The organism is Streptomyces chrestomyceticus JCM 4735 (genome assembly GCF_003865135.1).
In the GTDB taxonomy this organism is placed as follows: domain Bacteria; phylum Actinomycetota; class Actinomycetes; order Streptomycetales; family Streptomycetaceae; genus Streptomyces; species Streptomyces chrestomyceticus.
Genome location: NZ_BHZC01000001.1, coordinates 5896798 through 6008093, shown reverse-complemented (window position 1 = coordinate 6008093; position 111296 = coordinate 5896798). Strand labels below are relative to the sequence as shown.

The 111296-nt window shown below is 72.6% G+C and carries 104 protein-coding genes, 4 tRNA genes, 1 pseudogene and 2 riboswitches (2 of these 111 only partly in view); of the genes and pseudogenes, 41 read left to right on the top strand and 68 right to left on the bottom strand.

The genetic code is table 11. The annotated features are described in order from the left end of the window. Together EJG53_RS26090 and EJG53_RS26085 are read right to left on the bottom strand one after the other, a co-directional pair. Window positions 1-623, bottom strand: partial view of a sensor histidine kinase gene (locus EJG53_RS26090; protein WP_125046839.1) — the start only. It extends 826 nt beyond the left edge of the window; the window shows 623 of its 1449 coding nt (coding positions 1-623); its start codon is at window positions 621-623; its stop codon lies off the left edge, out of view. Between the two features lie 94 nt (window positions 624-717). Then, complete coding sequence (locus EJG53_RS26085) at window positions 718-1410, bottom strand: response regulator transcription factor (protein WP_031011274.1); 693 nt, start codon at window positions 1408-1410, stop codon at window positions 718-720. 200 nt (window positions 1411-1610) lie between these two features. Here EJG53_RS26085 and EJG53_RS26080 point away from each other — a divergent pair, with 200 nt between their 5' ends. Beyond that, the gene (locus EJG53_RS26080) at window positions 1611-2198 is read left to right on the top strand and encodes a hypothetical protein (RefSeq protein ID WP_125046837.1); all 588 of its coding nucleotides are present in this window, start codon (window positions 1611-1613) and stop codon (window positions 2196-2198) included. Between the two features lie 54 nt (window positions 2199-2252). Here EJG53_RS26080 and EJG53_RS26075 read toward each other — a convergent pair whose 3' ends face one another. Both EJG53_RS26075 and EJG53_RS26070 read right to left on the bottom strand, forming a co-directional pair. Continuing rightward, on the bottom strand, window positions 2253-3119 hold the full coding sequence (locus EJG53_RS26075; RefSeq protein WP_125046835.1) for a spermidine synthase: 867 nt from the start codon (window positions 3117-3119) through the stop codon (window positions 2253-2255). Between the two features lie 61 nt (window positions 3120-3180). Continuing rightward, the gene (locus EJG53_RS26070; RefSeq protein ID WP_244955345.1) at window positions 3181-3726 is read right to left on the bottom strand and encodes a hypothetical protein; all 546 of its coding nucleotides are present in this window, start codon (window positions 3724-3726) and stop codon (window positions 3181-3183) included. 246 nt (window positions 3727-3972) lie between these two features. Here EJG53_RS26070 and EJG53_RS26065 point away from each other — a divergent pair, with 246 nt between their 5' ends. After that, window positions 3973-5598 (top strand): ATP-binding protein, encoded by a 1626-nt coding sequence (locus tag EJG53_RS26065; RefSeq protein ID WP_244955344.1) that lies wholly within the window; start codon window positions 3973-3975, stop codon window positions 5596-5598. Window positions 5599-5739: 141 nt separating this feature from the next. Here EJG53_RS26065 and EJG53_RS26060 read toward each other — a convergent pair whose 3' ends face one another. Continuing rightward, window positions 5740-6333, bottom strand: coding sequence for a histidine phosphatase family protein (locus tag EJG53_RS26060; protein WP_125046833.1), 594 nt, complete (start codon window positions 6331-6333; stop codon window positions 5740-5742). A gap of 307 nt (window positions 6334-6640) precedes the next feature. On the opposite strand from EJG53_RS26060, the gene EJG53_RS26055 reads away from it, so the two are divergent. The 7 genes from EJG53_RS26055 (at window position 6641) to EJG53_RS26025 (ending at window position 13856) form a co-directional block, all read left to right on the top strand. Further along, window positions 6641-7687, top strand: coding sequence for a phosphatase PAP2 family protein (locus EJG53_RS26055; RefSeq protein WP_125046831.1), 1047 nt, complete (start codon window positions 6641-6643; stop codon window positions 7685-7687). Next, window positions 7587-8924: a hypothetical protein gene (locus EJG53_RS26050; RefSeq protein ID WP_371858729.1), complete on the top strand. Its 1338-nt coding sequence runs from the start codon at window positions 7587-7589 to the stop codon at window positions 8922-8924. Before EJG53_RS26055 ends, EJG53_RS26050 begins: the two co-directional genes overlap by 101 nt. Continuing rightward, window positions 8915-10468, top strand: coding sequence for a hypothetical protein (locus tag EJG53_RS26045; protein ID WP_125046829.1), 1554 nt, complete (start codon window positions 8915-8917; stop codon window positions 10466-10468). The genes EJG53_RS26050 and EJG53_RS26045 overlap by 10 nt, the downstream gene beginning before the upstream one ends. A gap of 152 nt (window positions 10469-10620) precedes the next feature. Beyond that, on the top strand, window positions 10621-11904 hold the full coding sequence (locus EJG53_RS26040; protein ID WP_125049603.1) for an AAA domain-containing protein: 1284 nt from the start codon (window positions 10621-10623) through the stop codon (window positions 11902-11904). Window positions 11905-12306: 402 nt separating this feature from the next. Beyond that, the gene (locus EJG53_RS26035) at window positions 12307-12696 is read left to right on the top strand and encodes a hypothetical protein (protein ID WP_031011254.1); all 390 of its coding nucleotides are present in this window, start codon (window positions 12307-12309) and stop codon (window positions 12694-12696) included. A gap of 255 nt (window positions 12697-12951) precedes the next feature. Further along, the gene (locus EJG53_RS26030; RefSeq protein ID WP_244955343.1) at window positions 12952-13641 is read left to right on the top strand and encodes a bifunctional DNA primase/polymerase; all 690 of its coding nucleotides are present in this window, start codon (window positions 12952-12954) and stop codon (window positions 13639-13641) included. A gap of 141 nt (window positions 13642-13782) precedes the next feature. Next, window positions 13783-13856: transfer RNA gene (locus EJG53_RS26025), tRNA-Lys, on the top strand. Between the two features lie 149 nt (window positions 13857-14005). On the opposite strand, the gene EJG53_RS26020 is transcribed toward EJG53_RS26025, so the two are convergent. Further along, window positions 14006-15232 (bottom strand): M6 family metalloprotease domain-containing protein, encoded by a 1227-nt coding sequence (locus EJG53_RS26020; protein ID WP_244955342.1) that lies wholly within the window; start codon window positions 15230-15232, stop codon window positions 14006-14008. A gap of 319 nt (window positions 15233-15551) precedes the next feature. On the opposite strand from EJG53_RS26020, the gene EJG53_RS26015 reads away from it, so the two are divergent. Further along, window positions 15552-17591 carry a putative bifunctional diguanylate cyclase/phosphodiesterase gene (locus EJG53_RS26015; RefSeq protein ID WP_371858728.1) on the top strand — a complete coding sequence of 680 codons (2040 nt, stop codon included), beginning with the start codon at window positions 15552-15554 and terminating at the stop codon, window positions 17589-17591. A 163-nt stretch (window positions 17592-17754) separates the two neighbouring features. Here EJG53_RS26015 and EJG53_RS26010 read toward each other — a convergent pair whose 3' ends face one another. The 3 genes from EJG53_RS26010 to EJG53_RS26000 all read right to left on the bottom strand — a co-directional run bounded on the left by EJG53_RS26010 (window position 17755) and on the right by EJG53_RS26000 (window position 20828). After that, window positions 17755-18900, bottom strand: coding sequence for an LLM class flavin-dependent oxidoreductase (locus tag EJG53_RS26010; RefSeq protein WP_371858727.1), 1146 nt, complete (start codon window positions 18898-18900; stop codon window positions 17755-17757). 119 nt (window positions 18901-19019) lie between these two features. Beyond that, window positions 19020-19760 (bottom strand): maleate cis-trans isomerase family protein, encoded by a 741-nt coding sequence (locus EJG53_RS26005; protein ID WP_125046825.1) that lies wholly within the window; start codon window positions 19758-19760, stop codon window positions 19020-19022. A 138-nt stretch (window positions 19761-19898) separates the two neighbouring features. Then, entirely contained in the window at window positions 19899-20828 is a 930-nt protein-coding gene (locus tag EJG53_RS26000; protein WP_125046823.1) for a maleate cis-trans isomerase family protein, read from the bottom strand. A gap of 207 nt (window positions 20829-21035) precedes the next feature. Here EJG53_RS26000 and EJG53_RS25995 point away from each other — a divergent pair, with 207 nt between their 5' ends. Next, window positions 21036-22001 (top strand): D-2-hydroxyacid dehydrogenase, encoded by a 966-nt coding sequence (locus tag EJG53_RS25995; RefSeq protein WP_125046821.1) that lies wholly within the window; start codon window positions 21036-21038, stop codon window positions 21999-22001. Window positions 22002-22057: 56 nt separating this feature from the next. Then, window positions 22058-23482, top strand: coding sequence for an amidase (locus tag EJG53_RS25990; RefSeq protein ID WP_125046819.1), 1425 nt, complete (start codon window positions 22058-22060; stop codon window positions 23480-23482). Here the strand turns inward: EJG53_RS25990 and EJG53_RS25985 are convergent. Continuing rightward, window positions 23463-23963: a DUF3830 family protein gene (locus EJG53_RS25985; RefSeq protein ID WP_125046817.1), complete on the bottom strand. Its 501-nt coding sequence runs from the start codon at window positions 23961-23963 to the stop codon at window positions 23463-23465. The two genes, EJG53_RS25990 and EJG53_RS25985, sit on opposite strands and share 20 nt — an antisense overlap. 268 nt (window positions 23964-24231) lie before the next feature. Here EJG53_RS25985 and ehuB point away from each other — a divergent pair, with 268 nt between their 5' ends. From ehuB to EJG53_RS25955, 6 genes are all read left to right on the top strand, one after another. Further along, entirely contained in the window at window positions 24232-25164 is a 933-nt protein-coding gene (gene ehuB / locus EJG53_RS25980; RefSeq protein WP_167515165.1) for an ectoine/hydroxyectoine ABC transporter substrate-binding protein EhuB, read from the top strand. After that, window positions 25161-25892 (top strand): ectoine/hydroxyectoine ABC transporter permease subunit EhuC, encoded by a 732-nt coding sequence (gene ehuC / locus EJG53_RS25975; protein WP_125046815.1) that lies wholly within the window; start codon window positions 25161-25163, stop codon window positions 25890-25892. Before ehuB ends, ehuC begins: the two co-directional genes overlap by 4 nt. Further along, window positions 25889-26542, top strand: coding sequence for an ectoine/hydroxyectoine ABC transporter permease subunit EhuD (gene ehuD, locus EJG53_RS25970; RefSeq protein WP_125046813.1), 654 nt, complete (start codon window positions 25889-25891; stop codon window positions 26540-26542). Before ehuC ends, ehuD begins: the two co-directional genes overlap by 4 nt. Further along, window positions 26532-27365 (top strand): ectoine/hydroxyectoine ABC transporter ATP-binding protein EhuA, encoded by an 834-nt coding sequence (ehuA, locus tag EJG53_RS25965; RefSeq protein ID WP_125046811.1) that lies wholly within the window; start codon window positions 26532-26534, stop codon window positions 27363-27365. The genes ehuD and ehuA overlap by 11 nt, the downstream gene beginning before the upstream one ends. Window positions 27366-27666: 301 nt before the next feature. After that, window positions 27667-28425, top strand: a complete 759-nt coding sequence (locus EJG53_RS25960) for an IclR family transcriptional regulator (protein WP_031011220.1) — start codon at window positions 27667-27669, stop codon at window positions 28423-28425. Between the two features lie 111 nt (window positions 28426-28536). Continuing rightward, a tRNA-Lys gene (locus EJG53_RS25955) sits at window positions 28537-28610 on the top strand. An 84-nt stretch (window positions 28611-28694) separates the two neighbouring features. Here the strand turns inward: EJG53_RS25955 and EJG53_RS25950 are convergent. The 6 genes from EJG53_RS25950 to EJG53_RS25925 all read right to left on the bottom strand — a co-directional run bounded on the left by EJG53_RS25950 (window position 28695) and on the right by EJG53_RS25925 (window position 35373). Continuing rightward, window positions 28695-29282, bottom strand: coding sequence for a lytic polysaccharide monooxygenase auxiliary activity family 9 protein (locus EJG53_RS25950; RefSeq protein ID WP_125046809.1), 588 nt, complete (start codon window positions 29280-29282; stop codon window positions 28695-28697). Window positions 29283-29486: 204 nt separating this feature from the next. After that, entirely contained in the window at window positions 29487-30080 is a 594-nt protein-coding gene (locus tag EJG53_RS25945; RefSeq protein ID WP_125046807.1) for a lytic polysaccharide monooxygenase auxiliary activity family 9 protein, read from the bottom strand. Window positions 30081-30248: 168 nt separating this feature from the next. Continuing rightward, window positions 30249-31244 carry a hypothetical protein gene (locus EJG53_RS25940; RefSeq protein WP_244955340.1) on the bottom strand — a complete coding sequence of 332 codons (996 nt, stop codon included), beginning with the start codon at window positions 31242-31244 and terminating at the stop codon, window positions 30249-30251. Window positions 31245-31483: 239 nt separating this feature from the next. After that, on the bottom strand, window positions 31484-32431 hold the full coding sequence (locus EJG53_RS25935; protein WP_125046803.1) for a C40 family peptidase: 948 nt from the start codon (window positions 32429-32431) through the stop codon (window positions 31484-31486). A 24-nt stretch (window positions 32432-32455) separates the two neighbouring features. Then, the gene (locus EJG53_RS25930; RefSeq protein WP_125046801.1) at window positions 32456-33712 is read right to left on the bottom strand and encodes an SPFH domain-containing protein; all 1257 of its coding nucleotides are present in this window, start codon (window positions 33710-33712) and stop codon (window positions 32456-32458) included. 278 nt (window positions 33713-33990) lie between these two features. Further along, window positions 33991-35373, bottom strand: coding sequence for a peptidoglycan-binding protein (locus tag EJG53_RS25925; protein ID WP_125046799.1), 1383 nt, complete (start codon window positions 35371-35373; stop codon window positions 33991-33993). Window positions 35374-35703: 330 nt separating this feature from the next. Between EJG53_RS25925 and EJG53_RS25920 the strand changes: the two genes are divergently transcribed. The 4 genes and pseudogenes from EJG53_RS25920 to glxA all read left to right on the top strand — a co-directional run bounded on the left by EJG53_RS25920 (window position 35704) and on the right by glxA (window position 40888). Further along, window positions 35704-35777: transfer RNA gene (locus tag EJG53_RS25920), tRNA-Lys, on the top strand. Between the two features lie 146 nt (window positions 35778-35923). Next, a complete protein-coding gene (locus tag EJG53_RS25915) occupies window positions 35924-36604 on the top strand; it encodes a FadR/GntR family transcriptional regulator (protein WP_125046797.1) in 681 nt (226 codons plus the stop codon). Window positions 36605-36954: 350 nt separating this feature from the next. After that, window positions 36955-38918, top strand: a pseudogene (locus tag EJG53_RS25910) (glycosyltransferase family 2 protein). Next, window positions 38915-40888: a radical copper oxidase GlxA gene (gene glxA, locus EJG53_RS25905; RefSeq protein WP_125046795.1), complete on the top strand. Its 1974-nt coding sequence runs from the start codon at window positions 38915-38917 to the stop codon at window positions 40886-40888. Before EJG53_RS25910 ends, glxA begins: the two are co-directional and overlap by 4 nt. A gap of 59 nt (window positions 40889-40947) precedes the next feature. On the opposite strand, the gene EJG53_RS25900 is transcribed toward glxA, so the two are convergent. The 10 genes from EJG53_RS25900 to EJG53_RS25855 all read right to left on the bottom strand — a co-directional run bounded on the left by EJG53_RS25900 (window position 40948) and on the right by EJG53_RS25855 (window position 50889). After that, window positions 40948-42021 carry a glycoside hydrolase family 6 protein gene (locus EJG53_RS25900; protein ID WP_125046793.1) on the bottom strand — a complete coding sequence of 358 codons (1074 nt, stop codon included), beginning with the start codon at window positions 42019-42021 and terminating at the stop codon, window positions 40948-40950. Between the two features lie 392 nt (window positions 42022-42413). Next, window positions 42414-43127 carry a class F sortase gene (locus EJG53_RS25895; protein WP_125046791.1) on the bottom strand — a complete coding sequence of 238 codons (714 nt, stop codon included), beginning with the start codon at window positions 43125-43127 and terminating at the stop codon, window positions 42414-42416. Next, on the bottom strand, window positions 43117-43875 hold the full coding sequence (locus tag EJG53_RS25890) for a hypothetical protein (protein WP_125046789.1): 759 nt from the start codon (window positions 43873-43875) through the stop codon (window positions 43117-43119). The genes EJG53_RS25895 and EJG53_RS25890 overlap by 11 nt, the downstream gene beginning before the upstream one ends. Before the next feature lie 152 nt (window positions 43876-44027). Beyond that, window positions 44028-44807: an HAD-IIA family hydrolase gene (locus EJG53_RS25885; protein WP_031012488.1), complete on the bottom strand. Its 780-nt coding sequence runs from the start codon at window positions 44805-44807 to the stop codon at window positions 44028-44030. Between the two features lie 192 nt (window positions 44808-44999). Next, the gene (locus EJG53_RS25880) at window positions 45000-46061 is read right to left on the bottom strand and encodes a 2-aminoethylphosphonate ABC transporter substrate-binding protein (protein WP_125046787.1); all 1062 of its coding nucleotides are present in this window, start codon (window positions 46059-46061) and stop codon (window positions 45000-45002) included. Window positions 46062-46107: 46 nt separating this feature from the next. Next, window positions 46108-46905 carry an ABC transporter permease gene (locus EJG53_RS25875; protein WP_125046785.1) on the bottom strand — a complete coding sequence of 266 codons (798 nt, stop codon included), beginning with the start codon at window positions 46903-46905 and terminating at the stop codon, window positions 46108-46110. Then, window positions 46892-47881, bottom strand: coding sequence for a 2-aminoethylphosphonate ABC transporter permease subunit (locus EJG53_RS25870; protein WP_244955339.1), 990 nt, complete (start codon window positions 47879-47881; stop codon window positions 46892-46894). Before EJG53_RS25870 ends, EJG53_RS25875 begins: the two co-directional genes overlap by 14 nt. Next, on the bottom strand, window positions 47874-49013 hold the full coding sequence (locus tag EJG53_RS25865; RefSeq protein ID WP_174856456.1) for an ABC transporter ATP-binding protein: 1140 nt from the start codon (window positions 49011-49013) through the stop codon (window positions 47874-47876). Before EJG53_RS25865 ends, EJG53_RS25870 begins: the two co-directional genes overlap by 8 nt. Beyond that, window positions 49010-49762: a phosphonatase-like hydrolase gene (locus tag EJG53_RS25860; protein ID WP_125046783.1), complete on the bottom strand. Its 753-nt coding sequence runs from the start codon at window positions 49760-49762 to the stop codon at window positions 49010-49012. The genes EJG53_RS25865 and EJG53_RS25860 overlap by 4 nt, the downstream gene beginning before the upstream one ends. 5 nt (window positions 49763-49767) lie before the next feature. Then, window positions 49768-50889: a TIGR03364 family FAD-dependent oxidoreductase gene (locus EJG53_RS25855; RefSeq protein WP_125046781.1), complete on the bottom strand. Its 1122-nt coding sequence runs from the start codon at window positions 50887-50889 to the stop codon at window positions 49768-49770. 156 nt (window positions 50890-51045) lie between these two features. On the opposite strand from EJG53_RS25855, the gene EJG53_RS25850 reads away from it, so the two are divergent. Next, window positions 51046-52851, top strand: a complete 1806-nt coding sequence (locus EJG53_RS25850; protein ID WP_244955338.1) for a DUF2079 domain-containing protein — start codon at window positions 51046-51048, stop codon at window positions 52849-52851. Between the two features lie 36 nt (window positions 52852-52887). On the opposite strand, the gene EJG53_RS25845 is transcribed toward EJG53_RS25850, so the two are convergent. The 3 genes from EJG53_RS25845 to EJG53_RS25835 form a co-directional block, all read right to left on the bottom strand. After that, window positions 52888-53646: a GntR family transcriptional regulator gene (locus tag EJG53_RS25845; protein ID WP_125046778.1), complete on the bottom strand. Its 759-nt coding sequence runs from the start codon at window positions 53644-53646 to the stop codon at window positions 52888-52890. A gap of 63 nt (window positions 53647-53709) precedes the next feature. Then, window positions 53710-54060, bottom strand: a complete 351-nt coding sequence (locus tag EJG53_RS25840; RefSeq protein WP_125046776.1) for a hypothetical protein — start codon at window positions 54058-54060, stop codon at window positions 53710-53712. A 147-nt stretch (window positions 54061-54207) separates the two neighbouring features. Then, window positions 54208-55374 carry an ROK family transcriptional regulator gene (locus EJG53_RS25835; protein WP_125049597.1) on the bottom strand — a complete coding sequence of 389 codons (1167 nt, stop codon included), beginning with the start codon at window positions 55372-55374 and terminating at the stop codon, window positions 54208-54210. A gap of 152 nt (window positions 55375-55526) precedes the next feature. On the opposite strand from EJG53_RS25835, the gene EJG53_RS25830 reads away from it, so the two are divergent. Together EJG53_RS25830 and EJG53_RS25825 are read left to right on the top strand one after the other, a co-directional pair. Then, window positions 55527-56624 (top strand): Gfo/Idh/MocA family oxidoreductase, encoded by a 1098-nt coding sequence (locus tag EJG53_RS25830; protein ID WP_125046774.1) that lies wholly within the window; start codon window positions 55527-55529, stop codon window positions 56622-56624. Continuing rightward, window positions 56621-57166, top strand: coding sequence for a heme-degrading domain-containing protein (locus EJG53_RS25825; RefSeq protein WP_244955337.1), 546 nt, complete (start codon window positions 56621-56623; stop codon window positions 57164-57166). Before EJG53_RS25830 ends, EJG53_RS25825 begins: the two co-directional genes overlap by 4 nt. An 8-nt stretch (window positions 57167-57174) precedes the next feature. Here the strand turns inward: EJG53_RS25825 and EJG53_RS25820 are convergent, their stop codons facing one another. The 5 genes from EJG53_RS25820 to EJG53_RS25800 all read right to left on the bottom strand — a co-directional run bounded on the left by EJG53_RS25820 (window position 57175) and on the right by EJG53_RS25800 (window position 62709). Beyond that, on the bottom strand, window positions 57175-59157 hold the full coding sequence (locus EJG53_RS25820) for a choice-of-anchor A family protein (protein WP_125046772.1): 1983 nt from the start codon (window positions 59155-59157) through the stop codon (window positions 57175-57177). Between the two features lie 129 nt (window positions 59158-59286). After that, on the bottom strand, window positions 59287-60144 hold the full coding sequence (locus tag EJG53_RS25815; RefSeq protein ID WP_125046770.1) for a fumarylacetoacetate hydrolase family protein: 858 nt from the start codon (window positions 60142-60144) through the stop codon (window positions 59287-59289). Window positions 60145-60281: 137 nt separating this feature from the next. Continuing rightward, window positions 60282-61100 (bottom strand): YidC/Oxa1 family membrane protein insertase, encoded by an 819-nt coding sequence (locus EJG53_RS25810; protein WP_125046768.1) that lies wholly within the window; start codon window positions 61098-61100, stop codon window positions 60282-60284. Between the two features lie 99 nt (window positions 61101-61199). Then, entirely contained in the window at window positions 61200-61505 is a 306-nt protein-coding gene (locus tag EJG53_RS25805; protein WP_125046766.1) for a DUF6412 domain-containing protein, read from the bottom strand. 145 nt (window positions 61506-61650) lie between these two features. Beyond that, window positions 61651-62709 (bottom strand): PucR family transcriptional regulator, encoded by a 1059-nt coding sequence (locus tag EJG53_RS25800; protein WP_125046764.1) that lies wholly within the window; start codon window positions 62707-62709, stop codon window positions 61651-61653. Window positions 62710-63214: 505 nt separating this feature from the next. Here EJG53_RS25800 and EJG53_RS25795 point away from each other — a divergent pair. The 3 genes from EJG53_RS25795 (at window position 63215) to EJG53_RS25785 (ending at window position 67028) form a co-directional block, all read left to right on the top strand. Further along, entirely contained in the window at window positions 63215-63928 is a 714-nt protein-coding gene (locus EJG53_RS25795; protein ID WP_244955336.1) for a hypothetical protein, read from the top strand. A 138-nt stretch (window positions 63929-64066) separates the two neighbouring features. After that, window positions 64067-65737 (top strand): NADH-quinone oxidoreductase subunit NuoF family protein, encoded by a 1671-nt coding sequence (locus EJG53_RS25790; protein ID WP_307721698.1) that lies wholly within the window; start codon window positions 64067-64069, stop codon window positions 65735-65737. A 241-nt stretch (window positions 65738-65978) separates the two neighbouring features. Next, window positions 65979-67028 (top strand): SCO0930 family lipoprotein, encoded by a 1050-nt coding sequence (locus EJG53_RS25785; RefSeq protein WP_125046762.1) that lies wholly within the window; start codon window positions 65979-65981, stop codon window positions 67026-67028. On the opposite strand, the gene EJG53_RS25780 is transcribed toward EJG53_RS25785, so the two are convergent. The 4 genes from EJG53_RS25780 to EJG53_RS25765 form a co-directional block, all read right to left on the bottom strand. Continuing rightward, a complete protein-coding gene (locus EJG53_RS25780; RefSeq protein ID WP_125046760.1) occupies window positions 67006-68556 on the bottom strand; it encodes a sodium:solute symporter family protein in 1551 nt (516 codons plus the stop codon). The two genes, EJG53_RS25785 and EJG53_RS25780, sit on opposite strands and share 23 nt — an antisense overlap. Continuing rightward, a complete protein-coding gene (locus EJG53_RS25775) occupies window positions 68553-68789 on the bottom strand; it encodes a DUF3311 domain-containing protein (protein ID WP_174856455.1) in 237 nt (78 codons plus the stop codon). Before EJG53_RS25775 ends, EJG53_RS25780 begins: the two co-directional genes overlap by 4 nt. Window positions 68790-68800: 11 nt before the next feature. After that, the gene (locus EJG53_RS25770) at window positions 68801-69622 is read right to left on the bottom strand and encodes a class E sortase (RefSeq protein ID WP_244955335.1); all 822 of its coding nucleotides are present in this window, start codon (window positions 69620-69622) and stop codon (window positions 68801-68803) included. Between the two features lie 164 nt (window positions 69623-69786). Beyond that, window positions 69787-71175 (bottom strand): DUF445 domain-containing protein, encoded by a 1389-nt coding sequence (locus EJG53_RS25765; RefSeq protein ID WP_371858726.1) that lies wholly within the window; start codon window positions 71173-71175, stop codon window positions 69787-69789. A gap of 254 nt (window positions 71176-71429) precedes the next feature. On the opposite strand from EJG53_RS25765, the gene EJG53_RS25760 reads away from it, so the two are divergent. Next, window positions 71430-72770, top strand: coding sequence for an SGNH/GDSL hydrolase family protein (locus EJG53_RS25760; protein ID WP_125046756.1), 1341 nt, complete (start codon window positions 71430-71432; stop codon window positions 72768-72770). A gap of 45 nt (window positions 72771-72815) precedes the next feature. Here EJG53_RS25760 and EJG53_RS25755 read toward each other — a convergent pair whose 3' ends face one another. From EJG53_RS25755 to EJG53_RS25740, 4 genes are all read right to left on the bottom strand, one after another. Continuing rightward, complete coding sequence (locus tag EJG53_RS25755; protein ID WP_125046754.1) at window positions 72816-73529, bottom strand: DUF1707 domain-containing protein; 714 nt, start codon at window positions 73527-73529, stop codon at window positions 72816-72818. A 17-nt stretch (window positions 73530-73546) separates the two neighbouring features. Next, on the bottom strand, window positions 73547-74608 hold the full coding sequence (locus tag EJG53_RS25750; RefSeq protein WP_244955334.1) for an ABC transporter ATP-binding protein: 1062 nt from the start codon (window positions 74606-74608) through the stop codon (window positions 73547-73549). Between the two features lie 8 nt (window positions 74609-74616). After that, window positions 74617-75381: an ABC transporter permease gene (locus tag EJG53_RS25745; RefSeq protein WP_244955672.1), complete on the bottom strand. Its 765-nt coding sequence runs from the start codon at window positions 75379-75381 to the stop codon at window positions 74617-74619. A gap of 67 nt (window positions 75382-75448) precedes the next feature. Then, window positions 75449-76246 (bottom strand): ABC transporter permease, encoded by a 798-nt coding sequence (locus EJG53_RS25740; RefSeq protein ID WP_125046750.1) that lies wholly within the window; start codon window positions 76244-76246, stop codon window positions 75449-75451. Window positions 76247-76542: 296 nt separating this feature from the next. Here EJG53_RS25740 and EJG53_RS25735 point away from each other — a divergent pair, with 296 nt between their 5' ends. After that, window positions 76543-78975 carry a transglycosylase domain-containing protein gene (locus tag EJG53_RS25735; protein ID WP_125046748.1) on the top strand — a complete coding sequence of 811 codons (2433 nt, stop codon included), beginning with the start codon at window positions 76543-76545 and terminating at the stop codon, window positions 78973-78975. Window positions 78976-79062: 87 nt separating this feature from the next. On the opposite strand, the gene EJG53_RS25730 is transcribed toward EJG53_RS25735, so the two are convergent. The 3 genes from EJG53_RS25730 to EJG53_RS25720 form a co-directional block, all read right to left on the bottom strand. After that, a complete protein-coding gene (locus EJG53_RS25730; protein ID WP_030023730.1) occupies window positions 79063-79383 on the bottom strand; it encodes a DMT family transporter in 321 nt (106 codons plus the stop codon). 34 nt (window positions 79384-79417) lie between these two features. Further along, window positions 79418-79490, bottom strand: a riboswitch (guanidine-III (ykkC-III) riboswitch). 73 nt (window positions 79491-79563) lie between these two features. Next, window positions 79564-79866 (bottom strand): GroES family chaperonin, encoded by a 303-nt coding sequence (locus tag EJG53_RS25725; RefSeq protein WP_174856576.1) that lies wholly within the window; start codon window positions 79864-79866, stop codon window positions 79564-79566. An 89-nt stretch (window positions 79867-79955) separates the two neighbouring features. Beyond that, window positions 79956-80276: a DUF3618 domain-containing protein gene (locus EJG53_RS25720; RefSeq protein ID WP_125046746.1), complete on the bottom strand. Its 321-nt coding sequence runs from the start codon at window positions 80274-80276 to the stop codon at window positions 79956-79958. A gap of 192 nt (window positions 80277-80468) precedes the next feature. Between EJG53_RS25720 and bcp the strand changes: the two genes are divergently transcribed. Then, complete coding sequence (gene bcp, locus EJG53_RS25715; RefSeq protein ID WP_125046744.1) at window positions 80469-80936, top strand: thioredoxin-dependent thiol peroxidase; 468 nt, start codon at window positions 80469-80471, stop codon at window positions 80934-80936. A gap of 85 nt (window positions 80937-81021) precedes the next feature. Here bcp and EJG53_RS25710 read toward each other — a convergent pair whose 3' ends face one another. Beyond that, on the bottom strand, window positions 81022-82353 hold the full coding sequence (locus EJG53_RS25710) for a sensor histidine kinase (RefSeq protein ID WP_125046742.1): 1332 nt from the start codon (window positions 82351-82353) through the stop codon (window positions 81022-81024). Beyond that, window positions 82353-82859, bottom strand: a complete 507-nt coding sequence (locus EJG53_RS25705; RefSeq protein ID WP_125046740.1) for a hypothetical protein — start codon at window positions 82857-82859, stop codon at window positions 82353-82355. The genes EJG53_RS25710 and EJG53_RS25705 overlap by 1 nt, the downstream gene beginning before the upstream one ends. A 510-nt stretch (window positions 82860-83369) precedes the next feature. Here EJG53_RS25705 and EJG53_RS25700 point away from each other — a divergent pair. The 4 genes from EJG53_RS25700 to EJG53_RS25685 all read left to right on the top strand — a co-directional run bounded on the left by EJG53_RS25700 (window position 83370) and on the right by EJG53_RS25685 (window position 86675). Beyond that, window positions 83370-84908, top strand: a complete 1539-nt coding sequence (locus tag EJG53_RS25700; RefSeq protein ID WP_125046738.1) for an MFS transporter — start codon at window positions 83370-83372, stop codon at window positions 84906-84908. Window positions 84909-85081: 173 nt separating this feature from the next. After that, on the top strand, window positions 85082-85723 hold the full coding sequence (locus EJG53_RS25695) for an HNH endonuclease (protein ID WP_125046736.1): 642 nt from the start codon (window positions 85082-85084) through the stop codon (window positions 85721-85723). Continuing rightward, complete coding sequence (locus EJG53_RS25690; RefSeq protein WP_125046734.1) at window positions 85720-86592, top strand: HNH endonuclease signature motif containing protein; 873 nt, start codon at window positions 85720-85722, stop codon at window positions 86590-86592. Before EJG53_RS25695 ends, EJG53_RS25690 begins: the two co-directional genes overlap by 4 nt. A 7-nt stretch (window positions 86593-86599) precedes the next feature. Continuing rightward, a tRNA-Leu gene (locus EJG53_RS25685) sits at window positions 86600-86675 on the top strand. 70 nt (window positions 86676-86745) lie between these two features. On the opposite strand, the gene rdgB is transcribed toward EJG53_RS25685, so the two are convergent. From rdgB to EJG53_RS25660, 5 genes are all read right to left on the bottom strand, one after another. Then, window positions 86746-87348, bottom strand: a complete 603-nt coding sequence (gene rdgB, locus EJG53_RS25680) for an RdgB/HAM1 family non-canonical purine NTP pyrophosphatase (RefSeq protein ID WP_125046732.1) — start codon at window positions 87346-87348, stop codon at window positions 86746-86748. Between the two features lie 35 nt (window positions 87349-87383). After that, a complete protein-coding gene (locus tag EJG53_RS25675) occupies window positions 87384-87824 on the bottom strand; it encodes a hypothetical protein (protein WP_125046730.1) in 441 nt (146 codons plus the stop codon). A gap of 210 nt (window positions 87825-88034) precedes the next feature. Then, on the bottom strand, window positions 88035-88199 hold the full coding sequence (locus EJG53_RS25670) for an SCO1431 family membrane protein (protein ID WP_125046728.1): 165 nt from the start codon (window positions 88197-88199) through the stop codon (window positions 88035-88037). Window positions 88200-88354: 155 nt separating this feature from the next. After that, a complete protein-coding gene (gene rph / locus EJG53_RS25665) occupies window positions 88355-89086 on the bottom strand; it encodes a ribonuclease PH (RefSeq protein ID WP_031007338.1) in 732 nt (243 codons plus the stop codon). Between the two features lie 265 nt (window positions 89087-89351). Next, window positions 89352-89585 (bottom strand): glucose PTS transporter subunit EIIB, encoded by a 234-nt coding sequence (locus EJG53_RS25660; RefSeq protein ID WP_003986022.1) that lies wholly within the window; start codon window positions 89583-89585, stop codon window positions 89352-89354. A 228-nt stretch (window positions 89586-89813) separates the two neighbouring features. Between EJG53_RS25660 and EJG53_RS25655 the strand changes: the two genes are divergently transcribed. After that, the gene (locus EJG53_RS25655; RefSeq protein WP_125046726.1) at window positions 89814-91124 is read left to right on the top strand and encodes a PTS transporter subunit EIIC; all 1311 of its coding nucleotides are present in this window, start codon (window positions 89814-89816) and stop codon (window positions 91122-91124) included. A 283-nt stretch (window positions 91125-91407) separates the two neighbouring features. Next, the gene (locus EJG53_RS25650; RefSeq protein WP_125046724.1) at window positions 91408-92673 is read left to right on the top strand and encodes a PTS transporter subunit EIIC; all 1266 of its coding nucleotides are present in this window, start codon (window positions 91408-91410) and stop codon (window positions 92671-92673) included. 114 nt (window positions 92674-92787) lie between these two features. On the opposite strand, the gene EJG53_RS25645 is transcribed toward EJG53_RS25650, so the two are convergent. After that, window positions 92788-93540, bottom strand: coding sequence for an MBL fold metallo-hydrolase (locus EJG53_RS25645; RefSeq protein WP_031007345.1), 753 nt, complete (start codon window positions 93538-93540; stop codon window positions 92788-92790). A gap of 363 nt (window positions 93541-93903) precedes the next feature. On the opposite strand from EJG53_RS25645, the gene EJG53_RS25640 reads away from it, so the two are divergent. Continuing rightward, complete coding sequence (locus EJG53_RS25640) at window positions 93904-94413, top strand: type II toxin-antitoxin system PemK/MazF family toxin (RefSeq protein ID WP_125046722.1); 510 nt, start codon at window positions 93904-93906, stop codon at window positions 94411-94413. An 87-nt stretch (window positions 94414-94500) separates the two neighbouring features. On the opposite strand, the gene EJG53_RS25635 is transcribed toward EJG53_RS25640, so the two are convergent. From EJG53_RS25635 to clpS, 11 genes are all read right to left on the bottom strand, one after another. Further along, a complete protein-coding gene (locus EJG53_RS25635; protein ID WP_125046720.1) occupies window positions 94501-95451 on the bottom strand; it encodes a PLP-dependent cysteine synthase family protein in 951 nt (316 codons plus the stop codon). Continuing rightward, window positions 95451-95756, bottom strand: a complete 306-nt coding sequence (locus EJG53_RS25630; protein WP_030023752.1) for a MoaD/ThiS family protein — start codon at window positions 95754-95756, stop codon at window positions 95451-95453. The genes EJG53_RS25635 and EJG53_RS25630 overlap by 1 nt, the downstream gene beginning before the upstream one ends. 157 nt (window positions 95757-95913) lie before the next feature. Beyond that, window positions 95914-96027: a putative leader peptide gene (locus EJG53_RS43970; protein WP_359131720.1), complete on the bottom strand. Its 114-nt coding sequence runs from the start codon at window positions 96025-96027 to the stop codon at window positions 95914-95916. Window positions 96028-96127: 100 nt separating this feature from the next. Beyond that, on the bottom strand, window positions 96128-97006 hold the full coding sequence (locus EJG53_RS25625) for a hypothetical protein (protein ID WP_218041931.1): 879 nt from the start codon (window positions 97004-97006) through the stop codon (window positions 96128-96130). Next, window positions 97003-97851 (bottom strand): ABC transporter ATP-binding protein, encoded by an 849-nt coding sequence (locus tag EJG53_RS25620; RefSeq protein ID WP_125046718.1) that lies wholly within the window; start codon window positions 97849-97851, stop codon window positions 97003-97005. The genes EJG53_RS25625 and EJG53_RS25620 overlap by 4 nt, the downstream gene beginning before the upstream one ends. Continuing rightward, complete coding sequence (locus tag EJG53_RS25615; RefSeq protein WP_125046716.1) at window positions 97848-98897, bottom strand: FecCD family ABC transporter permease; 1050 nt, start codon at window positions 98895-98897, stop codon at window positions 97848-97850. Before EJG53_RS25615 ends, EJG53_RS25620 begins: the two co-directional genes overlap by 4 nt. Window positions 98898-98902: 5 nt before the next feature. Continuing rightward, entirely contained in the window at window positions 98903-99913 is a 1011-nt protein-coding gene (locus tag EJG53_RS25610; protein WP_125046715.1) for an ABC transporter substrate-binding protein, read from the bottom strand. A gap of 35 nt (window positions 99914-99948) precedes the next feature. After that, a riboswitch (cobalamin riboswitch) is annotated at window positions 99949-100063 on the bottom strand. A gap of 98 nt (window positions 100064-100161) precedes the next feature. Further along, window positions 100162-100584, bottom strand: coding sequence for a M67 family metallopeptidase (locus EJG53_RS25605; RefSeq protein ID WP_031007361.1), 423 nt, complete (start codon window positions 100582-100584; stop codon window positions 100162-100164). A 92-nt stretch (window positions 100585-100676) separates the two neighbouring features. After that, complete coding sequence (locus tag EJG53_RS25600; RefSeq protein ID WP_244955333.1) at window positions 100677-102149, bottom strand: amino acid permease; 1473 nt, start codon at window positions 102147-102149, stop codon at window positions 100677-100679. Between the two features lie 386 nt (window positions 102150-102535). After that, window positions 102536-103174: a DUF2017 domain-containing protein gene (locus EJG53_RS25595; protein WP_125046714.1), complete on the bottom strand. Its 639-nt coding sequence runs from the start codon at window positions 103172-103174 to the stop codon at window positions 102536-102538. After that, complete coding sequence (gene clpS / locus EJG53_RS25590; protein ID WP_241267760.1) at window positions 103174-103533, bottom strand: ATP-dependent Clp protease adapter ClpS; 360 nt, start codon at window positions 103531-103533, stop codon at window positions 103174-103176. The genes EJG53_RS25595 and clpS overlap by 1 nt, the downstream gene beginning before the upstream one ends. Before the next feature lie 81 nt (window positions 103534-103614). Between clpS and EJG53_RS25585 the strand changes: the two genes are divergently transcribed. Beyond that, window positions 103615-104943, top strand: coding sequence for a nicotinate phosphoribosyltransferase (locus EJG53_RS25585; protein ID WP_125046713.1), 1329 nt, complete (start codon window positions 103615-103617; stop codon window positions 104941-104943). A gap of 125 nt (window positions 104944-105068) precedes the next feature. Beyond that, on the top strand, window positions 105069-105665 hold the full coding sequence (locus EJG53_RS25580) for an isochorismatase family protein (protein ID WP_125046712.1): 597 nt from the start codon (window positions 105069-105071) through the stop codon (window positions 105663-105665). Between the two features lie 886 nt (window positions 105666-106551). On the opposite strand, the gene EJG53_RS42760 is transcribed toward EJG53_RS25580, so the two are convergent. Beyond that, window positions 106552-106863 carry a hypothetical protein gene (locus EJG53_RS42760; RefSeq protein ID WP_125046711.1) on the bottom strand — a complete coding sequence of 104 codons (312 nt, stop codon included), beginning with the start codon at window positions 106861-106863 and terminating at the stop codon, window positions 106552-106554. Window positions 106864-106979: 116 nt separating this feature from the next. Then, window positions 106980-109379: an immune inhibitor A domain-containing protein gene (locus EJG53_RS25570; RefSeq protein ID WP_154806399.1), complete on the bottom strand. Its 2400-nt coding sequence runs from the start codon at window positions 109377-109379 to the stop codon at window positions 106980-106982. A 399-nt stretch (window positions 109380-109778) separates the two neighbouring features. On the opposite strand from EJG53_RS25570, the gene EJG53_RS25565 reads away from it, so the two are divergent. After that, window positions 109779-110120 carry a hypothetical protein gene (locus EJG53_RS25565; protein ID WP_125046709.1) on the top strand — a complete coding sequence of 114 codons (342 nt, stop codon included), beginning with the start codon at window positions 109779-109781 and terminating at the stop codon, window positions 110118-110120. A 115-nt stretch (window positions 110121-110235) separates the two neighbouring features. Here EJG53_RS25565 and EJG53_RS25560 read toward each other — a convergent pair whose 3' ends face one another. Together EJG53_RS25560 and EJG53_RS25555 are read right to left on the bottom strand one after the other, a co-directional pair. Beyond that, window positions 110236-111030, bottom strand: a complete 795-nt coding sequence (locus EJG53_RS25560; RefSeq protein ID WP_125046708.1) for an RDD family protein — start codon at window positions 111028-111030, stop codon at window positions 110236-110238. A gap of 87 nt (window positions 111031-111117) precedes the next feature. Further along, window positions 111118-111296, bottom strand: partial view of an RDD family protein gene (locus tag EJG53_RS25555; protein ID WP_125046707.1) — the end only. It continues 1420 nt past the right edge of the window; only the last 179 of its 1599 coding nucleotides appear in the window; its start codon lies off the right edge, out of view; it ends in the stop codon at window positions 111118-111120.

Sequence of the window (111296 nt, the reverse complement as noted above, 5' to 3'; positions counted from 1 at the left end):
CGCAGTTCCCTGGGGCCGTCCTCCCGTACCCGTACGCCCAGCTTGCCCCTGCCCAGGTCGTGGGCGGCGCCGGCCAGCCGTTCGGCGGGCCGCACCATCCGGGTGCCGAGGCGGTCGGCGACGGCGACCGAGCCGACGACCAGCGCGAGGCCGACCACCGCCAGCACCGCCCACGAGGTGGTGACGCCGTTGGTGAGCGCGGCGTCCGGCACGTACACCTCGACCACCGCGATGCCGGAGGCCACGGCGGTGGGCTGGAGCAGCACCGAGCCGCCGGGCACCGGGGCGATGGAGGCGCGGCCGAGGTCGACCGCGGCATCGACGTCCGCGGGTCTGGCCCGCCGGGAACCGATCTCGGCCGGCTCGCCGCCCTTCGCGCCCGCCGGGACGTGGACGCCGATGCGCCCCAGGGGGCCGCTCTCGGTGCTGGCGACGGCGCGTTCCAGTTGCGCGTGGTCGGTGGTGATGGCCAGGACGGGCCCGATGGTGGCGGCCTGCCGCTCGGCGTTGGAGAACGCGCGGTCCTTGGCCATCTCCTTGACGACGAGCCCGAGCGGTACGGCGAAGGCCACCACGACCATCGCGGTGACGGCCAGGCACACCTTGACCAGGGCCCATCTCACGGCGCCGGCTCCGGGGGAAGGGCCAGGAAGGGTCCGGTGGCGCGCGCCGGCGGCTCCGGCGCGTACGCTCCCCGGCGCCCCGTGCGCGCGGGCGTCACAGCGGTGGCTCCAGTTTCACTCCGACCCCGCGCAGGGTGTGCAGGTACCGGGGCCGTGCGGCCGTCTCGCCCAGTTTGCGGCGCAGCCAGGAGAGGTGGACGTCGATGGTCTGGTCGTCGCCGTACGACTGCTGCCAGACCTCGGCGAGGAGTTCCTTACGGGGCACGACGACGCCCGGCCGGCCGGCGAGGAAGGCGAGGAGGTCGAACTCGCGGCGGGTCAGGTCGAGCGCCGTGCCGTCCAGTTCGGCCTGGCGGCGCAGCGGGTCGATGCTCAGGCCGCCCACCTGGAGCACCCGGGACGGCGGCTCGCCGCCCGTCGCGGCGCCACGGGAACGGCGCAGCACGGCGGCCATCCGGGCGGAGAGGTGCTCCACCGAGAACGGCTTGGTCAGGTAGTCGTCGGCCCCGTCGTTCAGGAGGCGGACGATCTCGGCCTCGTCGTCCCGCGCGGTGGCGATGATCACGGGTACGTCGGTGATCCCGCGCAGCATCTTCAGGGCCTCCGCCCCGTCCAGGTCGGGCAGGCCGAGATCCAGGATGACCACGTCGAAGCCGACGTGGGCCACCTCGCGCAGCGCCTCCAGGGCCGTACCGACGCTGCGTACCGTGTGGGACGCCTCGGTCAGATGCCGGATGAGGGCCGAGCGCACGAACTGGTCGTCCTCGACCACGAGCACACTTGCCATGGGCGGCACCGTACGCCATTCGAGGGCACTTCTTTACCTGAGGTTGACGCCCCAGTCCGTACCATCGGCCCGCATTTTCATGGGTGTTGGACGCTGCACCCCTACTGCCCCGGAACCTCCCGCGGTATCACCTTCGTTCCGCCCTCTCCGGGCCCTCCGGCCCGCTGCCCCGGTGAGGCGCGTGGTGCACTATGAGCCAGATGCACAGAGCACTGGTTCACACGGCGGCCTGGACGCTGGCGACAGGCGCGGCCGTCACGCTGTCGTGGTTCGGCGTGCACACGGTGCTGGCCGGGACGGCGTACGACCCGCCGCGCGCGCTCCCGCTCTCCGAGAACGCGCCGTCCGCGTCCGCCGGACCCGACGGCGGGGCCGCACCCCGCGCCTCCTCCACGCACCGGCCCAAACCGTCCGCTCCGGCCTCCCCCCGTCCCGGGCAGACCGCCAAATCGGGCGATCACCCCAAGGGGGACGGCGGCGGCACGTCCGGCGGTGGCGGAAAAGGTACGGGCAGCGGCCCGCACCCGCCGCCCGGCGCCGCCGTCCCGCCCGCGACGGGCAGCGCGGTGAAAAGTTTCTCCACCGCGGGCGGCCGCGTGGTCATCGACCTGGGCGCCCACTCCGCCCAGTTGGTCTCGGCCACCCCGGAAACGGGCTGGCAGATGCAGGTGTGGCAGCAGGATCAGTGGCTCCGGGTCGACTTCCGGGGCGGCGCGGGACACGCCTCGGTCATCTGCGCCTGGAACGGGCACCCGCCGACGGTCGAGACGGACAACCACGCGACGTGAGGGCCGCGTTGGCCGGGAGCCTCCCAGGGCCCCCACACGGCCTCCCCGGCGCGCTCAGGTGAAGACGGCGGGCGGCGGGGACGGCGAGTCCACCGCGGTCGCGTCCGTCACCGGCTGCGCTCCCCCGGTGAAGTCCAGGAGCGCGCGCCCGTGTTCGACCCGGCCCTGCTGCGGGTCGGTCGCGGCCCGCCGAGTCAGTTCGGCGACCGGGAGCGGCCCGGCGGCGGCCAGGAGTACGGCGTTTCCGAAGCGCTTGCCCCGGAGGACGGCCGGGTCGGCGGTCAGGCACAGCTCGGGGAAGACCGTACGGACCGTGGCGACCTGCGCCCGTACGAAGGCCAGCGGCGGGCCGTCCGCGAGGTTCGCCGCGTACCAGCCGCCGGGCCGCAGCGCCCGCGCGACCTCGCCCGCGAACTCGGCGCTGGTCAGGTGCGCCGGAGTCCGCGCGCCGCGGAAGACGTCCGCGATCACCAGGTCCGCCCAGCCGTCCGGGATCTTGGCGAGCCCCGCGCGCGCGTCCCCGTTGCGCACCCTGATCCGCCAGCCGCTGTCCAGGGGCAGCTCCCGGCGGACCAACTGGACCAGCGGCGCGTCGATCTCCACGACCTGCTGGGTGGAGCGCGGGCGGGTGGCCGCGACATAGCGCGCCATCGTCAACGCCCCGCCGCCCAGATGCACCACTTGGAGGGGTTTGCCGGGCGGCGCGGCCAGGTCGGCGATGTGGCCGAGGCGGCGTTGGTACGCGAAATCCAGGTACGCCGGGTCGTCGAGGTCCACATGGGACTGCGGGGCGCCGTCGAGGAGCAGGGTCCAGCCGCGCGGCCGGTCCCGGTCGGGACGGAGTTCCGCGGTGCCGCCGTCCACGGTTTCCACCACGGCCTCGGGCCCCGTACGGGACCGGCCGCGCCTGCTCTTCGCCATGCCCCCAGTATGCCGCGTAGCCGCAGGTCAGAGTGTGCGTTGTGAGCGGCCGGGGCCGGCCTCAGCGGCAGCGGTCGACGGCCTCGATCGTGCGGGCCGCCTCGCCGAGGGCCTCGCGCAGGACGACGGGGTCGGTGGCCGCGCCGCACGCCCCGTCCGGGGACACCAGCCAGTCGGTGCCCGTGACGGGCGGATCGGCGGGGGCGCCACCGGTGTTCCGCGCGCCCCCGCCGGGCGCCTCGCGCTCGTACGTCTGGGTGCACGCGCTGCCCGGCAGGTCCCAGCCGTCGGCCGTGCCCGGCGGCACCAGGAAGCCGAGGGTGTCGCAGGAGTCGTCGTGCAGGACCGGGCCCACACCGGCGCGCAGCCGCAGGATGTCGACCGCCTCCAGGCCCTGGCGGGCCGGCACCGTCACCAGGTCGCAGGTCCGCGGCGCCTCGGGGAGCAGACCGCAGTCCGCGGAGGGCCAGCGCCGGTCCGCGGCCGGTGAACCGTGCGCACCCGGACGGCTGTTGGGGTGCGCCGGGCGACCGGCACGTCCGGCTCCGCCGTGCGCCGTCCCCCCGGCACCCGCCTCACCGTTGACGGCGGTCCTGACGTCGGCCACACCGGACTCCCGCACGGAAACCCCTCCTCTGCACACGCCGGTCCCTTTACTTCCTGTTCAACGTCCGGACACGTCAACGGCTACGGCGGCGGACCGCCGCAAAGGATGGCACTTCATGGCGGATCAGGTGTGAGATATCCGTTTTGTAGCCAAACCCTGTGTCTCGACCCGGTCACAGCTAGTACCGTCGTCCCGCCGCACCGCCAGGCCGCGGCACCGCCACGGAGAGGGCACGGAGGCTCCGCCATGGCATCGCCAGCCGCGAGATCGACACCGTCCCAGCACGTTCCCGCCCAGCCCAACCGCGCCTTCCGGCAGTTGCGCGGCCGGCTGTCACCGGGCGAGTTCGCGGCGGCGGTACGCCGTGCCGCGCGCGAGATCGGGGAGCAGGTCGCGTGCGACGCCCGTTACGTGGGCCGCGTCGAGGCCGGGGAGATCCGGTGCCCGAATTACGCCTACGAACGGGTGTTCCGGCACATGTTCCCCGGACTCACCCTCGTGGACATGGGGTTCGCGCCCCGCGAGACGGTGCGCGGACGGCGGGCCCGGACGGCACGGGCGGACGACGGAAGGGAGGCGGGCGGCGGCACCGGGGCGCCGCCCGGTGCACGGACAGGCGCCGGACCGGCCGCCGGGCGCCCGGAAGGGCCCGGGGCCGGCCCCGGTCGTCACGACACGGACATCCAGACCGGCAAGGAGAGCGACGTGCTGCGTCGCGCGTTCATCACGGGCGGCCCGGCCGCCGCGCTGGGGCTCACCGCCCTGCCACCGTTCGTCCCGGAGGCCGCGGCCGGGCCCGGACTGCCGGACGCGGTGCCCCGCGTACCGCGCCCCTCCCCGGCGGACGGCCCCGGACGGGCCGGCGCGTCCGAGGCGGACGCCGTGGAGGAGGCCGTGCGCCGCATCCGGCTGCTGGACGACCGGCACGGCGGCGAGGGCCTCTACCGGCGCGCCGCGCAGCCGCTGCGGACCGCGTACGAGCTGCTGGACGCCGGGGTGCAGCGGAGCTCCGTCAGCGACCGCCTGCACGCGGGCGCGGGCGAACTCGCCATCTCCGTCGGCTGGCTCGCGCACGACTCGGGCCGCTTCGGCGACGCCCGGTCGCACTACGCCGAAGCGCTGGCCACCGCCCGGGTGGCCGGTGACGCGGCCCTGGAGGCGCACGCCTTTTGCAACACCGCCTTCCTGGCGCGCGACGCGGACCGACCCCGGGAGGCCGTACGCGCCGCGCAGGCCGCCCAGCAGGCCGCGAAGAACCTGGGGTCGGCGCGCCTGCTGTCCCTCCTGGCGCTGCGCGAGGCGGGCGGCTGGGCGGGCCTGGGCGACCGCAGGAGCTGCGAGCAGGCGCTCCTGCGGGCCCAGCGGCTGCTCGCCCGGGGGCCGTCCGACAACGACCCGGAGTGGATGTCCTTCTACGGGGAGGCCGAGCTGGCGGGCCTGGAGGCGCAGTGCTGGTCCGCACTGGGCGAGCCGGGGCGCGCGGCGACGCACGCGCGCCGGGCGGTGGCGCTCCAGGACCCGCACTTCACCCGGAACATCGCCCTGTTCACCGCGGAACTCGCGGGCGATCTCGCGCTCAGCCGGGCCCCGGAGGAGGCCGCGACGGCCGGTACCCGGGCGCTGGCGCTCCTGGAGGACGTCAGATCGGCCCGTATCCGCACGATGCTGGACGCGACGGCGCGGGCGCTGCGGGCGTACCGGAACGGCGCGGGAAGGGCGGGCGACGAGGTCGGCGCGTTCCTGGACCGGCACGCCGCCACCCGGCCGCCCGTGCGGACGACGGTCGGCAAGGGCGGACGGCGGACGGCGTACGGGGCGCGGCCGGAGTCGGGGCCCGGCCCGGGGCCGCAGAGCGATGCGCATACGGCCTGACCGGGCTCCGGGGGAACGGGCCGGGGGTAGGGGATGGCCCCCGAGGGGTCGGCCCCGAAGGGTGGGGTACGGCCCCGAGGGGACGAGGTACGGACCCGAATGGCGGCGAGCCGCTGGCCTCCGGGGCCGTCCCGCCGGGGTTCAGCCCAGGTGGCCGGTGTCGTTCCAGCGCTCGATGGCGGGCTCCCCGTACGCCCAGCCCAGTACGGACAGCGACGTCGGCTCCAGGCGGATGCGGGCGGCGAAGGAGACGTCCAGGCCGAGCCAGCGGGCCCCCAGGGAGCGCAGGATGTGGCCGTGCGCGAAGACCAGGACGTCCCGGTCGGCGGAGCGCGCCCATTCCACGACCTCGTCGGCCCGCGCCGCGACCTGGGCCAGCGTCTCGCCCTCGGGGACGCCGTCGCGCCAGATGAGCCAGTCCGGGCGCCCGGCCTTGATGTCGGCCGGGGTCAGGCCCTCGTACGCGCCGTAGTCGACCTCCATCAGCGCGTCCCAGTCCTGGGCCCGGTCGCCGAAGCCGGCCAGCTCGCAGGTCTCCTTCGCGCGCACCAGGGGGCTGGTGCGGACCTCGACGTCCGGCAGGCCGTCCCAGGGCGCGCGGTGCAGCCGCTCCCCCAGGAGCTTGGCGCCGCGGCGGCCCTCCTCCAGGAGCGGAATGTCCGTACGGCCGGTGTGCTTGCCGGACAGGGACCACTCCGTCTGCCCGTGCCGGGCCAGCAGAATGCGCGGTGCCATGGGAAATACCTCTGGCCGATTGCTCGGCTCTTCCGTCTTCGGAGCCCGCTCCGGGGCTGTGCTGCTCGACTGGTGCTCGTCCGGCGCCCGGCTCGCGTCGCCTCGTTGCGGTGGCCGTCCGTTCCATCATCGCGCATCGCCCGGCACCACCGGGGTGGGCCCCTCCCCGCCGGGAGCTTCGCGCCATACGGCGTACGGTGGAGGGTCGGCGTCTTCCGCGCCGACGGGTGCCGCCCCGCGCCGCACCCCCTCGCACCAGGCCCGCGACCGATCCGCCACGGGCCACGCATGTTGGAGAACGACCAGGATGGACGCCGTAGCGCGCCGCCCAGCGGCAGCCGGCAGCCGGCTCCGGTGGTGGACGGAACTGCCACTGCTCGCCCTCGTGTACGCGGCCTACTCCGCGGGCCGTCTCGTGGCCCGCGGCGACGCGCACACCGCCGCCGGGCACGGGCAGACGATCCTGCGGTGGGAAGAGCTGCTGCGGCTCGATCCGGAACGCGCGCTGAATCGTCTCTTCACCGCCACGCCCGCTCTCGGCATACCCGCCGACTTCGCGTACGCCTCGCTGCACTACCTGGTCACGCCCCTGGTCCTGGTGTGGCTGTGGAACCGGCGCCCCGGGCATTACCGCGCGCTCCGTACGTGGCTCATGCTCGCCACCCTCATCGGGCTGATCGGCTTCACGCTGCTGCCGACCGCGCCGCCCCGCCTGCTGGAGGCGGGCAGCGGGTTCGCGGACACCATGGCGCAGTTCTCGTCCTACGGGTGGTGGGGCGAGGACGCGAGCGCGCCGCGCGGGCTCGGCGGCATGACGAACCAGTTCGCGGCGATGCCCAGCCTCCACGTGGGGTGGGCGCTGTGGTGCGGCGTGGTGCTGTGGCGGCACGGCCGGTCCCGGCTGACGCGGGCGCTGGGGGTGGCGTACCCGCTGCTGATCGTCCTGGTGGTGATGGGCACCGCCAACCACTACCTGCTCGACGCGCTGGCCGGTACGGCCGTGATGGGCCTGGGCCTGCTGCTGACGCGCCCGGCGCTGCGGCTGGCGGACGGGGTGCGCGGGCGGTTCCGGGCGGCCGGTGGGAGCGCGGGAACCAGCCCCGGCAGCCGCGTGGCGGGCGCGGAAACCGGCACGGACACACCCGCGGCCGGCACGGAAAACGGCTTGCTCGCGGGTGTGCCGCGCGATCTTCCGGCCGCCGGGGTGCCGGGGGCCCACGCGAATGTCAGTGGCGGATGCCAGACTTCCGCGGGTGAACGTTTTCCGCGACAGCCGACCCGCCGCGGCCGACCGGCCGTCGGAGCCGCCGCCGCTGCCGCAGCCGACGACGGGGCTGCGACAGCGGCTCGGTGAGCTGCGCGGCCCCGGCGTACGGCCACGGCCGCTGGACGCCCGTGCGCTCGCCGCGCTGGCCGCCAACCCCGGCTGCCGCCGCCGCGCGCTGCTGGACGGCGCCGGGGTCGACAAGACGGCGCTCGCGGGCGCGCTCGGCTCGCCCGCGGCCTTCGGGCAGTCGCAGTTCGCGCTGGCCCGGGGCAACTCCTTCGAGGCCCGCGTCAAGGCGGACGGCGGCGCGGACCTGATGCTGCTGCTGTACGAGCGGATGGGCGGCGGCGCGGAGGCCCCCGAGCCCGGCCGGACCGCCGTCCCCGACCTGTCCGCCGCCGGTCCCGAGGGGCGTGCGGCCCGTACGGCGCTGGCCCTGCGCGAGGCAACCGCCACCGGCGGCTGGACGCTGCTGGACCATCCGCTGCTCACCCTGGACGTGGCCGGGTCGCCCGCCTATCTGGAGCCGGACGCGGTCGTGGTGCATCCGGACGGCGGCTGGACGGTCGTGGAGATCAAGTCCTTCCCGATGATCGACGGTTCCGCCGACCCGGCGAAGGTGGGCGCGGCGGCCCGGCAGGCCGCGGTGTACGTACTGGCGCTGCAGCGGGTGGCCGCCCAGGTCCTCGCCAGTACGGGCCGTCCGGTCACGGTGCGGGACCAGGTGCTGCTGGTCTGCCCGAAGGACTTCGCGAACCTCCCCACCGCCGAGGCCGTCGACATCCGTAAACAACTGGCGACGACCAGACGGCAGTTGCAGCGGCTCACCAAGGTCGAGGAGATCGCCGCGCAGCTACCGCCCGGCACCACCTTCGACCTCCGGCTCGCGGACGACGGAAAGACGGTGACGCGGTCCGCCGCCGAGCTGGCCGAGGCGGTCGAGTCCGTGGACGCGGCGTACGCGCCGGAGTGCCTGTCCGCCTGCGAGCTGGCGTTCCACTGCCGGGAGCAGGCGCGCGCCGCGGGCGCCGTGGAGTCGCTGGGCCGCGGGGTGCGCGGTGAGCTGGGCGGGCTGCGTACGGTCGAGGAGGTCCTGGCGGCAGCGCGTACGGAGGGCGGGGCGGACGGGTCCGAGGGCGCGGGTGCCACCGCTGCCCGCGCTCCGGACGGGGACACGGACGCGCCCGCCGCCGAGGCGCTGCGCCGGGCGGCGGCCCTGCGCGCCGAGGCGCTGGCGGAGGCCGCACCGGGCGGCGCGAGGGGCACAGCGGGCCGGCCCACGGGGCGGGCCGACGGAGCCGAGGGGGCGACGGCATGTCGTTGATCGAGGTGCTCGCCAGGATGGAGGCGGTGGCGGCGGGCCGTGCGCAGCCGCTGACGACGGTCCGGCACCGGCATCTGTCCGCCCGTCCGCTGGTGTTCGTCCCGCTGACGACCGCGGGTGAGGCGGGCGCCCCGCTGGGCGCGCTGGTCGGCACGGACCGCGAGAAGCCGCTGCTGCTCGCCGTACCCCAGCCGCGCGACCGTGACCTGCGGTTCGCGTTCCTCGCCGAGCTGGCCGAGGCCGTCCTGCCGTACGTGGACGGGTACGCGGACACCGTCGAGACCGAGCAGCGCAAGGAGACCGACCCCGAGACCGGCAAGAAGGTCCCGGTCGAGGTCGAGCTGTGTGCCGACGCGCCGCAGATCGTCGTGCCGAGCGCGGCCGGTGTGGAGTACGTACGCCTGCTGGGCCGGTCCATGCGGTTCCGGCGGACCGCCGACCAGGACCCGGACACCCCGCATCCGGCGCCGCCCCATGTGCCGCTGCTGGGCCGCTGGTTCACCCACTTCGGCGAGCGGGCCCGGGTGCCGGGCGCGAGCCTGCTGCTGCCGATGACCGGGCTGCTCGCCCGGCACTGGGCGACCGGTCAGAGCAACCTGGAGGACCAGCACCTGGGCGCGCTGCTCGCCTGGATCGACCCGCCCGAGGGCGAGTCCGGCGCGGCAGCCGCGCGGCGCGCGGAGACGGCACGGGACGCGGACGGCCAGTTGCTGTGCCCGCCGGCCGGCCCGGCCACGGACCCGGCGTTCGACAACAAGCGCCTCGCCCCGGCGATGGCCCGGTACGACGCAGGGCTGCCCGGCGCCGAGGAGGCGGTCCGCGACCTGGTCGAGAGCCAGTTGCGCCCCGCCTGGGACGCCGTGTGGCACGGCCTCGACCTGCTGCGGGCCCTGCCGGAAGGCTCCAGGGTGGCCGACCGCTGGAAGCGCGACCGCTGGTCGTACACCGGACACCGCGACCGGGTACGGGCCGGTGAGCCGCCGCAGCCCAAGCGGGACGACGCCATCACGGCCGCCCGCAAACTCGCCTCCCGGGAGACCGCCCAGGCGCAGTTGGACGCGCAGGAGGCGCTGGACGACCCGCTGGTCATGGCGGGCCGGCGGCTCGCCGGGGAGGCGCTGGCCGGCGAGGTGACCGGCGTCGAGATGGCGTATTCGGAGGGCAAGCGGCCGATGCCGCGCCCGCTGGTGACGCTGGCGACGGACGACCGGCCGCAACTCACCGAGGGCGGCAAGCTGTACCGCGCGCTGCCGGACGGGAAGGCCCAGCCCGCCGAGTTCGTCGCGTACACGGCGGACGGGCCGGGCGGGCTGGTCGTCCGGCTGACCGGCGGCATGGGGCGGGGGAAGACCCCGGAGCCCGGGTCGGTGCCCGAGCCCGGCGACATCGTGTGCTGGACCCTGTTCGAGCACCAGCCGCGCGGCGGACCGGAGCTGCCCGAGCCCGAGGACACGCCGTGGACGCACGGCGGGCCGCCCGTGGCCGACACCGCCGCACTGCCCGTGGACCAGCCCGATCCCGTCACCGCGGAGGACTTCCTGTGACCGAGGCCCGCCCCGCGCACCCCGACGTGCCCGCCGCCCGGCGGCCGGACGCCGCCCCAGGTGTACCGCCGGCCGCCCCCGGCGCGTCGCCGTACGGGCCCGGCGCGGCGCCCTTCGATCCGGGCGCGGCGGCGGCCGCGGCCACCGACGCGATCGTGCACAGCACGCTGCACGGTACGCACCGCGGCGTCGTCGTGGACTCGCCGCCCGGCGCGGGCAAGTCCACGCTGGTGGTGCAGGCGGCCCGCGAACTGGCCGCGGCCGGACGCCCGTTGATGATCGTCGCGCAGACGAACGCACAGGTGGACGACCTCGTCCTGCGCATCGCCGAGAAAGACCCGGAGCTGCCGGTGGGGCGACTGCACAGCAGCGAGCCGGGCGCATTCGACCCCGCGCTGGCGGAACTGCCCGCCGTCCGTACGTCGGCCAAGGTCGCCGATCTGGCCGGGCTGGACATCGTCGTCTCGACGGCCGCCAAGTGGGCGTACACGAAGGTCGACGAGCCGTGGCAGCATGCCATCGTGGACGAGGCGTACCAGATGCGCTCGGACGCGCTGCTCGCCGTCGGCGGGCTGTTCGAGCGGGCGCTGTTCGTGGGCGATCCGGGGCAGTTGGACCCGTTCAGCGTGGTCGGCGCCGAGCAGTGGGCCGGGCTCGCGTACGACCCGTCGGCCAGCGCCGTGACGACGCTGCTGGCGCACAACCCCGGCCTGCCGCAGCACCGGCTCCCGGTGTCGTGGCGGCTGCCCGCCTCCGCGGCGCGGCTGGTCTCCGACGCGTTCTACCCGTACACACCCTTCCGCAGCGGCACGGACCACGGCGACCGGCGGCTCGCCTTCGGTGTGCCCTCCGACGGCTCGGGGGTGGACCGGGTGCTGGACGAGGCCGCCGAGTCCGGCTGGGGCCTGCTCGAACTGCCCGCCCGCCACACCCCGCGTACGGACCCGGAGGCGGTGCACGCCATCGCGCGGGTGGTGCGGCGGCTGCTCGACCGGGGCGGCGCGGCCACCAGTGAGCGCGGCCCCGACCCGGTGCCGCTGACCGCCGATCGGATCGCGGTCGGCACGGCCCACCGTGACCAGGCGGCGGCGGTACGGGCCGCGCTGGCCGGGCTCGGCGTCGGCGGCGTCGCGGTGGACACCGCCAACCGCCTCCAGGGACGGGAGTTCGACGTCACGGTCTTCCTGCACCCGCTCTCCGGCCGCCCCGACGCGACCGCCTTCCACCTGGAGACCGGTCGGCTGTGCGTACTGGCCTCGCGCCACCGGCACGCCTGCATCGTGGTCAGCCGGGCCGGCATACCGGAGCTGCTGGACGAACACCCCTCGGCGGACCCCGTCCAACTGGGCGTCACGGTCAAGTTCCCGGACGGCTGGGAAGCGAACCACGCGGTCCTGGCCCATCTGAACGAACACCGGGTGGCGTGGCGGCCCTGACCGGGCGGCGGTGAGGCCGTCGGGGCAGTCGGCGGGCGGTCGGGCCGGAAGCCGCCGGGGCCGGCCTGTGCGCGCCGGCCGGGTCAGGCACGGGCCCGGCCGGGCTGGGCTGGGCTGGACGCTGGACGCTGGACCCGGACGTACGGGGCCGGGCCGACCCGCGCAGCGTCGTGTGCCGCCGCGCACGGGGGTGTCCAGGGGCGGGTATCGGTCGGCGCGGCTCACTTGCGCCCGGGCGCGCCGCGCACGGTCGTACGGTGGCGGTGCAGGCGCGTAACGGGGGCGCGCGGCACGTGATGTGCTGCCCCCTGCGGGCGGCTGAGCCCCGTAGGGGCGCGTCGCCAGGCGCACTTGCGCGGCGCGGGACAATGGAACGCGGCACACGATCCAGGAGGTACGTACATGTCCGAGCCGCAACCGGCTTCCGACCCGCGCGGAGCTGCCTCCGCGCCCCGGCGCCTGAAACCGGCTCCGCTGCTCTTCGAGCCTCCGGAGGCCACGTCCGACCCCGAGCACTTCTTCGACCTGGAGTCCATCGAGGACCCCAAGGAGCTGCTCGCCCGCTCCACCGAGCTGACGCTCGCCTTCCGCGCGGCGGCGGACCGGGCCACCGAGTTCCAGGCGATGGCGGCGGCCCACCTCGCCGATCCCCGGCGCTTCGACCGGCTGCCGCTCTCCGTGATCGCGGAGCGCGCGGACTGGACCGAGGACTACGCGGCGAAGATGGTCGAGTTCGGCCGCGGCCTGCTGCGCAACGGTGGCGGCAGCCGCCTGGACGCCACCGCCGACTGAACGGTTCAGCAGCTCCCGGCACCCGCTTCCCGATCGCCTCGACCCCGGACGGGCCCGGCCCGACCGGCCCGGCCCTCGCCCCCCGCCCCACCGGCCACGCCCTCGCATCCCCGCCCTCGCGCCCCGGCCCATGATCCCGTTGATCATGGGCCGCTGGCATATGCGGGCGCGGGAACATACCCCACACCGCCCCGTCCTGTCCGGATTTCGGCCATTCCGCAGAAACGGAACACCGCATACCGGTAAACCGGGGCCATGAGCGACTGGCCCTCCGAGCATCCCCGCCGACCCGCCCCCGCCGCCTTCCACACCGCGGCGTACGTCACCCTCGCCGGCGCCGACTGGCTCGCCTCCGCCGCCCCGCGCCCCGAGGCCGTGCACGCCCGGTGGGCGTCCTGTCCGGAGGCGCCGAGCACACTGCCGTGCGGCACGGTCTTCGACGTGATCAACGCGCCCGCGCTCTTCGGCCGCGACCTGGTGGACCGCTTATGGACCGCGGGGCCCGGGTCCGGGCCCGTCGCCACCCACCGCGGCCGCATCCTGCTGTTCGCCGAGCCCGGTACGGCCCGGCGGCTGCCCGCCCTGCTCGGCTGGGAGGAGTGGTCCGGCTCCGTACCGCCACTGCTCTGCCACGGGCCGGGCGACGCCGTGACCGTCCCGCCCCTCTTCCCCCAGCGGTCACCGCAGCCGGACCCGCCCCACACACCCCACAGCGCTCAGGACCTCACCGCCTCCCGCTGGCTGGTGGCCCCGGACGTACGCCACCCCTGGCTCCCCGGGCCGGGCGCCCTCCTCTGGGCCTGCATACGTGCCGCCCGGCGCGCCACCGGCGTCGCCACCGCAGTACCCGACGGCCCCGTCGCCACCGCGGCACGCAACAGCCCCGACGCCCCCGCCGACCCCGCCACCACCCGAACGGCGCCAACCCTCATCCCACCCCTGTGACCAGCGCCACCACCGCCCCGGCCCCCCGGAACACGGGCCCGCACCGGGTCTTCCGCCCCGCGCACCCCGGTGCGGGGCGGGCCTCGCTGAATCGATTTTTGCGCCACCCGATCAGGATGCTAATGTTTTCCACGTCAGCAGGCGCCGCTAGCTCAGTTGGTTAGAGCAGCTGACTCTTAATCAGCGGGTCCGGGGTTCGAGTCCCTGGCGGCGCACCGACAGAAGAAGGCCCCCACCTCGGTGGGGGCCTTCTTCGTACGCCGAAAAGCCGAGAGCAGGGCGGCGCCGGGAAACCGGGCGCCGGGAAACCGGGGCGGGCGCCCGTCCGGCCCCGGACACCCGCCCTCCCCCGCTCCACTCTCCCTCACCCGCTCCGCTCCACCTTGACCGTCCAGTCCCCCGAGGACGACCGCCCGTACACCTGCACCCGCACCCCGTCCTCGGCGGCGTCCAGGCTTTCGCCTTCGCCGAGCGGCGCATCAGCAAGCCGGGGGAATACGGAAGTCCCCCAACACGCCTCGGTACCGGGGTGCCCGTCCAGCACCTCCACCGGACCGCTCCCGGACGCGGTCTCGCTGTGCACCCGGTAGACCAGGACGCCCTCGGTGCAGACGTCGTGATCGTTGCCCACCGCGCCGCGCGCCTCGACGGCCAGCGCGCTGCGCGGACCGGTGCGGACGACCAGCAGCCGCGCCCGCCGCCCGTCGCCCGGCCCCATGGGCGCGGACAGCGGCCGCAGGGTGTGCACGGACGAGCGCCGCTCCCGGCCGAGGGAGACGCAGGTCACCTGGCGGCCGCCGAGCCAGCCGATCTTCCACTTGTGCCAGCCGAAGGGGTCGGGGGCGAGGCCGAACTGGCTGCCCATGAGGTCCCAGTCGCCCACGTACGTGTCCCAGTCACCCTTGCCCTCCTGGGGCCGGTGGTAGAGGTCCGGCAGGTCGAAGACGTGGCCGGTCTCGTGGGCGAGCACGTTGCGGTCCGGCGGGCTCTGCTCGAAGAGCGTGACGAACCGGCTGAGGTCCGCGTCGTCGGCGCGCAGCGGGCGGTCGAGGTTGACGACCTTGGTGGCGTCGGAGTCGACGCCGGCCGCGTCCGGGTCGGCGACGAGGTAGACGACGTCGTACCGGCTGAAGTCCACCGAGCCGTCGGCGGCGGCGACCGCGTCCCGGAGGTAGGCGGCGCGGTCGCCGGCCGCCCAGTCCCGGCGTATGCCGTACGTGCTGGAGGCCTGCGGCATCCGTACCCAGCGGCGCTGGATGTCGGGGCGCAGGGTGAAGCGGCCGTAGGACGCGCGCTCGAAGAAGCGGGTGGTGGCCGGGAAGTAGTCGGCGGCCAGTTCGCGGGGGTCGGTGACCGGCTCGGAGTCGGGGAAGGACAGGAAGACCATGACGGCGTCAAGGGTGCGGACCGGGCGCGGGTAGGCGCGGTTCCAGGTGTCCAGGCCCTCGGAGTGGTGGGCGTCGGTACGGGCCAGGGCGCACGGCGGCGTCCCCTCGGACGCGGTGGCGGGGCCCGCGATGACGGAGGTGGCTATGACGGCGCTGAGGGAGGTGGCCACGGCGGCCACCCGGCGCAGCGCGCGACGGCCCACCTCCGGAGGTTGCTGGGCGCGTGGCACATCGACCTCCCGGTACAGATTCGGAGCACCCTCACCACCTTGTGGGGAATTGCCGGATTCCGTCCTGTTCCGGGGCCCCAGACGAGTGACCGGCCCAACTCCCCACCCCGTAACGGAAAGTCACTATCGATCGTTGACCGGATACGCACGAACACAGCCGGACGGAAATGGCCAAACTTCCGCCACAGGTGCCGATGATCACGGTTACGTCGCTGGATAGGCCCTTGCGGCAGCCTCTATGATCGCCACACTTTCCAGCGCGGATTCCCCCCTCCATCACGAGACAAGCGCCATGCGGGAGCGAGCAGTGAGCGGATACCCCGGCGGCACGGGCCGCGCGCCCGGAACGACGCTCTCCGCGGTGACGGAGCGTAAAGAACCGACCAATGAATCCGGCGGAGGCCCGGACGGCGCCTCCGACCCGGCACCCGCCGACGGCCCCACCGCGGCCGACGGCCCCGCCCGGTCCGCCACACCCGACGGACACCCCCGGACCGGCGAGTCCCGACCCGGCGAGTCCGGTGCGCCAGGCCCCCCCGGCACGCCCGGCGAGCCGCGGACCGGCGTCCGCGGCGAACCCGACGCCGGTGACGGCTCGGCGGCCTCGCTGCGCGACTACCGCGCCGCCTTCCGTGCCGCCCGCGCCCCATTGGCCGTGCTGAACCGCGACGGCCTGGTGCTCGCCGCCAACCCCGCCTTCGGCGAACTGGTCGGCGCGGCACCGGACGACCTGGTCGCGGCCACCGCCGCCGACCTGACCGAGCTGGGCACCGACCCGCGCATCTGGGCCGCGTACCGGGAGGTCCTGCGCGGCCACAGCGACCGGCTGCGGTGCACCCGACGACTGAAACATCCGGACGGGCAGTTCCTCTGGGCGGAGGTGACGGTCGAGCCGCTGCCGGACGAGGACTGCGTCCTGCTGTCCGTGGCGGACATCAGCGACCGGCACGACCTGCTGGCCCGGCTGCGCCACCTCCAGATGCACGACCCGGTGACCCGGCTGCCCAACCGCGCGCTGTTCTTCGAGCGGCTCGCGGGCGCGCTGGAGTCGGCCGCCTTCGAGCAGCACGGTACGGGCCGGGTCGGCCTGTGCTACCTCGACCTGGACGGCTTCAAGGCCGTCAACGACACCCTCGGGCACCGCGTCGGCGACCGGCTGCTGAGCGCGGTGGCGCAGCGCCTGACGCACTGCGCCGAGAGCCTGGCCGATCGGGGCGCGGTACGCGGCGGCAGCGGCCACCTGGTGGCGCGGCTGGGCGGCGACGAGTTCGCCCTCCTGGTGGAGGACTCGGCCGGTACCGAACAACTCGCCGAACTGGCACAACGGGTCCTGGACGCGCTCCAGCGGCCGTTCGACCTGGCCGGGCAGCGGCTGTCGGTCTCGGCGAGCATCGGGGTCGTGGAGCGCGCGGCGACCGGCACCACGGCGACCGGCCTGATGCAGGCCGCGGACACCACGCTGTACTGGGCGAAGGAGGACGGCAAGGCCCGCTGGACGCTCTTCGACCCCGAGCGCAACGCGCACCGGATGACCCGGCAGGCGCTGTCCAGCACGCTGCGGCCGGCGGTGGACCGCGGCGAGTTCACGCTGGAGTACCAGCCGCTGGTCGGGCTCGGTGACGGGCGGGCACAGGGCGTCGAGGCGCTGGTGCGCTGGCGTCATCCGCAGTTCGGCACACTGTCGCCGAATCGGTTCATCGGATTGGCGGAGGAGAACGGCTCGATCGTCGAGCTGGGCCGCTGGGTGCTGGCCCGCGCCTGCCACCAGGCCCGCGCCTGGCAACTGGCACGTCCCGGCGCCGAGCCGCTGTTCGTCAGCGTGAACGTCGCCGTACGCCAGGTGTGGGACTCCGACCTGGTCGCGGACGTGGCGGGCATCCTCGCCGAGACCGGGCTGCCGCCCGCCCTGCTCCAACTGGAGCTGACCGAGTCGGCGGTGATGGGCTCGGCCGGGCGCCCGCTCCAGGCGCTCCAGGCGCTGAGCGAGATGGGCGTACGGATCGCCATCGACGACTTCGGCACCGGCTACTCGAACCTGGCCTACCTCAGCCGGCTGCCGGTGTCCGTACTGAAGCTGGACGGGTCCTTCGTGCGGGGCTTCCGTTCGCAGGAGCATCCGAACCCGGCGGACGAGACGATCGTGGAGGCGCTGGTGGCGCTCGCGCACCGGCTGGGTCTGACGGTCACCGCGGAGTGCGTGGAGAGCGCCGAGCAGGCGGAACGGTTGCGCCGCATCGGCTGTGACACCGGGCAGGGGTGGCTGTACTCCCGCCCGGTGCCCCCGGACCGGGTCTGCGATCTGATCGGGGCGGGGCGGGAGACCGGCGCGTAGCGGCTGCGAGGGGCGTCGCGTGGGCGCGGGCGAAGCGGCGCACTCCCCCCGTTCACTCCGATGCACCCGCCCGCCTCCGGGGCGGCACAACGGTCACAGCGCCGTCCGCACGACGATCACCCCGTCGTCCGCACGCCCGTCACACCGTCGGCGCCACCGACCGTCACACCGTAGGCAGCCCGTACGCGTCCGCGATCAGCTCGTAAGAACGCAGCCGGACGTCCCCGCCGTGCGCGTTGGCGGTGATCATCAGCTCGTCCGCGCCGGTGCGCTTGGCCAGGTCGTCCAGGCCGGTGCGGACCGCGTCGGGCGTGCCGTAGACGATGTTGGACAGCCAACTGTCCACGAAGTCGCGCTCCATGCCGCTGAACGCGTACGCCGCCGCCTCCTCGGGGCTGGGCACCAGCCCGGGACGCCCGGTGCGCAGCCGGATCATGGACAGCGCGCCGGTGAGGACCTGGCGGTGCGCCTCCTTCTCGTCCTCGGCGGCCAGCGCGGCGACGCCGATCAGCGCGTACGGCTCGGCCAGGACCGCGGAGGGGCGGAAGGACTCGCGGTACAGGTCCAGCGCGGGGATGGTGTTCGCCGCCGAGAAGTGGTGGGCGAAGGCGAACGGCAGGCCCAGGCGGCCCGCCAACTGGGCGCTGAAGCCGGAGGAGCCGAGCAGCCACAGCGGCGGCCGGTGCGCCGACTGGACGCCGCCCGGGGACGTCGCCTGGACCGGGCCCGGCACCGCGTGGATGCGGCTGTAGGGGTGCCCGTCGGGGAAGTCGTCGTCCAGGAAGCGGGTCAGCTCGGCGAGCTGCTGCGGGAACTCGTCGGCGCCCTCGTGCAGCCGCTCGGTACGGCGCAGCGCGGCGGCGGTGGCGCCGTCGGTGCCGGGCGCGCGGCCGAGGCCGAGGTCGACGCGGCCGGGGGCCATCGCCTCCAGCGTGCCGAACTGCTCGGCGATCACCAGCGGCGCATGGTTGGGCAGCATGACGCCGCCGGAGCCGAGCCGGATGCGGTCAGTGTGCGCGGCGAGGTGCGCCAGCAGGACCGCGGGGGACGAGGAGGCCACGCCGGGCATCGAGTGGTGCTCGGCGACCCAGTAGCGGTGGAAGCCGCGGCGCTCGGCCGTGCGGGCGATCCCGACGGCGGTGCGTACGGCCTCGGAGGCGGTGTGTCCCGCGCCCACGGTCACCAGGTCCAGTACGGACAGGGGGACGGGCGCGGTGCCGAGGGCCGCGCCCCGGATGCCGTCGCCGTTCCGGGCGTCGCCGTCCCGGCTTTCTTCGTGGTCCCGGATCTCGTCGTGGTCGCCGCTCACGGTGCGGGCCCTCCTCGCGTCGCTGGTCTGCCCGGAGAATAACCGGAGTACTTCTCCGGTTATTCCCGGGCGGGCGAAGAGGGCGCGTCGTCGCCGGGCGGGCGGCGGTTCCGCCGCCGTTACCCCGCCGCGGACGGCACCGGCGCCCCCGCGAACAGCGTGCCCAGCGCCGGACAGGCGACCGTGCGCTCCAGCAGCCGCAGCCCCTCCCAGGCGGTGACCTGGTTGGCGGTGAGCACCGGCTTGCGCAGCTCCGCCTCGATGGCGGGGAGGTACGCGGCGGTGTGCAGGGCCGTGTCGGGCAGCAGCACCACCTGGGCGTCGGGATGGTCCCCCGTACGGGCGAGGAGCAGGACTTCCTCCAGGCCCCAGGTGCCGACCTCGGCCGCGGTGATGATCCCGCTGCCGCACGTCGAGACGACTTCGGTGCCCGCGGACTTCAGGAACGCGCGGAAGCACTCGGCGACGTCGTCGGGATAGGTCGCGGCGATGGCCACCCGTTCGGCTCCGAGAGCCCGTACGGCGTGCGCGAAGGCGAAGGACGTACTGGAGGCGGGCAGCCCGGCGGTGGCCGACAGCTCGCGCACCTGCTCGTGGGCGCCCTCCCAGCCGAAGACGAAGCTGGCGCTGGTGCAGGCCCAGACGACGGCCTCGGCGCCGCGGCTCTTCAGTGCGGCGACGCCGGCCGCGAGCCGGGCGGCGGAGCCCATCTCCAGCAGCGCGTCGACGCGGTGGGCGTCCTCGCCGATGTCGGTGTGGACGAGCGGCAGGCTCAGTCCGTTGCCGAGGAGCGCTTCGAGCCGGGGGTAGTCGTCCTCGGCGGAGTGGCCGGGGTAGAGGAAGCCGACCGTGGATGCCATGCACGTCTCCTGACGGGGCGGGGTGATGCGTACGGGGGTGTGTGCTGCGGTGCGCGCGCCGCCCCGGGCGTACGTGCGCGGGGCGCGCGGGTGGACGGGGAGGGGGGACGGCGACCGGGCGGGCGCCGCCCGTACACGTCAGACCGGCGCCGGCGGGCCGGGTTCCTCCGGGGGATGAAAGGGCGGTACGTCCAGCCCGTCGGCCGGTTCCGCCTCGGAGGACGGGACCGCCGACCCGGCGAACGCCGCCTCGGACAGACCGCCGCGCCTCGGTATCCCGGCCCCTTCCTCCGGGGCCCAGGAGGCGGTCATGGAGGCCGGTCCGCGTCTGGCGACGGGGTCCACCAGCGCCTGGTACGGGCCGACGGCCTCGGCCCCGATGGCGCGCAGGGAGGCCCACATGGTGACCTGGTTGGCCGACAGGACCGGCATCCGCAATTCGGCCTCCAACTGCGGGATGACGTCGTACGTCGGCAAGTTCGTACAACTGATGAACAGGGCGTCCGCGGCTCCGACGACGGCCTGCCGGGCCATGTCGACGACGTCCCGGTACGGCACTTTCCAGATGTGCCGGGTCAGGCCCAGATAGGCGCGGCCGGTGACGGTGACACCGGCTTCTCTCAAGTACTCCTCCAGGGAGTCGGTGACGGACTTGGTGTAGGGGGTGACGACCGCGATCCGCCACGCATTGATCTCGCGCAGCGCTTCGAGGAGCGCGCCGGAGGTGGTGAGCGCCGGAAGCCGCTCCCCCGCCCGGGTCATGGCGGCGCACATGGCGCGCTCGCCCGCCATGCCGCCGACGAAGCTGCCCGAGGTGCAGGCGTACGAGACGACCTGCGGGGAGACGGCGCACAGCGCCTGGACGGCGGCGTGCAGGGTTTCGTGTTCACTGACGAGGCGGGCCAGGTCGAGGCTCACCTCGACGGGCACGAAAGGGGTCCGGGTGAGGTGGAGGGACACATCGTCGGGGATCCAGCGCCACAGCTCGCGGTCCAGGGCGAAGTCGAACGGAGCGACGACACCCACGCCGAGCTGAGGCTTCGGTCCCCCCAGAAATGAGACGTCCATGATGCCCCAGAAGAGCGAAGGGCTGGTAAGGGCAGTGCCTTTGCCAGGGGTTCGTGGTGCTACCGGCACGAGCCGGGGACGTCGGGACAGAGCCGTTGTTGACACGGTAGTTACGACTTCTTAGCGTGGTCAATCCTCGCATCTCAGGCATCTGTCGGCGCCTCCTTTCATTCAAGGGGGCTCACGTTTCAGAACGGTTTCTGGCCTATGTCCGAAAGCACCGTCCTTGTCCTCGGTTCCGACCCGCCCCCCAAACTGGACCGGCTCTCCGGCCGGGCCCGGCTGGTGTACGCCGACGACAAGACCTTCGCCGACCGACTGCCGCACGCCGACGTGGTGTTGGCGTGGGACTTCACCTCCGACGCGGTCCGCGACGCCTGGCCCGGCGGCGGCCCGCGACCCGTTTGGGTGCACACCGCGAGCGCGGGCGTGGACCGGCTGATGTGCCCGGAGCTCGCCGCCGACTCCACCCTGGTGACCAACGCGCGCGGCGTCTTCGAGCAGCCGATCGCCGAGTACGTGGCCGGTCTGGTGATCGCCATGGCGAAGGACTTCTACGGCAGTTGGGAGCTCCAGCGGCAGCGGCGCTGGCGGCACCGGGAGACACTGCGGGTGGCGGGCAGCCGCGCCGTGGTGGTGGGCTCGGGCCCGATCGGCCGGGCCATCGGCCGGACCCTGCTGGCACTGGGTGTCAGGGTGGATCTGGTCGGGCGGCGGGAACGTACGGACGATCCCGACTTCGGCCGGGTGCACGCGGCCGGCACGCTGCACGGTCTGCTGGGCACGGCCGACTGGGTGGTGTGCGCGGCGCCGCTGACCGAGGAGACGCGCGGCATGTTCGACCGGGCCGCGTTCGGCCGGATGCGGCAGCGGGCCCGCTTCATCAACGTGGCGCGCGGAGCGCTCGTCGTCGAGGAGGACCTGGTGGCGGCGCTGCGGGAGTGGCGGATCGCGGCCGCGGCCCTGGACGTGTTCGAGCACGAGCCGCTGACCACGGACAGCGTCCTGTGGGACGTGCCGCACCTGATCGTCTCGCCGCACATGAGCGGCGACACGCTGGGCTGGCGGGACGCGCTGGCCGAGCAGTTCGCGGACAACTTCGACCGGTGGGCGGCGGGCGAGCCGCTCACCAATGTGGTGGACAAGCGGCTGGGCTACGTACCGGGCTCCTGATCTTCCGGGACCGTGGGGGCGGAGTGTTCGCGCAGGGTTCGTGAAGGGAGGTCGGGATGGCTGAGGTGACGGATCTGGCCGACTGCTCGGCGGTGCGGCTGGTCGCCGGGTACGCGGCGGGCGAGTTCTCGCCGGTCGAGGCGGTGCAGGCGGTGATCGAGCGGGCCGGGCGGGCGCAGGAGCGGGTGAACGCCTTCACCCGGATCGACGCGGACGAGGCGCTGGCCGCGGCGAAGGAGTCCGAGGAGCGCTGGCGGACCGGGCGGCCCGCCGGGCTGGTGGACGGCGTGCCGGCCACCGTCAAGGACCTGCTGCTGACCCGTGGGACGCCGACGCTGCGCGGCTCGCGCACGGTGCGCGAGGAGGGCGTGGTCTGGGACGCGGACGCCCCGTCGGTGGCGCGGCTGCGCGAGCACGGCGCGGTGTTCGTGGGCAAGACCACCACGCCCGAGTTCGGATGGAAGGGCGTCACGGACAGTCCGCGGCACGGGGTGACGGGCAATCCGTACGACCCGTCCCGTACGGCGGGCGGGTCCAGCGGCGGCAGCGCGGCGGCCGTCGCGCTCGGCGCGGGGCCGCTGAGCCTGGGCACGGACGGCGGCGGGTCGGTGCGCATCCCCGGGGCGTTCTGCGGGATCTTCGCGCTGAAGCCGACGTACGGGCGGGTGCCGCTGTATCCGGCGAGTCCGTTCGGGACGCTGGCGCACGTCGGGCCGATAACCCGGGACGCGGCCGACGCGGCGCTGCTGATGGACGTGATCACCGGGGCGGACTGGCGGGACTGGTCGCAGCTCGCACCTCCGGCCGGGTCGTTCCGGGAGGAGCTGGAGCGGCCGGTGGCCGGGCTGCGGGTGGCCTACAGCCCGACGCTGGGCTGGGACGTGCCGGTGCAGCCGGAGGTCGCCGCCGCGGTGCGGCGCGCGGTGGACCGGCTCGCGGAGCTGGGCGCGCACGTCGAGGAGGCCGACCCGGGCATCGCTGACCCGGTGGAGGAGTTCCACACGCTGTGGTTCAGCGGCGCGGCGCGGGTGGTGCAGCACCTGAGCCACGCGCAGCGGGAGCTGCTCGACCCCGGCCTGCGGGAGATCTGCGCGGAGGGCGCGCGGCGCAGCGCGCTGGACTATCTGGCGGCGGTGGACGTACGGATGGCGATGGGCGTGGCGATGGGCCGCTTCCACAGCACGTACGACCTGCTGGTGACGCCGACCGAGCCGATCACCGCCTTCGAGGCGGGCGCCGAGGTGCCGGCCGGGTCGGGGCACACGCGCTGGACGGGCTGGACGCCGTTCACGTACCCGTTCAACATGACGCAGCAGCCCGCCGCGACCGTGCCGTGCGGCGTGGACGGGGACGGGCTGCCGATCGGGGTGCAGTTGGTGGGTGCGCGGCACGCGGACGCGCTGGTGCTGCGCGCCGCGCACGCCCTCTATACGTCGGGAGCGGCGGACCTGCCCACTGTGCCTACGCCCGGCGGAAGTTGAGGGTCTCCCCCAGCGCTCCGGCGCGCCACAGGTCCTGGCAGGCGTCGGCCATCCGGTCCAGGCCGTCCACCACCGAGCCCCACACGATGCCGGGGACCCAGCCCGCGTCACCGTTGATCAGCAGGTTGTTGCGTTCGTAGAAGAGCGCGAGGTCGACGACGGTGGCGCGGCCCCGGTGCTCGGCCTGGCTCTCGTAGCCGTACGAGGCGGTGCCCAACTGGGTGTCGCTGAAGGTGAAGTAGCACAGGTCACCGGGGATGGGCGTGACGGTCGGGTTCTCCAGAGGGGGCTCCTCCGGGGCGAACGGCGGGACGAGGGCGTAGATCTCGTTGCGGGCGTACTTGGCGTGGTAGACGTCGCCGCCGAGCGGCAGCGCGTCCCAGACGGCCTTGCAGGTGACCGGCGCGCGGTCGTCGAGCAGCCTGGCGGTGCAGCTCACACCCCGCTTGTCGAGGGAGACTTCGATGAAACGGTCGACCATTTTGCCTCCTTACGGTGCTTTGCGCCTCCATGGTGGACCAGCGGGCGGCCCGATGCACACGGGAACACCGGACGCGGTACCCCCACTCTTCCCAGGACGCGCGGCCGCTGACGACCGTCGTCAATCAGCCATCCCCGTACCGGAATTGCCGCCCCCGAACGGGTGTCGTATGCACGCATGACCGACATGCGCCACGACCCCGCACCGCTTGCATCAAGGGCCGGAAACGATTGGCATATTTTCAACGAGTCCGGGTAGCCGCGCGCCCATGGCTCCACCACAGGGGAACAGCTCAGGAAGAAACACCGCATCAGGGTTCCGCCGCCGCTCACTGCTCGCAGGAGCGGCGGCGCTGGGTTTGACGGGGGCGCTGGGGGCGACGGCCGGTTGCTCACAGGTCGACATCACCGGAGCTACGGACGGGGGACACCTACTCGATGATCTTCGCAGCAGGAAAGTCGTACGGATGGGCATCGCCAGCGAGCCGCCGTACGCGTCGATCAACAGCCAGGGGGAACTGACCGGCGAGGCGCCCGCCGTCGCCAAGACCATCTTCCAGCGGCTGGGGGTGGAGCGCTTCGAGCCGGTACCGGTCGAGTTCCAGGCGCTCGTGCCCGGTCTGCACTCCTTCCAGTACGACGTGATCGTGGCCGGCATGTTCATCAACAAGGCCCGCTGCCAGGCCGTGCTCTTCTCCGACCCGGACTACGAGTCGAAGGACGGCTTCCTCGTACCGAAGGGCAACCCCAAGAAGATCGCCTCGTACCGGGACGTGGCCGAGGGCGGCTTCCGGATGGGCACCGGCATCGGGTACGCGGAGATCGACTACGCGGTCGGCAACGGTGTCGCCAAGGGGAAGATCCAGACGTACGGCGACCAGATCGCCGGCCTGGAGGCGCTGGAGGCCGACCGCATCGACTGCTTCGCCGGCACCGCGCTGACCATGATGGAGGCGCTGAAGACCGGCAAGCACCCCAAGGTGGAGATGACCCACCCCTTCACCCCGGAGGTGGACGGCAAACCCCAGCGGGACGGCGGCGGTTACGGCTTCCGGATCGGCGAGACGAAGCTGCGGGACGCCTTCAACGGCGAACTGCACAACATGAAGAAGAGCGGCGAACTCCTGCGCATCGCCCGGCCCTTCGGGTTCACCGAGGAGTTCATGACCGACCTCACGGCGAAGGAGCTCTGTGCCCGGTGACCGGAGCCTTGTGGGAACTGTTCTTCAAAGGGGTGTGGATCACCGTCCAGTTGATGGTCTACAGCGCCGTGCTGGCCGCCGTCGTCGCCTTCGGCATCGGCGTGGCCCGCACCTCCCGGCTGTGGATCGTGCGCTTCCTGTCCGGTGTCTACGTGGAGTTCTTCCGCGGCACCTCGGCGCTGGTCCTGATGTTCTGGCTGTTCTTCGCACTGCCGCTGCTGGGCTGGCAGTTGGCCGGCCTCTGGGCGGGCACCCTGGCGCTCGGCCTGTCCTACGGGGCGTACGGCTCCGAGGTCGTACGCGGCTCTCTTCAGGCGGTGGCGCCCGCGCAGCGTGAGGCGGCGATCGCGCTGAGCTTCACGCCGTGGCAGCGGCTGCGCAAGGTCATCCTGCCGCAGGCCGTGCCGGAGATGATGCCGCCGTTCAACAACCTGCTGATCGAGCTGCTCAAGGGCACCGCGCTGGCCTCGCTGCTGTCGATCGGGGAGCTGACCTTCCAGGCCAAGCTGGCCCGGCTCTCCACCGGCCAGAGCGCCCAGGTCTACGGGATCATCCTGGTCCTCTATTTCGTGATCGCGTTCGTGGTGACCCGGATCATGCGCCTCCTGGAGCGCCGGGCCAAGGCGTCGATCGGCCGCGCGCCGGAGAAGTCCGGCTGGTTCTCGCGGCGCCTGCCGGTCGGCGGGCCGGGCCCGCAGGTGACCACCGCCCCCGGAGGTAAGCCGTGAACACCTGGTCGTGGGAGTACGTCGGCGACATCCTGCCGGACCTGCTCAGCGGGCTGTGGGTCACTGTGCAGGCGACGCTGCTCGGCTCGCTGGTGGCGTTCGCGCTCGGCCTGGTGTGGGCGCTGCTGCTGCGCTCGCCCAGCCGCTGGGTGACCTGGCCGGTCAGCGCCTTCGTGGAGTTCGTCCGCAACACGCCGCTGCTGGTGCAGTTGTTCTTCCTCTTCTTCGTCCTGCCGGGCTGGGGCCTGACCTTCGATCCGCTGACCACCGGCGTGATCGGCCTGGGACTGCACTACTCGACGTACACCGCCGAGGTCTACCGAGCGGGCATCGACGGCGTCCCGGAGGGCCAGTGGGAGGCGGCGACGGCGCTGAGCCTGCCGCGCCGGCGCACCTGGACCTCGGTGATCCTGCCGCAGGCGTTCCGCCGGGTGGTCCCGGCGCTCGGCAACTACGTCATCGCGATGTTCAAGGACACGCCGATGCTGGCCGCGATCACCGTCGCGGAGCTGCTCTTCCAGGCGAACAGCATCAGCGCGACGACCTTCGACTACATGGAGCCGATCACGGTGGTCGGCGTCCTGTTCGTCGTGATCTCGTACCCCACCTCTCTTCTCCTGCGAGTCCTGGAGCGTCGCCTTGTCCGATGACAGCACCCCCACCCAGTCGGCGCAGCCCGCGCCGCCCACGGTCGGCACCGCGGAGGACGGCCCCGAGCTGGTCCGCTTCGACCGGGTCACCAAGCGTTTCGGCGCGCACACCGTCCTGGACTCGCTGGACATGACGGTCTACGCCGGCAAGCACGTGACGCTGATCGGCCCGTCCGGGTCCGGCAAGACCACGATCCTGCGGCTGCTGATGACGCTGCTGAAGCCGGAGGAAGGGAAGATCAAGGTCGGTGACGCGTACCTGACCCACGAGGAGAAGAACGGCAGGCTCGTGCCGGCGAGCGAGAAGCACTGCCGGGAGGTCCGCAAGAACATCGGGATGGTCTTCCAGCAGTTCAACCTCTTCCCCAACATGAAGGTGCTGCGCAACATCACCGAGGCGCCGGTGCACGTGCTGGGCCTGAGCAAGGACGCCGCCGAGGAGCGGGCCCGCGGGCTGCTGGACCTGGTGGGCCTGACCCAGCACATCGACAAGTACCCGTCGCAGCTCTCCGGCGGCCAGCAGCAGCGGGTCGCCATAGCGCGCGCCCTGTCCATGCGGCCACAGGTGCTGCTGCTGGACGAGGTGACCAGCGCGCTCGACCCGGAGCTGGTGGCCGGTGTGCTGGACGTGCTGCGCGACATCGCGCACACCACCGACATCACCATGCTCTGCGTGACCCACGAGATGAACTTCGCGCGGGACATATCCGACTGCGTGATGATGTTCGACCAGGGACGGGTGATCGAGTTCGGGACGCCGGAGAAGATCTTCAGCGAACCGGAGAACGACCGCACCCGGGAGTTCCTGAGCGCGGTCCTCTGACGGCACGGGCCGCCCCGCGCGGGCGCCCGGGAGCGGCCGGCGGCCGCGTTCCGGACGCCCGCCGGGCGGCGTACCCGGTCTCCGCCACGACCCGGAATGACCTGGGCATATGCCGGTGGACCACGCCCCAGTACAGGTGCGTGGCCATCCCCCCTTTTCGGTCAAGACCCCCTCCGGCGGGCCGCTTCGGCCGCTATCGTGGTACGTGCCTCGCTGCCCGGGAACGGCCGGTTATGTTCGACGGTCGTGACCGCCGGCGACGGCAGCGACGCAAACGGTCACAACCTGCTAGGGGGACACCGTGGCGCTGAAGCCCGAGCCGACCGCGCCCTTCCACTCGGTGCAGTACGCCCTGCGCGTACTCGAAACCGTCGCCCGGCACGCCTGCGGTGTGTCGGACGTCCAGATCGCCCGCGAGACCGGCCTGCCCACCGGGCACCTCGCCCACATGCTGGCGATGCTGCGCCGCGAGGGCTATGTCGCGCAGGTCGCCGACGGTGCGTACGTCGTCGGCGAGTCGCTGGTCCTGCTCGGCTCGGGCGGCGGCCGTGAGGAGGCGCTGCGCGACAAGCTCCAGCGCACCCTGGTCGAGCTGCGCGACTCGGTGGGCGCGGCGGTCTACATCAGCCGCTACATCGACGGCGAGGTCAAGATCCTGCACTACGCCGACGGACCGCGGGCCCCCAAGGTCAACGAGTGGGCGGAATTCCGCCGGACGGCACATGCCAGCGCGGTGGGCAAGTGCCTGCTGGCGCAGTTGGACCACGACGGGCGGATGGACCACCTCTCCCGGCACAAGACCGCGCGCCTCACCTCCCGGACGATCACCAACGAGAAGGTGCTCTTCCACAAGCTGGACAGCCAGCCGCCGACCGTCCCGATGCTGGACCTCCAGGAGTACGCGGTGGGCACGGTCTGCGCGGCCGTGCCGATCACGGCGGGCTCCACGGTCGGCTGTCTGGCCCTGTCGCTCCCGCTGGAGCACGCCCACCGGCTGCGGCAGGCCGCCGACGCGCTGAACCGGCGGGCGGCCCCGGTTCTGCTGTCGCTGACGCTCTGATCCCGGGGCGCCGGGGGCTCCGAGGGGGCCCGGAGGGGCCTCGGTGCGGGCCCGGCCGGGCGGTGGTCGGAAGCACCCCTCCGGACCAGGTAGTATTTCTTTTGTCAGCGCGCGCCGCTAGCTCAGTTGGTTAGAGCAGCTGACTCTTAATCAGCGGGTCCGGGGTTCGAGTCCCTGGCGGCGCACCTGGGAGTGGGCCTCTCGGAGCACAGCTTCGAGAGGCCCACTCGTGTTTTTCCGTACCGTTCCGCCACTCGGTGCTCGACGTCTCAGTACTCGACGTCCGAGCAGGCGTAGAACGCGTTGGCGGTGTCGGCGATCGTCCAGACACCGACGATCAGGTGCCGTCCGCTCTTACCGCCGGGCAGGGTGCCCGGGTGCGAGTACGTGGTCGGCGGCTGCTGACCGTTGTAGGGGACGGTCAGGAACGGGGCTGGTTCCAGGTCCGCCCGGGTCAGGGGGCGGCTGGGGTTCCAGCCGTTCTTGGTGATGTAGTACCGGAAGTCCGTGGTGCGGTGCGGGGCGGTGAAGCGCCAGCGGAAGGTGTACGAGCCCGCGCTCACCTTGGTGGCGGGCCACTGGCCGGCGCGCGGGTCGTCCAGCTCCTTGAAGCGGCTGTTGCCGCCGGAGCAGATCTTGCCGTCGGCGGGTCCGCCGTTCGGGAAGCCCTTGGGGCCCTCGACGCTCTGCGGCTCCCACTGGATGGCGCCGCAGTTCTTCACCGTGCCGTTGGCGCACAGTTTCTGTCTGCTGACGGGGGCGTCGGTGTAGCCGTGGCTGCCGGCGCCGCCGGTCGACAGGACCGTCGCGCCGATGATGCCCAGTCCGACGACGGCCGCGCTGATCCTTTTGCGCATGCTTCGCTCCCGGAATGAGGGGGTTTCCTGCGAGCCGAGTGCACTGCGGTCCAGACCAACCAGCAGAATATTCCCGCCGGTCGGTGCTGCCTAGGGCCGGCGGGCCGACGGATGCGTACGGGCTGCGCGAGGGAGCGGGGCGCGAGGCCGGAGGGGGCCTCCCCGGAGGAAGGACAGGGAGGCCCGTGAAGGCTCCGGCGCCGGTTACGACAGGTTGACGTCGGAGCAGGCGTAGAACGCGTTGCCGGTGTCGGCGATGTTCCAGACCCCCAGGATGATGTGGTGGCCGGACTTCTGGGTGGGCACCGTGCCCTGGTGCTGCACGGTGGCGGCCGGCTGCCGTCCGCCCATCGGCACCGTCACGAACGGCTCGGGTTCGAGGTCGGCGCGGGTGAGCGGCTTGCTCGGGTCGTAGCCGTCCTTGGTGATGTAGTACCGGAAGTCGGTGGTGGCGTGCCGGGCCGTCAGGCGCCACTGGAAGGTGTAGCCCTGCCCGCCCCTGAGATTGGTGGCCGGCCACTTGCCGCCGCGCGGGTCGTCCAGCTCCTTGAACCCGCTGTTGCCGCCGGAACATATCTTGCCGTCGGCGGGTCCGGCGGCCGGGAAGCCCTTCGGGCCCTCGACGCTCTGCGGCTCGTACTGGATCGCGCCGCAGTTCTTGACGGTGCCCTTGGCGCAGAGCGCCTGACGGCTGGGGGGTGCGTCGCTGTAGCCGTGGCTGGAAGCGCTGCCCGTGGCGAACAGGGACACTCCGGCGATGCCGAGACCGACCACGGCAGCGCTGAGCTTCTTACGCATGTGGTGCTCCTGAAGAACGAGGGGGGTGTTCCATGAGCTGCTGACTTGCGTGTCGTGCGGTCTAGACCAAAAGGCAGAGTAGTGATGCCGCATGGACATGTCCAGACCAATAACAGGCGGACGGCCGGTTGCTCCTTCCGTACGGCCGCCCCAACAGCTCCCCCAAAATCACGCCACGGCGTCCACCCGGTCCGCGGCCGCGAACCCGCCCGGATGCGCGGCGCAGTGCACCAGCCCCGCGTACGTACGCCGCAGCGCGATCAGCGATTCCTGGGCCTCGCGGTAGACCGCGGCGTCCGGCCCCCCGCGGTGCGCGAGGGTGCGTACGGGCGCGCAGTGCCGGTCCAGAGCGGTCAGCCAGGCGCGCTGTCCGATCGGCAGATGGCGGCGCGTCTGGTGCCGGCCGCCCTCCCCCGACCGGCGCCCGCCCGTGCCGAGCACCGCGTCGGCCGCCAGGAACACCGGCGGCTCCAGCGCCCCCTGCTCCGCGAGCGCGCCCAGCACCGCGCTCTGCCGTGCGCAGGCCGGGGCCGCCCGCAGAGCCGCCGCCTCGCTCCGGAGCTGGGCGCGCAGCGCGTGCTGAATACGGATCAGGCGGCGCAGCGCCGTACCGGTGGACGCGTCTCCGGGGGCGCGCCCGGCGAGCGTCCCGGCCAGCCGGAGCAGCCAGATGCCGTGCGCTTCGAGCCGGGTGGTGGCCAGCATCAGCAGGTCCAGCCTGCCCAGCGGCTGCCCTTGCGGCGACCAGCGCACGACGGGGACCAAAGCCTCCGTACGGGCGAGCTGGTCGATGGGCAGGTGGCGGCGCGGCTTGCGCTCGGGTGCCCAGTTCTGGAGGGCCAGCGTGGGGAGCGCCACGAACTGCTGGTGGTCGATACGGTGCGCGACGGCCGCCCACAGGTCGAGGAAGGCGGCGTCGGCGGTGCGCGGGGAGGCGGGGGCGACCGGGTCCAGCGCGCTCCAGCCGCAGGCCGCCGCGATCACCGCCACCCGCAGGGACGCGGCGTCGGCGTTGCGCGGTGACAGCCGCGAGACCCGCTGCCGCAGCGCCGTCAGTTCGCCGTCCCGCGCCGCCCGGGCGACCAGGCCGCGGGCGGTCTCGGCGTCCGGTGCGGTGGCGGCCGCACCGGCCAGCTCGCTCAGCCCCGCCCAGGTGCCGGCCATGGTCCGTACGGGCGGCCGCTCGGGCAGGAAGCCGTGCGCTCCGGGCGTCCCTTCGGGGTGAGCTGGGTCAGGTATGCCGGCGCCCGGTGACGCCGGGCCGGGTATCGCGGGGTCCGGGCCCGCGGACGCTCCGCCGGGCGGGGCCGGAAGGGCGGTGGACGCTGTCGGCGGCATGACGGTCGGCCTTTCTGCAGGAGCGGGCCCGCGCGGCAGCGGGCGGCGGGCGGGTGACTGCGTGGTCAGCCGACCCGCCCGTACAAGGTGGGGCGGTAGGCGGCGAAGGACGAGATCCGGACCGACCGGCCGGAGCGCGGCGCCTCCAGGTACTGGCCGTCGCCGAGGTAGATCGCCACGTGGTGGACGCCGGACGAGGAGCCGTTGGTCGACCAGAAGACCAGGTCACCGCGGCGGAGCTGGGAGCGGGTGATCGGTTCGGCGGCGCGGTACTGCGCGTCGGCGACCCGGGGCAGCGAGATGCCCGCGCGCTGGTACGCCTGCTGGACCAGGCCGGAGCAGTCGAACGCGGACGGGCCGTTGCCGCCCCACGCGTAGGGCTTGCCGATCTGGGCCATCGCCCACCGGATGGCGGTCTCGGTGCCGTACCGGGTGGGGGTGCCCTTGCCGGCCCCGCTGCCCGGGGAACCGGAGTCGGTTCCGGCGTCGCTGCCTTCGGGCCCGTCGTCCCCCGGGCCGCCCTGCCTGCCGGTACGGGCCTCGTAGCGGTCCCGGTGGCTGGTCCACCACCAGCTACCGTCCTGCTGGTACCAGTACACCCGGTCGGCGGCGTCCCAGCCGGACCGGCCCCGGAAGGTGGGGTCGGGGTTGTGACCGCGCGCGCCCTTACCGGCCCGGGGCGCGGCCGGCGCCGTGGCGGACCTGTCGCCCGCGCCGCCCGCGTGCCGGGCGTACTTCGCGTAGTGGCTGGTCCAGCGCCACCAGCCGGTGGCGTCCCGGTACCAGTACTTCGTACCGTCCCAGCCCGCGTGGCGGGGCGCCGGTTCGGCGCCCGCCGTACCCGCCGCCGCGCCGACGAGCGTCACCGCGCCCACCGCCGCCGCGACCGCGCCCCGCACCGTGCACCGCGCCCGGCTGCCGCCGTGGCGCGCCGCGGACTCGACCGCGGCCCCGCCGCAGAAGGCGCATCCGCAGTCGGCCCCGACGACCTCGAAGAACTCCGGTGTCCGCATCCCACTGCCTGCCTCTCCGCTGTGTCAGTTCTTGCCGGCGGCGCTGCCGCGCGCCGTGTAGAAGGCCACGGTCAGGTCCTTGACCAGGGCTTTTCGTTCGTAGTCGTCCAGCTCCACCAGTCCTCTGCTGGTCAGCCGGCGGACGGTGTCGTCGACCGCGTCCACGACCGAGGTCAGCACGCTGTCGCGGTGCTTGGCGTCGATCGCCGCGATCTGCCGCCGCTGCATGGCCGCCGCCACCTCGGGCGCGTACTCGATCCGGGTGGGCTGGACGGAGAAGACCTCGATGCCGACCGGCCGGCAGTCCGCGGCGAGCACCTCGGTGAGGGCCTCGCCGACCGCCTGGGCGTCGCGCAGTGTCGGCGCCTCCTCGTGGAACGCGTCCGCCGGGAGCCGCGACAGCACCCGCGCCATCCCCGATTCCACCTGTTCCCGCAGGTAGGCGGTGTGATCTCGGACGGTGAGGAGGGCCCGTGCGGTGTCCCTGACCCGCCAGACGACGAGCACCACGACGCGCAGATGGATGCCTTCCGCGTCGACCGCCGGCATCGGCTCGCTGCGCCAGTGCCGCAGCCGTACGTCGACCCGGCGGCGCAGCACCAGCGGGCTGATCCACACCAGGCCGGTCCGGCGCACGGTGCCTCGGTAGCGCCCGAAGAGGGTGAGCACCCAGGCGCTGCCGACCCGCCCGCGGGCCAGTCCGCCGAAGGCGTACACCGCGACCACTCCGCCGAGACCGGCCAGGGCCCATTCCCACAGGTGGGGGGCGGGCCGGACGGCGATCTCCAGGCCCAGGGCCCGGACGACGGACGCGGGCAGCATGCCCCGCCACCAGAGGAAGGCGACGGAACAGGCGATCGCCAGGAAGCCGGCGAACAGGGCCAGCCAGCCGGAGAGGGAGAAGCCGCGCCGCTCGGCCGGGCCGGTGTCGTCCTCGGGGGCGGGGCGCACGGTGCCGCCGCGGAGTTCGCGGAACCACGAGGGTCTGCCGTCCGCGCCCGTACCGGGGTCCCCGTCCCGGCCGCCGGGAGCGGCGGCCGCGTCCTCCGTACGGGAGCGGCTGCCCGCGGCGGCCACCCCGAGCGCGCCGTCGACAACGGCGCGCTCCGCCGTGTCCAGCAGGTCGGTCGCGGCGGCGATACCGGCCACGGCGGCGTCGGCCCGGGTGACGCGGGCGGGTTCCCGGTCCGCCGGCGGGGCCGCCACCCGAGGCTGCTCGGTGGTGTCCGCCTCGGCGGTCCCGGTGCCGGTCTCCGGGTCGGCGCGGAAGAGCATGTCCATACGGATGCTGTCGCCGTGCCCGGTGGTCCGCAGGCGGGCGGACCAGGGGGGTGGTGCGGGTGGGTCCGTGGTGCCGGCCGCCGGGGCGCCACCGGCTGATGCCCCCTCAGCCTTCCTGCTCGTACCTGCCCCTGAGGAGCCGTCAGTACGAGCCTTCGCCGTTGCGCGCGCGGTCCCCTCCCCCACCCGGCCCGGCCCGCCGTGCTCCGCCCCCGGTCCCCCCGCCGCGTCGTTCCCGCTGTCCGCTGTCTCGGTCTTCGTCGCCATCGTGCGCTCCGTCATCGGAAGAGTCGCCGCCATGTCTCGGGGCCGGGGTAGCCGTCGGCGTCCCGGCCGGTCCAGCCCTGGGCCCGCTGGAACGCCTCGACGTTGCGGCGGTCCGCCTCCGTCCACCGGGGCCCGGGGCCGGAGCTGTAGTACTTGCCGAAACCCTTGCCCACCAGTTGCTTCCCGAGGCTGGTGACGTAGCTGTTGGACTGACCCGGCCGGAACCAGCCCCGGCCGGGGAACGCCGTCGCGCCCCCGCCGCCGGAGCCGCCGATGTCCCGGCCCACCCCGTTGACCAGGTACGACCAGGTCGCCGGGCCCGGGATGCCGTCCGCCTCGGCGCCGGTCCAGCCCTGGGCGCGCTGGAACGCCTCGGTGGCCCTGCGGTCCGCCTCGCTCCAGCGCGGGCCCGGCCCGGACGTGTAGAACCGGCCGCCGCCGCGCTCCACCAGCATCCGGCCGAGCCGGGTGACGTACGCGTTGTCCGCGCCCGGCCCGAATGTCCCCGCGCCGGGAAATGCCGAGCTGCCGCTGCCCGGGTCGCTGCCCGGATCGCCGCCCTCCGCGAGGCCGCGGTAGCGATAGGCGACATACCCCGCGGAATTGCTCCAATAGGCGTACGGCGTGGACCGTTTCACCGTGTGCGGCCGGGTCTGCTCGTACGCGATGTACCGCGTACGGGAGGAATCGGCCCAGCCGCCGAAAATGGTGGCGTGGGACCCGGCGCCCGGATTTCCGGGGTTGTGGAAGAGCAGCATGTCGCCGGGCCGCAGTTCGCTCTTCGTTATACGGATGCCGTACTGGGCCAGGCTTCCGGTCCACTGGTTGCGGCCGAGGTTCCAGGCCATCGAGATGAATCCGGAGCAGTCCTGGCGGTATCCGTCGGACCAGTAGCGACCCATGTTGTACGGGACCTGGGCACCGACCCAGCGCTGGGCCCGCGCGATGATCTCGTTCCGGGTGAGGGGCCGGGGCGCGGAGGCGGCCACGGCCCGCCCGCGCCCGCTGCCCGTCCCCCCGTACAGCCCGCTGACCTGCCCTTGCGGGGTCGCGCCCGAGGTCAGGGAGAGGGCCGGGGTGTCCGGCCGGGCGGTCCGGAGGTGGCCGGGGCCGTGGGCCACGGCGGGGGTGAGCAGGGTCCGCTCCCGGCCGGCCGGGGTGCCCGTACCGGTCCCGGCGCCGAGTGCCGCCGCTGCCCCGGATCCGGCAACGCCGCTGCTCAGGACCGTTCCGGCGGTCGCCATGAGGACCAGCGCCCGGCGCGCGCCGTGCGCGGCGGGGTGCCCGCCGTCCCGGACCGCGAGCGCGTGCTGGAGGGCGCGCCGCTCCTGGGCGCAGCCGCCGCACGGGCAGCCGCCCGCGGGGTCGAATTCCACGAATCCCGGCTCTGCCATTCCCGTTCCCCTCCAGGCTGGTTCCGTTCCCGTTCGCCTTCGCACCTGCCACAGCTTCTCAACTGGTAGGAGATATCGCATGTTGACGGGGCAACTGATGATCATCCATTACGAAAGCATACTCACAGACCAAATCGGTCATCCGGCTCGACGAAGGTCCCGAGATCACGGGACTTTCGCCCTGCCGGACCGCGGTATCCGGCGGGCGCCAACACTCCCCGGACGGACGCAAAAGCGGGTGACACAGGTCACACATTCGGCGGGCCTGGGGGGCCGGGCAGGTGGTCGGGAGCACCCCTGGAGTTCGTGTAAAGTTTTCTACGTCAGCGCGCGCCGCTAGCTCAGTTGGTTAGAGCAGCTGACTCTTAATCAGCGGGTCCGGGGTTCGAGTCCCTGGCGGCGCACGTCACACCGAGGCCCCTCGCAGTTGCGAGGGGCCTCGGTGCTTTTCCGGGCGGCCTTCCCGGCCACCGCCCCGCTCCCCCGTTTTTCCCGGCGCCGGGCCGGTGCATCGCTGGTCAAAACGGTGACCGGGGTGCACAGTCGCACAATGGCGCGCGACATCCAGGAGCGGATCAAGAAGCTCATCATCGACCGGCGGCTGGCCCCCGGGGCGCCGCTGCCCACCGAGACGGACCTGATGGAGCTGCTCGGGGTCAGCCGGAACTCCGTCCGCGAGGCACTGAAGGCGTTGCAGGCGATGGGCATCGTGGAGATCCGGCACGGCTTCGGCACCTACGTCGGACCGATGTCGATGGCCCCGATGACCGAGGGCCTGGCCTTCCGCACGGTGGCCGGCCACTACCGGGGCGAGGACAGCCTGCTCCAGTTGCTGGAGCTGCGCGAGGCGGTGGAGACCGGGCTGATCCCCCGGCTGGCGGGCCAGGTGCCGGAGGCGGCGCTCGCGGAGCTGGACGAGCTGGTGGAGCGGATGGCGGCGGAGGCCGCGGAGGGGGCGGTGCGGGCCGACACCGACCGGGCCTTCCACGCCGCGCTCTACCGGGGGCTGGACAACCGGCTGCTCAGCGAGGTGCTGGACGCGTTCTGGGAGGCGTTCCACCGCGTACGGACGGACCTGGCCGGGCTGGGGGCCGACCCCCGGGTCACCCACCGCCAGCACGCGGAGATCCTCGCGGCGGTACGCGACGGCGACGCGCGGCGCGCCGAGCAGGCCGTACGCAGCCATTTCGACAACATCCGGCGGCGGCTGAGCAGTTCGGGTCAGAAGTAATGCCCCCTCCGGCCCGACCCGTCCGGCAATGCACTCGCATGTCCGGTACACCCCGCGTTCCGCCCTTGCGATCAAGATATGAGCTTCGAGACCCTGACGGGATACTGGAGCCCAACTGAGCCTGTGCACGCTCAAGTTGGGGGACACACCGGTTGCGATGACTGTGGGAGTGGGGACCCGCCGCGCGGGAAGCGAGTCGCGGCGGGAGGCATGCAACCGGAAGGCGGCCGTGCTACGTCGTAGGCGTAGGCGGCCGACACCACTTGCGTCCGGGGCGGTCGAGGGGGCCGGAGACTCGGGCCTTGAGAAGACGGGCACGCAGCCAGCATGCGTGCCGGGGGGATGGACTCATGACGTCGCCGCCTACCGGCGCCCGGCAGGAGAACCAGTACGACCCGTCCGCGACGACGCGCCTGCGCCTGCCGCGCCATCACCGGCCGCGCCACCAGCCGCGCAGACCGCTGCCACGCTACGACTACGAGCACTACAGCCGCCTCGCCGGACCGCTCACCCAGCCCGACCCGGACCGGCCCTACCGGGTGCGCTACCGCAGCCTGCTGGCGGACGAACCGCACCGAATACGCGCGGCGTTGCTGCTCGGCGCCGCTCCCCTGGTCTCGCTCGGCCTGCTCGCCTGGCTGATGCAGCCGGCCCACTGGACCGAACGCGACCACCCCGTCCACGACTTCCTGCCGGCGCTGGACCTCGTCATGCTGGTCTCGATCGGGCTGATCGAGTTCTTCCGATGTATGAACGTGCTGTCCAACGCCCACGCCACCCTGGTGGCCCGCGACCCCATCCCGGTCGTCCCCGAACACGGCACCCGCGTCGCCTTCCTCACCTCCTTCGTGCCCGGCAAGGAACCCCTGGAGATGGTGACCAGGACGCTGGAGGCGGCCGTCAGGATCCGCCACCGCGGCCTGCTGCACGTCTGGCTCCTCGACGAGGGCGACGACCCGGACGTCAAGGCGGTCTGCGAGCGGCTGGGCGTCCACCACTTCACCCGCAAGGGCATCCCGCAGTGGAACCAGAAGAAGGGCCCGCACCGCGCGAAGACCAAGCACGGCAACTACAACGCCTGGCTCCAGGCGCACGGTGACGCCTACGACTACTTCGCCTCCGTCGACACCGACCACGTGCCGCTGCCCAACTACCTGGAGCGCATGCTCGGCTTCTTCCGCGACCCGGACGTCGGCTTCGTCATCGGCCCGCAGGTGTACGGCAACTACGACACGTTCGTCACCAAGGCCGCGGAGTCGCAGCAGTTCCTCTTCCACGCGCTGATCCAGCGGGCCGGCAACCGCTACGGCGCGCCCATGTTCGTCGGCACCTCCAACGCCGTACGCATCAGGGCGCTGCAGCAGATCGGCGGTCTGTACGACTCGATCACCGAGGACATGGCGACCGGCTTCGAGATGCACCGGCACCGCAACCCGGACACCGGCCGGAAGTGGCGCTCGGTCTACACCCCCGACGTGCTCGCGGTCGGCGAGGGACCCAACGCCTGGACGGACTTCTTCACCCAGCAACTGCGCTGGTCGCGCGGGACGTACGAAACCATCCTCAAGCAGTTCTGGAAGGCGCCCTTCACCCTGCCGCCGGGCAAGTTCTTCAACTACACCATGATGGTCATCTTTTACCCGATGTCCGCCCTGAACTGGATCCTGGCAGCGCTCAGTTGCGCGCTGTTCCTGGGGCTGGGCGCCTCGGGCGTCCAGATCGACCCGGCGGTGTGGATGATGCTGTACGGCAACGCCTCGGCGCTCCAGATCGGGCTGTACGTGTGGAACCGCCGGCACAACGTCTCGCCGCACGAGCCGGAGGGTTCCGGCGGCGTGGCCGGCATGGTGATGTCCGCGCTCTCCGCGCCGATCTACGCCCGCTCGCTGTTCGACGCGGCGCTGCGCCGCAAGAGCAAGTTCGTGGTGACGCCGAAGGGCGACTCCTCCAGCCCGGACACCCTCTTCGGCACGTTCCGGGTGCACCTGTTCTTCATCCTGGTCTTCGGGGCTCGCTGGTCGCCTCGTTCTGCTTCGGGCACAGCCATCCGGCGATGATCACCTGGGCCACGCTGGCGCTGCTGATCACGGCGGCGCCCATTGCCGCGTGGCGCTGGGGCACCCGGCGGGACCGGCGCGAGACGTCGCGGGGCGACCCGCCGGCGTCCGGTGGCGGATCCCAGCAGGCGGCGCATCCGCAGCGCCGGCCGAGCTGGGCGGCGGCCGGCGGGCACGATGCCCCCGGTGAGCCGGCGCACCGTACCGCCGGAGCCGACCGGACCGCGCAGACCGCTCTTGGGGGACGTCGCCCATGAAGTACCGTCCGAGCCGGCGCACCCGCAGAGTCGCGATCGGTGCGGCGGTGGTGCTCGCGCTGGCGGGGATGAACGGCCCGGCCCTGTTCGGGTTCGTCTCCGAGAAGTACCACGATTACAAGATCAACCAGCCTGAGTACAAGGCGGCGAACGGCCACTGGGACGTGGTGAACGTACCGCCCGAGTACAGGATCAACACGATTCACGCCGCGCTGCTGCACACCGGCAAGGTGCTGCTGGTCGCCGGGTCGGGGAACAACGCCAAGAACTTCGCGGCCAAGTCGTTCCGTACGGTCCTGTGGGACCCGGTGAAGAACACCTTCAAGAACATCCCCACCCCGAAGGACCTCTTCTGCTCCGGCCACACCCAGTTGCCGGACGGCAAGCTGCTGGTGGCGGGCGGCACCCAGCGGTACGAGAAGCTCGGCGGCGACGTGAAGAAGGCCGGCGGGCTCATGATCGTCTACAACGAGAACCCGGACGCGCCGAAGACGTTCCCCGCCGGGACGCTCTTCACCGGCAAGCAGAACGGCAAGACCTTCGCGTCCAAGGACCCGATCGTGGTCCCGCGCGCCAAGAAGAAGGCGGACCCGAGGACCGGCAAGGTCACCGTCACCCACAGCGAGGCCCGCGTCTACGTCGAGGCGCTCAAGGAGGGCCGAGCGTACTCCACCGGCGCCCAGGACAACTACCGCATCCACGGCCTGACCGGCGCCGACGCCCGCAACTTCTACGGCATCGCGCAGAAGCTCTCCTTCGACAAGAAGGACTTCCAGGGGATCAAGGACTCGTTCGAGTTCGACCCGGTGGCCGAGCGCTACATCCCGGTCGACCCGATGAACGAGGCGCGCTGGTACCCGACCCTGACCGGCCTGGAGGACGGCAAGGTGCTGTCCACCTCGGGGCTGGACGAGATCGGCCAGGTCGTCCCGGGCAAGCAGGAGGTCTACGACCCGAAGACGAAGAAGTGGACCTACCTGCCCAGGCAGCGCTTCTTCCCGACCTACCCCGCCCTCTTCCTCACCGACAAGGGACGGCTGCTCTACACCGGGTCCAACGCGGGCTACGGCCCCGACAACATCGGGCGCACCCCCGGCATCTGGGACCTGAAGACCAACAAGTTCCAGGTCATCCCCGGGATGAGCGACCCGGACGTGCTGGAGACCTCGATGTCCGTCCTGCTGCCGCCCGCGCAGGCCCAGCGGTACATGGTGCTGGGCGGCGGCGGGGTCGGCGAGGACCCCAAGGCCACCGACAAGACCCGGCTGGTGGACCTGCACGCCGACAAGCCGCGCTTCACGGACGGCCCGCCGCTGTACGCGAAGGCGCGCTATCCGAGCAGCGTGATCCTGCCCGACGACACGGTGCTCACCACCAACGGCTCCGGGGACTACCGGGGGCGCGGCGACAGCAACGTCCTCAGCGCCGAGCTGTACGACCCGAAGGCCAACACCTCGCGGGCGGTGGCCGATCCGCTGGTGGGGCGGAACTACCACTCCGGGGCGCTGCTGCTGCCGGACGGACGGGTGATGACGTTCGGCTCCGACTCGCTCTTCGCCGACAAGGACAACACCAAGCCGGGCGTCTTCCAGCAGCAGATCGACATCTGGACGCCGCCGTACCTCTACCGGGACTCGCGGCCGCAGCTCACCGACACCGGGCCGAAGACGGTGCGGTTGGGCGGCCGGGCCACGTACGGGACCGAGCACGCGTCCTCGATCAAGAAGATGCGGCTGATCCGGCCGGGTTCGTTCACGCACGTCACCAACATCGAACAACGGTCGATCGCACTGGACTTCAAGGTGACCAAGGACGGTGTCACGGTGACCCTGCCGAAGGACCCGACGCTGGTGCCGCCCGGCTGGTACATGCTCAACGCCGTGGACGACCAAGGCACCCCGTCCAAGGCGGTCTGGGTGAAGGTGCCGACGGCGTCCGAGGCCGAGCTGAAGGGGCTGGGGCTGAACTGAGCCGACGGTGCAGGGCGCTCCTGGATTCCCGGGGCGCCCGCACCGCCGTCCACCGACGGCTACTTCGTATTACGGGCCAGCTCCAGTGCGTACTCCGGCCACCAGTCGCCCGCCTTCGGGCCTCCCTTGCACGTGCCGTCGGACTCTCCGGGGCGCTTGATCCACAGGTAGGCGTCCACGAGCGGGTCGCCGGTCCGGGTCGTCGGTGCCGTGCCGAGGGCGCGGCCGGGCGGGTTGCACCAGTTCTCCGGGTCATCGCCGCCGGGCGCCGGGCCGTTGCCGTTGCGGCTGGTGTCGATGACGAAGTGCTTGCCGCCGAGCATCGAGGAGAGCCGCTTGCCGTACTTCCGGTTCTCCTCGGTGGTCTGGAAGTTGGAGATGTTCAGCGCGAAGCCGTCGGCGCGGTCCAGGCCGGCCCGCTTCAGGGGCTCGACCATACGGCCGGGGTCCTTGATCCAGTGCGGGTTGCCCGCGTCCAGGTAGACCTTGGTGTGCGGCAGCGCCTTGAGCTTGCCGACGGCCTCCGTCAGCAGGGCGTAGCGCTCCTCGTGGAACTGCTCGGGCGTGCACGCGTCCGCGATGTGCGGCAGGGCGTCCGGTTCCAGGACGACCGTGGCGGGGCGGTCCCCGATGCCCTTGAGCACGCCGTCCAGCCACGCGCGGTACGCGTTGCCGTCCGCCGCGCCGCCCTTGGAATAGCTGCCGCAGTCGCGGTGCGGGATGTTGTAGAGGACGAGCAGCGCCTCGCGGCCGGCCTGGGAAGCCGCCTCCGTGAAGCCGCGGGCCTCGCCCTGCGGGTCCTCGACGCCGATCCACTCGGCCACCGGCTGGGCGGCTATCTTGTCGATCTGCCGGGCGTCGTCGGGCTTGTCGTTCTTCGCGTAGGCGGCGGCCTGCTGTGCCGCCTTGCCGTCCGGATTCACCCAGTAGGGCACCGTGGCCTTGGGCTGCTGACCGGGTTTGGCCCCGGCCTTCCCCTCCCCTTCGCCGTCCCCGTCTCCGGACGACGAGAAGCACCCCGACACCAGCAGCAGCGCCCCCAACGCCGCTACCGTGCCGACCGCAGCGCGCCGGCGTGCGGCACGGCGCTCACCCGGGGGTTCGCCCCCGGATCCCCGAACATTGCCGTACATCCACTCCCCCCTCGGAGCACGGGACAAGACCGGTCGAATCCATCGTGGCACACGCCCCTCAACCCCAGGCCGGGCTGTGGACAACCTGTTACGGCGGTCCCGCCGGGCCGAAAACGGCCGTGCGGTGCACCACCGGTGCCCCACTTCCCCTAGGCGCCGCAACGGAGTCGTCCTACAGTGAACTTCAGTGTGAACTTCCTGTTGGTCACCTGGCCCCAGCCCCTGGCCGGGCACGTGCACGCGCCTGCGTACAGGCGCCCACGCACCTCCCGCCGGCGGCAGGGCAACTCCCGCAGTCCTGATACCCGGTGGTCGAGGACCGGCCGGTCGGCGGTTCAGGGGGAGCGAGCCGTCGGCCGGGACCGGTCGGTGCCGGGGCCGTGCCCAGCGGCTCAACTCTGCGGCGCGGGCGTGACCTTCGTGAGATAGGCGTGCACGACGACGTTGGCGCTGTAGGCGTCGCGCTCGCTGTCGTAGGTGCCGGCGCAGGTGATCAGCCGCAGTTCCGCGCGGCCCGGCAGGTGCGCGCCGTAGACCTTGCGCGGGACGAAGTTCCGGCGGTCGTAGATCTTGACGTCCTCGACGGTGAACCGCGCGGTGCTGCCGTCCTCTCTGCGCACGTCCACCGGCTGCCCCGGCTTGAGGCTGCCCAGGCGGTGGAAGACCGCGCGGCCGCTGGTCGTGTCGACGTGCCCGGCCAGCACCGCGGCGCCCGCCGTGCCCGGCTGCGGCCCCTTCGCGTACCAGCCGACGCGTCCGGGCGTGCGGTACGGCGGTGTGCCGACCGCGCCGGTGGCGTCCAGGCCGGTCTCCGTCACCTCCGCCCGTACGCCCAGTGCGCCGATCGCGACCTCGGTGGGGCGGCCGCCCGGGGAGGTGGCCAGGGGCGCGTGGGCGGCGGGCAGTTCCTGTTCGAGCGGGCGGCCGACGGCCGCGACGTCGCCGGTGGTGGGGGCCTTCGTGAGGTCTCCGCCGTCCGTCAGGTCCCGGCCCCACAGCCAGAGGCCCAGCAGCAGCACGGCCCACGCCACGCCGACGGCCATCCGGCCGCGGCCGGGCGGGTGCGGAGGGCGGCGGTCCGCCACCGGGTGGTCCTCAGCCCGCATCGCCGTCCCCCGATCCCTTGCGCCGGCGCCGCATCCGCAGTGCCTGCCCGGTGAGCGCGAGGAGCGCGCCGCCTGCCAGGACCAGGCCCACCGCATAGGCACCGTCGCCCTCGTAGCGCGCTGCGGTCCGTACGGCGGCGGTCCGGGCGAGGGTGGTGCGATCGGCGGCCATGTGGGGGTGCGGGTGCGGATACGACTGCGGGTGTGTCGCCGTCCAGCCGCCTCCTGCGCGTACCGGGGCGGACGGGGAAGCGGGCTCTCCGGGCCTGTCGGGGTCCGGTGCGGCGAGGGAACCGGAGGCCGAGGAGCCGACCGGGTCCGCGTCCTGGTCCCCGGGGGTGTCGGCGCCGTCGGCTGCTTCCGCCTCCGTACCGTCGCCGCCGTCCGCGGGTGTCGGGACGACCTCGAAGGAGCCCGCGGCGCGCCCGTCCTCGCCGTCGCAGTGGACGGAGACGGCGTACGTGCCGGGGTCAGCCGTGGAGCGTACCCGGGCGTCGCCCACCAGCCCGGCGGCGACGCCCGCCAGCGGTACGGCGTCGACGAAGGCGGCCGAGGTGGCCCGGCCGTCGCGGCCCGTGCAGCCGGTGACCTGGAGAGCCGCCTCGGTGCCCGGCGCGAGGGCGGACGGGGTGACCGCGACGGTGCCCGCCGTGGCGCCCGGCGCCCGGGGGGCGGACGCGAGCGCGGGCCCCGGCGTCAGCACCGTCACCGCCAGGGCGGCACAGAGAGTGAATCCCGGTGTGCGCATGGTGAACCTCCGAACACTTCCGAAGGTCCGCCCGGCGGCCCGGTTCCGCATCCCGGGCGGGGCCGCGGCTGCGCCGTCCGGGTGAGCGGCCGGGCTCGGACGGCGCGGACCGGGAGCGGCGCGCCGGCCTCAGGGGCCCGGCCGCGCCCCGGTCACACCAGGTCGACGAGGTCGGCGATGGAGTCGACGACCCGCGACGGCCGGAACGGGTGGCGCTCGATGTCACCCCGGCCGGTCAGCCCGGTCAGCACCAGGAACGTCTCCATGCCCGCCTCCAGACCGGCCAGCACATCGGTGTCCATCCGGTCGCCGATCATCGCGGAGGTCTCGCTGTGCGCGCCGATGACGTTCAGGCCGTGCCGCATCATCAGCGGGTTGGGCTTGCCGACGAAGTACGGCTCGACGCCCGTCGCCTTGGTGATCAGCGCGGCGACCGAGCCGGTCGCGGGCAGCGCGCCCTGTGCCGAGGGGCCGGTCTCGTCGGGGTTGGTGGCGATGAACCGGGCGCCGTCGTTGATGAGCCGGATGGCCTTGGTGAGCGCCTCGAAGCTGTACGTACGGGTCTCGCCGAGGACGACGTAGTCGGGCTCGTGGTCGGTGAGGACGTAGCCGATGTCGTGCAGCGCGGTGGTCAGGCCCGCCTCGCCGATGACGTACGCGGTGCCGGACGGCCGCTGCTCGTCCAGGAACTGGGCGGTGGCCAGCGCGGAGGTCCAGATGGACTCCCAGGGCACGTCCAGGCCGATCCGGTTCAGCCGGGCGTGCAGGTCGCGCGGGGTGTAGATGGAGTTGTTGGTCAGGACGAGGAAGGGCTTGCCCGATTCGCGCAGCCGCTTGATGAAGGCGTCGGCACCGGGCACCGGGATGCCCTCGTGCATCAGGACCCCGTCCATGTCGGTCAGCCATGACTCGATCGGCTTGCGCTCTGCCACTGCCGGTCTCCCGCCGTGCGTGTCTGCCAGGGGCGCCGGCCGTGCCCGCGCCGTCGCGGGACCCGTACGCGCCGCGCACCCCGGCGGGTGACCTGCGTCTCGTACGTATGGCCGACGCCCCCAGCCTAAGTCAGCCACCGCGATCTTGACCCCGCCGAGCGCCCCGGCCGGGCCCCGGCCCCGGTGGCGGGGTCAGCTACCCGTCGCCGTCTTCCAGGCATCGAGGTAGGTGGACAGGTTCTTGTCGATGTCGTTCCAGTCCGGGCGGAAGATGTCGACACCGTCCATGATTTTTGCCAGCTCGGTGGCGTTGCGGTCGGTGGGCCGGATGTCCGTGCGGGCGGCGAATCCGCCGCCGACCGCGGAGACCTGCTTCTGCACCTCGGGCGAGAGCAGATGGTCCAGGAACTTCTTCGCCTGCGCCGCGTGCGGGGCGTTCCTGACCAGCCCGGCCGCGTACGGGAGCGCGAAGGTGGACGGCTTCGCGCCGGGGCGGGCGGCCGGGAAGAAGATGCCCTGGTGCGGCATGGACTTCATGTTGGCGTAGTTCATCTGCACGTCACCGTTGGCGACGAGCAGTTCCCCCTTGTCGGTCTTGGGGGCGAGCTGTCCGGTGGAGGAGGACGGGCCGACGTTGTTGGCCTGGAGTTTCTTGAGGAACTCCATGGCGGGGCCCTGGCCGCCGAAGTCGTGCAGGGCCTGGACGACGACCGCCGTACCGTCCCCGGCGACGCCGGGCGTGGAGTACTGGAGCTTGTTCTTGAAGCGCGCGTCCGTCAGGTCCTGCCAGGTGCGGGGAGGCTGCTGGAGCTGCTGCTTGTTGTAGATGAAGCAGAAGTAGTTGTTGACGACGGCGGTCCACCTGCCGCCCGGGTCCTTGTCCGCGGCGGCGACCTGCTCGGAGCCCTTGGGGCGGTACGGCTCCAGCAGCCCCTTGCCGGCGGCCTGCTGCACGAACGGCGGCAGCGTCACGACGATGTCCGCCTTGGTGTTGGCCTTCTCCCGGACCAGCCGCTGCACGGCGGCGCCGGAACCGCTCTCGACCAGGTTGATCTTGATGCCGGTCTTCTTCTCGTAGTCCTCGAAGACCCGGTCGTAGAAACCGTCGCCCCGCTCACCGCGCAGGCCGTCGGCGCTGTAGACGGTGATCTCCCGGGCATCGGCGCGGGAGACGCCGCCGCAGCCGGTCAGGGCGGCGCCGAGGACCAGGGTGCCGCAGACGGCGGCGGCGGTCGGCTTGAGGGGGCTGCGCATGACGTGTCGTGCTCCTTGAGATGGCAGGGGGGCGGGCCGGGGCCCGTCAGCGGTACGCGGCTTTGGTGCGGATACGGGAGACGGCCAGCAGGACGAGCAGCGTGGCGGCCAGCAGCGTCACCGCGAGCGCGGCGCCGGCGAACAGGGCGCCCCGGTCGGTGGTGGCGAAGATCCGTACCGGCAGCGGCGTCCAGTCCGGCGGGTAGATCATCATCGTGGCGCTCAGCTCGCCCATGGACAGGGCGAAGCACAGGCCGGCGGCGGCGGTCAGGGACGGCAGCAGCAGCGGCAGTTTGACCCGCCACAGGACGTAGGCCGGGCGTGCGCCGAGGCTGGCGGCGCTCTGTTCGTACGCCGGATCAAGGCGGGCCAGCGCGGCCGTCACGGACTGGTACGCGAAGGCGGTCACCAGGACCGTGTGCGCGACGACCACGATCTGCGGGGTGCCGTTCAGGAGCAGCGGCGGCCGGGAGAAGGCGACCAGCAGCGACAGGCCCACGACGACGGACGGCACCGCGACCGGCAGCACGAACAGGCCGTCGAGGACGCGGCGGGCGCGCGGCCCCAGCCGCTGGGCGGCCAGCGCGGCCCAGGTCCCGGCCGTGAGCGCCAGCAGGCTCGCGGCGACGGCCGTGACCAGGCTGGTGGCCAGCGCCTCCAGCGAGTCGCCGCGCGCGATGTCCTGGTAGTGCGCCGTCGTCGGGCCGGACGGCAGGGCCCCACTCCAGTTGCTCGCGAAGGACGCCGCGACGACCACCAGCAGCGGCAGCGCGAAAATCGGCAGGAAGAGGACGAAGAAGACGGTCCAGACGGCCCGTCGGGCCCCTTTGCTATGCACGAGCACGGCGGCCGGCACCTCCCGCTGTCGGTGTACGGGCCCCGCCCGCCCGTGCGGCCACGGTCCGGTACAGGGCGTAAAGGGCGACGGACAGCACGATGTTGACGACGGCGACGACGCACGCGCCCGTGTAGTCACCGTCGAGGATGGCCTTGGTGTAGACGAGCACCGGCAGCGTCACCACGTCCTTGGCGCCGGTGAACAGCACGATCCCGAACTCGTTGAGCGTCAGCACCAGGACGAGCGCGCCGCCCGCCGCCAGCGAGGGCAGCGCCTCGGGCCAGATCACCTTCCGTACGATCCGGGCCGGCCGGGCGCCGAGCGACGCGGCGGCCTCCAACTGCCCGGTCTCCACCTGGGAGAAGGCCGCGAGCAGCGGGCGCATCACGAAGGGCGTGAAGTACGTGATCTCGGCGAGGAGCACGCCCCACGGGGTGTGCAGGAAGGCGAACGGCCCGGCCGCGGCGCCGGTGGCGTCCGTCCACACTCCGTTGGCCAGCCCGGCCGTGCCGTACACGAAGAGCAGGGCGAGGGTGATCAGGAAGGACGGGAAGGCGAGGAAGACGTCGACGAAGCGGCTCAGTGCCCGGCTGCCCGGGAACGGTACGAACGCGATCACCAGCGCGAGGACGAAGCCGAGCAGCAGACAGCCGGCCGTCGCGCCGACGGCGATCAGCACGGTGTTGCCGAGCGCGTCCTGGAAGGACGCCTCCGCGAAGACCTGTGCGTACGGGGCGGTGGACGGCGGGCCGCCCTCCTCGCCCGTGAAGGACTGCCGTACGACCAGGGCCAGCGGGTAGAGGAAGACGAGGGCGAGGGCGGCGAGCGGGGGCAGGGCCCAGAGGAGCGGTGCGAGACGCGCGGTCCGGCTTTCCGCATTCCGGCTGCCCAGGCCCCGGCTTTCCGCGTCCGTTCCCGTAGCTCGGTCTCCCGTGCCGCTTCCCGCGCCCTGGGGCGGCGCAAGGGTCTCCGGCCTACTCATCGGCGGTGCTCCCCGCCCCGGCCGGCAGCAGCACCGCGTCCTCGGCGGCGAAGTGCAGGACGACCTCGGCGCCGGGCTCCGGAGTGGCGCGCAGCTCCCGTACGTCCGCCATGACGCGGTGCCCGGCCACGTCCGCGTACACCCGGTGGGTCGCGCCGCGCCACTGCACCTCGGTGACCCGGCCGTGCAGCGCGTTGGGCCCCTCGCCGAGTCCGACGAGGTGCGGGCGTACGCAGAGCGTGGCGGACGCGCCGGGGGCCGCGCCGTCGGCGGGGGTGACGGCCAGCCGCGTACCGGCGAAGTCGGCCGTGCCGTGCGGACCGGCGGTCACCGGCAGCAGGTTGGCGTTGCCGACGAAGGAGGCGGTGAACTCGGTGCGCGGGCGACGGTAGAGGTCCTGCGGGGTGCCGCAGTCGCGCAGCCGCGCCCGGTCCATGACGGCGATACGGTCCGCCAGCGTCAGCGCCTCCACCTGGTCGTGGGTGACGTACAGAATCGACACGTCCGGCAGTTCGCGGTGCAGCCGGGCCAGTTCGGCGAGCATTCCGGAGCGCAGCCGGGCGTCGAGGGCGGACAGCGGCTCGTCCAGGAGCAGCACTCCGGGCCTGATGGCCAGCGCCCGCGCGATGGCGACGCGCTGCTGCTGCCCGCCGGACAGCTCGCGGGGATAGCGCCGCGCGTACGCGGCCATGCCGGTCATCTCCAGCGCCTCGGCCACGCGCGCGGCGGTCTCGGCGCGCGAACCGGTGCGTCCGCGCCGCGCCTTGAGGCCGAACGCGACGTTGTCCTCGACGCGCAGGTGCGGGAAGAGCGCGTACTGCTGGACGACCATGCCGATGCCGCGCCGGTGGGGCGGCAGTCCGGTCATGTCCCGGCCGCCGATCAGCACCCGCCCCGCACACGGCCGGACGAAGCCGGCGACCGCCCGCAGCGCGGTGGTCTTGCCGGAGCCGGACGGGCCGAGCAGGGCCATCACCTCGCCCGGTTCGACGGTCAGGTCGAAGTCGTCCAGGACGACGTTCCCGCCGTACGCGACGGAGACGTGGTCGAAGCGGATGCCGGAGGGGGTGGGGGCGGCTGCGGGAGCGGGGGCCGTGGGGGCGTCGTCGCGGGTACCGGTGGCGGCACTCATACAGGACGCTCCGGCCGCCGGCCGTCGTGCGGCGCTTCCCCACCGTCGAGTCCGTCGAGCAGCGCGGGCAGTCCGGCCACCGAGCCGAGGACGTGCGTGGCGCCCGCGTCGCGCAGCGCCGCTTCGTCATGGGCGCCGGTCAGGACCCCGGCCACGACCGAGGCACCCGCCCGGCGGCCGGAGCGCATGTCGTACGAGGTGTCACCGGCGACCGCGATCTGCCGTACGGAGTCGGCGGCGCCGGTCCGCAGCAGCGCGGCCAGCACCATGTCCGGGTACGGCCGCCCGCGCCCGCCCGCGTCGGCGGGGCACAGGGTCAGCGTCACCAGGTCCCGCCAGCCCAGCGCGTCCAGGATGGCGTCCTGGGTGACCCGCGCGAAACCGGTGGTCAGCACGACCGTGCGGCCCGCGTCCTGAAGGGCCTCGACGGCCTCCCGGGCTCCGGGCAGGGGCACGATCCGCCCGCCGTCGACCAGTTCCCCGTACGCCTCCTCGAAGGCGCTGTTGGCGCGCCGCGCCAGCTCCTCATCGCCGAACAGGTGCCGGAAGACGGAGATCTTCGACTCGCCCATGGTGGCGCGGACGTACGCCAGGTGCTTCTCGTGCTCGGCGCTGCCCGGTACGACGCCGAGCCGCCCGGCCGCCGCGCCGAACGCCTGCTCGACCAGCCCGCCGTCGGCCACCGTCGTGCCCGCCATGTCGAGCACGACCAGCGAGATCCGTGCCCGTTCCGTGGTGTCCACCGTCATCACCCTCACCACCCGATCTCGTTCGCGGTCTCTTCGGCCAGCGCCGGGGAGCAGGTCATGCCGCGCCCGCCGGGCCCGGTGACCAGCCAGACGCCGTCGCGTACCTGCTGCCGGTGCACGACGCGCGAGGTGTCCGTGCACTGCGCGTACACCCCGGCCCAGCGGCGGCGCACGGCGGGCAGCGGACGCCCGAGCATGCCCTCCACGACTCCGGCCAGGTGCTCGTACGGGTCCTCGACGACGTCGAACCCGAACGGCGCGTCGTACTCATGCGTGTCACCGATGGTCAGCCCACCATCCGCGCGCTGCACCATCAGCAGTTGCATCCGGTGCTCGGCCGCCACGGGCGCCTGCGGCCGCGCCGCCGCCCACTCGTCCAACTCGGGCCCGCCGTAGGCCGGGTAGTAGCGGAAGCTGTCCGCGTCCGCGACCGAGGTGGTCAGGGCCTCGCCGAGCGGCGCGGTCTGCATCATCTGGAGCCGGACGCGGCGCACCGGCAGGTCGGGCACCAGCTCCCGCATCAGACCGCCGAGCCAGGCGCCGGTGCAGAGCACGACGGCGTCCCCTTCGTGCAGGTCGCCGTGGTCGTCGCGGACGGCCCGTTCGCCGACGACGGCGCGTACCTCGCGGCCACCGAGAAAGGTGTAACGGCCGGACGCCGTCAGCGCCTCGCGCAGCGCGCGCTGGGCGGTACGCGGTTCCACGGCGGCATCGCGCTCACACCACAGCGCGCCGGCGAACTCGCCCCGCAGGGCCGGGTTCACGTCCCGCACCTCGTCGGCGTCGAGCAGCTTGAATCCGCGGGAGGCGGCGTCGGGGCGGCGCAGGGCGGCCTCCGCGACGGCGCGCTCCGCCTCGTCCCGTACGACGGTCAGCGAACCGTTCGCCCGGAACCCGAGACCGGGAACCCGCGCCCCGATGTCCTCCCACAACTCCCGCGCCCGCAGCGCCGTCTCCAGCTCCGCCCCATCGGCCCGCCCACCGACCCAGACCAGCCCGAAGTTCCGCACCGAGGCCCCCCGCGCCTCGGTCTCCCGCTCGATGTGCACGACCTCGTGACCGCGCCCGACCGCTTCCCAGGCGTGCATGGTCCCCAGCACCCCGGCTCCGACAACTATGACTCGCATGCCGGGAACGTTCGTGGGACCGGGTGGCCCGGGGCGGGCCGGGAGGCGACGGCGGGGTGAACGGGGACTCAATCTTGGCCTAGACCCGTTATCTGTTCGTGACTTATGGGTACGCCGTTCCGCTCGCCGGCTTCGCCCGCGGACAGCCACACGTGTTTGATCGCGCCCGCCGCGTGCGTGTTTCTTTCCGTAAGCAAGCACAGGGAAGAAGACTTCCGATCGGCATCCTTCTGCCGATCGAGGGGAACAGGCGTGCCGACAACTCATCACACAGCAGCCTGGGAAAGCGGCCGCCATGCCGAGCTCACAGCTTCCCCGTCACCTTCACGCACACCGTTCGGCAGGCACACCGAAAGAGTCTCGGAATGCCTTTCGACCCACCGCACCCTCCTGTGGACCGCACTCTGCTTCACCATCTCCTTGGCTCTGGGCCTGCAGCAGTGGACTGCGGGCAGCCTGGGCGGATTCGACCTGGGGATCTTCGATCAAGCCGTCCGTAACTATTCCGGTTTCCGATTACCCGGCTCGGAACTGAAGAGCACCCACCACGGTTTCCCGTCGGACTTCTCGATACTGGGAGACCACTTCTCCCCCGTACTGGCGCTCCTCGCCCCCCTGTACTGGATCTGGGACGACCCGCGCGTACTCCTGATCGCCGAAGCAGCGCTCTTCGCCGCCGGAGTCCCCGTGGTCCGCCGTATCGCCGGGAACTGTTTCCGGAGCGCGCCGTCACCCGTCGTCGCCCGAGCCGCGCATCTCGCCGGTGCGGCGTACGCGCTGGGGTGGCCGCTGATGACGGCGTCCCGCCGCGGTTTCCACGAGGTCGCGTTCGCCGTTCCGTTGCTGCTGCTTCTGCTGGAGCGGGGAATGCTCCGGCGCTACGGAGCGGTGCTGGCGTATGCCGGATTGCTGTGCTGCACCAAGGAAGACCTGGGCCTGGTGGTCGGCGTCCACGGCGCGGTACTGGCCTGCCGCAGCCGACGCGGCGGCGTGAAAGGCCGGGCCGGCGTCGCGACAGGGGCGACCCTGTTCGTCCTGGGCCCCGCGGCCTCCCTCGTGTCCATCAAGTGGCTGCTCCCGATGATGGGAGGAACTCCGGGGTTCTACTGGAGCTACGGTCAACTGGGCCCCGATTTCGGCGCCGCCCTTCTGAGGGTCGTGACGGAACCCTGGATTCTGTTCGGTGTGGCCACCGCCCCGCCGGTGAAAATCACGCTGGTCATGTGGCTGTTCGGCACCTTGCTGTTCCTGCCGCTGGGCTCGGCGACGGCATGGTGCGCGCTGCCTCTGGTGGCAGAACGCATCCTGTCCGAGACGTCGAACCACTGGACGGTTCTGCACCACTACGACGCCTTTCTCTGGCCGATTCTGCTCACGGCCGCGGTGGAAGTGTCGGGGCGGCTCTACCGTCGGAGCCGCGGGAGCAGTCCGGGAACGCGCGCCATTCGCAGGAGTCGGAGGAGCCGCAGTACGAGCTGGGCCGTGCGGTGGTGGGGACCGGCTGCCGGATTCCTGACGCTGGTCATCGCCGTCCCCTTCGGCCTGTTCACCCTCCCCAACCCCGCCTACTGGACGCCCGACCCCCATACGCGCGCTCTGCGCGAAGCGGCCCGGATGATTCCCGACGGGGCTTCCGCCGAGGTGGACAACATCATCGCGCCGCACCTGACCGCCCGTGGCCCCGTGGTGCTGGCGGACACGATTCCGCGCGGCGCGGATTACGTGCTGCTCCAGTTCGGCGTCGTCTCGTTCCCCTTCGCTTCCGTCACCCAGGAGCAGGAGTACTCCGGTTTTCTGCTGAAGCACGGATACCGCCGGGTCTGGGAGCGTGACAAAGTGCTGCTGTTGCGCCGCGAAGCCGAATTCCCGATCACCCCGGAAGTTCCTACCGCCGGCCCCGAAAGCATCCCGGCTCCGGAAGGAACAGCGCCCGGAACGGGAATGAGCATCTTCCGCGGCTGAGGCGAGCGGGACGGCCGGACAGGAATCCGGCCGCGGTCAGCCGCCCAAGTGGGTCGTGAACGAGAACCGGTCACCCCGGTAGAGGGACCGCACCCGTTCCAGCGGTACGCCCCGGGTGTCGCGGGAGAGGCGGTGGATCAGCAGCATCGGGAGGGCACCCGGTGTGCCGATCAGCAGCGCCTCGCGTGGGGTGGCCAGTACGGTTTCCAGGCGTTCGTCCGCGTTGCCGAAGCCGATGCCCAGATGCTCGTGGAGGTAGGCGTAGAAGGAGGAGTCGGGCTCGAACTCCGTGTCCAGGTGCGGTACGCGTGCCACGGCCACGTACGTGCTCTCCAACCCCACCCGTTCCTCGTCCGCGAGCAGTACCCGCTCCAAGTGCCAGACTTCGTCGCCTACTTGCAGGCCCAGTTCCCCGGCCAGCCTCGTCTGCGCGGGGAAGCGGTCCAGGCCGACGAGATGACGGCCCGGCCGGCGGCCCTGCTTCCGTACGCCCTCGGTGTAACTCGCCAGGGACAGCGGCTGCTCCAGCTTGGGGCCCGCCACGACCGTGCCACGGCCGAGGCGCCGCAGCCGTCCCTCCAGGTGGAGTTCGCGCAACGCCAGGCGCAGGGTCTCGCGGGAGACCTCGAAGCGCAGGGCCAGGTCGCGTTCGGTGGGCAGCGCCTCGCCCTCGCCCAGTTCGGTGAGGAGCGCTTCGATCCGGACCTTCGCCGCGTAGTACTTGGGGATGCGTCCGTGCTCGGGGATGCCGGAGCGGATCGGTGCGCCAGGTTCCTGGCCGTTCGGGTAGTCCACCGGCCGATCCTCGCACCCTTCCCGGAGGGGGAGTCGGCGGGTTCGGCTTCGGTGTCGGGGGCTTCAGCGTCGGCGGAGCCGGCGGGCCGTCGCCACCAGGAGCGCGCCGGCCGACAGGAGCACCAGGGCAGCGGCTCCGATACGGGGTACTCCCGGTGAACTGGTGTCGGCGAGGCGGGGTGGGGGTTCGTCCCGCGTCGCGGGGTCGGGTGTGGCCATGTAGGCGGCAGCCGCGGGGGCGGAGTCCGCGAGGACGGCAGCCGTGGCGGCGTGAGTCGACGGCATGGCGTGAGCCGGTGGCACGGCGTGGGCCGGTGGACCGCCGGCCGGGAGGTTCGCGGTCAGGAGGGTCGCGGCCAGCAAGGCCGTCGGGAGGGTGGCGCGCAGCAGTGCGCGGGGCGGACGCACGGGCATGACGGACGCTCCTGCTCGCTCGGCTCAGGCGACGGGACCACACCGGGCCGCTCGTATGACCGGTCGGTTCCGGACCTTGCCATGCGGACCCGCCGCCGGGGCACCGACGCCCCGGCGCGGCGCGCCGATCGCCCGAATGCCGCGCGTTCAGCGCACTCCGGTGGCGGTCACGGCCCCGAACGGCGCCCCCGGCGCGCCGAAGAGCGGGGCCAGGACGAGGTGCGCCGCGCCGTCCGCGACCGCCCGCGCGCCACCCTCGGCCAGCGCCACGGGGACCGCGGACGTACGGCCGTCACCGCGCACGCGGGCCTGTTCGGCGAGGGCTTCGGCCACCCCGCGTACGTACGTGCCGGGACGCGCCAGCACCGTACGGCCGCCGAGCAGGACCCGGTCGATGTCGAGGAGTTCCACGAGGTTGGCCGCGGCGGTGCCCAGGATGCGCGCCGCCTCGGCGGGCTCGCCGCGCGCCGCCCTGTCGAGGCACAGGGCCTCGACGCAGCCGCGTTTGCCGCAGCCGCAGGGCGGCCCGTCCAGTTGCAGCACCTGGTGGCCGAACTCCCCCGCGCCGGTCCTGGCTCCCCGGTACAGCGCGCCGCCGAGCACCAGGCCGGCGCCCAGGCCCGTACCGAGGTGGAGGTAGCCGAACGAGCCCCGGCCGTCCGGTTCGCGCTGGGCGAGGCCGAGCGCCGCGGCGTTGGTGTCCTTGTCGAGGACGACGGGGAGGCCGAGCCGTCCGGCGAGCGCGTCGCGCAGCGGGAAGCCGTCCCAGGCCGGGAAGCCGGTGACCCGGCGCAGTACCCCGGCCGTGTGGTCCAGCGGCCCCGGGCAGGCGGCGCCGACGCCCAGGACGCGGGGCGAGCGGGCCTCGGCCGGCAGTGCGGCGAGCTGTCCGGCCACCGTGTCGAGCACGGCGGGCGCGCCCGCGCCGAAGTCGAGCGGGGCGGTGCGCTCCGCGACGGTGCGGCCCGCGAGGTCGGTGAGGACGGCGGTCAGCTCGTCGCGGTCCAGGTGCAGGCCGATCGCGTACCGGGCCTCGGGCACCAGGCACAGCACCGTACGCGGTTTGCCGCCGGTGGAGGCGCGCCGGCCCGCCTCGGCCGCCAGGCCGTCGGCCCGCAGCCGGGCGGTGATCTTGCTGACGGCCTGCGGGGTCAGGCCGGTGAGCGCGGCGAGCTCCAGCCTGCTGACGCCCGCGGGCCCCGCCGACCGCAGCAGGCCCAGCACCAGCGCGGCGTTGTGGCCGCGCAGCGCGGGCAGGCCGGCCCCGCCGCCGGACGGCACGGAAGCCGGTGCGCCGGGCAGCACGGAAGCCAGGGCGGAGGACGGCGCCGGGGCCGGGGCTCCGGGCGGCGCCGCGGCTGGGGCGGGGGCGTCCGCGGCGACACGTTCCTCGGGGTCGTTGCTGGTCACCCGTCCATTGTCCGCATTGCTTGCACTTTGGCAACAGCGTTGCTTAAGTGGACGGCATGAATGACTCCCCCGGCACACCCCTCCGCGTCGGCCTCATCGGTTACGGTCTGGCCGGCTCGGTCTTCCACGCCCCGCTGATCGCCGCCACCGACGGCCTGGTGCTGGACACCGTCTCCACCGGCAGCCCGGACCGGCAGGCGCAGGCCCGCGCCGAACACCCGCGGGTCCGTACGGTCGCCACCCCCGACGAGGTGCTGGCCCGCGCCGGCGAACTGGACCTCGTCGTCATCGCGTCCCCGAACAAGACGCACGTCGCGCTCGCCGAGGCCGCGCTGCGCGCCGGGCTGCCGGCCGTCGTCGACAAGCCGCTCGCCGGGACCGCCGCCGAGGCCGACGGGCTGGCCGCCCTCGCGGACGAGTGCGGCCTGCTGCTCTCCGTCTTCCAGAACCGCCGCTGGGACAACGACTTCCGTACGGTGCGCAAGCTGGTCACCGAGGGCGCGCTCGGCGACGTACAGCGCTTCGAGTCGCGCTTCGAACGCTGGCGGCCGAAGCCGAAGGGCGGCTGGCGCGAGTCCGGCGACCCGGCGGAGCTCGGCGGCCTGCTGTACGACCTGGGCAGCCACGTCGTCGACCAGGCGCTCGCCCTGTTCGGACCGGTCACCCTGGTCTACGCCGAGTCCGACGTACGCCGCCCGGGCGCGGAGGCCGACGACGACACGTTCCTCGCCCTCACCCACGCGAACGGCGTCCGCTCGCACCTGTGGGTCAGCGCCACCACCGCCCAGCTCGGCCCGCGCTTCCGGGTGCTGGGCAGCCGCGCGGGCTACGTGAAGTACGGCCTGGACCCGCAGGAAGCCGCCCTGCGCGAGGGACGGCGGCCGGGCGACGACCCGGACGGCTGGGGTACGGAGCCGGAGTCGGCGTGGGGCCGGATCGGCGCCGGGGAGTCCCCGCTGACCGGCGGCGGCGATCCCGTACCGACCCTGCCCGGTGACTACCCCGCGTACTACGCCGCCGTCGCGGAAGCACTGCGCACCGTAGGCGAACCGCCGGTGAGCGCCAGGGAGGCGGCGGCCGCCCTGCGCGTCCTGGAAGCGGCGAAGACATCGGCGGCCGAGGGCCGCGCGGTCCGGATCGAGGAGGCGGCATGAACGGCACGGCAAACGGGAACGGCACGGGCGGCACCGGAGTGCTGAACGGGCTGGACGAGCGGGAGGCGGCCCGCCACCAGGTCCGCGAACTGGAGGAGCAGGAGCGCCGCCTGGTCCTGGACCGCTTCGGCAACGAGGACGCCTGGCGGCTCGGCTGCCTGCTGGCGGACCTGGCGCGCGAGCGCGGCGCGGCCGTGACGGTGGACATCCGGCGCGGCGCGCAGCAGCTCTTCCACTGTGCGCTGCCGGGCACGTCGGCCGACAACGACGCGTGGATCGAGCGCAAGCGCCGCGTCGTCGAGCGGTACGCGGAGTCCTCGTACCTCGTCGGCGCCCGCTTCCGCGCCAAGGGCCGGACGTTCGAAGAATCGTCCCGTCTCGACCCGGACCGCTACGCCGCGCACGGCGGCGCCTTCCCCGTACGGCTGCGCGGCACCGGAGTCGTCGGCACCGTCGCGGTCTCCGGGCTCCCCCAGGGCGACGACCACGCGCTGGTGGTCGACGCCCTGGGGCGCTACATCGAGCAGCAGCCGACGGGCTGACCCGGAGGTCAGCCGTCGGAGCGGCGCCGGCGTGTGCGGATGATCAGTACGAGCACCGCACCGCTGACGACGGCGGCCGCTGCCGCCCCGATGAACAGCGGGTCCTGGAAGGCGCTGCTGCCGCTGTGCGCCAGTTGGTCCCCGTCACCCGACGGCCCGGGGCTGGGCAGCGGGCCGGCGGAGGAGGAGTCCGTGGGGGTCGGGGTCGGGGTGGGGGTGGTCGGTGATGGTGAGGTGGTCGGCTCGGTGGGGGTCGGGGTGGGTTCGGTGGGCTCTGGGGTCGGCTCGGTCGGCTCTGGGGTCGGCTCGGTCGGCTCTGGGGTCGGCTCGGTGGGCTCCGGGGTGGGGGCGGTCGGTGACGGAGGTGCGGTCGGCCCGGTCGGTTCCGGGGTCGGCTCCGGGGGCGTCGGTGACGGCAGCCGGGTCGGCTCCGTGGGCGACGGCGTCGGGTCGGTCGGCGTGGGCGTCGGCTGGGTCGGCGTCGGCCTCGGCTCGGTGGGGGTGGGCGTCGGCTCGGTCGGGGTCGGGGACGGGCTCGGCTCCGTCGGGGTGGGTGTGGGGGTCGGAGTCGGCTCCGTCGGGGACGGGCTCGGCTCCGTCGGCGTGGGCGACGGCTCGTCGGTCGGTGACGGTGACGGCTCGTCCGTGGGGGACGGTGACGGCTCGTCCGTGGGGGACGGACTCGGCTCGGTCGGCGACGGACTCGGGTCCGTCGGGCTCGGCGACGGCTCGTCGGTCGGCGACGGCTCATCGGTCGGCGACGGCTCGTCCGTGGGAGACGGCTCGTCCGTAGGTGACGGCGACGGGTCCGTGGGCGACGGGCTCGGCTCGGTCGGAGACGGACTCGGGTCGGTCGGCGACGGACTCGGATCCGTCGGACTCGGCGACGGCTCCGTCGGTGTCGGAGTAGGCGTCGGCGTAGGCGTCGGGCTCGGGCTCGGCGCGCGGCAGTCCGGCAGATCCCCGTTGAACGGATAGTTGTGCAGCTCGGCGCCGGACGTCGAGGTGTGCACCAGCGAACCGACCGTGTAGAACCGGCCGTTCATCCCCGGTACCGACACCGTCGTCGTACTGCCCTGCTTGCCGACCAGCACACTCCCCTGGAACTGAGCGCCGCCCTTGAACTCCACCGCGTTCGCGTCCGGGAAGTTCCACAGCAGCCGCTCGCGGATGCCGGGCGGCTGGAGGTCGTGGCCGATGTAGGTGTTGATGACGCGGGCGTCGCCGACCAGGTTGACCAGCACGGTCGCGCCGGCCGGGATGTTCTGGAAGGTGATGCCCTGGGCGCCGCCGTTGCGGCCCACCAGGTCGAAGTCGACGTTGAAGACCTGGAGGGCGGAGGTCCCGTCGCCGGTGAAGACCGTCGAGTAGCCCTGGTTGACGGCGGTGCCGGTCGCGGGCCGCGGCCCGTCACCGGTCCGGGCGTAGCACTGGCTGGCCGCCGTGAGGTCGGGCACCAGCCCGCGGTACGGATCGGCGGCGCCCGGCCGCTGGTCCGACTGGGGGATCACGGTGCCGGTCAGCCTGCCTTCGTACGCGACGACGCCGTGGGTGCTGCCTTCCTCGGCGAGCAGCCGCTGGCCGTGGGCGATGGTGACGTCACCGCCCACGGTCAGGAAGTCGGAGCCGTTGGGCGGGGGCACCCGGGAGCCGACGCCGACGACGCCGACGTTGTAGACGCTGGAGCCGCCGGTCTTGTTCATCTGGAAGCCGCCGAGGGTGACGATCTTCCCTTCGGCCTCGGCGGCCGAGCCGCCGACGCGGAAGTCCCCGCCGACGAAGATGTTGAGGTTCTCGTCCCGTCCGGCCACCGGTCCGTTGTTCGGATCGGCGTACGAGGACGGGCACTGGCTCCCCCGGCACGGGCCGAGGCCGCCGGGCAGCGGGGCCGCGAAGCCGAACGCCGCGAACAGGCCGAGGAGCACGGCGGCCACGGCTCCCAGCGCGGCGGCCCCCACCACTTGGGTCCGTTTTGTCTTTTTTGCAGGCATACGGGCACTATGTGCACGGAACGGCCGGGCAGCGGGACCGTTCGCGCACCCGTACGGCGAGTCCCCCTGTCCAGCCGACAGCCGACCACCGGCCGCCCGCCCCGGACGGCCCGCGCGCCTGAGGGCCCGTCAGGCCGCCTTCAGCTCCTGCCGCTGCCGCCCCAGGCCGTCGATCTCCAGCTCCACCACGTCACCGGCGCGCAGGTACGGCTTGGGCTCCGGACAGCCCATCGCCACGCCCGCCGGGGTGCCGGTGTTGATGACGTCGCCCGGGTACAGGGTCATGAACCGGCTCACGTAACGGACCACTTCGGCCACCGGGAAGATCTGCCCGGCGGTCGTGCCGTCCTGCCGCAGCGTGCCGTTGACCCACAGCCGCACGCCCAGCGCCTGCGGGTCGGGCACCTCGTCCGCCGTCACCAGCCACGGGCCCAGCGGGTTGAACGTCTCGCAGTTCTTGCCCTTGTCCCACTGGCCGCCGCGCTCGATCTGGAACTCCCGTTCGGAGACGTCGTGCGCGATCGTGTACCCGGCGACGGCGGCGCGGGCCTCGTCGTCGGTCTCCAGGTAGCGCGCGGTACGGCCGATGACGACGGCCAGTTCGGCCTCCCAGTCCGTCTTCACGCTGCCGCGCGGCACCAGCACCGTGTCGTCGGGCCCGACGACCGTGTCCGGCGCCTTCATGAAGACGATCGGCTCGGCCGGTACGGCGGCGCCGGTCTCGCGCGCGTGGTCGTGGTAGTTCAGCCCGATGCACACGATCTTGCCGATCCGGGCGACCGGCGGCCCGGTGCGCAGACCGGCCGGGTCCCGGCGCGGCAGCACCCCGGCGGCGGCCGCCGCCCGTATCCGGTCAAGCGCCGGGCTGTCCCCGAGCAGCGCCCCGTCGATGTCCGTGACCAGCGACGACAGGTCGCGCAGCACGCCTTCCTCGTCGAGCAGCGCCGGGCGTTCCGCCCCCACCGGACCGACACGCAGCAGCTTCATCGGTACAACTCCCGTGGTCGAAGGGTCGGTCCGGGAGGGCTCTCCCGGACCGGCCGATGGGGACGGCCATCGAGCGATTCGGACGATCGTCCAAGAACGGCGTCCGCTCCGCAAGACCCGGTTCACGTACTGGACCGTTACCCGGCGGTACGGGCGGGGGCCGCGTCACTGTCCCGGCCGTCCTGGCCGTCCTGGCCCCGCTTCCGGTCCCGGTCCCTGTGCAGCAGCGCCCGCTCGCACGCCGTCCACGCCGTGGTCGTCACCAGGTAGAGCGAGGCCGCCAGCGGCAGCACCGCGATGCTGACCAGCGTCCCGAAGGACAGCAACGGCATCATCTTCGTCATGGCGGCGAGGCCGGGCACCGCAGCGCCGTCGGCCGTACCGCCGCCGGCCGGACCCGCCTGGCCGAGGGCCGCGCCCGACGCCACGTTCCGCGCCATCGTCGTACGGGCCCGCAGGTAGTTCCAGGTGGCGACGGCTGCGGCCAGCGCGAACAGCGCGAGATAGACCAGCCCGTACGGCCCGACCGGACCGCCGTCCGCGAGGGCCTGCGCCCAGTGCCCGCCGAGCGGCGCGCCCAGCAGTGTGTGCGCGAGCAGGCCGCTGCCGTCACTGGTGAACAGGTGGTACATGACGAAGAAGACGGGCAGTTGCAGCAGCGCCGGCAGGCAGCCCGCCAGTGGCGAGGAACCGGTCTCGGCGTAGAGGGCGGCGGTCTCCTCCCGTAGGCGCTGCGGGTCCTTGGCGTACGTACGGCGCAACTCGGCCAAGCGCGGGGCGTGCGCGGAACGGGTCTTCTCGCCGCGGGCGGCGGCGCGGGCGAGCGGGTGCAGGGCGGCGCGTACGCACAGGGTGCAGAGGATGATCGCGGCGGCGGTCGCCGAGGCGCCGAAGAGCGGTTCGATGAGGTCGGCGGCCTGGGACAGCGCGCTGCCCAGGGTGGCGAAAACGGACATGGGTGAGCCCTCCACGGGGTCTCGTCGTGCCGGAAGAGGAGTTCGGCGTGACGAGCCGCGCGGGGCCGGGGCCTCCGCGGGATGCGAGGGGAAAGGCGCCTACGCGGCCGTCGGGAGGGGACGGCCGGGTGCCCTGGGCCGCGGGCGGCCCGCGGCGTCGGGATCGCGTTGCGGGAGGAAGGCCGTACGGCGTTCCCGGTCGCGGATGGCGGTACGGATCCGGCCCGGCGGTTCGGGCCGGGCGAGCGCGGCGGCCAGGAAGGCGCGGCACAGCAGCAGTACGGCGGCGGTGGTCGCGGCGGCGGCGAGCGTCGAGGTCAGACCGCTCTGGGCGAGCGCGAACCCGGAGAGCAGGAAGAAGAGCGCGCCCACGTACAGCCGCCAGGCGTCGGCGAAACGCCGCATGTGCTCACCCCTCCCCCGGTCCGTACGGCATACGGCAGGCCACGGTCCGTCCGGCCTGCTTCCGCCCCAGCGTAGCGGCAGGGCCGCCGGGCAGGGCGGCAGCCCCGGAGGGGAGCCCGGGGCCGCCGCGGTCACGGTGCGCCGGTCACAGCCCGTTGACCCGGGCCTCCCTGGCCATGCCCAGCGGCCGGATGGTGGAGGCGACGGCCCGGGCCCGGCGGCCGGCCCGCGAGCGGTAGCGCCGTACGTGGGCCATCAGGCGGCGGCTGCGCAGCGCCATCTCCAGTTCGAAGCGGGTCCGGGGGTCGCGCAGCGCGGGCCCGAAGAGCTTCTCGATCTGCCGCAGGCGGTAGCGCACGGTCTGCGGGTGCACCTGGAGCACCCGGGCCGCCTCGGGCGCGCCGCCGCCCTCCAGCCAGGCGAGCAAGGTGACCTCCAAGCGTTCGCTCTGGCGTGGCGTCAGGTCGTCCAGAGGGCTCAGCCAGCGTGCGGAGAGCGCTGTGGCCAGCGACTCGTCCTGGAGGAGGAGCAGGGCGGAGAGGTGATCGTCCACGAAGGCCGGGCGGGTGTCGGGGCCGCCGCGGCCGGGTGACAGGGCGAGCAGGGCGCGGGCCCAGCGCAGCGAGGAAGCGGTGTCGCCCGCCGGTACGGCATGGCCGACCGCCGCCGCCCGGCCCTTGAGGGCGGCCTCCAGACGGGCGCGGGTCTGCGTCCCCGGGTCGGGGACGAGCAGGCAGGTGTCACCGTCGACGGTGCCGATGAGGGCGTCGCCGAGGGCGGCGGCCAGTTGCGGGGCTTCGGCGGGCGAGGCGAGCGCGACGGCCTGGACGCATGCCGGTACGGGCCAGCCGGCACAGCGGGCCACTTCGGCGAGGGCGACGTCGGAGACGTCCTTGGTCCCGGTGAGAGCGGCGAATACCTCCCGGCGGGCCGGTGCCGTCGGGAGCGGGGTGACGACGAGGTCCTTGGGCCGGCGGACGCGCTCCGCGTTTTCCTGGTAGCCGAGCGCCACCAGCATGGCCTGTTCCACGGCCCGGCGGGCCTCTTCGACGGCACCCGTTTCCGCGAGCAGTGCGGCAAAGGCGGGAATTCCGCTCCGCAGCTCCTCGGTCACCTTCTCGGCGAGCGCCGGGAGTTCCTTTCTCAGCACGCGGGTCCATTCGCCGCGGGGGCGTGACCAGATGCGGTTCAGGAGATCACACATCGCTACCTCGTTCCTGGCGTGATGCGGAGGGGGGTACGGCCCTGCTGCTCGCAAGCACCGCCAGGCGGTGGTGCGGCGTCCGGTGGTGCTTCGAGCGGTGGTCGTGCCTGAGGGGGCACCATCCGGAGTTACCCCGCGTAACTTCGATGCCGGTGCAGGAATTTGTCACAGCGCGATAAACCGGAGGACGCTCCGGCGGCGTTCCGTGATGCTGCTGCTCACCCCGGAGCACCGCCTTTGGCGCATACCTTTCCGCGTCCCGGCGGGACACCGCGCATAAACCGGCGTGAATATCTTCGGCGGCCCGGACCGGGCCACGCCTTGCGCCGATAGCGGTGGCCGTCGTCGAAACCGGACGTCACCGATACCGGCCGTCGTCGATAGCGGCGACTGTCGACTGTCGCCGAAACCGGCGCGCGGCGTACGTATTCCGTCGCGCGGCCACCACCCCAGGACGCCATCCGCACTTCTCTCCCGTACCCCCGCTCCGCGTCAAGGAGGCTCGATGCCCGCCTCGTCCCGTCTGCGGACCGCCCTGCGCCCGGCGCTGCCCGCCGTCGTACTGCTCTTCCTCGCCGTGGCCACCCAGGCCGGAGCCCCCCGGCGGGTGCTCGACTTCCTGGACTTCGGCACGGGCGTCCTCGCGCTGGTCTCGCTCACCGGCACCGTCCTGTGGGGCCTGGCCGCCACCGACCGGCTGCTGCTGCACTCCGGCCACCGGCTGATCGCGCAGGCCGTGCACCGCGGCACCGGCGTCGCCGGACTGGGCTTCCTCGCCCTGCACATCGGGGTGAAGATCGCCCGCGGCCGGACGAGCGGCACGGCCGCCGCGGTGCCGTTCGCCGACGACGGGCGGCCGCTGCTCATCGGACTCGGCACGCTGGCCGGCTATCTCTTCCTCGCGGCGGCGGTGACGGGCGCGGTACGCGGCGCGTTCACCTCGCGCCGCGGGTCGCGGTGGTGGCGGGTGCTGCACATGGGCGCGTACGTGGCCTGGTGCGCGGCGCTGGTGCACGGGCTGAAGTCGGGGCGTACGGCCGGTGGTTGGGTGACCACCGGATACATGCTGTGCGTCGCCGGGGTCGCGGTGGTGCTCGTACTGCGGCTGCGGGAGCCGCGACGGGGACGGGACCCGTACAGGCCGCCGCCGGGCGCGGAATCCGGCGGGTTCCGGGGCCCGGACCGGGTGGCCCGGCACTCCCGTAGTGGGCGTGCATGACGTACGGCTACGTGCGCAGAGTGCGCGGAGTACGCCGGTATGGCCGGTATGGGGGCGAGGGCGACCGGTGTGCACTCGGGGCCGACTCCTGTGGGCCCCCGGTTACCTCAACGTATCGCAGAGTGAATGGAGTTCCCAATGGCGCTCTTGGCGTCGGCCACCGCCGTTCCGGTGCCTGCCGTGGCCCCCTCCCCCGTTGTCCCCAGCCTGGCCGTGTTCGGGGCGGCTCGGGTGCTGGCCGGGCTGGGCGGGGCAGTCGGGCCGGGCGGGATGGACGGGGTTTACGGGCCGGGCGGGGTGGACGGCATGGACGGTTCTTACGGGGTGGGCGGGGTGGAGCGCCTGGGGCGGGTGGCGCATCTTGCCCGGCACGGCAGTCCGCCCGATCTGTCGGCGAGTGAGCTGGTGGCGCTGGCCGAGGACACCGGGCTGCGCGGGCGTGGCGGTGCGGGCTTTCCGTTCGCGCGGAAGGTGCGTGCCGTCATGGAAGGGCGGCGCCGTACGGGCGGGCGGGTCGCGGTGGTCGTCAACGGCAGCGAAGGGGAGCCCGGTTGTCTCAAGGACACAGCTCTGCTGCTGTTCGCGCCGCACCTGGTGCTGGACGGCGCGCTGCTCGCCGCGCGGGCCCTCGGCGCCGAGGAGGTCGCGGTCGGGGTGACCCGCGCGGACGTGGCCCGGTCGGTGCGCCGGGCGATCGCCGAACGGGGGCCGCTGTCCACGCCGGTACGCGCCCAACTACTGGCGGAACGTTTCGTCACGGGCGAGGGCACCGCGCTCACCGACGGCCTCGACCGGGGCCCCGGCCTGCCCTCCGGCCGCAAGGTCCGCTCCAGCGAACGCGGCCTGCACGGCCTGCCCACCCTCCTCTCCAACACCGAGACATACGCCCAGCTCGCCGTCGCCGCCCGGATGGGCGCCCTGGACTACCGCGCCACGGGCGACCCTGCCGCACCCGGCACCGTCCTGCTGACCGTGGCCGGCGAACGGGTCGTGGAGGCACCGACCGGGGTGCCGCTCGCCCGCGTCCTGGCCCTGTGCGGCCTCGGCCCCGGCCAGGGCGTCCTGATCGGCGGCTACCACGGCACCTGGCTGCCGCCGTCCGCCGCCGGTACGGCCCTCCTCAGCCGCGCCGACCTGGCCGCGTACGGCGCGGTGCTCGGCGCGGGGGCGGTGCTGCCGCTGCCGGAAGGGACCTGCCCGGCAGGCGAGACCGTACGGGTCGCGCGCTGGATGGCCGCCGAATCCGCAGGACAGTGCGGGCCCTGCGTCCTCGGACTGCCCGCGCTCGCTGACGCGCTCGGCCAGGCAGTCGGTGGTGACGGACAGCGCGCGCTGGACGCCGTACAGGATCGGATGCGCGCCGTGGAGCGGCGCGGCGCGTGCAGTCATCCCGACGGCACCGCCCGTTTCATCGCCTCGGCACTGGCCGCCTTCCCCGACGAGTTCGCCAGGCACGCCGGCGGCGCCGGGTGCGGCCGTCCGGTGCTCGGCGCGCTGCCGGTACCCGGTGAAACGGCGTACGGCGTCGGCGGCGCGCCGGAAACCAGCGGCGCACGGCGTTCCGGCGACCGCGCCGCCACGGCCACCACCGCCCGGCCGCACGCGCCCGAGCAGCGGCTGCTCGTCGACTGGACGCTGTGCCAGGGCCACGGCCTGTGCGCCGACCTCGTGCCCGGCATGGTCCGGCTGGGGCCCGACGGCTACCCGGAACGGGCCGCGATGCCACTGCCCGCCCGGATGCGCCGCCGCGCACAGCTCGCGGTACGACGCTGCCCGGCACTCGCGCTGCGCGTCCAGCACGGCGAATGACCCGGACGAACGAGGACCGACGACCGACGACCGATGACCGACGGACGACGACCGACGGACGACGGACGGCCACCGATGACCGACGGACGCCCACCGAACTGCCACCGCACGAACGCCACTTCCGCACTCTTTCGTCCGCCGATGACAACTTCCGCCCCGCCTGAACACCCGCTCCCTATCCCCCGTACCCCCGCAGACAACACTCCCCACCACTCCTCGTCCCCCCTCGAAGGAGACAACAATGAGCCCCCAGCCCCACCCCCACACCAACCACCCCCACACCGACCGCCCGCACACCGACGCCCACCCACACCCCAACACCCAACGCCGCCACGCCCTCCTGGCGATAACAGCCGCCGCCGTCATGGCGCTCACCACCGCCTGCGGCTCCGGTGACCGCACCAACGCCGCGCCCGTGGCCAACGACAAGGTCCAGGCGGGCAGCGGCAGCGGTTACGGCGACGACAGCGGCGCGGACAAGGGCCAGGCCGGCGGCGACGGCTACGGCGACAGCTACGGCTCGAAGGGCGACAGCAACCGGCCCGCCGCCCAGGGCGCGCCCGCCCGGACCCTCGCCCTGCGCCAGTCCCCCGAGCTGGGCCCCGTCGTCACCGACAGCAAGGGCATGGCGCTCTACCGTTTCGACAAGGACACCGCCAAGCCGCCGAACTCCGCCTGCTCCGGGGCCTGCGCGGCCACCTGGCCCCCGGTCCCCGCCGACGACGCCACCGCCGCCTCCGGCATGGCCGCGAGCGCCCTCGGTTCGGTCACCCGCGCCGACGGCACCAAGCAGCTCACCATCGGCGGCTGGCCCGCCTACCGGTACGCCAAGGACACCGCGCCCGGCGACACCAAGGGCCACGGCGTCGGCGGCACCTGGAGCGCGTTCGCCCCCGACGGCAAGAAGGCCACCGCCGGACCGGCCGCCGACGTCTCCGTCTTCGACCAGCCCAAGCTCGGCAAGCTGCTCGTCGACAAGGAGGGCCGTACGGTCTACCGGTTCAACAAGGACAGCGCCTGGCCGATGAGGTTCGCCTGCAACGGCGCGTGCCTGGACACCTGGAAACCCGTCGGCCCGGCCGACAAGGGCAAGCTGGAAGGCGTCCCCGAGAAGCTGATCAGCACCGTCACCCGGCCCGACGGCAGCAAGCAACTGGCGGTCGACTGCTGGCCGGTCTACACCTTCAGCGGCGACCAGCAGCCCGGGGACGTGAACGGTCAGGGGAAGATGGGCTCCTGGTTCGCCGTCTCCCCCGAGGGCAAGAAGATCACCTCGCCGGCGACGGGCTGACCCCGGCCGCGCCGCCCCCGCCGACACCGTTCTCCGCTGCGCCGCCGTCCTCCTCCGGATCCAGGTCCGACGCCAGCACCTCGGCGTCCGGCCGGTCGTCCACGGGCTTCGGCCCCAGCCAGGTCACCGCCAGCGCCACCACCAGGTTCACCGCGAGCGCCACGATCCCCGCGTTCACGCCCCACACCGGGTCGTGTTCGGTGAAGACCAGCCCGCAGACCACCGCGAGGCCCACGAGCAGGCCGCTGACGGCTCCGTACAGCGTCAGCCGTCGCCACACCAGACCCAGCAGGATCATCGGCACCAACTGCGCCATTCCCTCGTAGGAGATGAGGGAGAGCCGTACGAGGGTGTTCGGCGCGGTGTACGTCAGCAGCAGCGCCAGCGCGCCCGCCACCACCACGACGACCTGCGACCACAGCTTCTGGCGGTTCGCCAGGCGGGGCACCGCGCCCAGTACGCTCCTCCCCCACATCGTGCCGATGACCAGCATGAACACGGCCATCGGCACGATGGAGGAGAGCGCCGCGGCGACGCCGGTGACGCCCACCAGCCAGGCCGGCAGCGAGTCCACCACCAGCTTGAACAGCGCCAGATTGGAGTCCGCGCCGGTCAGTCCCGGCACCACGAACAGCGCCGCCATGCCCAGCAGCATCGGCACGAACAGCAGCACGTTGTAGAAGGGCAGCAGCACCGCGTTGCGCCGCAGCGCGTCGGCGTTGCGCGCGCCCAGGTAGCCCGCGACGGTCGTCGGGAAGATGACGACGGTCAGCGAGTTCAGGAGGGAGGTGGTGATGAACCAGCCCTGACCCAGGCCGCCCGACTCGTGGCCGGGGAAGGTCAGCCACTGCGGCTTCTCGGCGACGACGCGGTCCAGGAAGGGCCCGTAGCCGTCGAAGTAGTGCAGCGGCACGTACACGGCGAGGAACGCCAGCGTCGCGATGACCAGGATGTCCTTGAGGACGGACACCCAGGCGCTGCCGCGCAGCCCGCTGACCACGACGAAGAGGGTGGTCACCGCGAAGCCGATGAAGTAGGCCCAGTTCAGGCTGATCGCCCCGTAGGAGATGGTCGTCACGACCACGCCCATGCCGGTGATCTGGAGCTGGATGTACGGCAGCAGGCAGACGGTGGCGAGGACCGCCACGGCCGTGCCGAGCCAGCGCCGGCCGTAGCGGTGCGCGACCAGGTCGGTGATGCCGACCAGGCCGTGCCGGCGGGCGTACGACCAGAGCATCGGGCCGACCACGAAGCCGAGCGCGTAGCCGCAGGACATGTACGCGAGGACGTAGAGGACCGGGGCGCCGAAGTTGTAGCCCCAGCCCGCCGCGCCCAGGTAGCTGAAGCTGGTGTAGCTCTCGCCCGCCATCAGCACCCAGATGAAGACCGTGCCGAGGCTGCGGCCGCCCACCGACCATTCGGCGAGCCCGCCCTTGCGGCGCCCGCCGCCGCGCACCGCCAGCAGGCCCAGGGCCAGCGTCAGCACCATGAACGCCGCGAAGATGGAGGTGGCGATGGTCGCGTTCATGCCGCGCCCCGTTCTCCGGCCGGGGCGCCGGCGGCCCGCCGCGCGGCCCGTTTCCGGTCGCCGCGCCAGGCCAGCCACACCGACGCGGGCGTCAGCAGGGTCGCGAGCAGCATCCAGAAGACGAGGAAGGGCAGTCCGAGCACGGTCGGCGTCACGCGGTTCACCAGCGGCAGCACACCGAGGTAGAGCACGTGAGGGACCAGGAGCCACAGCAGCGTGGGACGTTTCAGCACAGCGGAAGAGCCTATCGGGGCAGCGCGCCCGTCAGGCGGCCCCACACCACCAGCCGGTACGCCGAGGAGTACTCCGGGGTGCAGGTCGTCAGCGTCAGGTAGGAGCCCGGCCCGGTGTAGCGCAGGGACGGGTGGGCGGTGCTGTACGGGACGGGGGCGATGACGGTGCCGTCGGAGGGCGTGGTACGCGGCACGGTCCGGTCGACCGCGTACGTGTAGCGGGCGGCCGCGGTGACCACCTCCACCGTGTCGCCGGGCCGCAGCCGGTTCAGGAAGCGGAACGGTTCACCGTGCGTGTTGCGGTGCCCGGCGAGCGCGAAGTTGCCCGTCTCACCGGGCTGCGCGGTGTGCGCGTAGTGCCCCGCGTATCCCTTGTTCAGGACGGCGGACCTGCTGGTGCCCTCGGCGACGGGGACGGTGAGGCCGAGCCGCGGGATGCGCAGGACCGCGTACGCGGCGTCCCGGCGCGGGCGCGGCGGCGGGACCTGCTCCAGGGTGCTGCGGAACTCCTGGCGCATACGGTCCCCGTGCCGCTCGGGAGCCGTGGAGGCGTCCGGGTCGGGCGACGGCCCGGTGGACGGCGTTCCGGTGGCCGGTGGCCCAGCGGACGGCTGCTGCTGCGCGTCCCACTGCCGTTCCAGCCGCGCCACCTGGTCGCGCGCGCCCGCCTGCGCCTGCCGGTTCGTCCAATAGAGCTGATGCACGACCAGCAGCAGCACGAGCACCCCGAACGTCACCGCCAGTTCCGCACCCACCCACACCACCCGCACAGCCCGCGACCGTCGCCGCCGCTGCCCCTGCACCACCACCGGTACCCGCTCCCGCCCGCGCACGCGCTGCACGGTAGGGCCTGCGGCGGGAGACTTCCATAGACGGGGCGGCCTGAGGCGGTGCCTCAGGCCACGTCCCACACGGCCCGGGTACTTCCTCCAGCGTCCAGGAGTGGGCGACGCACACGTACGCCGCGTGTCGGGGCAGCCGCTCGCGCGGCCCCGTCCTACCCCCCGAGCACCCGCGACACCGCGTAAATGCACAACCCGGCGAGGGCGCCGACGACCGTGCCGTTGATCCGGATGAACTGGAGGTCGCGCCCGATGTGCGCCTCGATCTTCTTCGAGGTGTGGTCGGCGTCCCAGCTCGCGACGGTGTCGGTGATCAGCGACGTGATCTCGGTGCGGTACGTCGTCACGACGTAGACCGCGGCGCCCTCCAGCCAGCCGTCGACCTTGTTCTGGAGCCGGCCGTCACGGGCCAGCCGCTGGCCCAGCGACAGCAGGGCCGCCCGGGTGCGCTGCCGCAGCTCGCTGTTCTCGTCCTCGGCGGCCGCCACGATCATGGTGCGTACGGAGCCCCACGCGGACGCGATCAGGTCCTGCACCTCGCCGCGCCCCAGCACCTCCGACTTCAGGCGCTCCACCCGCTCCCGGGTGTCGGTGTCGGACTGCAGGTCGCCCGCGAAGTCCTTGAGGAAACGGTCCACCGCGCCGCGCGCCGGGTGTTCCGGCATGTCCCGCATCTCGGTGACGAAGCGCAGCAGTTCCTTGTAGACCCGCTCGCCGACCTTGCGGTCCACGAAGCGCGGCGTCCAGCCGGGGGCGCCGCCGGAGACCGCCGTCATCACCGAGTCGCTGTGCGAGGTCAGCCAGTCGTGCGCCCGTACGCAGACCAGGTCCACGACCCGGCGGTGCCCGCCGTCCGCGACGACCTTCTCCAGCATCTTGCCGAGCCCCGGCGCGACCTCCTGCGCGTCGGCGCGCCGGGTGATCGCCTCGCCGACCACCGCCTGCACGTCGGAGTCGCGCAGCACGGTCAGCGCGCCGCGCAGCGCGGTGGACAGCTCCGCCGTCACCCGGTCGGCGTTCTTCGGTTCGGCGAGCCAGGCACCCAGCCGCCGGCCGATGCCGACCTTGCGCAGCCGCTGCCGTACGACGTCGCCGGACAGGAAGTTCTCGCCGACGAACTCGCCGAGGCTCACCCCGAGCTGGTCCTTCTTCGTCGGGATGATCGCGGTGTGCGGGATGGGCAGCCCCAGCGGCCGCTTGAATAGGGCGGTGACCGCGAACCAGTCGGCCAGCGCGCCGACCATGCCCGCCTCGGCCGCCGCCGCCACGTACCCCGCCCAGGCGCCCGCGCCGGCCGACTTCGCCCAGGTGGCGAGGGCGTACACCAGGGCCACGCCGAGCAGCAGACCGGTCGCCAGGGTCTTCATGCGCCGTACGCCGCGCCGCTTCTCCGCGTCCGCGGGGCTGTCCGGGAGGCCGCCGGGCGCCACCGGGCCGCGGAACCGGCCCACGCCCGCGCCCGCGTGCCCGCCGTCCGGCGGAGTCCCGCCCGCGCCCGCGGCCGTATCCGCCCCGGGGACCACGTCCGTCTTCGTCCGTTCCATCCGCTCCACCCGCTCGAACCCGTCAGCGTCGTATGTACAGGCATCTGCCCTGCTTCATACCGACTGTGCGTTCAACTGTGTCCTACTCCGGAGACGAACCACGAGTTCCCCTACGTGCCGCCAGGGCGCCACCCGGGCCGTCCGGACCGCGTGGCAGCATGAAGAGCCGACCGGACCCCGGCGCCGCCGACCTCACGCTGCCCTGTGCCCGCCCGGAGCACGCCGCTCCGCCTGCCATAGGAGACTGTGCCCGCATGCCGACTCCAGTGGGCCGCCCACTGCCCTCGACCTCCGGACTGGCGGCGCTGCTGGTGCTCGCCGCGGTGCTCCTCAGCTCCTGCGGTGGCGGCACCCAGGACTCCTCGGGGGACGACCGCCCGCCCTCGGCGGAACGGTGGGCCGGTACGTGGTCGGCCGCCGCGGCAGCCGCCGAGCCCGGCAAGCTCGACGGCTACGCGGACACCTCCATACGTAACGTGGTACACACCAGCATCGGTGGCACCAGCGCCCGCATCCAGCTCTCCAACCTCTACGGCACCCGCCCGCTGTCCGTCGGCCACGCCACCCTCGCCCGCGCCTCCGCCCCCGGCGACCCGTCGGCCGCGCCCGGCACCCTGCGCCGGCTGACCTTCTCCGGACGGCCCTCGGTGACCGTCCCGGCGGGCGGCGCGGTCACCAGCGACCCGGTCCGGCTGACCGTCCCGGCCGCCGCCGACCTCCTGGTCACCACCTACTCCCCGGCCCCTTCCGGGCCCGTCACCTACCACCCGCACGCCCGCCAGACGTCCTACCTGGCGCGCGGCGACCGCGCCGCGGACACCGCCGGCGGCGCCTATACCCGGAAGGTCACCGCCTGGCGCTATCTGACCGGTGTGGACGTCCTCGGCCCGCACACCGACGGCGCCGTGGTGGCCGTCGGCGACTCGATCACCGACGGCAACACCTCCACCCCGGACGCCAACCACCGCTGGCCCGACTTCCTCGCCGCCCGGCTGCGCACCGAGCCCGGCGCGCCCCGCTACGGCGTCCTCAACCAGGGCATCAGCGGCAACCGCCTGCTGACCGACAGCAGCCGCTGGTCGGTCAGCGGCGGGCCGAGTGTGCTGTCCCGGCTGGAGCGCGACGTGCTGTCGCGTGCGGGGGTACGGGCCGTCGTCGTCGAGATCGGCCTCAACGACCTGTTCAAGTCACCGCGCCGGCTCGACGCGGAAAAGCTGGCGGACGGGATGCGGGAGATCGTGCGGCGGGCAGCGGAACGGGACATCCAGGTCATCGGCAGCACGCTCACCCCGTTCGGCGGCCACCGCGGCTACCGGCCGGAGCTCGACACCGTACGGCAGGCCCTCAACGCGAAGATCCGCGCCGGGGAGGTCTACGGGCAGTACGCGGACTTCGACAAGGCGCTGCGCGACCCGCACCACCCGCTGCGGCTGCGGCCCGTCTACGACTCGGGCGACCACCTGCACCCGAGCGACGCGGGCTACCGGGCGATGGCCGACGCGGTCGATCTGCGGCAGCTCAAGGGAGCGGTCAAGGGAGCGGTCAAGGAAGCGGCCGAAGGAACGGTCGAGCGAGCGGCGCGGGCGGCACGGTGAGGTGGGCGCAGACCGAGGGCAGGGCCCCCGCGCCCGTACACGCCGTCAGTCCAGCTCCTTGCGCCGGCGCTCCGGCACCTCGTGCCCGCGCGCATCCCCCGGAAGCGCCGATTCCGCGCGCCGCTCGCGCTCCAGCCTGATCCGCTGCTTCTCCAGCTTGGAGAGCTTGCGCCGGACCCCGACGCCGCCCATCATCGCGAACCCGGTGATCTTCACCCGGGGCGCGCCCGGCTCGCCCGGCTCGCCGTCGCCGTTGTCGAAGCCACCCATGAAGCCCCAGCCGGTCACCTGCACCTCGACACCCGGCGGCACCACGACATCGATGCCGCCCATCAGCGCGAAGCAGCGCACCGTGACCTCGTCGGCCTCGAAATGCGCGTCGCGCAGGTCGATCTCGCCGCCCGCCTGGAACACCCCGGCGGTGAACGTCCGCGGTGCCGTCCAGCGCCCCTTGCGCGAGAAGCCGCTCCAGAAGGCGAAGGCCCCCCGGGAGGACGGCTCGCCGCCGATCCGCTCCCGCCAGGCGGCCGGCCCGGTCCCGGTGGCCCGGGTGTCCGGCACCCCGCCGTCGAACGTGTGCGGCAGGTCGGCGACCAGCGGCCGCAGCGCGCCGACCGTACGCGCCTCGTACGCCGCGGTCAGCCGCTCCTCGAACTCCTCCATCGCCAGCCGCCCTTCGGCGAGGGCGTCGCGCAGGATACCGGCGACCCGGTCGCGGTCGGCGTCCGAAGCGCGCAGATCGGGGAGTTCGTCAGTCATACGGACAGATTAATGCCTCATGGCGCCGCGTTGTCCGCGTACATCCGGGAGATGACGTCCTCGATGTCCGGTTCCCGCACCGACAGGTCGACCAGCGGATACCGCTCCGCCACCGCCGAGACGACCGGCGCCGCGCTCTGCGCCGCCGGGAACGCCAGCCACTGCCGCGGGCCTTCGACCTTGACCGTACGGGCACCGGGCACGCCCTCGATCGGCGGCAGCTCCCGCTCCAGGTCCACCACCAGCGTCCGCTCGCTGCGCCCCACCGCGTGCAGCCCGTCCAGACCGCCGTCGTACACCAGCCGCCCGTGGTCGATGACCATCACCCGGCGGCACAACTGCTCGATGTCGGTGAGGTCGTGGGTGGTCAGCAGGACGGTGGTGCCCTGCTCCGCGTTCACCTCGCGCAGGAAGCCGCGGACCTTCGCCTTGCTGATGACGTCCAGGCCGATGGTCGGCTCGTCGAGGTAGAGCACCTCCGGGTCGTGCAGCAGCGCCGCCGCGATGTCGCCGCGCATCCGCTGGCCGAGCGAGAGCTGCCGCACCGGGACCGGCAACAGCGCCGCCAGGTCGAGCAGTTCGACGCAGCGCTCCAGGTTCCGGCGGTAGGCGCTCTCCGGGACCCGGTACATCCGCCGCACCAGCTCGTAGGAGTCCCGCAGCGGCAGGTCCCACCACAGCGTCGTACGCTGCCCGAAGACCACCCCGACGCGGCGCGCGAGCCGGGTCCGCTCCCGCGCCGGGTCGATGCCCGCCACCCGCAGCCGGCCGCCGCTGGGCACCAGGATGCCGGTGAGCATCTTGACGGTGGTGGACTTGCCCGCGCCGTTCGGGCCGATGTAGCCGACCATCGCGCCGCGCGGCACCCGGAAGCTGATGCCGTCGACGGCCCGCACCTCCTCGCGCACCCGCCGCAGCCGCCCCGCCTTGCGCCGTACGTGGAAGACCTTCTCGACGCCGTCCAGTTCGATGAAACCGGACTCGCCGCCGCGCGCCGCGTCCCCGGCCTCCTCCGGACCGCGCACCGCCGCCCCGGTCTCCTCCGGGTCGCGCACCGCATCCCCCGTACCGCTTCGCATACCGTCCCTCAACTCCCCGTGCTCCGATAGTTGCGCAGGCCCGCCCGCCAGGCCAGCCAGGCCAACCCGCACATCGCCGCCGCGACCACGGGGCCCAGGAAGTCCACCCAGCCCGGCAGGCCCAGCGGATCGTCGCGGCCCAGCAGGCGCAGCGCGGGCAGCCAGTTGACGAAGGCGAGCGGGACGACGAAGGTGACGCCGCGCACCAGGTCCTTGGCGAAGACGGTGGGCGGGTACTGGAGCATCGTCGTACCGCCGTACGTGAACGAGTTCTGCACCTCGGCGGCGTCCTGCGCGACGAACTGGAACGCGGCCCCGATGGTGAAGACCGCCCCGAAGATCACCGCGCCGCACAGCAGCATGAGCGGCACCAGTAGCACCGCGCCCGGCGTCCAGTCCACCTCCAGCCGGGGCATCGACCAGCCCAGCACCAGCGCCGCCTGGAGAATCCGGCCGAGCCGGCGCAGCGCGAACCGGTCCGCGGCGACCTGCGCGAACACCGGTACGGGCCGCACCAGCAGGACGTCCGCCGTGCCATCCCTGACCCGCGCGCCGAGCCGGTCCATGCTGCCCAGCACCAGGTCCGCCAGGCCCAGCGCCGCGCCGGACGTGCCGTACAGGAACGCCACCTCGGGCAGCGAGAACCCGCCGAGGACCGTGATGTGCGAGAACATCAGCAGAATCGCCAGAAAGTCCAGCCCGGTGGCGGCGAAGTTGCCGAACGCCGTCAGCAGGAAGGAGGTCCGGTAGGCGAGCGTGGAGCGTACCCACATCGCCGCGATCAGGCCGTACGCCCGCAGGCCCTCGGACAGCCGCGAGCGGCGGGTCCACGGACCGTCCTCAGCCACCCTGCACCACGACCTTCCGCGTCGCCACGGACTGCACCAGCCGCCCCGCCGCCAGCAGCGCCACCGCCCACCCGGCCTGGAAGGCCAGCGCCCGCGCCACCCCCGGACCGCCGTGCACCCCGAGCAGCACATCGGCCGGCACCTGGAGCATCGAGGACCACGGCAGCAGCCGGACGGCCTCGCCGAACCCGCCGGGGAAGACGTTCAGCGGCAGCACCATCCCGGAGAAGAACAGGCACATCAGCCCGGCGACCATCCCCACGCCCGCGCCGTCCAGCAGCCAGAAGGACGTCAGCGCCACCAGGTAGCGCAGCGCGAAGCCGACCACCACACCGAGCGCCACCGACACCAGGAACAGCAGCCAGGTCACCGGCGAGGCGGGCAGCGCCGACGGGAAGACCAGCGTGCCCACCGCCATCGGCACCAGGCCCCGGCCGAGCAACTGGAAGCCGGCCCGCCCGAGGTCCGCGGCCAGCCACCACAACTGGAGGTCGGCGGGCCGGTACAGGTCGACGGCGATGTCCCCGCTGCGGATGCGCTCCTGCAGCTCGTCCATGCCGCCGCCGATCAGCAGACCGGTGGCCGCCAGCAGCGCCTGCCCGGTCCACACGAAGGTCAGCGCCTGCGGCAGGTCGTAGCCGCCCAGATGGGGGCGCTCGGTCCACAGGGCGATGTAGGTGTAGGCGAGGATGAAGCCGAAGACGGTGTTGGTGAAGACGCCGGAGGCGGTGGCGATACGGTAGGTGGCATAGCGCCGGAAGCTGCCCGCCGCGACGGCTGCGTACAACACGTCCGGCGCCTCCCGTTCCTGACGGCGCGCCAATTCTGGCGCGGAGCACCGGAGCCTAGTCCGGCACGCGGGGGCCCGGCCACGCATTTATTCACCCGTTCCGGTGAGTCTTTCGACCCGTTCGGCCGGTCACGGAGCGGTCACAGGTGCGCGCCGCCCCTCGTGGGTGAAGGGCTTGATGCGAGAGTTTCGTATCGGGCGACAGTTCCTTTTCCGGCTTTGGACGCGAATCGCCCGACACGTCACCGATCCGCCGCGGTACAACCCTCGGCGGCGGCCGAGGAGTCCATACAGACATGAGCGACGATCCGCAGCAGGACGGCAAGGCCGGCCCCCGCGTACCGAAGTGGGCCGCACGCTCCGAGTTGCCCGCGGCCGCCGACGGGGACGGCCCCGGGGAGGACCCGGCCGCCGGCGGCGGGACCAAGGCCGGCAAGGGCCGCCCCAAGCGCACCGGCTGGCGGCGCGCCCTGCCCACCTGGCGGATGGTGCTGGGCGGCTTCCTGCTCGTCCTGCTCCTGGTCGCGGGCGGCCTCGTCGCCGGGTACATGCTCGTGCCCATCCCCGCCGCCAACTCGGCCGCCCAGGCGCAGAGCAACGTCTACCTGTACGCCGACGGCAGCCAGATCGCCCGCGACGGCAAGGTCAACCGCGAGAACGTCCCGCTGAGCCAGGTCCCGAAGACCACCCAGGAAGCCGTCCTGGCCGCCGAGGACCGCGACTTCTACTCCGAGTCCGCCGTCGACCCCGTCGCCATGCTGCGCGCCGCGTGGAACACCGTCACCGGCAAGGGCAAGCAGTCCGGCTCCACCATCACCCAGCAGTACGTGAAGAACTACTACCTCGGCCAGGAACAGACCATCACCCGCAAGGCCAAGGAGTTCTTCATCGCGATCAAGCTGGACCGCGAGCGCAGCAAGTCGGAGATCCTGGAGGGCTACCTCAACACCAGCTACTACGGCCGCAACGCGTACGGCATCCAGGCCGCCGCCCAGGCGTACTACGGCAAGAACTCCGACCAGCTCAGCACCGCCGAGGGCGCCTACCTCGCCACCCTGCTCAACGCGCCCAGCGCGTACGACGTCGCCGCCCACCCGCAGAACCGGCAGCGCGCCCTGGACCGCTGGAACTACGTCCTGGACGGCATGGTCAAGAAGAAGTGGATCAGCGCGTCCGAACGGGCCGGGCTGACGTTCCCCACCCCCGGCAAGGCCAAGCCGCCCACCGGCCTGTCCGGGCAGCGCGGCTACCTCGTCGAAGCGATCAAGGACTATCTGACCAACAACAAGATCATCGATGATCAGACGCTCGCCGCGGGCGGCTACCGCATCACCACCACCCTCGACAAGAAACGCCAGGACGCCCTGGTCGAGGCCGTCGACGAGAAACTGATGCGGCAGCTCGGCACCTCCACGGCCGACCGCTACGTACGGGCCGGCGGCGCCTCCATCGACCCCGCCACCGGCAACGTCGTCGCCATGTACGGCGGCATCGACTACGCCAAGCAGTACGTCAACAGCGCCACCCGCCGCGACTACCAGGTCGGCTCCATCTTCAAGCCGATCGTCTTCACCTCCGCCGTCGCCAACGGCGCCGTCACCCAGGACGGCAACAAGATCACCCCGAACACCGTCTACGACGGCACCAACAAGCGCGAGGTGATCAGCAACGGGCGGGGCACCAGGTTCGCCCCCGAGAACGAGGACGGCCGCTCCTACGGCCCGATCACCGTCTCCGCCGCCACCGACAAGTCCGTCAACGCCGTGTACGCCCAGATGGGTGTCGACGTCGGCCCGGAGAAGGTCAAGGAGACCGCCATCGACCTCGGCATCCCCAAGGACACGCCGAGCCTCGGCTCCTCCCAGGGCGCCATCTCGCTCGGCACCGCCACTCCCAGCGTGCTGGACATGACGCAGGTCTACGCCACCCTCGCCAACCACGGCAAGCAGCGCGCGTACAGCCTCGTCGGCAAGGCCACCAAGGGCGGCGAGACCGTCGAGCTGCCGGACCGCGGCGAGAAGACCGCGGTGCCCCGCAACGCCGCCGACACCACCACCTCGATCCTGCGCAGCGTCATCGAGAGCCCCGGCGGCACCGGCTCCGCGGCCCGCGCCGTCGGACGGCCCGCGGCCGGCAAGACCGGCACGGCGGAGCAGGACAAGGCCGCCTGGTTCGCGGGCTACACCCCCGACCTGGCCACCGTCGTCGGCGTCCTGGGCCAGGACCCGGACACCGGCGCGCAGAAGCCGCTGTACGGCGCGGCGGGACGGGCCCGCATCAACGGCGGCGGCTTCCCCGCCGAGATCTGGGCCGCGTACACCGAAGCCGCCCTGGACGGCACCCCCGCCAAGGACTTCGACCTGAACCTGGAGGCCGGCGCGAGCCAGGCGCCCAGCCAGGCACCGAGCACACCCGGCGAGCAGCCGAGCACCAGCGAGGCACCGCCGAGCGACACCCCGCCGCCCAGCGGCCCCACCGGCACCCCGCCGACCAGCGGCCCCGGGCCCACCACGGCCCCCGGCCCCAGCTTCCCCACCTTCCCGACCGAGGAGCCGACCACCGCCCCCACCGACGACTGGCCCACCGTGGAGCCCCCGGCCGGGGGCGTCGAGGGCGGCATCAACGGGGGCCGGGGCGGCGGCAGCGGCAGCGGCGGCGGTATGGGAGGCGGCCTGGGAGGCGGGTTCGACGGAGGCTACGGCGGGTGGGAGAACTTCCCGGGGGCGTGAGGGGCTTCCAGGGGGCGTGAGGGGGCTTCCAGGGGCGGGCGCGAGCCGTGCGGGCGCCCGCCCGGCATACGGGTCCGGCGTCCGGCGTCAGTGGCCGGACGTCATCTTCAGACCGACGACCGCCACCAGCAGCAAGCAGATGAAGAAGATCCGCGCGGCGGTGGCGGGCTCACCCAGCACCAGCATGCCGACGACCGCCGCGCCGGCCGCGCCGATGCCGACCCAGACGCCGTAGGCGGTGCCGATCGGCAGGGTCCGGGCGGCGTACGAGAGCAGCACCATGCTGGCGACGATGCCCGCGCCGGTGAAGACGCTGGGCCACAGCCGGGTGAACCCGTCCGTGAACTTCATGCCGATCGACCAGCCGACTTCGAGCAGACCGGCGACGGCGAGCAGAATCCATGCCATGACGGCACCTCCGTGGACAACGAGCTCCTACAGGGGTGCGTCGTCTTGTCGTGACCCGGTACGGCGCGTCTCGTCGGGATGTCTCCGAGCCTAGCAAAAGGCACACAAAACGGGCGGTGACCCTGGTCACCGCCCGTCCTGGCCCCAGCACAGCCGCACGGCCGTACCGTCGCAGGTGCGCTACAGATACAGCCCCGTCGCGTCCTCGGCGCCCTCCAGGCGCTCCGCCGCCACCGCGTGCAGGTCGCGCTCGCGCATCAGGACGTACGCGACGCCGCGCACCTCGACCTCGGCCCGGTCCTCCGGGTCGTACAGCACCCGGTCACCGGGCTCCACGGTCCGCACGTTCTGCCCCACCGCGACCACCTCGGCCCAGGCCAGCCGGCGGCCGACCGCCGCGGTCGCGGGAATGACGATGCCGCCGGTGGAGCGGCGCTCGCCCTCGGCGATGTCGGTACGGACCAGCACCCGGTCGTGCAGCATCCGGATGGGCAGCTTGTCGTGGGTGTCCTTGGCGTTATTCGGGCTCACGGCACGACCGTACCTGGCCGCGCGCCCGCACAGCGCCCCCCTCAGGAACGGCGCCTCTTGGAACCCACCACGAGCAGCCCCACGACGGCCACACCGATCATCGCCAGCGGCACCACCCGCTCCAGCCGGGGCGCGCCGTCCTCCGCCACAAGCTGGGCGCGGATGTCCGAGACCGCGCGGTTGGCGGCCACGTACGCCCGCCCCGCCGTGCGGTCCACGGCCGCCGCCGTCTTCGCCTTCGCGTCCCCCATGATCGTCTTCGGGTGCAGCCGCACACCGATCTCGTCCAGCGTCACGGCAAGCTCCTGCCGCCTGCGGACGATGTCCTTCTCGATCTGCGCAGGGGTCCTGGCTTCCGACACCGCGCTGCCTCCGGTCGTCTCGATCCGTCTCCGTGCGGACAGTCTGTCAGCACCACGGGCATGCCGCCCCACAGCACCCCCTTTTCGAGCGGCTCAGTAACCTCAGGGCGTAGCGCAAACAGGGGCGCGACCCGCTCGCGCACCCGCCTTCCCCGTACGCGCACCCCGCGTGCCGCCCACCCAAGGAGAGCCATGAGCGAGCGACTGCAGCCCGGCGACACCGCCCCCGCCTTCACCCTCCCCGACGCGGACGGCAAGCAGGTCTCGCTCGCCGACCACAAGGGCCGCAAGGTCATCGTCTACTTCTACCCGGCCGCGCTGACCCCCGGCTGCACCAAGCAGGCCTGCGACTTCACCGACAACCTCGGCTTCCTGGCCGGGCACGGCTACGACGTCATCGGCATCTCCCCCGACAAGCCGGAGAAGCTCGCGAAATTCCGCGAGAAGGAGGAGCTGTCGGTCACCCTGCTGGGCGACCCCAACAAGCAGGTCCTGGAGGCGTACGGCGCGTACGGCGAGAAGAAGCTGTACGGCAAGGTCGTGACCGGCGTCATCCGCTCCACGGTGATCGTGGACGAGGAGGGCAAGGTCGAGCGCGCCCTGTACAACGTGAAGGCCACCGGCCACGTCGCAAAGATCATCAAGGATCTGGGGCTGTAGGCGGAGTCAGGCGGCGGGCAACGGGAGGGGCGAGGCGGACGGCCGAAGCCGGTACGTCCGCCCCGCTGTCCCCGGGTGGGGCGGCCTACGAGGCCGCCACCGCCCCCCGCTCCGCCGCCGGCACCGGCTCCGTCTCCCCCGGCCCGGCCGGTTCCGGCAGCTCCAGCACCGCCTCGGCGCCACCGCCCGCCGCCGTACCGAACACCAGCCGACCGCCCAGCACCTCCGCCTGACCGGCCGCGATCGTCAGCCCCAGACCGTGCCCCGTACCCCGCTCCGGAGCCGCCGTACGGAACCGGCGCGGACCCTCCTCGCACAGCTCCGGCGGATACCCCGGCCCGTGGTCGCGCACCACGATCCGCGTGCCCTCGACCCGTACCTCCACCGGCGGCGCGCCGTGCTTGGCCGCGTTCGCCAGCAGATTGACCAGCACCCGCTCCACCCGGCGCCGGTCGGTCTCCACCACCCGCGCCGGACCCACCACGACGATCTCCACACCCGTCAGGCCGCGCACCCGCTCCGCCCGGCCCACGATCCCGCGCACCAGCGACGGCAGATCCACCGCGTCCAACTGCGCGGACTCCACGCCCGCGTCCAGCCGGGACACCTCCAGCAGGTCCTCGACCAGGTTGCGCATCGTCTGCGCCCGGTCCCGCACCAGCTCGACGGCCCGCTCGTGCGGCAGCAGCTCGGCCGCCGCCACCAGACCCGCCACCGGCGTCCGCAGCTCGTGCGCCACGTCCGCGGTGAACTTGCGCTCCGCCTCCACCCGCGCCGCCAGCGACGTCGCCATGTGGTGCACCGAACGGCCCAGCTCCGCCACCTCGTCCCGGCCGCCCGCCGCCAGCGCGTCCGCGTCCGGCGGCTCACCCGCCGCGATCCGGCGCGCCGCGGCCGCGCTGTGCCGCAGCCGCCGCGACAGCCGCTGCGAGACGAACCACGACACCCCGGCCATCAGCACCACCGTGCCGACACCCGCGATCACCAGGGCCCGGTCCAGCGCCTCCTGGGCCGGGTCGTGGTCCGGGAACGCCGCCGACACCGACAACGTCCGCGGCTGCCCGCCGGAACCACCGCCACCGGAGTCACCGGCTCCAGCCCCGGCCCCGCCGCCCACACCCGTCGCCGCCCACACCCGCGGATCCTCGCCCTGACTCACATACGTACCGGACTTCCCCTCGAACACCGCCGCCCGCAACGGACTCGGCAGCGTCGCGTCGTCCAGTTGAGCGCCCAGCGCCAGCGTGCCGTCCCGCTCGTAGATCTGCAGCGCCGAACTGAGCCGGTCGTCCTGGTACGAACGCGCCGAACGCTCCCGCTCCGCGTCCGCGATGTGGTGCACCGCGAACCCCAGCACCACCACCGCCAGCGCCGTCACACACGAGATGGCCAGCGCGATCCGGCCTCGGATGCCCATCACGCGAGGTTGTACATCTCCGTCGAGTCACCGAGCGGCGTCGAGCCCTCGTACGTCACCTCCAGCCCCGTGAAGGCCCGCGCGCCGTCCACCGTCTTCGCCGCGTACAGCCGGAACGTCGCCGGGAAACCCGCGTCCGTGCCCGCCCCCGCGGCGGCCTTCTCCACCTGCACCACGCCCTTGCCTTCGGCCTCCGCCGTGCCGTACCGGTGCCAGGTGATACCGGTCGCCACCATGCCCGCGTCCGCACACGTCAACGTGATGACCTGCGGCTTGATCTCCGGCTCGCCGAACCCGCAGTCCCGCACACCGGGCAGCCCGCCGGTCGCCTTCCCCGCCGACTTCACGTCCTGCACCGCCGACGTCTTCGGCGCCGCGTCCACCGCCGACGCGCGGTCCGCCGCCTGGCTGAACCACACCCCGCCGGCCGCCAGCGCGGTGACCGCGGCGAAGGTCGCCAGGGCGGTGCGCCCGCTGAACCGGCGGGCACCCTCGCGGTCGGTCATGAACTTCTCCTTCCGGGGCAGCGGCCCCGTGCCGGCGCGGTGCGGGCCACCGCATCCGAACGCCGCACGCGTGCCGGTGAACGTCCCCCCGCGCGCGAGGACGAGGCACAGGTGCGCGAGGTGTCCGCGGGGCGAACGGTTCGGAGCATAAGGGTGGTTTCGATACCCACCACTCTCCCCTCCCCGCCACACGGGCTGATTGCCCGGACGCTTCGGTGACCACGCGGCTTTGTACCAGTTCTGTAACAGCGATGGTCACGGCCCTGGCGAAATCCACCACGAAACCAGGAGGAACCGCTGCGCCGGACGGCGCAGACCACGTGACGTACATCGCGTTGTGGGGTCAGAGTGGTTTGAGTCGCGCTCCAGTGCGCAGGCGCACCTGTCGTACGACCACCTTTGTGATCACCGGCGACCGCCGACGGCCCACCCGGCCACGAGGACGCCCACGACCGCTGCGAAACCCCTGCCGCGCATCGAGCGCGCTGACCGACCGAGAGGACTCGACTCGTGCCGACCGGCAGCACCGAAGCCGAACCCACGACCGACCGGGACCCTGAGGCGTTCAAACGCCACAGAAACCTGTTCCGTGCCGTCGCCCGCCGCCGGAACCCCCGGCTGCGCCGCACCGACATCACGGTGACCGACGAGCGCGTCGTCAAACGCGCCGTGAAGGCCGCCGCGCTCGGCAACGCCATGGAATGGTTCGACTTCGGCATCTACAGCTATCTCGCGGTCACCATCGGAAAGGTGTTCTTCCCCGGCGGCAGCGACACGGCCAGCCTGCTGTCCTCCTTCGCCACCTTCGCCGTCGCCTTCCTCGTACGGCCCATCGGCGGCGCGTTCTTCGGCCCCCTCGGCGACCGCGTCGGCCGCAAGAAGGTCCTCGCCCTCACCATGATCATGATGGCCGCGGGCACCCTGTGCATCGGCCTGATCCCCTCGTACGCCAGCATCGGCCTGTGGGCCCCGATCCTGCTGATCGTCTTCCGCATGATCCAGGGCTTCTCCACCGGCGGCGAGTACGGCGGCGCCTCCACCTTCATCGCCGAGTACGCGCCCGACAAGAAGCGCGGCTTCTTCGGCAGCTTCCTGGAGATGGGCACCCTGGCCGGCTACACCGGCGCCGCCGGCCTGGTCCTGATCCTCAACACCTGGCTCGGCTCCGAGACCATGCACGACTGGGGCTGGCGCATCCCCTTCCTCGTCGCCGGACCGCTCGGCCTCGTCGGCCTCTACCTGCGGATGAAGCTCGACGAGACCCCCGCCTTCCAGAAGCTGGAAGCCGCCCAGACCCACAACGGCGACGCCTCCGTCACCGAGACCGAGGCCGACTTCTCCCACCTCTCGGAGAACGCCCCCAAGAAGAAGCTCGGCGAGATCTTCTCCCAGCAGTGGCCCATGCTGATCCTGTGCATCGCGTTGGTCGGCGCGTACAACATCTGCCACTACATGCTGCTCTCCTACATGCCGACCTACCTGACCGACACCCTCCACTACGACGAGGCACACGGTCTGCTGGTCGTCATCGGCACCATGCTCGTCCTGATGTGCGTCATCAGCAGCGTCGGCAAACTCAACGACCGCTACGGCCGCAAGCCCCTCCTGATGACCGGCATGCTCGGCTTCTTCCTCCTCTCCATCCCCGCCTTCCTGCTGGTCAAGCAGGGCAGCATGGCCGCGATCATCCCCGGCATGCTGATGCTCGGCCTCTCCCTGGTCTGCCTCCTCGGCACCATGTCCGCCGCGCTCCCCGCCCTCTTCCCCACCAGCGTCCGCTACGGCTCCCTCTCCATCGGCTACAACCTCGCCGTCTCCCTATTCGGCGGTACGACCCCCCTGGTCATCACCGCCCTCATGGACGGCTTCGGCGGCAACGACATGATCCCCGCCTACTACGCCATGGGCGCCGCCCTGGTCGGCGCCATCGCCGTCGCCTGCATGAAGGAAACCGCCCAACAGCCCCTGGAGGGCTCCCCGCCCGCGGTCGCCACCAAGGAAGAAGCCGTCGAAATGGTCACGTCCCAGTCCCCGGACCCGCGGTTCTGACCCCTCTCCGGACTCCGCGTCGCGGCCCTCGCCCTGGGTGGGTGGGGGCCGCGGTCGTTTCTTTGGGTTTTTGGGCTGTTCGGCGTAACCGGGTGGGGGGTGGGGCGTTGGGCAGTTCGAGGACGCTACACACGAGCGGGCAGGGCTCACCGAGCCCGTCGAAAGCGGGGGACATGAGGATCAAGTACACGCGCGAACTGCTCATGGAGGCCGCGCTCAGGTTGACGTCGTACGAGGACGTCGCACGCCACTGCGGCAGCATTCCGACACCGGGTGTCCGGTGTTACCTCAGCCGCAGAATGGCCGAAGAGCGGATCGACACCTCCCACTTCACGAACAGGTCGGTCCGCCACGACGAAGCCACGCTCCGCGAAGTGGTCGCCCTCTCCCGCAGCACCGCCGAAGTCGTACGCCGGATCGGCATCCACCCGGTGGGCGGCAACCAGGCCCACATCGCCCGGCGCATCACCGAACTGGGCATCGATACCAGCCACTTCACTTCCGGCGGCCGCCGCCGCCCCAAACGGCCCTTCGCCGACCGGCTGGTTCTGGGTTCGCCGTCCGAGGGGCGGCTGCCCGGTGACCGTCTGCGCAGGGCGCTGCTCCTCCAGGGGGTCGCGGAGAACTGCACGGTGTGCGGTACGGGTCCGGAGTGGAACGGCAAGGCCCTGCGCCTGGAGGTGGACCACCGCAACGGCGACTGGTGGGACAACCGTCCGGAGAATCTGCGTCTCCTGTGCCCCAACTGCCACGCGGTGACGGACACGTACCGCGGCCGCAAACCCCGCAGGCGGCCCGGGGTGAGGCAACCATGACGGCCCACCGGCGGTACGCACGCGACCTGCTGACTCGTACGGCCGCGGTGTCCACCGGTCCCGTCGACATACTGCGCCGCCTGGGGACCCCATCGGGCAGCGGCACGCTCCACTACCTCCGCCGCCGCCTGGCGCATTACGGCATCGACACCACGCACTTCATCGACGAACAACTGCCGCCACGCCCACCGCAGACGTATACGAAGCAGCGCCTGGAGGAAGCGGCCGCCCGGTCTCACAGCATCCGGGACATGCTGGAGTACCTGGGCGTGCCTCCGTACGACAGCGCCTACAGCCACATCCGTGGAAAGCTGACGCGCTTCGGCATCAGCACGGCGCACTTCACCGGGCGCGGCACCCGCGCGGAGCTGCTGCCGCGCGACGAACTCGCCGCCGCCGTGACCGGTTCGCAGAGCCGGGCCGCGACGCTCCGGCGACTCGGCCGCCCCGTCACCACCTCTTCCCGACGGCTCCTGGACCGGAGCATCACGGCCTACGGTCTGTCGACCGCGCACTTCACCGGGCAGGGGCACGCTCGTGGCTGTCCCTCCCCGACCCGCATGCCTGCCGATGACGTCCTCCGGCGCCGTGCACCGGGCTCCCGCCGGACGAAGACGTCCCTGCTACGCCGCGCTCTGGACGACAAGGCAGTCCCGCGGCAATGCGGTGCCTGCGGTCTCGGCGAGACCTGGCAAGGCAGGCGGCTGGTCCTGGAGATCGACCACATCAACGGGGACCGGCTCGACAACCGGATCGGCAACCTGCGCTACCTGTGCCCTTCGTGCCACAGCCAGACCCGCACATTCGGGCGGCGGTCCGCCCGAATCGAAGATCCCTCGACAGACGCGCAACAGGGCACAGTAGAGTAGACGCTGCGGGCCCGTGCCCCAGCTGGCCGAGAGGGCGCCGGTTTAGATCCGGTGTGTCGTGGGTTCGAGTCCCACCGGGCCCACCGTGACGAAGTGGCCGTCACCTCTCCTTGGAGGTGACGGCCACTTCGTCGTCCTCGGGCCGTTTTTCCCTCAGCCCAGCAACTCCCTCACCACCGGCACCAACCCCCGGAACGCCTTGCCGCGATGGCTGATGGCGTTCTTCTCGTCGGCGGTCAGTTCGGCGCAGGTGCGGGTGTCGCCGAGGGGCTGGAGGATCGGGTCGTAGCCGAAGCCGCCGGTGCCGGCGGGGGTGTGGCGGAGGGCGCCTTCGAGGCGGCCTTCGACGACGCGTTCGGTGCCGTCGGGGAGGGCGAGGGCCGCGGCGCAGGCGAAGTGGGCGGCGCGGTGACCGTCGGCGATGTCGGAGAGCTGGGCGAGGAGCAGGTCGAGGTTGGCCTGGTCGTCGCCGTGCCGGCCCGCCCAGCGGGCGGAGAAGATGCCGGGCGCGCCGCCGAGGACGTCGACGCAGAGGCCGGAGTCGTCGGCGACGGCCGGGTGGCCGGTGGCGCGGGCGAGGGCGTGGGCCTTGAGGAGGGCGTTCTCGGCGAAGGTGACGCCGGTTTCCTTGACGTCGGGGACGTCCGGGTAGGCGTCGGCGCCGACCAGTTCGACGTCGAGGTCGGCGGCGGCCAGGATGGCGCGGAGTTCGGTGACTTTGCCGGCGTTGCGGGTGGCGAGGATCAGGCGCTTCATGAGGCCCGATTATCCAGGGGAGGCGGCAGCTTCCCTCATCCCGTCGCGCAGCTCTTGGTGAGGGCGCCGGCCGCGTCGCCCAGTGCGGACAGGTCGGGGGTACGGCCGTCGCGTACGGCGTCGTCGGCTTTGTCGAGGGCGCCGGTCAGGCGGCTGAGCGCCTGCTGGACCTCGGGGTCGTCCGTCGCCTTCTGGATCTTGGCGAGATCCTTCTGGAGGCGGTCGAGGGCGCGCTGGGCGTCCTGGGGGCTGTCGGCGGCGTTGCCGAGGTCCTGCTGGAGGGAGGACAGGTCGTTGGCGAACGCCGTGGCGGTCTTGGCGCAGCCGACGGCCTTGTCGACCGCTCCGCAGGCGGCGAGGAGCGGGACGGTCAGGGCGGCTGCCGCCAGGAGGGCGGCGCCGGTGGCCGCCGGGCGGCGGCCCGCGGCGCGGCGGAGTGCGCTACGGCGGAGTGCGGTACGTCGGCGTGGAGCCATGAGAACGGTCCTCCCCTGGGCGTGCCGTGCACGGGCGGTGCGCCGGTACGGGTGCTGGTACCGGTGCCGGTACTAGGGAGAACGCCGGCGGGCGGGCTTTGGTTGCCGGGGGCCGGGCGGGCCGGGGCGCCGGGAGCGGACCGGGGCGCGTGGGGTCGGCCGGGGTGGTGCGGGGGTGAGCCGGGTGGTGCGGGGCGTGCGCCCCGTGTGTCACATGAGGCCGGTCTGGGTGAAGAGCATGGCCAGGACGATGACGAGGGTCCAGCCGACGAGGTGTTCCAGCAGGTTGGAGCCGTCCTTCGGGCCGCCGGTGCGGGCCCGGGACGCGGTGACGGAGGCGTCGGCTGCGGCAGCCGTGGCAGCGGAAGTGGACATGCGTCCCACGGTGCGCCGCGGGCCGCCGTTTTCCTAGAGACGCAGATCCCACGAGGGAAAGGTCACAGGGCGGGCCCGGCGGGACGGTGAGCGGCGCGCCGGCCCGCCGTCGCGGGGGCCGGCGCGTCAGGAGGCTCGTACGGCGGCGGAGGCCGTCACAGCGTGCGGGCGAGGGCCTCGCGCTGGGCGGCGTCCAGGGTCGAGCAGCCGGCGACGGCCAGGTCGAGGAGGGAGTTGAGTTCCTCGCGGGCGAAGGGTTCGGCCTCGGCGGTGCCCTGGACCTCGACGAAGCGGCCGTCGCCGGTGCAGACGACGTTCATGTCGGTCTCGGCGCGCACGTCCTCCTCGTAGCAGAGGTCGAGCATGGGGACGCCGCCGACGATGCCGACGCTGACGGCGGAGACGGTGCCGACGAGCGGCTGGCGGCCGGCCTTGATGCTCTTCTTGGCCTGGGCCCAGGAGATGGCGTCGGCGAGGGCGACGTAGGCGCCGGTGATGGCGGCGGTGCGGGTGCCGCCGTCGGCCTGGAGGACGTCGCAGTCCAGGACGACGGTGTTCTCGCCGAGGGCCTTGAAGTCGATGACGGCGCGCAGCGAGCGGCCGATGAGGCGGGAGATCTCGTGCGTCCGGCCGCCGATCTTGCCGCGGACGGATTCGCGGTCACCGCGGGTGTTGGTGGAGCGCGGCAGCATCGAGTACTCGGCGGTGACCCAGCCTTCGCCGCTGCCCTTGCGCCAGCGCGGGACGCCTTCGGTGAAGGAGGCGGTGCAGAAGACCTTGGTGTCGCCGAAGGAGATCAGCACGGAGCCTTCGGCGTGCTTGCTCCAGCCGCGTTCCACGGTGACGGGGCGGAGCTGATCGGGGGTGCGGCCGTCGATTCGAGACATGGCCACGACCCTATCGGCTCGGTAGAGGGGCGCGTTCCGGATCGGGGGAGGTCGGGTTCCGAGGGCCGGGTGAGGTCGGGTTCCGGCCGTGGGAGGGGTGGTCGTACCCGTACGGGGACGGGCCCGAACCCGTACCCGGCCGTACACGTACGGGCCCGTCCGTACACGTGCCGAACCGTAGCCCCCGCCCGTACACATGCCGAAGCCCCGGTCCGTCGCCCGGTGGGGCGGGCGGCCGGGGCCCGGCGGGTGAGCGGTCAGCCGCTCACATCATGTCTTCGATCTCGGCGGCGATGGGGTCCGCGTCGGTGCCGATGACGACCTGGATGGCGGTGCCCATCTTGACGACGCCGTGCGCGCCGGCGGCCTTCAGCGCGGCCTCGTCGACGAGCGAGGGGTCGGCGACCTCGGTGCGCAGGCGGGTGATGCAGCCCTCGACCTCTTCGATGTTGTCGAGTCCGCCGAGCCCGGCGACGATCTTCTCAGCCTTGCTGGCCATGTCCACTCCTGCTTGTCTCGGCCACCGGCGGTCGGTGCCGCGCGGTGATCACACGGTAACGCACGTTCAGCCCAGTTACCCGGGCGCGTGCCCGTGCTCTGGCGAATGATGGCGACCACCCGGCAGCGCTTTTCCGGGGGTCCGAAACGCACCACAAGTGGTCTACACCATCAGTATGCGGCACGTAGCGAGCCGGCCCGCTACGGACCGGCGGCCGGGAGGACGCGGATGAGCTCGAACGCGGCAGCGGCGGGAGCGAGGAAACGGTCGGCGGGCCTGTTCCAGGGCTTGCAGAAGATGGGGCGCAGTCTGCAGCTTCCCATCGCCGTGCTGCCGGCCGCGGGCATCCTGAACCGGCTCGGCCAGCCGGACGTCTTCGGCGCGGACGGTCTGGGCTGGGAGAACGTGGCGAAGGTGTTCGCGGGTGCGGGCGGCGCGCTGCTGGACTCCTCGCTGGGGCTGCCGCTGCTGTTCTGCGTCGGTGTGGCGATCGGGATGGCGAAGAAGGCGGACGGTTCGACGGCGCTGGCCGCGGTGGTCGGGTTCCTCGTCTATTACTCGGTGCTGCACCAGTTCCCGCAGGACTGTGCGGCGGGGGCGACGTATGCGACGGCCGGTCAGTGGGGCGGGGTGTGTGTCGACGGGGGCGGTAAGGCCACTCCGGCGGCGTTTCAGAACCCGGGGGTCTTCGGCGGCATCGTGATGGGTTTCTTCGCCGCGTGGATCTGGCAGCGCTATCACCGGGTGAAGCTGGTGGACTGGCTGGGCTTCTTCAACGGGCGTCGGCTGGTGCCGATCGTGATGGCGTTCGTGGGGCTGGCCTTCGCGGCGCTGTGTCTGTGGGTGTGGCCGCCGATCGGTGACGCGCTGACCGGTTTCAGCAAGTGGCTGACGGATCTCGGCGCGACCGGTTCGGGCATCTTCGGTGTCGCCAACCGGGCGCTGCTGGTGATCGGGATGCACCAGTTCCTGAATACGTTCATGTGGTTCCAGTTCGGTGATTTCACCAAGCCGGACGGTACGGCGGTGCACGGTGACATCAACCGGTTCCTGGCGGGGGATCCGACGGCCGGGCAGTTCACCACGGGTTTCTTCCCGATCATGATGTTCGCGCTGCCGGCCGCGGCGCTGGCGATCACACACTGCGCCAAGGCGCACCGCCGCAAGGAGATCGGCGGTCTGATGCTGTCGGTGGGGCTGACGTCGTTCGTCACGGGGGTGACCGAGCCGATCGAGTACTCGTTCCTGTTCGTCGCGCCGGTGCTGTACGGGATCCATGCCGTGCTGACGGGGGTGTCGATGGCGGTGAGCTGGGCGCTGGGCGTCAAGGACGGGTTCAGTTTCTCGGCCGGTCTGATCGACTACGTGATCAACTGGGGGCTGGCCACCAAACCGTGGATGATCATTCCGATCGGTCTGTGTTTCGCGGCCGTCTATTACGCGCTGTTCCGCTTCGTGATCACCAAGTTCGACCTGCACACTCCGGGGCGTGAGCCGGAGGAGGTGGAGGAGGAGCTGACGAAGGAGAATACGAAGTAGGGGGAGGCGGGGGCGGCAGGAGGAGTACGGCGGGGCCGGGGGCAGTGCGGTGGGGCGGTACGGGTTCGCGGGGTCACGGGTACGGAGTCCGGCCCGGGCCGACCGGCCCCCGGAGCCGCGGCACTTGTAGGCCGCTCGGCATGTGATCTAAACGTTGGGGAACAACGGATTCCTTTATGTGTGGGCGACATGCTAAGAATGGTCTAAACCACTGAGTGGTGTAGACCAAGCTTGGCGGGCCGTCCCCCTTTCTCCGAGTGCCCGCCTCACCAGGAGGAATCCGATGAGTTCGGCCACCGCCAAGGCGGCTCCCGACAAGAAGCGTGGCGCCGGTGCCATGGCCGTCGCGCAACGCATCGGCCGCAGCCTCATGCTGCCGATCGCGACGCTGCCCGCCGCGGCGCTCATGGTCCGTCTCGGCCAGCCGGACATGCTCGGCCGGGACTCGTTCCCCGCGTTCCTGAACAAGATCGCGGAGTTCATGGCCGCCGGCGGCGGCGCGCTCCTGGACAACATGCCGCTGCTGTTCGCCGTGGGTATCGCCATCGGCTTCGCCAAGAAGGCGGACGGCTCGACCGGTCTGGCCGCCGTCGTCGGCTACCTGGTCTTCAGCAAGGTGCTGGCGACGTTCGGCGACGACAGCCTCCCGAAGATCGCCAAGGTGGTGGACGGGAAGATAGTCGAGCAGGCCGCGCCCGCCGACGCGAAGGTGCTCGGCGGCGTGGTGATGGGCATCGTGGTCGCCCTGCTCTACCAGCGCTACAGCCGCAAGAAGCTGCCGGACTGGCTCGGCTTCTTCAGCGGCCGCCGCCTGGTGCCGATCCTGTCGTCCTTCGCGGGCCTGGTCATCGGCATCGTCTTCGGCTACATCTGGCCGGTCCTCGGCGCCGGTCTGCACAACTTCGGTGAGTGGCTGGTCGGCTCCGGCGCGGTCGGCGCGGGCATCTTCGGTGTCGCCAACCGCGGTCTGATCGCGGTCGGCATGCACCACCTGCTCAACTCCTTCCCGTGGTTCCAGGCCGGTGACTTCGAGGGCAAGCACGGCGACATCGCCCGCTTCCTGCAGGGTGACCCGAGCGCCGGCCAGTTCATGACCGGCTTCTTCCCGATCATGATGTTCGCGCTGCCCGCCGCGTGCCTGGCGATCGTGCACTGTGCCCGCCCGGAGCGCCGCAAGGTCGTCGGCGGCATGATGTTCTCGCTCGCGCTGACCGCCTTCGTCACCGGTGTGACCGAGCCGATCGAGTTCACGTTCATGTTCATCGCGCCGGTGCTGTACGCGGTGCACGCCGTCCTGACCGGTGTGTCCATGGCGCTGACCTGGGCGCTGGGCATGAAGGACGGCTTCGGCTTCTCGGCCGGCGCGATCGACTACGTACTGAACCTGGGTATCGCGACCAAGCCGCTGATGCTCGCGGTGGTCGGCCTGTGCTTCGCCGCCCTGTACTACGTGATCTTCCGGTTCGCGATCACCAAGTTCGATCTCAAGACGCCGGGCCGCGAGTCCGACGAGGAGATCGCCGAGATGCAGAAGCTCGAAGGCAAGTAGGCCCCCGGCCGCGCCCGCGACAGCGGAAGGCCCCCGTGACCACCTGGTCGCGGGGGCCTTCCGCGTACGGTCCGGACGCGCGGACGGCCAGGACGGACGGCTTCCGCGTACGGCTCAGATCTCGTACACCGCGCCCGCCTTGGCGACCTCGACCGGTCCTTCGAAGACCTCCTGCGCGTCGCGCAGGTTGATGCCCGGGTCGGTCCACGGCGGGATGTGGGTCAGGACCAGCCGTCCCGCGCGGGCGCGCGCGGCGTGCGCGCCGGCTTCGCGCCCGTTGAGGTGGAGGTCCGGGATGTCCTCCTTGCCGTGCGTGAAGGACGCCTCGCACAGGAAGAAGTCGGTGTCCTCGGCGAGGCCGTCCAGGGCGTCGCAGACTCCGGTGTCCCCGGAGTACGTCAGGGTCTTGCCGTCGTGTTCGATACGGAAGCCGAACGCTTCGACGGGGTGGCTGACCAGGTCCGTACGGACGGTGAAGGGGCCGACGGTGAACGTGCCGGGGGTCAGTGTCCGGAAGTCGAAGACCTCGCTCATGGCCTGGTCGGTCGGCAGGTCCGCGTGCGCCGCGGTCAGCCGGCGTTCGGTGCCGGCCGGGCCGTACACGGGCATCGGCGCGCACCGGCCGCCGTCGGGCCGGTAGTAGCGGACGACGAAGTAGCCGCACAGGTCGATGCAGTGGTCGGCGTGCAGGTGGGACAGGAGTACGGCGTCGAGGTCGTAGAGACCGCAGTGGCGCTGCAGCTCGCCCAGGGCACCGTTGCCCATGTCGATGAGCAGCCTGAAGCCGTCGGCCTCCAAGAGGTAGCTCGAACAGGCCGATTCCGTGGAAGGGAACGACCCCGAGCAACCGACGACAGTGAGCTTCATGCGGGCGTGAACCTCCGTGGCTGGGGGCGGAGCGGCGGGTCCATGCGGGGCTTCGGCGGGGGCGTGCACAAGTCCCCGCCGGTCCTCGTCCGGCGGGCGTCGTGCCGGGTCCTGAGCGGTCATTGCGGTGCCCACGAGCGTAAGGCGCGAAAGGGCTGGTGGCTCCTCCGGCGGGGCGAGCTGTGGGCGGAATCACCAGTCCGGGTGGGTGTGTACAGGAGGGTGTTCCCTACCTGTCGTTCCCCGGTCCCGTACGGCTACACGACGCCCGCGCGGCGGCGCCCTACTCCCGGGTACGGCCGTGCCGCCCGGCTGCCGGGGCCGGTACGGTCGGGCGGGGTCCGGAGCTTGGAGGGAACGGGTTTGGACGTCTCGGGGTGGTGGCCCGCACTGGCCGTGGTGGCCGCGCTGGCGCTGGTGGCGGCGCTCGTCGACGGGCGGGCACGCGCGCGGGGCGCGCGGAAGCGGCAGAGCGCTCGGTTCCGGCCAAGAGCGCGGGCGCGGGACCGTACGCGCCCCGGCGGCAGCCCCTCCCGGGGCGCCGGGCCGGGCGGGGCAGCGGCGCCGCGGGCGCGGGAGATCTGGTGGGCCCTGGTGCCGTACGAGGACGGGCCGGGCGCGAAGGACCGCCCGTGCCTGGTGCTGTCGGTACGCGGCGGTACGGCACACGTCGTGAAGATCACCAGCCGGCACCATCCGGACCGGCCGGGGGTGCTCCCGCTGCCTCCCGGCGTGGTCGGGGACGGGCGGCGCCGGGCGAGCTTCCTGGAGACGGACGAGCTGCGCGACGTGCCGCTGCGGGACTTCCGCCGCCGGGCGGGGACGGTCGACGACGCCCTGTGGAAGCGGGTACGCCGCCTCACGGGGAGGTGAGGCGGCGGGACGCGCATCGTCCCGCCCCTCGGGGGCCGCTCCGGGCGGCAGGGCCTCGGAGCCGCTGAACTCCGGAGCCGCGGGGCCTCACGCCCAGAGCTGTCCGTGCAGCGTCTCGATCGCGGCCTCGGTGGTTTCGGCGGTGTAGACGCCGGTGGAGAGGTACTTCCAGCCGCCGTCGGCGACGACGAAGGCGATGTCGGCGGTCTGCCCGGCCTTGACGGCCTTGCGGGCCACGCCGATCGCCGCGTGCAGGGCGGCCCCCGTCGAGACGCCCGCGAAGATGCCTTCCTCGGCGAGGAGTTCGCGGGTGCGGCGGACGGCGTCCTCGGAGCCGACGGAGAAGCGGGTGGTGAGCACCGACTCGTCGTACAGCTCGGGCACGAAGCCCTCGTCGAGGTTGCGCAGCCCGTAGACCACGTCGTCGTAGCGCGGTTCGGCGGCGACGATCTGGACGCCGGGGACGTGCTCGCGCAGGTAGCGGCCGACGCCCATGAGGGTGCCGGTGGTGCCCAGGCCGGCCACGAAGTGGGTGATGGACGGCAGGTCGGCGAGGATCTCCGGGCCGGTGGTGGCGTAGTGGGCGCCGGCGTTGTCGGGGTTGCCGTACTGGTAGAGCATCACCCAGTCGGGGTGCTCGGCGGCCAGCTCCTTGGCGACCCGTACGGCCGTGTTGGAGCCGCCCGCGGCGGGCGAGGAGACGGTCTCCGCGCCCCACATGGCGAGCAGTTCGCGCCGCTCGGAGGAGGTGTTCTCCGGCATGACGCAGACGATCCGGTAGCCCTTGAGCCTGGCCGCCATCGCCAGCGAGATGCCGGTGTTGCCCGAGGTGGGCTCCAGGATGGTGCAGCCGGGGGTGAGCCGGCCGTCCTTCTCCGCCTGCTCGATCATGTGGAGCGCGGGGCGGTCCTTGACCGAGCCGGTCGGGTTGCGGTCCTCCAGCTTGGCCCAGATGCGGACGTCGGCGGAGGGTGACAGCCGCGGCAGGCGGACCAGCGGGGTGTTGCCGACCGCCGCCAGCGGGGAGTCGTACCGCATCAGCGCTGTTCCCGGGGGCCGTCGGACATGCCCGAGCCGCCGGCCACGGCCGGGAGGATGGTGACGCTGTCGCCGTCGCTCAGCTCGGTGGAGATGCCGTTCAGGAAGCGCACGTCCTCGTCGTTGAGGTAGACGTTCACGAAGCGGCGAAGCTGCTCGCCGTCGACGAGGCGCTCCCGGATGCCGTTGTGGCGGCTCTCCAGGTCGGCGAAGAGGTCGGCGAGGGTCGCTCCGCTGCCTTCGACGGCCTTCTGGCCGTCGGTGTAGGTGCGGAGGATGGTCGGGATACGGACCTCGATGGCCATGGGAGCTCCTGTGGGAGGGCGGTGACGTGCGGGCGGGCGGACGTGCGGCGCAGGCTCGGGGCGTGCGGCGCGGAGGCGCTGGGCGTGAGGGCGCGATGCCGGGCGCGCGGCATGGATGCGCGCGCGGACCGCCGCGCGGCCGGTGGGTCCGGCGGCGTCAGGCGGCAGCGCGGACGGGACAGATGGCGCTGGCAAGGCGGCACAGATCGACGTGCAGCCGCGCCACAAGCAACATGCCCGGCGTCTTCTCGCTCACGTCGTCAAAAACCATGCGGTCATCGTATCGATTCCCGGTCCGGGGACTGGAACCTCGTCTTGCGATGCGGACGCTTGGTGCACAACAGGTGGGACGCGGTCTGCGGCGGTACGTCTCAGGAGCGCGCCGCGTAGGCCGCGATCCGCTCGTCCCTGCTGGTCAGGCAGCAACTGACGCAGCGCACGGCTTCGGCGCTCGTGTAGAAGAGGCAGCAGGTGCGGCGGAGGTAGACGAGACGCGGGGTGCCGTCGCGGCGTGTGACGGTGACCACATCGCCGAGTGCGGCGAGGCCGCCGGGCGCGCCGTCCAGGAAGGCGGTCCAGCGGCGGGCCAGCAGCTCCGGATCGGCGTGGGAGGCGGCGAGGGCGGTCGCACAGCCGTGGGCCACTCCCCCGCGCAGTTGCCGCAGTCCGGCCCGGGTGCGCTCCCGCAACGCGTCGGCCAGGGGCAGCAGGTGGCGGGCGAGGACGACGTGCTGAAGCGTATCGGCACTCGGCCCCGGCCCGTCCAGGATGCGGAACGTCCGCATCCTGACCCCGGCGATGCCGTGCCCGGGATCCGGTCGCAGCAGGACGTTCTCCGGCCGTACGTCCAGGACGCGGCCGGTCAGCGCCCAGTGCAGGACGGCCGCCGCGGTGACCCGGCCCGCGTAGACCGCGATGAGGGTGAGGGCGGCGGCGTGCGCGGTGCGGTGGCCGCTGCCCTGGTGCTCGGTGTCCAGGAGGCGGGACAGGTCCGGGCCGTACGGGTCGAGCAGGCGGTCGGCGGCGAGCCAGTCGGGCTCGCCGTCGGGCGGGGTGCCGAGGCCGAGGCGGTAGCGGGGGCCGTGGGCGGCGAGAGCCGCGAGTGCGGCGTGTGGATCGTCCGGGTTGCCCTCGGTGTGCGACCCGTCCGCATCGCCCGCCCCGACCGCTGCGAGCGGCCCGTCCACATCGTCCGCTGCGAGCGGCCCGCCATGACCGCCGGTGGCAGCGCCCGCCTCGTACGCGCTCACCGCCGCCCCACCGCCCCCGAACCCGCCGCGCTCCGCCCGCCCGCCGCCCCCGGCGGCAGATACACCACCGTCGGCGCCCCGGTCACCGGATGCGTGCTGACCTCGGCGGCGACCCCGTACACGTCGGCCAGAAGGCCGGGGGTGAGGATCTCGTGCGGCGTCCCGTGGGCGACGACGCGGCCCTCGCGCAGCACGTACAGGCGGTCGCAGTAGTACGCGGCGAGGTTGAGGTCGTGCAGGGCGAGCAGGGTGCTGGTGCCGAGGGAGGTCACCAGGGAGAGGACGTCGAGCTGGTAGCGGATGTCGAGGTGGTTGGTCGGCTCGTCGAGGACGAGCAGGGACGGCTGCTGCACGAGCGCCCGCGCGACCAGGACGCGCTGTCGCTCACCGCCGGAGAGCGCCGCGAAGGAACGTTCCCGCAGCTCCGCGACGCCCACCCGCTCCAGCGCCTCGTCGGTGCGGACGGCGTCGTCCGCCGTGTCGGTCTCCCAGAAGCGCTTGTGCGGCGAGCGGCCCATCGCGACGATCTCGCGCACGGTCAGTTCGAAGGCGCCGCTGCCGTCCTGGGGGACGGTGGCCACGCGCCGGGCCCGCTCCTTGGCGGAGAACCCGGCCAGGTCGCAGCCGTCCAGCGTGATCCGGCCGTGGGTGGGGGCCAGGGTGCCGTACACGCAGCGCAGCAGGGTGGTCTTGCCGCTGCCGTTGGGGCCGACCAGGCCCACCGTCTCGCCGGGCGCGACGTGCAGGTCGGCGCCGTCGACGAGGTGGCGGCCGTCGACGCCGTACGACAGTCCCTCGGTCCGCAGCTCGGCGGGGGCGGCGGGGTCCGTGTTCGGGACGCTCATCCGGTGATCCCTTCCGTACGGGTGGTGCGGCGCAGCAGCCACAGGAAGAACGGTCCGCCGGCCAGCGCGGTGACCACGCCGACCGGGATCTCCTGGGAGCCGGCGACGGTGCGGGCCAGCAGGTCGGCGAGGACGACGAAGACCGCGCCCGCCAGGGCGACCACCGGCAGCAGGGCCCGGTGCGAGGCGCCGACGAGCATACGGACGGCGTGCGGCACCATCAGGCCGACGAAGCCGATGGAGCCGCTGGCCGCCACGAGCACGCCGGTGACCAGGGACGCCAGGACGAAGACGGCGGCGCGGAAGCGGCCGGTGTCCAGCCCGAGGACGGTCGCGCCCTCCTCGCCGACCAGCAGCAGGTCCAGCGGCCGGGCGAGGGTGAGCAGCAGCGCGAGGCCGGCGAGCAGGACGAGGGCGGGCAGCCACAGGGTGTTCCAGCGGGCCTGGCCGAGGCCGCCGAGCGTCCAGAACATGATGGACCGCAGGTGCTCGGCCTTGGCCGAGGTGACCAGGACGAGGCTGGTGAGCGCGGAGAGGATGTACTGGACCGCGACGCCCGCCAGCACCAGCCGCCCGGTGGTCATGGTGCCGCCGCGCCGGGCCATGGCGTAGACGGCGACCAGCGCGGCCAGCGACCCGGCGAAGGCAGCCAGCGGCATCGAGACCGTACTGGCGAGTCCGCCGCCGACGCCGAGGACGACGACCATCACGGCGCCGGTCGAGGCGCCCGAGGAGACGCCGAGCAGGAACGGGTCGGCGAGCGGGTTGCGGACCAGCGCCTGCAGGACGGTGCCGATGACGGCGAGCCCCGCGCCGACGACGGCGCCGAGCAGCACGCGGGGCAGCCGTACGTCGAGGACGATGGTCGGGAACGGGCCGGCCGGCGCGTCCCCGGTCAGGATGCGCAGGACGTCGCCGGGCGGGATGCGGACGGAGCCGAGGACGAGCCCGGCCAGCCCCGCCGCGAGCAGGGCGGCGGCGAGGACGGCCAGGACGAGGGTGTAGCGCAGCCGGCGCGGCGGTGCGGCCGCGGTCTTGCAGCTCACCGCGGCTACTTGAAGGCGTCCGGGTGCAGTTGCCCGGCCAGCGACCGGACGGCGTCCGGTACGCGTACGCCGAGCACCGCGCTGGACAGCGGCAGTACCGCGAACCGCTGGTTCTTCACGGCCGGTACGTCCCGGAGGGCCGGGTCTTCGAGCAGCCGCTTCTTCTTCGCCTCGACGGGGGTGCCGCCGTAGTCGTAGATCACGATGATCTCGGGCTTGCGCTCGACGATCTGCTCCCAGGACACATCGGTGAAGGTCTTGGCGGTGTCCGCGAAGACGTTGCGGCCGCCGGCCAGGGAGATGATCTCGTTGCCGATGCCCTTGCCGCCCGCGGTGTGCACGGAGGAGTCGCCGCTGTCGTAGACGAAGACGGAGGCCGGGGCGGTGCCCCTGAGCTTGTCCTTGGTGGCGTCGATCGTGGTCTCGGCCTTCTTGACCAGGGCTTCGGCGCGGTCGCGTACGCCGAAGGTGGCGCCGACCTCGCGGATCTCCTGGGCGAGCTGCTGGACACCGGTCTTGCCGTGCGTGCAGTACTCGATGTTCAGGCGGGTCTTGATGCCGGACTTCTCCAGCGCGGCCCGCTCGCGGCCCTCGCCCTTGTCGAAGGCGCTGGCGTAGCCGCCGTAGACGAAGTCGGGGTTGGCGCCGAGCAGCGTCTCGTAGGAGGGGTACTCCTTGGCGAGGACCTTGACGCTCTTGTAGTCCTTCTCGTACCGCGGCAGGACCTTGTCGTCGAGGTAGGCGGTGCCGGCCAGCCGGTCCTTGAGGCCGAGGGCGAGCATGATCTCGGTGGTGTGCTGGTTCATGGTCACCACGCGCTCGGGCGGGGCCTTGAAGGTGGTGCGTACGCCGCAGTTGTCGACGGTGTACGGGAAGCCGGCCGCCTTGGCCGTGGCCCCGCCGGACGCCTTCGCGTCGCCGCCGTCTCCGCCGCCGGTGCCGCAGGCGGCGAGCGGCAGCAGGAGTGCCGCCGAGATGAGCGCGCGCAGTGCGCCGCGGGACCTGCGTCTGGACATGGCCGTGCCTCCTCCGGGGGATCCGCGTCCCCTGGTCGGTGTGCAGGCGGCAGGTCAGTTCCTGGCTTCCAGGCCGTGCGGCCTGGTCACAGTGGCGGGACCGTCCCGGATTCGCACCGGGTTCCTGGGTCCTGCCGCCCGAGGTGATGCGGCACAGTGTGTCAGGTGCGCCGGCGGCGTCCGCCGTCGCGGTGGCCGGCAGGCGGCCGCGGATCGGCAGACGGCCGCGGATCAGCGGGCGTCCCCGGTCAGTAGGCGTCCACGACCTCGACGTCTTCCTCCGTGACCTGACCGTCCAGGATGCGGAACGAGCGGAACTGGAACGGTCCGGCGTCGTCGGTGTCGGCCGTGGAGACCAGGACGTAGTGCGCGCCGGGCTCGTTGGCGTAGGAGATGTCCGTACGGGACGGGTACGCCTCGGTCGCGGTGTGCGAGTGGTAGATGATCACGGGTTCCTCGTCCCGGTCGTCCAGCTCGCGGTAGAGCTTGAGCAGGTCCTGGGAGTCGAACTCGTAGAAGGTGGGCGAGCGGGCGGCGTTGAGCATCGGGATGAACCGCTCGGGGCGGCCGCTGCCGGCCGGGCCCGCGACCATGCCGCAGGCCTCGTCGGGGTGGTCCTTGCGGGCGTGTTCCACGATCTGGTCGTACAGGGCCTTGGTAAGGGTCAGCATGGGCCCCAGAATAAGCAGGCGGGCCGGTGCGTACCGAAGGTTGGTACGAACCGGCCCGCATGCTGGACAGCCCGCCCGGGAGCGGGCCGCCCTCAGTCCTTCTTGCCGCCCTGCGGGGCGGACGTGACGGCCACCGGAGCGGCGGCCTTGCCGAACATGTCGGGGTTGCGGGACTTGAGCACCAGGTAGCTGACGCCCAGGACCAGCGCCCAGACCGGTGCCGCGTACAGCGAGACCCGGGCGTCCGGGTCCACCCCCATCATCACGATGACCATGCCGATGAAGGCCAGCGCGAAGATCGAGGTGTACGGGGCGCCGGGCGCCTTGAACTCGGACTGCGGCAGCTCGCCGCGGTCCGCCTTGGCCCGGTAGCGGAGCTGCGAGATCAGGATCATGATCCAGGCCCACATGCCGGAGATCGTCGCGAAGGACACCACCAGGTCGAAGGCCTTGCCCGGCCACTGGTAGTTGATCCAGACGCCGAACAGCATCATCGCGACGGAGACGCCGGTGCCCCAGGTCGGCAGGCCGTTCTTGCTGAGGCGGGTGAACAGCTTGGGTCCCTGGCCGTTGAGCGCCAGGTCACGCAGCATCCGGCCGGTGGAGTACATGCCGGAGTTGGCCGAGGACAGCGCCGCGGTCAGTACGACGAAGTTGACGATGGCGGCGCCGGCCGGCAGGCCGATCTGCTGGAAGGCCGCGACGAACGGGCTCACGCCCGGCTTGAAGACGGTCCAGCTCACGACGGACAGGATGATGATGAGCGCGCCGATGTAGAAGAGGCCGATCCGCCACGGCACGGTGTTGATGGCCTTGGGCAGGACCTTCTTGGGGTTGGTGGCCTCACCCGCGGTGACCCCGACGAGTTCGACCGCCAGGAAGGCGAACATCACGATCTGCAGGGTCATCAGCGTGCCGCCGATGCCCTTCGGGAAGAAGCCGCCGTCCGACCACAGAAGGCTGAAGGAAGCGGTGTCACCGGCGTCGGAAAAACCGATGGTGATCACGCCGAGACCGATGAGGATCATGCCGATGATCGCGGTGACCTTGACCATCGAGAACCAGAACTCCAGCTCACCGAAGAGCTTCACGGAGATCAGGTTGATACCGAACAGGGCAACCGTGAAGACCAGGGCGGACGCCCACTGGGGTATTCCCTTGTTCCAGTACTGCACATAGGTGGCGGCTGCAGTTACTTCGGTGATGCCGGTGACCACCCAGAACAGCCAGTACGTCCAGCCCGTCACGAATCCCATGAACGGGCCGAGGAATTCGCGGGCGTACTCCGAGAAGGAGCCCGACACCGGCCGGTACATGAGCAGCTCGCCCAGGGCGCGCATGATGAAGAAGATGACCAGGCCCACGATGGCGTAGGCCAGGATGATGCTGGGTCCCGCTTTCGAGATCGCCTTGCCCGCTCCGAGGAACAGACCGGTTCCGATGGCGCCACCGATGGCGATCATCTGGATCTGCCGGTTTCCCAGCCCCCGCTGGTAACCCTCTTCCGAGGCAGATCCCGCGGCGTCGCTGCCGCCGGCGTTCTTTTCGACCTGCACAGAGGTCATGTGTGGTGCGCCCTTCTCCATTCCGACCCGGTCTGTCCGGATCGGGTTCCGATCCCCCGGATGGAGTTCCTGCACGCCGACGGTCGGCCGGCCAAGCGCTCCCGGAGTGACAGGGGTGGCGTCACTCACGGCAGGTTCGTGAACATGTATCACGGCGCCTTGGACATCTACCAGTGATGTCTTGGAGCCGAGCACAAGAAAAGTAGGATAAATGCTGGAATGGGCTGGTGGGTAGTCAGGGTCGGTGACGCGATCGTTATCCGGATTTGAGCGTCCGTTGAGCGGCCCCCGCGATCGGGACATCCGGGACAGGCGACACGGGACCACGGGCGGCCGGACGGCGCGCCCGTGCGGAACCTCCGGGTCCGCTCCCGAGAGCCCGGGGATCAGGCCGTCAGCGTCTCGATCAGGCTCTCCTGGAGCCCGCCCAGCCACAGGTACGCCATCACCATCGGCTTGCGCGGGTCACTGTCCGGGAGCCGCAGCAGCTCGCCGCTCTCGTCCTCGTCGGTGACCTCCAGACGGGTGCCGATGGCCAGCCGGAGGTCGTTCAGGGCGCCCAGCCACTGCCGCGACTCGTCCGGCTTCAGGCGCAGCACGGCACCGTCCACGGCGCCCTCCGGGGCGGCGGCGTCCGAGCCGTCGGTGCGGCGGGCTCCGCCGACCGGGCCGAGCGCGTCCAGGGCCCGTACGACCGCGAGGGCGTCCTCGCGCTTACGGGTGCGCAGGTCGTTCTCCGTGTAGCGGCGGAACTCGGCCGCGGCGGCGTGCGTGGCGTCGTCCGGCACCTCGTCCGGGCCGCCGTACGCGTCCGGGAAGAGGCGGGCCAGCGCCGGGTCGGACGGGGGCTCGCTGGGGCCCTCCGTGAACAGCGCGGCCAGCGGGTCGTCGCCCTCGGCGGGCTCCTCGCCCGGCCCGATCAGCTCCATGAGCTGGACGGCGAGGCTGCGCAGGATGGAGATCTCGACCTCGTCGAGGGGGGCGGCCGCGCCGCCGCCGGGCAGGGGCTCGAAGTGGCCGGCCATCAGCGGTCCTGGGTGAGGGTCGCCCACAGGCCGTACCCGTGCATCGCTTGCACGTCGCGCTCCATTTCCTCGCGGCTGCCGCTGGAGACGACCGCCCGTCCCTTGTGGTGAACGTCGAGCATGAGCTGCTTGGCCTTGCCCTTCGAGTAGCCGAAGTAGGTCTCGAAGACGTACGCCACGTAGCTCATGAGATTGACGGGGTCGTTGTGCACCAGCGTGACCCAGGGCACGTCCGGCTCCGGCACCTCGGAGGGTGCCTCGCTGGACTCGGGTCGTTCGATCTCCACGGGGGCGCCGAGCGCGCAGCGCGTCGATCGAAGGGCGATGGTGGCAGACGGGTCGGCGCTCACGGTCTCCATGCTGCCACCCGCGGTGGGGCATCGCACAAACAGCCCGGGGAAATCGTCAGAGTGACGAGTATGAGAGGTAGCATCCTTACCATGAACACAGCAGACCTGGGGCTGCCGGTGGACGTGCCGTCGACTGCGCTCTTCACCGACCAGTACGAACTCACCATGCTGCAGGCCGCACTGCGGTCCGGGACCGCCGAGCGCCGCTCGGTCTTCGAGGTCTTCACCCGACGCCTGCCGGAAGGCCGCCGCTACGGCGTCGTCGCCGGAACGGGCCGGGTGCTGGACGCGGTGGAGAACTTCCGGTTCGACGAAACGATTCTCGGCTTCCTGCGCGAGCGCGGCATCCTCGACGACCGCACGCTGGACTGGCTGGCCGGATACCGCTTCCGCGGCGACATCTGGGGCTACCCCGAGGGCGAGGTCTACTTCCCCGGCTCGCCGATCATGCGGGTCGAGGGCACCTTCGCCGAAGCGGTCCTGCTGGAGACGGTGATCCTCTCCATCCTCAACCACGACTCCGCGGTGGCCGCCGCCGCGTCCCGGATGGCCGTCGCGGCCGGCGACCGGCCCCTCATCGAGATGGGCGCCCGCCGCACCCACGAGCTGGCCGCCGTCGCCGCCTCCCGCTCGGCGTACGTGGGCGGCTTCCACTCCACGTCCGACCTCGCGGCCGGCTTCCGCTACAACATCCCGACCGTCGGAACCAGCGCCCACTCCTTCACCCTGCTGCACGACAGCGAGCGCGACGCGTTCCGGGCACAGGTCGACGCGCTCGGCAGCGGCACCACGCTGCTCGTGGACACCTTCGACGTCACCGAGGCGGTCCGTACGGCCGTCGAGGTGGCCGGGCCCGGCCTCGGCGCCGTCCGCATCGACTCCGGCGACCTGCTGCTGCTCGCCCACCGCGTACGGCAGCAGCTCGACGAGCTGGGCGCCCGCGACACGCGCATCGTCGTGACCAGCGACCTGGACGAGTACGCCATCGCCTCGCTCGCGGCGGCACCGGTGGACGCGTACGGCGTGGGCACCCAACTGGTCACCGGCAGCGGCCACCCGACCTGCTCCATGGTCTACAAGCTGGTCGCCCGCGCCGACAGCGACGCGGCGGACGCGCCGCTGCGGCCGGTGGCCAAGAAGTCCATGGGCGGCAAGGCGTCGCTCGGCGGCCGCAAGTGGTCGGCACGGCGGCTGGACGAGCACGGCGTCGCGGAGGCGGAGGTCGTCGGCACCGGCCCGGTGCCGGCGGAGTTCGCCGAGCGGCAGCTCGCGGTGCCGCTGGTGCGCGGCGGTGAGGTGGTCGCCCGTGAGCCGCTGGACGCGGCGCGGGAGCGGCACATCGCGGCGCGGGCCGGGCTGCCGATGTCCGCGATGCAGTTGTCCCGTGGGGAGGCGGTACTGCCCACGGAGCAGGCTTGACGGGGTGCGCCCGTCAGCCCCCGGTGCCCACTCCCCCTCGGCCCGGCCAGTGGCTACCCTCGGTCACACCACTTCGCGCCCACTCCGCGCCCACTTCACCGCTCCCCAGCCGGAAGGCTCGCACCATGCACCGGGCATTGATCGTCGTTGACGTGCAGAACGATTTCTGTGAGGGCGGCAGCCTTGCCGTGGCGGGAGGTGCGGATGTGGCTGCCGCCATCACCGATCTGGTGGGTGAGGCCGCGGGCAGCGGCTACCGGCACATCGTGGCGACCCGCGACCACCACATCGATCCCGGTGACCACTTCTCCGTGCGGCCGAACTACGAGACCACCTGGCCGCCGCACTGTGTCGCCGGCACGGAGGGCAGCGGCTTCCACCCGAACTTCGCCCCGGCGCTGGCCTCCGGGGCGGTCGACGCGGTCTTCTCCAAGGGCGCCCACGCTGCCGCCTACAGCGGCTTCGAAGGCGTGGACGAGAACGGCCACCCGCTGGCCGACTGGCTGCGGGCTCACGAGGTGAGCGAGGTGGACGTGGTCGGCCTGGCCACGGATCACTGCGTGCGGGCCACGGCGGTGGACGCGGTGGGTGAGGGGTTCCGGGTGCGGGTGCTGCTGGATCTCACGGCGGGGGTGGCGGCGGGCACGACGAAGCGGGCGCTGGAGCAGATGCGGGCCGCGGGGGTCGAACTCACCGGCAAGCCGGTGATCATCGCTGCCTGAGGGGTTCGCGTTTCGCGCCTTTGGTGCGGTGGTGGGGGGCTCGGGCGGCTTTCGGAGCGATCGGGCTGGGGCTTTCACAAGCCCAAGCGCACCGGGTCTGGGGTGCGCTTTGTGCGCGATAGGTCCGGTGGTGGGGGGCTCGGGGTCCCTCCGGGGTCACTCCTCGGCACCGTGGACCGCAACGTACTTTCATTCGGCAACGCAGAGGCCCGGCTGCCTGCGGGGAGACCCCTGCGGGACCCCGAGCCCTGGCCGTCGAGCGGCTTTCGGTGCGATCGGGCTGGGGCTTTTACAAGCTGAGCGCGCCTGCGGCGCGGGAGCCTCGGCGCTCCGCCCCCCTCTGGCGCGTCAGCGCCCTGGGGCGCGGCGGAGCCGCGTCGGCGTGGGCCGGCCTGGCGCGCGCGTTCCATCGCCGGGGAGTGGCCCGCCCCCCGGCGCGTCAGCGCCCGGTGGCGCGGCGGAGCCGCGTCGGCGTGGGCCGGCCTGACGCGCGCGTTCCATCGCCGGGGAGTGGCCCGCCCCCCGGCGCGTCAGCGCCCGGTGGCGCGGCGGAGCCGCGTCGGCGTGGGCCGGCCTGACGCGCGCGTTCCATCGCCGGGGAGTGGCCCGCCTTCGCCACCACCCCGTGAGCCTCACCCCCAGGAAAGGCGCCCTCCTGCGTCATCGTTCTTTTCTCCCCCCACCGACCTCGGCTCGCCGAACCGGCCTGAGGGGGCGTGTAGGGGGCCATCCCCGCAGGCAGCCGGGCCTCTGCGTTGCCTATCGAAAGTACGTTGCGGTCCACGGTGCCGAGGAGTTGGCCCCCTGCGCGCCCCCGCCCCCACCACGCAAGCAATGCGAGCCGCCCGTCGGCACATATCCTCGCGCGCAGCGCAGAGGGCACCCCCTACGCAGAGCGGAGCAACGCCCGGATCGGATGCCAAGACTCCGTATCGTCGTCGGGCGTCTCGCGCCACACCAGCCCATCGGGGTGATGGAGGACAGCCGTGACCTCGTCCGGGGTGGGTGGCTCCGTGTTACCACGGAGATACACCGCACGCAGCCCCAGATTGCGCAACCTCGTCAGCGCGCGCTGCCGGTTCACCGCGTGGACCAGGACGCGGACGCGGTGTCCGTTGTCGCCCGGTCTGGGCAGGGTCAGGGCGACCACCACGCTTCCGGCGGGAAGCCTGATGAATCCTCCTCCGGATGTGGGCACGGTTTCCCCCGTGAGACTCGGCGTCAACAAGGACTCGCAAGGTGCATCTAAACGCGATCGGCCGCCGCCCGCTAGGGGGTGGCGGCCGAATGGCTTGTGACCTGCGGTTTTGGTGACTACTTGGTGGAGGGGCCCACCTGGAGGGTCACCGTGGAGCCGTTCCACGACTCGTTGCTGATCTTGATACGGGTGTTGGTGTCAGCAACGATCACGCCGCCGGTCGGGTTCGTCTCGTCGTAGTAGACGCCCTTGCGGTCGTCGAAGACGGTCACACCGGGCTTCGACTTGATCTTCGTGACCTTGCCGTCCTTGTGGAGCGTCAGCGCATCCGTACGGTGCCGGGTGAAGGTCGAGTCGTAGGTCTGGAAGCGGTTGCGCATCAGCTTGCCGTCCGACCACTTCTCGGCCTTCGGGTGGGCGTCGATCGGCAGGATCTGGCCGTAGCCGGGGTGCTGTCCGACGTTGTTGTCGGGCTGCGAGGTGTCCCACAGCCAGATCAGGACGCCGTTCTGGTACGGGAAGTGCTCGACCCACTGGGGGCGGTCGGTCGCCCAGCCGAAGTTGTACGGGCCGGTCTTCAGGGTCTTGTCGTACGAGACGTACTGGCGGTTCTCGGCGATGTAGTAGCGCGGGTAGTCCTTGGTGAAGGAGGCGCCGATGCGCGAGAAGCCCTTCGCGGCCCAGCCGTTGTCACCGGCCTCGGCGCCATCCGTGAACAGCGCCTTGCCGTCGGCGGTCACCGAGATCGCGTCCGCGGCGAAGCCCTTCTGGGCGGCGCCGCCGTCCGTCTGGTAGCGGAAGCGGAGGTCGATCTTCTTGCCGGCGTACGCGTCGAGCGGGAAGACGAGGTCCTTGTACGCGCCGGAGGTGCCGGTCAGGGCGGGCTTGTCGCCGCCGTCACGGGTGATCGGCTTGCCGTCGGCGGTGCCTTCCAGCGGCGTGTAGTTGGCGCCGCCGTCCGTGGAGACCTCGGCATAGGCGAAGTCGTAGTTCTGCTCGATGTCCCACCAGCCCTTGAGGGTCAGGGCGGCCTTCTTCTTGCCGGTGAGGTCGACCGGACGGGAGAGCGTGTTCTTCAGGTCGTTGCCCATGCCGCTCCACCACTGCTGGGTGCCTTCGGCGGGCTTGACGACGTCGGTGCGGACCGTCTTGGCGGGGAGTTCGACGACCAGCGCCTGCTTGTTCTTGGTGTTGTACTCGGCCACGCCCAGCTTGTGGGTGGACTTGGTGGCCGCCTTGGCCTTGTCGTAGTTGAGCCAGCCGAGCTGGAGCTTGTCCCAGGCGCTCATGTCGCCGGGGAGGTCGCCTATGGAGTCCTTGCCGCGGCCGAGCCAGGAGCCGGCGGACATCAACGACCAGGAGTCGACGGAGGATTCACCGGTGCCGGTGGTGTCGTACTCGTCGGGCAGGCCGAGGTCGTGGCCGTACTCGTGGGCGAAGACGCCGAGGCCGCCGTTCTCGGGCTGCATGGTGTAGTCGCCGACCCAGATGCCGGTGCTGCCGATCTGGGTGCCGCCGGCCTTGTTGCCGGCCGGGCCGGTACGGCCGGAGTCGCTGCCGTACGCGTACCAGCGGTGTGCCCAGATGGCGTCGGTGCCCTGGGCGCCGCCGCCCGCGGACTCGTCCTCGCCGGCGTGCACGATCTGGAAGTGGTCGATGTAGCCGTCGGGCTCGTTGAAGTTGCCGTCGCCGTCGTGGTCGTAGCGGTCCCACTGGTCGTACTTGGCGAGGTCGGCCTTGATCTGGGCGTCGGTGCGGCCCTTGGCCTTCTGGTCCTCGGCCCAGCGGTTGACGCCGTCGCGGATCAGGTCCCAGGCACTGGCACAGTTGGTGGAGCCGCAGAAGTTCGACCCGTAACGGGCCTCGTTCCAGTCGACCTTGACCCAGTCGGAGACCTCGCCGTCGACCGAGTAGCGGCCCGAGGACTGCTTCTCGTAGTACTTGGCCAGGGACTCCTTCTTCTTGTCGTGCGAGAAGTAGAGGTCCTGGAAGTGCCGGCGGTTGTAGTCCTTCTGCCAGGCGGTGGAGTTGTCGTTGCGGCGGTCGGGCTGCGCGATGGTGTTGTGCGCGGGGCCGGGCTTGCCGCCGTACTTCTTCACCGGGGGCTTGGGGCCGTCGCCGTCCGGGTCGTACATCGTGGTGTCGTCGACCTTGTCGCCGAACTCGACCAGGATGGTGAAGATCTTGTCGGTCTTCTCGCGGGCGAGTTCGACGTACTTGCCGCGGTCGAGCTTGACGACCTGGGAGGCGCCGTGCCGGGTGGGCTTGGCGTCGCCGGAGATGACCTGCTGGAGCGCTTCCTTGCGCTGCGCCGCCTGCTGGTCGCTGAACGGGCCCTTGAGGTCGTGGTCGACGGCCTGCTTGGCGGGCGCGCCCGGGTCCTGCCGCTGGACGGCGAGCGGCGGCCGGCCGTCGTCGGCCTGCGCCGGCGCGCCGGAAGACAGGGCGGCCGCCCCGATCGCGGCGGCGGCCGTGGCCAGGGCGGCCGGTTTGAACGCCCGTCTCTTGGCTCTCACTTGGCGCATTCCTCCCCTTGAAAACGGTCACTGGATGCCAGCATTTGACCGGAAGGGGGAGGGAAAAGACAGATCTTGACTTGGGCACGACAGAGAAGTACGGTTTTCGACCTTCAGGTTGCGGGTAACGGACACGTTTGGGTACGTACGGGGACGTGGTGCACGTGCGTACCCGCACTACCCCGGCGGCTCCCCCGCGCCGTGCCCCGGGCACCCCGACAGACGCGCCGATCAGGCCCGTTCAAACCAGGAATGAATCCGTGCGCCCCGTATGCCTCGGAACCGTGGGTCAGGTCACGCTTACCGCCAGTTCCGCTCGGGCAGTAAGGACCGTAGAGTCGTTTGACGGCGCGCCCCTGTCGACCACACCCCTGCCGACCTCCTGAGGACGGATCCGCCATGCCTCGTCCGACTGCCGCACAGCTCGCCTACGGATCGGCCACCGTCGTCTTCTCGACCCTCGCGTTGTTACTGCTCTCGCAGACGCGGACCGGGGTCGGAATCGCGGTCATCGCCGTCGCAGCCCTCGCCCTCGGCCTGCTGGTCGCCCTCACGGCGCCGCTGCCGGGGGTTTCTCATGTGACGCGCCGCCGCACGGCCCCGCGCTCCGGCGCGCGCGCCGTCCACGGCGTACGCGCGCACGTGCCGTCCACCACCCGTGCGTCGGCCCTGCGGGTGCCGCGTCAGCACACCCACGCGGGCGTCTCCTCCGAGGGGCGCGTCAGCGAGCACTCGCGTTAGTCGCCCGTCCGTGGCTGGTGGACGCGCGTAGGCGGCCGGGCACCGCTCGGAAGAGGGGTGCGCCGACCGCCGGTTGACGCGCCGGAGCCGCCAGGAAGGACGGCGGGTACCGGCCTCAGGCCGTGGAGACCACCACCGTCTTGGCCGTCTTGTCGTGCAGGCACTGCTGGTACGGCTTGTCCCAGGTGCACCACAGGACGTTGACGAGCCAGAAGATGAAGCCGCAGCACGGCACGATCTCCGGCAGCGTGTAGACCGCCGCCCGCACCCAGCCCGCCTGCCCGGCCGGTACCGCGCCGTTCTCCAGCATCCCCACCCGGATCTTCATCGCCATCTTGCCGACGGTCTGGCCCCGGCTGGTGAGCATCAGCCCCTCGTAGACGAGGTAGACCAGCATCGTCACGAGGGAGACGGACGCCTGGCGTCCGGTCTGGGTGCCGTCCGTCGTCCAGTAGTCGAAGCCGCCGACGACCCCGCTCATGATCAGGCCGACCGGTACGCAGACGATGATCCAGTCGATGATGCGGGCGACCAGGCGACGGCCGCGGCTCGCCAGCGGCGGCATTCCCGCCAGCGGGTCGGCGGCGCCGTACTGGCCGCCGTACGGGTTGCCCCCGTACGGGTCACCCCCGTAGGGCGGCGGCATCCCTCCGGGCGGCGGGCCGCTCCCGGGTGGCGGGGCACTGCCGCCGTACGGGTCGCCGCCGGGCGGCTGTTCGCCGTGCGGGGTGGCGTTGGCGGGGCGGTCGTACGGGGACCCGCCGGCCGGCCGGCCGCCGTACGGAGAGCCACCGGCCGGCTCGGCACCGTACGGAGCGCCGCCCGACGGCGGTTCCTGCGGCTTCTTCAGGTACGGGTCGCGCTCCGGCGGTTCGCCCGCGGAGCCGGGCCCGGGCTGGTCGGTGCTCATGGCCCGAGTCGAACCCGGGCCGCGCCCCGCCGCATCCGGCGAGGTCCGGCCGGGTGACGCGGCCGGGCGGGCGGTCTGCTCCCCGGGCTACTTCTCGGCGACGAACGTCCGGGCGATCTTGTCGTGCCAGCACTGCCGCCACGGCCGGTCGAACAGGCACCACACGGCGTTGACGACCCCGACCGCCAGCACGCCGAGCACGCCGTACACCAGCCACCGCTTGATCACCGAGGCCAGGGGCGGGGTGTCGTGGCTCTCGATGTCCA

What these genes read in the sequence shown, in the direction of transcription:
- EJG53_RS25755 (WP_125046754.1), bottom strand. Translation starts at nt 73,529, where the DNA reads ATGACTGACGAACTCCCCGATCTGCGCGCTTCGGACGCCGACCGCGAC.
- EJG53_RS26045 (WP_125046829.1), top strand. Translation starts at nt 8,915, where the DNA reads ATGTCGTTGATCGAGGTGCTCGCCAGGATGGAGGCGGTGGCGGCGGGC.
- EJG53_RS25825 (WP_244955337.1), top strand. Translation starts at nt 56,621, where the DNA reads ATGAACGGCACGGCAAACGGGAACGGCACGGGCGGCACCGGAGTGCTG.
- EJG53_RS25580 (WP_125046712.1), top strand. Translation starts at nt 105,069, where the DNA reads ATGCACCGGGCATTGATCGTCGTTGACGTGCAGAACGATTTCTGTGAG.
- EJG53_RS25940 (WP_244955340.1), bottom strand. Translation starts at nt 31,244, where the DNA reads ATGGCCGGCACCTGGGCGGGGCTGAGCGAGCTGGCCGGTGCGGCCGCC.
- EJG53_RS25780 (WP_125046760.1), bottom strand. Translation starts at nt 68,556, where the DNA reads ATGAACGCGACCATCGCCACCTCCATCTTCGCGGCGTTCATGGTGCTG.
- EJG53_RS25895 (WP_125046791.1), bottom strand. Translation starts at nt 43,127, where the DNA reads ATGCGGGCTGAGGACCACCCGGTGGCGGACCGCCGCCCTCCGCACCCG.
- EJG53_RS25840 (WP_125046776.1), bottom strand. Translation starts at nt 54,060, where the DNA reads ATGCCCGTGCGTCCGCCCCGCGCACTGCTGCGCGCCACCCTCCCGACG.
- EJG53_RS26060 (WP_125046833.1), bottom strand. Translation starts at nt 6,333, where the DNA reads ATGGCACCGCGCATTCTGCTGGCCCGGCACGGGCAGACGGAGTGGTCC.
- EJG53_RS25860 (WP_125046783.1), bottom strand. Translation starts at nt 49,762, where the DNA reads ATGACGGTGGACACCACGGAACGGGCACGGATCTCGCTGGTCGTGCTC.
- bcp (WP_125046744.1), top strand. Translation starts at nt 80,469, where the DNA reads ATGAGCGAGCGACTGCAGCCCGGCGACACCGCCCCCGCCTTCACCCTC.
- EJG53_RS25795 (WP_244955336.1), top strand. Translation starts at nt 63,215, where the DNA reads ATGCCCGCCTCGTCCCGTCTGCGGACCGCCCTGCGCCCGGCGCTGCCC.
- EJG53_RS25670 (WP_125046728.1), bottom strand. Translation starts at nt 88,199, where the DNA reads ATGTCCACTTCCGCTGCCACGGCTGCCGCAGCCGACGCCTCCGTCACC.
- EJG53_RS26035 (WP_031011254.1), top strand. Translation starts at nt 12,307, where the DNA reads ATGTCCGAGCCGCAACCGGCTTCCGACCCGCGCGGAGCTGCCTCCGCG.
- EJG53_RS25630 (WP_030023752.1), bottom strand. Translation starts at nt 95,756, where the DNA reads ATGGCCATCGAGGTCCGTATCCCGACCATCCTCCGCACCTACACCGAC.
- EJG53_RS25810 (WP_125046768.1), bottom strand. Translation starts at nt 61,100, where the DNA reads ATGTCCGTTTTCGCCACCCTGGGCAGCGCGCTGTCCCAGGCCGCCGAC.
- EJG53_RS25800 (WP_125046764.1), bottom strand. Translation starts at nt 62,709, where the DNA reads ATGTGTGATCTCCTGAACCGCATCTGGTCACGCCCCCGCGGCGAATGG.
- EJG53_RS25790 (WP_307721698.1), top strand. Translation starts at nt 64,067, where the DNA reads ATGGCGCTCTTGGCGTCGGCCACCGCCGTTCCGGTGCCTGCCGTGGCC.
- EJG53_RS25990 (WP_125046819.1), top strand. Translation starts at nt 22,058, where the DNA reads ATGGCTGAGGTGACGGATCTGGCCGACTGCTCGGCGGTGCGGCTGGTC.
- EJG53_RS25945 (WP_125046807.1), bottom strand. Translation starts at nt 30,080, where the DNA reads ATGCGTAAGAAGCTCAGCGCTGCCGTGGTCGGTCTCGGCATCGCCGGA.
- EJG53_RS26075 (WP_125046835.1), bottom strand. Translation starts at nt 3,119, where the DNA reads ATGGCGAAGAGCAGGCGCGGCCGGTCCCGTACGGGGCCCGAGGCCGTG.
- EJG53_RS26005 (WP_125046825.1), bottom strand. Translation starts at nt 19,760, where the DNA reads ATGGCATCCACGGTCGGCTTCCTCTACCCCGGCCACTCCGCCGAGGAC.
- rph (WP_031007338.1), bottom strand. Translation starts at nt 89,086, where the DNA reads ATGTCTCGAATCGACGGCCGCACCCCCGATCAGCTCCGCCCCGTCACC.
- EJG53_RS26030 (WP_244955343.1), top strand. Translation starts at nt 12,952, where the DNA reads ATGAGCGACTGGCCCTCCGAGCATCCCCGCCGACCCGCCCCCGCCGCC.
- EJG53_RS25865 (WP_174856456.1), bottom strand. Translation starts at nt 49,013, where the DNA reads ATGAGTGCCGCCACCGGTACCCGCGACGACGCCCCCACGGCCCCCGCT.
- EJG53_RS25890 (WP_125046789.1), bottom strand. Translation starts at nt 43,875, where the DNA reads ATGCGCACACCGGGATTCACTCTCTGTGCCGCCCTGGCGGTGACGGTG.
- EJG53_RS25655 (WP_125046726.1), top strand. Translation starts at nt 89,814, where the DNA reads ATGAGCTCGAACGCGGCAGCGGCGGGAGCGAGGAAACGGTCGGCGGGC.
- rdgB (WP_125046732.1), bottom strand. Translation starts at nt 87,348, where the DNA reads ATGAAGCGCCTGATCCTCGCCACCCGCAACGCCGGCAAAGTCACCGAA.
- EJG53_RS25650 (WP_125046724.1), top strand. Translation starts at nt 91,408, where the DNA reads ATGAGTTCGGCCACCGCCAAGGCGGCTCCCGACAAGAAGCGTGGCGCC.
- EJG53_RS26000 (WP_125046823.1), bottom strand. Translation starts at nt 20,828, where the DNA reads ATGGACGTCTCATTTCTGGGGGGACCGAAGCCTCAGCTCGGCGTGGGT.
- EJG53_RS25925 (WP_125046799.1), bottom strand. Translation starts at nt 35,373, where the DNA reads ATGGCAGAGCCGGGATTCGTGGAATTCGACCCCGCGGGCGGCTGCCCG.
- EJG53_RS25595 (WP_125046714.1), bottom strand. Translation starts at nt 103,174, where the DNA reads ATGGCCGGCCACTTCGAGCCCCTGCCCGGCGGCGGCGCGGCCGCCCCC.
- EJG53_RS25725 (WP_174856576.1), bottom strand. Translation starts at nt 79,866, where the DNA reads ATGCTGCACGACCGGGTGCTGGTCCGTACCGACATCGCCGAGGGCGAG.
- EJG53_RS26085 (WP_031011274.1), bottom strand. Translation starts at nt 1,410, where the DNA reads ATGGCAAGTGTGCTCGTGGTCGAGGACGACCAGTTCGTGCGCTCGGCC.
- EJG53_RS25880 (WP_125046787.1), bottom strand. Translation starts at nt 46,061, where the DNA reads ATGCGCAGCCCCCTCAAGCCGACCGCCGCCGCCGTCTGCGGCACCCTG.
- EJG53_RS25935 (WP_125046803.1), bottom strand. Translation starts at nt 32,431, where the DNA reads ATGCGGACACCGGAGTTCTTCGAGGTCGTCGGGGCCGACTGCGGATGC.
- EJG53_RS25950 (WP_125046809.1), bottom strand. Translation starts at nt 29,282, where the DNA reads ATGCGCAAAAGGATCAGCGCGGCCGTCGTCGGACTGGGCATCATCGGC.
- EJG53_RS25900 (WP_125046793.1), bottom strand. Translation starts at nt 42,021, where the DNA reads ATGTACGGCAATGTTCGGGGATCCGGGGGCGAACCCCCGGGTGAGCGC.
- EJG53_RS25760 (WP_125046756.1), top strand. Translation starts at nt 71,430, where the DNA reads ATGCCGACTCCAGTGGGCCGCCCACTGCCCTCGACCTCCGGACTGGCG.
- EJG53_RS25645 (WP_031007345.1), bottom strand. Translation starts at nt 93,540, where the DNA reads ATGAAGCTCACTGTCGTCGGTTGCTCGGGGTCGTTCCCTTCCACGGAA.
- EJG53_RS25730 (WP_030023730.1), bottom strand. Translation starts at nt 79,383, where the DNA reads ATGGCATGGATTCTGCTCGCCGTCGCCGGTCTGCTCGAAGTCGGCTGG.
- EJG53_RS25930 (WP_125046801.1), bottom strand. Translation starts at nt 33,712, where the DNA reads ATGGACATGCTCTTCCGCGCCGACCCGGAGACCGGCACCGGGACCGCC.
- EJG53_RS25695 (WP_125046736.1), top strand. Translation starts at nt 85,082, where the DNA reads ATGAGGATCAAGTACACGCGCGAACTGCTCATGGAGGCCGCGCTCAGG.
- EJG53_RS25995 (WP_125046821.1), top strand. Translation starts at nt 21,036, where the DNA reads ATGTCCGAAAGCACCGTCCTTGTCCTCGGTTCCGACCCGCCCCCCAAA.
- ehuB (WP_167515165.1), top strand. Translation starts at nt 24,232, where the DNA reads ATGGCTCCACCACAGGGGAACAGCTCAGGAAGAAACACCGCATCAGGG.
- clpS (WP_241267760.1), bottom strand. Translation starts at nt 103,533, where the DNA reads ATGGAGACCGTGAGCGCCGACCCGTCTGCCACCATCGCCCTTCGATCG.
- EJG53_RS25660 (WP_003986022.1), bottom strand. Translation starts at nt 89,585, where the DNA reads ATGGCCAGCAAGGCTGAGAAGATCGTCGCCGGGCTCGGCGGACTCGAC.
- EJG53_RS25915 (WP_125046797.1), top strand. Translation starts at nt 35,924, where the DNA reads ATGGCGCGCGACATCCAGGAGCGGATCAAGAAGCTCATCATCGACCGG.
- EJG53_RS25675 (WP_125046730.1), bottom strand. Translation starts at nt 87,824, where the DNA reads ATGGCTCCACGCCGACGTACCGCACTCCGCCGTAGCGCACTCCGCCGC.
- EJG53_RS25610 (WP_125046715.1), bottom strand. Translation starts at nt 99,913, where the DNA reads ATGTCCAGACGCAGGTCCCGCGGCGCACTGCGCGCGCTCATCTCGGCG.
- EJG53_RS25635 (WP_125046720.1), bottom strand. Translation starts at nt 95,451, where the DNA reads ATGCGGTACGACTCCCCGCTGGCGGCGGTCGGCAACACCCCGCTGGTC.
- EJG53_RS25600 (WP_244955333.1), bottom strand. Translation starts at nt 102,149, where the DNA reads ATGACCTCTGTGCAGGTCGAAAAGAACGCCGGCGGCAGCGACGCCGCG.
- EJG53_RS25560 (WP_125046708.1), bottom strand. Translation starts at nt 111,030, where the DNA reads ATGAGCACCGACCAGCCCGGGCCCGGCTCCGCGGGCGAACCGCCGGAG.
- EJG53_RS26015 (WP_371858728.1), top strand. Translation starts at nt 15,552, where the DNA reads ATGCGGGAGCGAGCAGTGAGCGGATACCCCGGCGGCACGGGCCGCGCG.
- EJG53_RS25765 (WP_371858726.1), bottom strand. Translation starts at nt 71,175, where the DNA reads ATGGAACGGACGAAGACGGACGTGGTCCCCGGGGCGGATACGGCCGCG.
- glxA (WP_125046795.1), top strand. Translation starts at nt 38,915, where the DNA reads ATGAAGTACCGTCCGAGCCGGCGCACCCGCAGAGTCGCGATCGGTGCG.
- EJG53_RS25605 (WP_031007361.1), bottom strand. Translation starts at nt 100,584, where the DNA reads ATGCTGACCCTTACCAAGGCCCTGTACGACCAGATCGTGGAACACGCC.
- EJG53_RS25785 (WP_125046762.1), top strand. Translation starts at nt 65,979, where the DNA reads ATGAGCCCCCAGCCCCACCCCCACACCAACCACCCCCACACCGACCGC.
- EJG53_RS25710 (WP_125046742.1), bottom strand. Translation starts at nt 82,353, where the DNA reads ATGGGCATCCGAGGCCGGATCGCGCTGGCCATCTCGTGTGTGACGGCG.
- EJG53_RS26065 (WP_244955344.1), top strand. Translation starts at nt 3,973, where the DNA reads ATGGCATCGCCAGCCGCGAGATCGACACCGTCCCAGCACGTTCCCGCC.
- EJG53_RS25815 (WP_125046770.1), bottom strand. Translation starts at nt 60,144, where the DNA reads ATGAAGCTGCTGCGTGTCGGTCCGGTGGGGGCGGAACGCCCGGCGCTG.
- EJG53_RS26080 (WP_125046837.1), top strand. Translation starts at nt 1,611, where the DNA reads ATGCACAGAGCACTGGTTCACACGGCGGCCTGGACGCTGGCGACAGGC.
- EJG53_RS25870 (WP_244955339.1), bottom strand. Translation starts at nt 47,881, where the DNA reads ATGAGTAGGCCGGAGACCCTTGCGCCGCCCCAGGGCGCGGGAAGCGGC.
- EJG53_RS26055 (WP_125046831.1), top strand. Translation starts at nt 6,641, where the DNA reads ATGGACGCCGTAGCGCGCCGCCCAGCGGCAGCCGGCAGCCGGCTCCGG.
- EJG53_RS25565 (WP_125046709.1), top strand. Translation starts at nt 109,779, where the DNA reads ATGCCTCGTCCGACTGCCGCACAGCTCGCCTACGGATCGGCCACCGTC.
- EJG53_RS43970 (WP_359131720.1), bottom strand. Translation starts at nt 96,027, where the DNA reads ATGGTTTTTGACGACGTGAGCGAGAAGACGCCGGGCATGTTGCTTGTG.
- EJG53_RS25855 (WP_125046781.1), bottom strand. Translation starts at nt 50,889, where the DNA reads ATGCGAGTCATAGTTGTCGGAGCCGGGGTGCTGGGGACCATGCACGCC.
- EJG53_RS25830 (WP_125046774.1), top strand. Translation starts at nt 55,527, where the DNA reads ATGAATGACTCCCCCGGCACACCCCTCCGCGTCGGCCTCATCGGTTAC.
- EJG53_RS25585 (WP_125046713.1), top strand. Translation starts at nt 103,615, where the DNA reads ATGAACACAGCAGACCTGGGGCTGCCGGTGGACGTGCCGTCGACTGCG.
- EJG53_RS25735 (WP_125046748.1), top strand. Translation starts at nt 76,543, where the DNA reads ATGAGCGACGATCCGCAGCAGGACGGCAAGGCCGGCCCCCGCGTACCG.
- EJG53_RS25690 (WP_125046734.1), top strand. Translation starts at nt 85,720, where the DNA reads ATGACGGCCCACCGGCGGTACGCACGCGACCTGCTGACTCGTACGGCC.
- EJG53_RS25805 (WP_125046766.1), bottom strand. Translation starts at nt 61,505, where the DNA reads ATGCGGCGTTTCGCCGACGCCTGGCGGCTGTACGTGGGCGCGCTCTTC.
- EJG53_RS25820 (WP_125046772.1), bottom strand. Translation starts at nt 59,157, where the DNA reads ATGCCTGCAAAAAAGACAAAACGGACCCAAGTGGTGGGGGCCGCCGCG.
- EJG53_RS25750 (WP_244955334.1), bottom strand. Translation starts at nt 74,608, where the DNA reads ATGCGAAGCGGTACGGGGGATGCGGTGCGCGACCCGGAGGAGACCGGG.
- EJG53_RS25745 (WP_244955672.1), bottom strand. Translation starts at nt 75,381, where the DNA reads ATGTGGGTACGCTCCACGCTCGCCTACCGGACCTCCTTCCTGCTGACG.
- EJG53_RS25705 (WP_125046740.1), bottom strand. Translation starts at nt 82,859, where the DNA reads ATGACCGACCGCGAGGGTGCCCGCCGGTTCAGCGGGCGCACCGCCCTG.
- EJG53_RS25985 (WP_125046817.1), bottom strand. Translation starts at nt 23,963, where the DNA reads ATGGTCGACCGTTTCATCGAAGTCTCCCTCGACAAGCGGGGTGTGAGC.
- EJG53_RS25620 (WP_125046718.1), bottom strand. Translation starts at nt 97,851, where the DNA reads ATGAGCGTCCCGAACACGGACCCCGCCGCCCCCGCCGAGCTGCGGACC.